The 109,528-nt window shown below is 69.0% G+C and carries 105 protein-coding genes, 2 tRNA genes and 1 pseudogene (1 of these 108 cut by a window edge); 55 read left to right on the forward strand and 53 right to left on the reverse strand.

The annotated features are described in order from the left end of the window. Nucleotides 1-336 precede the first annotated feature (336 nt). The 4 genes from AC1DYP_RS06320 to AC1DYP_RS06335 all read left to right on the forward strand — a co-directional run bounded on the left by AC1DYP_RS06320 (nt 337) and on the right by AC1DYP_RS06335 (nt 4,576). Nucleotides 337-780 carry a hypothetical protein gene (locus tag AC1DYP_RS06320; protein ID WP_477045623.1) on the forward strand — a complete coding sequence of 148 codons (444 nt, stop codon included), beginning with the start codon at nt 337-339 and terminating at the stop codon, nt 778-780. Nucleotides 781-830: 50 nt separating this feature from the next. Then, on the forward strand, nt 831-2,486 hold the full coding sequence (locus AC1DYP_RS06325; protein WP_477045624.1) for a lysine--tRNA ligase: 1,656 nt from the start codon (nt 831-833) through the stop codon (nt 2,484-2,486). 196 nt (nt 2,487-2,682) lie between these two features. Further along, entirely contained in the window at nt 2,683-3,678 is a 996-nt protein-coding gene (locus AC1DYP_RS06330; RefSeq protein ID WP_477045625.1) for an NAD-dependent epimerase/dehydratase family protein, read from the forward strand. A gap of 121 nt (nt 3,679-3,799) precedes the next feature. Then, nucleotides 3,800-4,576 carry a glycoside hydrolase family 16 protein gene (locus tag AC1DYP_RS06335; protein ID WP_477045626.1) on the forward strand — a complete coding sequence of 259 codons (777 nt, stop codon included), beginning with the start codon at nt 3,800-3,802 and terminating at the stop codon, nt 4,574-4,576. A 3-nt stretch (nt 4,577-4,579) separates the two neighbouring features. Here AC1DYP_RS06335 and AC1DYP_RS06340 read toward each other — a convergent pair whose 3' ends face one another. Continuing rightward, complete coding sequence (locus AC1DYP_RS06340) at nt 4,580-5,656, reverse strand: acyltransferase family protein (RefSeq protein ID WP_477045627.1); 1,077 nt, start codon at nt 5,654-5,656, stop codon at nt 4,580-4,582. Between the two features lie 575 nt (nt 5,657-6,231). Here AC1DYP_RS06340 and AC1DYP_RS06345 point away from each other — a divergent pair. The 5 genes from AC1DYP_RS06345 (at nt 6,232) to AC1DYP_RS06365 (ending at nt 12,115) form a co-directional block, all read left to right on the forward strand. Then, on the forward strand, nt 6,232-7,716 hold the full coding sequence (locus AC1DYP_RS06345; RefSeq protein ID WP_477045628.1) for a lipopolysaccharide biosynthesis protein: 1,485 nt from the start codon (nt 6,232-6,234) through the stop codon (nt 7,714-7,716). 79 nt (nt 7,717-7,795) lie between these two features. Then, complete coding sequence (locus AC1DYP_RS06350; protein WP_477045629.1) at nt 7,796-8,836, forward strand: polysaccharide pyruvyl transferase family protein; 1,041 nt, start codon at nt 7,796-7,798, stop codon at nt 8,834-8,836. Beyond that, the gene (locus AC1DYP_RS06355) at nt 8,836-9,996 is read left to right on the forward strand and encodes a glycosyltransferase family 4 protein (protein ID WP_477045630.1); all 1,161 of its coding nucleotides are present in this window, start codon (nt 8,836-8,838) and stop codon (nt 9,994-9,996) included. The genes AC1DYP_RS06350 and AC1DYP_RS06355 overlap by 1 nt, the downstream gene beginning before the upstream one ends. After that, nucleotides 9,993-10,982 carry a glycosyltransferase family 2 protein gene (locus tag AC1DYP_RS06360; protein ID WP_477045631.1) on the forward strand — a complete coding sequence of 330 codons (990 nt, stop codon included), beginning with the start codon at nt 9,993-9,995 and terminating at the stop codon, nt 10,980-10,982. The genes AC1DYP_RS06355 and AC1DYP_RS06360 overlap by 4 nt, the downstream gene beginning before the upstream one ends. Then, a complete protein-coding gene (locus tag AC1DYP_RS06365; RefSeq protein WP_477045632.1) occupies nt 10,979-12,115 on the forward strand; it encodes a glycosyltransferase family 4 protein in 1,137 nt (378 codons plus the stop codon). The genes AC1DYP_RS06360 and AC1DYP_RS06365 overlap by 4 nt, the downstream gene beginning before the upstream one ends. Nucleotides 12,116-12,156: 41 nt before the next feature. On the opposite strand, the gene AC1DYP_RS06370 is transcribed toward AC1DYP_RS06365, so the two are convergent. Then, nucleotides 12,157-13,395: a glycosyltransferase gene (locus tag AC1DYP_RS06370; RefSeq protein WP_477045633.1), complete on the reverse strand. Its 1,239-nt coding sequence runs from the start codon at nt 13,393-13,395 to the stop codon at nt 12,157-12,159. A gap of 266 nt (nt 13,396-13,661) precedes the next feature. Between AC1DYP_RS06370 and AC1DYP_RS06375 the strand changes: the two genes are divergently transcribed. After that, nucleotides 13,662-14,948 carry an acyltransferase family protein gene (locus tag AC1DYP_RS06375; protein WP_477045634.1) on the forward strand — a complete coding sequence of 429 codons (1,287 nt, stop codon included), beginning with the start codon at nt 13,662-13,664 and terminating at the stop codon, nt 14,946-14,948. Continuing rightward, nucleotides 14,945-16,228 carry a hypothetical protein gene (locus AC1DYP_RS06380; protein ID WP_477045635.1) on the forward strand — a complete coding sequence of 428 codons (1,284 nt, stop codon included), beginning with the start codon at nt 14,945-14,947 and terminating at the stop codon, nt 16,226-16,228. Before AC1DYP_RS06375 ends, AC1DYP_RS06380 begins: the two co-directional genes overlap by 4 nt. Nucleotides 16,229-16,239: 11 nt before the next feature. Here the strand turns inward: AC1DYP_RS06380 and AC1DYP_RS06385 are convergent, their stop codons facing one another. Together AC1DYP_RS06385 and AC1DYP_RS06390 are read right to left on the reverse strand one after the other, a co-directional pair. Continuing rightward, on the reverse strand, nt 16,240-17,217 hold the full coding sequence (locus AC1DYP_RS06385) for an NAD-dependent epimerase/dehydratase family protein (RefSeq protein ID WP_477045636.1): 978 nt from the start codon (nt 17,215-17,217) through the stop codon (nt 16,240-16,242). Continuing rightward, on the reverse strand, nt 17,214-18,524 hold the full coding sequence (locus AC1DYP_RS06390) for a UDP-glucose dehydrogenase family protein (protein WP_477045637.1): 1,311 nt from the start codon (nt 18,522-18,524) through the stop codon (nt 17,214-17,216). Before AC1DYP_RS06390 ends, AC1DYP_RS06385 begins: the two co-directional genes overlap by 4 nt. A gap of 471 nt (nt 18,525-18,995) precedes the next feature. Between AC1DYP_RS06390 and AC1DYP_RS06395 the strand changes: the two genes are divergently transcribed. Then, a complete protein-coding gene (locus tag AC1DYP_RS06395; protein WP_477045638.1) occupies nt 18,996-19,205 on the forward strand; it encodes a hypothetical protein in 210 nt (69 codons plus the stop codon). 20 nt (nt 19,206-19,225) lie between these two features. Here the strand turns inward: AC1DYP_RS06395 and AC1DYP_RS06400 are convergent, their stop codons facing one another. Beyond that, nucleotides 19,226-19,861 carry a S24 family peptidase gene (locus tag AC1DYP_RS06400; protein ID WP_477045639.1) on the reverse strand — a complete coding sequence of 212 codons (636 nt, stop codon included), beginning with the start codon at nt 19,859-19,861 and terminating at the stop codon, nt 19,226-19,228. 183 nt (nt 19,862-20,044) lie between these two features. Between AC1DYP_RS06400 and AC1DYP_RS06405 the strand changes: the two genes are divergently transcribed. From AC1DYP_RS06405 to AC1DYP_RS06425, 5 genes are all read left to right on the forward strand, one after another. Next, nucleotides 20,045-20,524 (forward strand): MerR family transcriptional regulator, encoded by a 480-nt coding sequence (locus AC1DYP_RS06405; protein ID WP_477035109.1) that lies wholly within the window; start codon nt 20,045-20,047, stop codon nt 20,522-20,524. Between the two features lie 96 nt (nt 20,525-20,620). Continuing rightward, a complete protein-coding gene (locus AC1DYP_RS06410; RefSeq protein ID WP_477045640.1) occupies nt 20,621-22,411 on the forward strand; it encodes an acyl-CoA dehydrogenase C-terminal domain-containing protein in 1,791 nt (596 codons plus the stop codon). A gap of 2 nt (nt 22,412-22,413) precedes the next feature. After that, nucleotides 22,414-23,577, forward strand: a complete 1,164-nt coding sequence (locus AC1DYP_RS06415) for an acyl-CoA dehydrogenase family protein (RefSeq protein WP_477035088.1) — start codon at nt 22,414-22,416, stop codon at nt 23,575-23,577. 1 nt (nt 23,578) lies between these two features. After that, nucleotides 23,579-23,965 carry a hypothetical protein gene (locus AC1DYP_RS06420; RefSeq protein WP_477035087.1) on the forward strand — a complete coding sequence of 129 codons (387 nt, stop codon included), beginning with the start codon at nt 23,579-23,581 and terminating at the stop codon, nt 23,963-23,965. Continuing rightward, nucleotides 23,965-24,327, forward strand: a complete 363-nt coding sequence (locus AC1DYP_RS06425; RefSeq protein ID WP_477035086.1) for a hypothetical protein — start codon at nt 23,965-23,967, stop codon at nt 24,325-24,327. The genes AC1DYP_RS06420 and AC1DYP_RS06425 overlap by 1 nt, the downstream gene beginning before the upstream one ends. A gap of 11 nt (nt 24,328-24,338) precedes the next feature. Here the strand turns inward: AC1DYP_RS06425 and AC1DYP_RS06430 are convergent, their stop codons facing one another. Further along, nucleotides 24,339-25,286, reverse strand: a complete 948-nt coding sequence (locus AC1DYP_RS06430; protein ID WP_477045641.1) for a phytanoyl-CoA dioxygenase family protein — start codon at nt 25,284-25,286, stop codon at nt 24,339-24,341. A gap of 81 nt (nt 25,287-25,367) precedes the next feature. Here AC1DYP_RS06430 and AC1DYP_RS06435 point away from each other — a divergent pair, with 81 nt between their 5' ends. The 3 genes from AC1DYP_RS06435 to AC1DYP_RS06445 all read left to right on the forward strand — a co-directional run bounded on the left by AC1DYP_RS06435 (nt 25,368) and on the right by AC1DYP_RS06445 (nt 29,610). Then, complete coding sequence (locus tag AC1DYP_RS06435; protein WP_477045642.1) at nt 25,368-26,573, forward strand: acetyl-CoA C-acetyltransferase; 1,206 nt, start codon at nt 25,368-25,370, stop codon at nt 26,571-26,573. A gap of 19 nt (nt 26,574-26,592) precedes the next feature. Continuing rightward, complete coding sequence (locus AC1DYP_RS06440; RefSeq protein ID WP_477045643.1) at nt 26,593-28,779, forward strand: 3-hydroxyacyl-CoA dehydrogenase NAD-binding domain-containing protein; 2,187 nt, start codon at nt 26,593-26,595, stop codon at nt 28,777-28,779. Between the two features lie 228 nt (nt 28,780-29,007). After that, the gene (locus AC1DYP_RS06445) at nt 29,008-29,610 is read left to right on the forward strand and encodes a hypothetical protein (protein ID WP_477045644.1); all 603 of its coding nucleotides are present in this window, start codon (nt 29,008-29,010) and stop codon (nt 29,608-29,610) included. On the opposite strand, the gene AC1DYP_RS06450 is transcribed toward AC1DYP_RS06445, so the two are convergent. The 8 genes from AC1DYP_RS06450 to hemC all read right to left on the reverse strand — a co-directional run bounded on the left by AC1DYP_RS06450 (nt 29,607) and on the right by hemC (nt 38,105). Then, nucleotides 29,607-30,401, reverse strand: a complete 795-nt coding sequence (locus AC1DYP_RS06450) for an alpha/beta fold hydrolase (protein ID WP_477045645.1) — start codon at nt 30,399-30,401, stop codon at nt 29,607-29,609. The genes AC1DYP_RS06445 and AC1DYP_RS06450 overlap by 4 nt on opposite strands. A gap of 325 nt (nt 30,402-30,726) precedes the next feature. Further along, nucleotides 30,727-32,754 (reverse strand): TonB-dependent receptor plug domain-containing protein, encoded by a 2,028-nt coding sequence (locus AC1DYP_RS06455; protein WP_477045646.1) that lies wholly within the window; start codon nt 32,752-32,754, stop codon nt 30,727-30,729. A gap of 26 nt (nt 32,755-32,780) precedes the next feature. After that, the gene (locus AC1DYP_RS06460) at nt 32,781-33,254 is read right to left on the reverse strand and encodes a hypothetical protein (protein WP_477035108.1); all 474 of its coding nucleotides are present in this window, start codon (nt 33,252-33,254) and stop codon (nt 32,781-32,783) included. A 500-nt stretch (nt 33,255-33,754) separates the two neighbouring features. Beyond that, nucleotides 33,755-33,830, reverse strand: a tRNA-Thr gene (locus tag AC1DYP_RS06465). A gap of 86 nt (nt 33,831-33,916) precedes the next feature. Further along, on the reverse strand, nt 33,917-35,488 hold the full coding sequence (locus tag AC1DYP_RS06470; RefSeq protein ID WP_477045647.1) for a heme biosynthesis HemY N-terminal domain-containing protein: 1,572 nt from the start codon (nt 35,486-35,488) through the stop codon (nt 33,917-33,919). After that, nucleotides 35,485-36,393: a COG4223 family protein gene (locus tag AC1DYP_RS06475; RefSeq protein WP_477045648.1), complete on the reverse strand. Its 909-nt coding sequence runs from the start codon at nt 36,391-36,393 to the stop codon at nt 35,485-35,487. The genes AC1DYP_RS06470 and AC1DYP_RS06475 overlap by 4 nt, the downstream gene beginning before the upstream one ends. A gap of 43 nt (nt 36,394-36,436) precedes the next feature. Next, the gene (locus AC1DYP_RS06480; protein ID WP_477045649.1) at nt 36,437-37,144 is read right to left on the reverse strand and encodes a uroporphyrinogen-III synthase; all 708 of its coding nucleotides are present in this window, start codon (nt 37,142-37,144) and stop codon (nt 36,437-36,439) included. A gap of 4 nt (nt 37,145-37,148) precedes the next feature. Continuing rightward, nucleotides 37,149-38,105, reverse strand: a complete 957-nt coding sequence (gene hemC / locus AC1DYP_RS06485) for a hydroxymethylbilane synthase (protein ID WP_477045650.1) — start codon at nt 38,103-38,105, stop codon at nt 37,149-37,151. Between the two features lie 71 nt (nt 38,106-38,176). Here hemC and tsaD point away from each other — a divergent pair, with 71 nt between their 5' ends. The 8 genes and pseudogenes from tsaD (at nt 38,177) to AC1DYP_RS06525 (ending at nt 42,753) form a co-directional block, all read left to right on the forward strand. After that, nucleotides 38,177-39,280 carry a tRNA (adenosine(37)-N6)-threonylcarbamoyltransferase complex transferase subunit TsaD gene (gene tsaD / locus AC1DYP_RS06490; RefSeq protein ID WP_477045651.1) on the forward strand — a complete coding sequence of 368 codons (1,104 nt, stop codon included), beginning with the start codon at nt 38,177-38,179 and terminating at the stop codon, nt 39,278-39,280. Next, nucleotides 39,277-40,272 (forward strand): NAD(P)H-dependent glycerol-3-phosphate dehydrogenase, encoded by a 996-nt coding sequence (locus tag AC1DYP_RS06495; RefSeq protein WP_477045652.1) that lies wholly within the window; start codon nt 39,277-39,279, stop codon nt 40,270-40,272. The genes tsaD and AC1DYP_RS06495 overlap by 4 nt, the downstream gene beginning before the upstream one ends. Then, nucleotides 40,271-40,388 (forward strand): annotated as a pseudogene (locus AC1DYP_RS06500) (hypothetical protein); the annotation flags it as partial. The gene AC1DYP_RS06495 and the pseudogene AC1DYP_RS06500, both read left to right, overlap by 2 nt. A gap of 29 nt (nt 40,389-40,417) precedes the next feature. Continuing rightward, a complete protein-coding gene (locus tag AC1DYP_RS06505) occupies nt 40,418-40,699 on the forward strand; it encodes a YciI family protein (RefSeq protein WP_477045653.1) in 282 nt (93 codons plus the stop codon). A gap of 5 nt (nt 40,700-40,704) precedes the next feature. Beyond that, the gene (locus AC1DYP_RS06510; protein ID WP_477045654.1) at nt 40,705-40,989 is read left to right on the forward strand and encodes a YciI family protein; all 285 of its coding nucleotides are present in this window, start codon (nt 40,705-40,707) and stop codon (nt 40,987-40,989) included. Continuing rightward, entirely contained in the window at nt 40,986-41,336 is a 351-nt protein-coding gene (locus AC1DYP_RS06515; RefSeq protein ID WP_477045655.1) for a Rieske (2Fe-2S) protein, read from the forward strand. Before AC1DYP_RS06510 ends, AC1DYP_RS06515 begins: the two co-directional genes overlap by 4 nt. A gap of 80 nt (nt 41,337-41,416) precedes the next feature. After that, on the forward strand, nt 41,417-41,914 hold the full coding sequence (locus AC1DYP_RS06520; RefSeq protein WP_477045656.1) for an Hcp family type VI secretion system effector: 498 nt from the start codon (nt 41,417-41,419) through the stop codon (nt 41,912-41,914). A gap of 56 nt (nt 41,915-41,970) precedes the next feature. Next, entirely contained in the window at nt 41,971-42,753 is a 783-nt protein-coding gene (locus AC1DYP_RS06525; RefSeq protein ID WP_477045657.1) for a class I SAM-dependent methyltransferase, read from the forward strand. Nucleotides 42,754-42,755: 2 nt separating this feature from the next. Here AC1DYP_RS06525 and AC1DYP_RS06530 read toward each other — a convergent pair whose 3' ends face one another. Together AC1DYP_RS06530 and AC1DYP_RS06535 are read right to left on the reverse strand one after the other, a co-directional pair. Next, complete coding sequence (locus tag AC1DYP_RS06530) at nt 42,756-43,388, reverse strand: hypothetical protein (RefSeq protein WP_477045658.1); 633 nt, start codon at nt 43,386-43,388, stop codon at nt 42,756-42,758. Nucleotides 43,389-43,477: 89 nt separating this feature from the next. Beyond that, on the reverse strand, nt 43,478-44,227 hold the full coding sequence (locus AC1DYP_RS06535) for a creatininase family protein (RefSeq protein ID WP_477045659.1): 750 nt from the start codon (nt 44,225-44,227) through the stop codon (nt 43,478-43,480). A 139-nt stretch (nt 44,228-44,366) separates the two neighbouring features. On the opposite strand from AC1DYP_RS06535, the gene AC1DYP_RS06540 reads away from it, so the two are divergent. Then, the gene (locus AC1DYP_RS06540; protein ID WP_477045660.1) at nt 44,367-45,026 is read left to right on the forward strand and encodes a peroxiredoxin; all 660 of its coding nucleotides are present in this window, start codon (nt 44,367-44,369) and stop codon (nt 45,024-45,026) included. Nucleotides 45,027-45,035: 9 nt separating this feature from the next. Here the strand turns inward: AC1DYP_RS06540 and AC1DYP_RS06545 are convergent, their stop codons facing one another. Next, nucleotides 45,036-46,109, reverse strand: coding sequence for a serine hydrolase domain-containing protein (locus AC1DYP_RS06545; RefSeq protein WP_477045661.1), 1,074 nt, complete (start codon nt 46,107-46,109; stop codon nt 45,036-45,038). Nucleotides 46,110-46,283: 174 nt separating this feature from the next. Between AC1DYP_RS06545 and acs the strand changes: the two genes are divergently transcribed. The 4 genes from acs to AC1DYP_RS06565 are packed head-to-tail and all read left to right on the forward strand — an operon-like array spanning nt 46,284 to nt 50,960. After that, nucleotides 46,284-48,224, forward strand: a complete 1,941-nt coding sequence (gene acs, locus AC1DYP_RS06550) for an acetate--CoA ligase (protein WP_477045662.1) — start codon at nt 46,284-46,286, stop codon at nt 48,222-48,224. Nucleotides 48,225-48,259: 35 nt separating this feature from the next. Then, on the forward strand, nt 48,260-48,850 hold the full coding sequence (locus tag AC1DYP_RS06555) for an SRPBCC family protein (protein WP_477045663.1): 591 nt from the start codon (nt 48,260-48,262) through the stop codon (nt 48,848-48,850). Beyond that, the gene (locus AC1DYP_RS06560) at nt 48,847-49,284 is read left to right on the forward strand and encodes a thiol-disulfide oxidoreductase DCC family protein (protein WP_477045664.1); all 438 of its coding nucleotides are present in this window, start codon (nt 48,847-48,849) and stop codon (nt 49,282-49,284) included. The genes AC1DYP_RS06555 and AC1DYP_RS06560 overlap by 4 nt, the downstream gene beginning before the upstream one ends. After that, nucleotides 49,281-50,960: a DUF4166 domain-containing protein gene (locus AC1DYP_RS06565; protein WP_477045665.1), complete on the forward strand. Its 1,680-nt coding sequence runs from the start codon at nt 49,281-49,283 to the stop codon at nt 50,958-50,960. Before AC1DYP_RS06560 ends, AC1DYP_RS06565 begins: the two co-directional genes overlap by 4 nt. Here the strand turns inward: AC1DYP_RS06565 and AC1DYP_RS06570 are convergent. Beyond that, nucleotides 50,941-51,654 carry a hypothetical protein gene (locus AC1DYP_RS06570; RefSeq protein ID WP_477045666.1) on the reverse strand — a complete coding sequence of 238 codons (714 nt, stop codon included), beginning with the start codon at nt 51,652-51,654 and terminating at the stop codon, nt 50,941-50,943. The two genes, AC1DYP_RS06565 and AC1DYP_RS06570, sit on opposite strands and share 20 nt — an antisense overlap. Nucleotides 51,655-51,802: 148 nt before the next feature. Between AC1DYP_RS06570 and AC1DYP_RS06575 the strand changes: the two genes are divergently transcribed. Genes AC1DYP_RS06575 through AC1DYP_RS06585 form a run of 3 tightly spaced genes read left to right on the forward strand, consistent with a single transcriptional unit; the run spans nt 51,803 to nt 56,718 of the window. Then, complete coding sequence (locus AC1DYP_RS06575) at nt 51,803-54,655, forward strand: M16 family metallopeptidase (protein WP_477045667.1); 2,853 nt, start codon at nt 51,803-51,805, stop codon at nt 54,653-54,655. A gap of 27 nt (nt 54,656-54,682) precedes the next feature. Then, on the forward strand, nt 54,683-55,480 hold the full coding sequence (locus tag AC1DYP_RS06580; protein WP_477045725.1) for an LOG family protein: 798 nt from the start codon (nt 54,683-54,685) through the stop codon (nt 55,478-55,480). Beyond that, complete coding sequence (locus AC1DYP_RS06585; RefSeq protein ID WP_477045668.1) at nt 55,477-56,718, forward strand: flavin monoamine oxidase family protein; 1,242 nt, start codon at nt 55,477-55,479, stop codon at nt 56,716-56,718. Before AC1DYP_RS06580 ends, AC1DYP_RS06585 begins: the two co-directional genes overlap by 4 nt. Before the next feature lie 120 nt (nt 56,719-56,838). Here AC1DYP_RS06585 and mscL read toward each other — a convergent pair whose 3' ends face one another. The 6 genes from mscL to aroA all read right to left on the reverse strand — a co-directional run bounded on the left by mscL (nt 56,839) and on the right by aroA (nt 63,704). Continuing rightward, nucleotides 56,839-57,270 (reverse strand): large-conductance mechanosensitive channel protein MscL, encoded by a 432-nt coding sequence (mscL, locus tag AC1DYP_RS06590; protein WP_477045669.1) that lies wholly within the window; start codon nt 57,268-57,270, stop codon nt 56,839-56,841. Between the two features lie 73 nt (nt 57,271-57,343). Beyond that, a complete protein-coding gene (locus AC1DYP_RS06595; protein ID WP_007676040.1) occupies nt 57,344-57,628 on the reverse strand; it encodes an integration host factor subunit beta in 285 nt (94 codons plus the stop codon). A 144-nt stretch (nt 57,629-57,772) separates the two neighbouring features. Next, on the reverse strand, nt 57,773-59,743 hold the full coding sequence (locus AC1DYP_RS06600) for a DUF3857 domain-containing protein (protein ID WP_477045670.1): 1,971 nt from the start codon (nt 59,741-59,743) through the stop codon (nt 57,773-57,775). Between the two features lie 142 nt (nt 59,744-59,885). After that, nucleotides 59,886-61,595, reverse strand: a complete 1,710-nt coding sequence (gene rpsA / locus AC1DYP_RS06605; protein WP_477035057.1) for a 30S ribosomal protein S1 — start codon at nt 61,593-61,595, stop codon at nt 59,886-59,888. A gap of 133 nt (nt 61,596-61,728) precedes the next feature. Next, nucleotides 61,729-62,379: a (d)CMP kinase gene (cmk, locus tag AC1DYP_RS06610; RefSeq protein WP_477045671.1), complete on the reverse strand. Its 651-nt coding sequence runs from the start codon at nt 62,377-62,379 to the stop codon at nt 61,729-61,731. 2 nt (nt 62,380-62,381) lie between these two features. Then, nucleotides 62,382-63,704, reverse strand: a complete 1,323-nt coding sequence (gene aroA / locus AC1DYP_RS06615) for a 3-phosphoshikimate 1-carboxyvinyltransferase (RefSeq protein WP_477045672.1) — start codon at nt 63,702-63,704, stop codon at nt 62,382-62,384. A gap of 115 nt (nt 63,705-63,819) precedes the next feature. Here aroA and AC1DYP_RS06620 point away from each other — a divergent pair, with 115 nt between their 5' ends. From AC1DYP_RS06620 to AC1DYP_RS06630, 3 genes are all read left to right on the forward strand, one after another. Further along, a complete protein-coding gene (locus tag AC1DYP_RS06620; protein ID WP_477035054.1) occupies nt 63,820-64,287 on the forward strand; it encodes a TIGR02300 family protein in 468 nt (155 codons plus the stop codon). A 190-nt stretch (nt 64,288-64,477) separates the two neighbouring features. Next, nucleotides 64,478-64,553 (forward strand) — tRNA-Ala (locus AC1DYP_RS06625). Nucleotides 64,554-64,722: 169 nt separating this feature from the next. Further along, nucleotides 64,723-65,277 carry a hypothetical protein gene (locus tag AC1DYP_RS06630; protein ID WP_477045673.1) on the forward strand — a complete coding sequence of 185 codons (555 nt, stop codon included), beginning with the start codon at nt 64,723-64,725 and terminating at the stop codon, nt 65,275-65,277. Here AC1DYP_RS06630 and AC1DYP_RS06635 read toward each other — a convergent pair. Then, entirely contained in the window at nt 65,274-66,242 is a 969-nt protein-coding gene (locus tag AC1DYP_RS06635) for an alpha/beta fold hydrolase (RefSeq protein WP_477045674.1), read from the reverse strand. The two genes, AC1DYP_RS06630 and AC1DYP_RS06635, sit on opposite strands and share 4 nt — an antisense overlap. Before the next feature lie 121 nt (nt 66,243-66,363). Between AC1DYP_RS06635 and AC1DYP_RS06640 the strand changes: the two genes are divergently transcribed. Both AC1DYP_RS06640 and AC1DYP_RS06645 read left to right on the forward strand, forming a co-directional pair. Then, nucleotides 66,364-67,194, forward strand: a complete 831-nt coding sequence (locus tag AC1DYP_RS06640; protein WP_477045675.1) for a helix-turn-helix domain-containing protein — start codon at nt 66,364-66,366, stop codon at nt 67,192-67,194. 59 nt (nt 67,195-67,253) lie between these two features. Further along, a complete protein-coding gene (locus AC1DYP_RS06645) occupies nt 67,254-68,180 on the forward strand; it encodes an EF-hand domain-containing protein (RefSeq protein ID WP_477045676.1) in 927 nt (308 codons plus the stop codon). Here the strand turns inward: AC1DYP_RS06645 and cysQ are convergent. Continuing rightward, nucleotides 68,177-68,953: a 3'(2'),5'-bisphosphate nucleotidase CysQ gene (gene cysQ, locus AC1DYP_RS06650; RefSeq protein WP_477045677.1), complete on the reverse strand. Its 777-nt coding sequence runs from the start codon at nt 68,951-68,953 to the stop codon at nt 68,177-68,179. The two genes, AC1DYP_RS06645 and cysQ, sit on opposite strands and share 4 nt — an antisense overlap. Further along, nucleotides 68,954-69,139, reverse strand: coding sequence for a DUF3553 domain-containing protein (locus tag AC1DYP_RS06655; RefSeq protein WP_477045678.1), 186 nt, complete (start codon nt 69,137-69,139; stop codon nt 68,954-68,956). It abuts the gene before it with no gap. A 65-nt stretch (nt 69,140-69,204) separates the two neighbouring features. On the opposite strand from AC1DYP_RS06655, the gene chpT reads away from it, so the two are divergent. The 3 genes from chpT to AC1DYP_RS06670 all read left to right on the forward strand — a co-directional run bounded on the left by chpT (nt 69,205) and on the right by AC1DYP_RS06670 (nt 71,165). After that, nucleotides 69,205-69,894: a histidine phosphotransferase ChpT gene (gene chpT, locus AC1DYP_RS06660; RefSeq protein ID WP_477045679.1), complete on the forward strand. Its 690-nt coding sequence runs from the start codon at nt 69,205-69,207 to the stop codon at nt 69,892-69,894. A gap of 84 nt (nt 69,895-69,978) precedes the next feature. Beyond that, entirely contained in the window at nt 69,979-70,356 is a 378-nt protein-coding gene (locus AC1DYP_RS06665) for a response regulator (RefSeq protein WP_477035047.1), read from the forward strand. Beyond that, nucleotides 70,353-71,165 carry a CheR family methyltransferase gene (locus AC1DYP_RS06670; protein WP_477035046.1) on the forward strand — a complete coding sequence of 271 codons (813 nt, stop codon included), beginning with the start codon at nt 70,353-70,355 and terminating at the stop codon, nt 71,163-71,165. Before AC1DYP_RS06665 ends, AC1DYP_RS06670 begins: the two co-directional genes overlap by 4 nt. Before the next feature lie 15 nt (nt 71,166-71,180). Here AC1DYP_RS06670 and AC1DYP_RS06675 read toward each other — a convergent pair whose 3' ends face one another. The 5 genes from AC1DYP_RS06675 to nepR form a co-directional block, all read right to left on the reverse strand. Then, entirely contained in the window at nt 71,181-72,242 is a 1,062-nt protein-coding gene (locus AC1DYP_RS06675; protein ID WP_477045680.1) for a hypothetical protein, read from the reverse strand. A 279-nt stretch (nt 72,243-72,521) separates the two neighbouring features. Further along, the gene (locus AC1DYP_RS06680) at nt 72,522-72,656 is read right to left on the reverse strand and encodes an entericidin A/B family lipoprotein (RefSeq protein WP_422182087.1); all 135 of its coding nucleotides are present in this window, start codon (nt 72,654-72,656) and stop codon (nt 72,522-72,524) included. Nucleotides 72,657-72,724: 68 nt separating this feature from the next. Then, entirely contained in the window at nt 72,725-74,437 is a 1,713-nt protein-coding gene (gene phyK, locus AC1DYP_RS06685) for a sensor histidine kinase PhyK (protein WP_477045681.1), read from the reverse strand. Further along, nucleotides 74,434-75,039 carry a sigma-70 family RNA polymerase sigma factor gene (locus AC1DYP_RS06690; RefSeq protein ID WP_028040105.1) on the reverse strand — a complete coding sequence of 202 codons (606 nt, stop codon included), beginning with the start codon at nt 75,037-75,039 and terminating at the stop codon, nt 74,434-74,436. Before AC1DYP_RS06690 ends, phyK begins: the two co-directional genes overlap by 4 nt. Before the next feature lie 2 nt (nt 75,040-75,041). Then, the gene (gene nepR, locus AC1DYP_RS06695) at nt 75,042-75,227 is read right to left on the reverse strand and encodes an anti-sigma T factor NepR (protein WP_477045682.1); all 186 of its coding nucleotides are present in this window, start codon (nt 75,225-75,227) and stop codon (nt 75,042-75,044) included. Between the two features lie 245 nt (nt 75,228-75,472). Here nepR and phyR point away from each other — a divergent pair, with 245 nt between their 5' ends. Next, nucleotides 75,473-76,273, forward strand: a complete 801-nt coding sequence (gene phyR, locus AC1DYP_RS06700) for an anti-anti sigma factor/receiver protein PhyR (protein ID WP_477035043.1) — start codon at nt 75,473-75,475, stop codon at nt 76,271-76,273. Nucleotides 76,274-76,360: 87 nt separating this feature from the next. On the opposite strand, the gene AC1DYP_RS06705 is transcribed toward phyR, so the two are convergent. The 4 genes from AC1DYP_RS06705 to AC1DYP_RS06720 all read right to left on the reverse strand — a co-directional run bounded on the left by AC1DYP_RS06705 (nt 76,361) and on the right by AC1DYP_RS06720 (nt 78,053). Then, entirely contained in the window at nt 76,361-76,612 is a 252-nt protein-coding gene (locus tag AC1DYP_RS06705) for a hypothetical protein (RefSeq protein WP_477035042.1), read from the reverse strand. 12 nt (nt 76,613-76,624) lie between these two features. After that, a complete protein-coding gene (locus AC1DYP_RS06710) occupies nt 76,625-76,834 on the reverse strand; it encodes a hypothetical protein (RefSeq protein ID WP_477045683.1) in 210 nt (69 codons plus the stop codon). A 324-nt stretch (nt 76,835-77,158) separates the two neighbouring features. Beyond that, nucleotides 77,159-77,626, reverse strand: coding sequence for an OmpA family protein (locus AC1DYP_RS06715; protein WP_477045684.1), 468 nt, complete (start codon nt 77,624-77,626; stop codon nt 77,159-77,161). 85 nt (nt 77,627-77,711) lie between these two features. Beyond that, on the reverse strand, nt 77,712-78,053 hold the full coding sequence (locus AC1DYP_RS06720) for a YMGG-like glycine zipper-containing protein (protein WP_477035039.1): 342 nt from the start codon (nt 78,051-78,053) through the stop codon (nt 77,712-77,714). Between the two features lie 135 nt (nt 78,054-78,188). Here AC1DYP_RS06720 and AC1DYP_RS06725 point away from each other — a divergent pair, with 135 nt between their 5' ends. Both AC1DYP_RS06725 and AC1DYP_RS06730 read left to right on the forward strand, forming a co-directional pair. Further along, nucleotides 78,189-79,049: a diacylglycerol/lipid kinase family protein gene (locus tag AC1DYP_RS06725; RefSeq protein WP_477045685.1), complete on the forward strand. Its 861-nt coding sequence runs from the start codon at nt 78,189-78,191 to the stop codon at nt 79,047-79,049. Then, nucleotides 79,046-79,897: a metallophosphoesterase family protein gene (locus AC1DYP_RS06730; RefSeq protein ID WP_477045686.1), complete on the forward strand. Its 852-nt coding sequence runs from the start codon at nt 79,046-79,048 to the stop codon at nt 79,895-79,897. Before AC1DYP_RS06725 ends, AC1DYP_RS06730 begins: the two co-directional genes overlap by 4 nt. A 9-nt stretch (nt 79,898-79,906) precedes the next feature. Here AC1DYP_RS06730 and AC1DYP_RS06735 read toward each other — a convergent pair whose 3' ends face one another. Next, a complete protein-coding gene (locus tag AC1DYP_RS06735) occupies nt 79,907-80,524 on the reverse strand; it encodes a superoxide dismutase (protein ID WP_477045687.1) in 618 nt (205 codons plus the stop codon). A 100-nt stretch (nt 80,525-80,624) separates the two neighbouring features. Continuing rightward, nucleotides 80,625-80,957: a hypothetical protein gene (locus AC1DYP_RS06740; protein ID WP_477045688.1), complete on the reverse strand. Its 333-nt coding sequence runs from the start codon at nt 80,955-80,957 to the stop codon at nt 80,625-80,627. Between the two features lie 557 nt (nt 80,958-81,514). Here AC1DYP_RS06740 and AC1DYP_RS06745 point away from each other — a divergent pair. Further along, complete coding sequence (locus AC1DYP_RS06745; protein ID WP_477045689.1) at nt 81,515-83,428, forward strand: HWE histidine kinase domain-containing protein; 1,914 nt, start codon at nt 81,515-81,517, stop codon at nt 83,426-83,428. 167 nt (nt 83,429-83,595) lie between these two features. On the opposite strand, the gene AC1DYP_RS06750 is transcribed toward AC1DYP_RS06745, so the two are convergent. Then, a complete protein-coding gene (locus AC1DYP_RS06750) occupies nt 83,596-84,009 on the reverse strand; it encodes a GFA family protein (RefSeq protein WP_477045690.1) in 414 nt (137 codons plus the stop codon). After that, nucleotides 84,009-85,205 (reverse strand): CaiB/BaiF CoA transferase family protein, encoded by a 1,197-nt coding sequence (locus AC1DYP_RS06755; protein ID WP_477045691.1) that lies wholly within the window; start codon nt 85,203-85,205, stop codon nt 84,009-84,011. Before AC1DYP_RS06755 ends, AC1DYP_RS06750 begins: the two co-directional genes overlap by 1 nt. A gap of 121 nt (nt 85,206-85,326) precedes the next feature. Between AC1DYP_RS06755 and AC1DYP_RS06760 the strand changes: the two genes are divergently transcribed. Then, nucleotides 85,327-85,926, forward strand: coding sequence for a DUF4142 domain-containing protein (locus AC1DYP_RS06760; RefSeq protein WP_477045692.1), 600 nt, complete (start codon nt 85,327-85,329; stop codon nt 85,924-85,926). 42 nt (nt 85,927-85,968) lie between these two features. Here AC1DYP_RS06760 and AC1DYP_RS06765 read toward each other — a convergent pair whose 3' ends face one another. The 3 genes from AC1DYP_RS06765 to AC1DYP_RS06775 are packed head-to-tail and all read right to left on the reverse strand — an operon-like array spanning nt 85,969 to nt 90,913. After that, entirely contained in the window at nt 85,969-86,394 is a 426-nt protein-coding gene (locus AC1DYP_RS06765; RefSeq protein ID WP_477045693.1) for a PaaI family thioesterase, read from the reverse strand. Between the two features lie 18 nt (nt 86,395-86,412). Next, complete coding sequence (locus tag AC1DYP_RS06770) at nt 86,413-90,024, reverse strand: ABC transporter permease/M1 family aminopeptidase (RefSeq protein WP_477045694.1); 3,612 nt, start codon at nt 90,022-90,024, stop codon at nt 86,413-86,415. Nucleotides 90,025-90,034: 10 nt separating this feature from the next. Beyond that, nucleotides 90,035-90,913, reverse strand: a complete 879-nt coding sequence (locus AC1DYP_RS06775) for an ABC transporter ATP-binding protein (RefSeq protein WP_477045695.1) — start codon at nt 90,911-90,913, stop codon at nt 90,035-90,037. 190 nt (nt 90,914-91,103) lie between these two features. Here AC1DYP_RS06775 and AC1DYP_RS06780 point away from each other — a divergent pair, with 190 nt between their 5' ends. Genes AC1DYP_RS06780 through AC1DYP_RS06790 form a run of 3 tightly spaced genes read left to right on the forward strand, consistent with a single transcriptional unit; the run spans nt 91,104 to nt 93,052 of the window. After that, on the forward strand, nt 91,104-91,781 hold the full coding sequence (locus tag AC1DYP_RS06780) for a fumarylacetoacetate hydrolase family protein (RefSeq protein WP_477045696.1): 678 nt from the start codon (nt 91,104-91,106) through the stop codon (nt 91,779-91,781). Nucleotides 91,782-91,791: 10 nt separating this feature from the next. Next, nucleotides 91,792-92,433: a maleylacetoacetate isomerase gene (gene maiA / locus AC1DYP_RS06785; protein ID WP_477045697.1), complete on the forward strand. Its 642-nt coding sequence runs from the start codon at nt 91,792-91,794 to the stop codon at nt 92,431-92,433. Further along, on the forward strand, nt 92,426-93,052 hold the full coding sequence (locus tag AC1DYP_RS06790; RefSeq protein ID WP_477045698.1) for a carbonic anhydrase: 627 nt from the start codon (nt 92,426-92,428) through the stop codon (nt 93,050-93,052). Before maiA ends, AC1DYP_RS06790 begins: the two co-directional genes overlap by 8 nt. A gap of 173 nt (nt 93,053-93,225) precedes the next feature. Here AC1DYP_RS06790 and AC1DYP_RS06795 read toward each other — a convergent pair whose 3' ends face one another. The 7 genes from AC1DYP_RS06795 to AC1DYP_RS06825 form a co-directional block, all read right to left on the reverse strand. Beyond that, nucleotides 93,226-93,960 carry an RES family NAD+ phosphorylase gene (locus AC1DYP_RS06795; RefSeq protein ID WP_477045726.1) on the reverse strand — a complete coding sequence of 245 codons (735 nt, stop codon included), beginning with the start codon at nt 93,958-93,960 and terminating at the stop codon, nt 93,226-93,228. Continuing rightward, nucleotides 93,957-94,370 (reverse strand): antitoxin Xre/MbcA/ParS toxin-binding domain-containing protein, encoded by a 414-nt coding sequence (locus tag AC1DYP_RS06800; RefSeq protein ID WP_477045699.1) that lies wholly within the window; start codon nt 94,368-94,370, stop codon nt 93,957-93,959. The genes AC1DYP_RS06795 and AC1DYP_RS06800 overlap by 4 nt, the downstream gene beginning before the upstream one ends. 52 nt (nt 94,371-94,422) lie before the next feature. Further along, nucleotides 94,423-96,471 (reverse strand): penicillin-binding protein 1C, encoded by a 2,049-nt coding sequence (gene pbpC, locus AC1DYP_RS06805; RefSeq protein WP_477045700.1) that lies wholly within the window; start codon nt 96,469-96,471, stop codon nt 94,423-94,425. A gap of 91 nt (nt 96,472-96,562) precedes the next feature. Beyond that, nucleotides 96,563-97,933: an NAD(P)-binding protein gene (locus AC1DYP_RS06810; protein ID WP_477045701.1), complete on the reverse strand. Its 1,371-nt coding sequence runs from the start codon at nt 97,931-97,933 to the stop codon at nt 96,563-96,565. 464 nt (nt 97,934-98,397) lie between these two features. Continuing rightward, nucleotides 98,398-103,443: an alpha-2-macroglobulin family protein gene (locus AC1DYP_RS06815; RefSeq protein ID WP_477045702.1), complete on the reverse strand. Its 5,046-nt coding sequence runs from the start codon at nt 103,441-103,443 to the stop codon at nt 98,398-98,400. A 79-nt stretch (nt 103,444-103,522) separates the two neighbouring features. Continuing rightward, nucleotides 103,523-104,353, reverse strand: a complete 831-nt coding sequence (locus tag AC1DYP_RS06820) for a carbonic anhydrase (protein WP_477045703.1) — start codon at nt 104,351-104,353, stop codon at nt 103,523-103,525. 83 nt (nt 104,354-104,436) lie between these two features. Next, entirely contained in the window at nt 104,437-104,910 is a 474-nt protein-coding gene (locus AC1DYP_RS06825) for an Lrp/AsnC family transcriptional regulator (protein WP_477035017.1), read from the reverse strand. A 120-nt stretch (nt 104,911-105,030) separates the two neighbouring features. Between AC1DYP_RS06825 and ald the strand changes: the two genes are divergently transcribed. After that, nucleotides 105,031-106,143, forward strand: coding sequence for an alanine dehydrogenase (gene ald, locus AC1DYP_RS06830; RefSeq protein ID WP_477045704.1), 1,113 nt, complete (start codon nt 105,031-105,033; stop codon nt 106,141-106,143). 46 nt (nt 106,144-106,189) lie between these two features. Here ald and AC1DYP_RS06835 read toward each other — a convergent pair whose 3' ends face one another. Continuing rightward, nucleotides 106,190-106,894: a glycosyltransferase family protein gene (locus AC1DYP_RS06835; protein WP_477045705.1), complete on the reverse strand. Its 705-nt coding sequence runs from the start codon at nt 106,892-106,894 to the stop codon at nt 106,190-106,192. Nucleotides 106,895-106,959: 65 nt separating this feature from the next. Continuing rightward, entirely contained in the window at nt 106,960-107,835 is an 876-nt protein-coding gene (locus AC1DYP_RS06840) for a bifunctional regulator KidO (RefSeq protein ID WP_477045706.1), read from the reverse strand. Between the two features lie 101 nt (nt 107,836-107,936). On the opposite strand from AC1DYP_RS06840, the gene AC1DYP_RS06845 reads away from it, so the two are divergent. Beyond that, nucleotides 107,937-108,944, forward strand: a complete 1,008-nt coding sequence (locus AC1DYP_RS06845; RefSeq protein ID WP_477045707.1) for an XdhC family protein — start codon at nt 107,937-107,939, stop codon at nt 108,942-108,944. After that, on the forward strand, nt 108,944-109,201 hold the full coding sequence (locus AC1DYP_RS06850) for a hypothetical protein (RefSeq protein ID WP_477045708.1): 258 nt from the start codon (nt 108,944-108,946) through the stop codon (nt 109,199-109,201). Before AC1DYP_RS06845 ends, AC1DYP_RS06850 begins: the two co-directional genes overlap by 1 nt. On the opposite strand, the gene moaC is transcribed toward AC1DYP_RS06850, so the two are convergent. After that, nucleotides 109,198-109,528, reverse strand: partial view of a cyclic pyranopterin monophosphate synthase MoaC gene (gene moaC / locus AC1DYP_RS06855; RefSeq protein ID WP_477045709.1) — the 3' portion only. The gene runs 140 nt beyond the window's last position; 331 of the gene's 471 nt are visible here — the last part of the coding sequence; its start codon lies beyond the right edge, outside the window; its stop codon occupies nt 109,198-109,200. The genes AC1DYP_RS06850 and moaC overlap by 4 nt on opposite strands.

Genomic DNA, 109,528 nt, shown 5'->3' on the forward strand with positions numbered 1-109,528 from the left:
ATACACGCGCTTTATCCCCGTTCGACGCCGACGGCGGGCGGGCTCCCCAACGACAGGAGTCCCCGGACACGCTGAAGTAACCCCCTCCAGCCCAGTCCCGCTCGATCGCCCCCCGCCGCCGCATCGGTCGCTGGCCTTGCGCCCTTTCCCTGCGGCGAGGTGGGTCAAGGATACGGGCGCCGCGAAAGGGTGAGGACCAAATCGGGTCGAGAAAATTCAGGGCGTTGAAATCGCCGGGGTTTGTTCGCTGAGCGCCGGGGATAGACGCCCGTTGACGCCCGCCAGATCCAAGCCGCTGGCTTGACCATGCCGTCGAAGACTGTGCTGACTTCGACCATGAAACGCACCCTCGGCTGGATTGGCGCGCTGACCCTGGCCGCCCTGCTCGTCGGCCCCGCGTCGGTCGCGGGCGGACAGACGCCCGACAAGGTCGAGCCGCCGCCCGGCGAAGGCGTGATGTGCGCCCTTGCGATCTATGGCGTGGTCGACCAGGTCGGGCGCCGCTGCTTCCCCGGCCAGGACGCGCCGCTGCAGGCCGAGATCGGCCGCGCCGTGGCCAAGCTCGACGGCTACGTGCTCGCCAACGGCTGGACGGCCAAGGACCTTGCCCGCTTCAAGCGTGACCAGACCTGGGTCGACGAGCCCACTGACAAGCTGTGCAAGGGCGATCCCGCCGACCTCTATCGCGGCATGGCGGCGGCGGATCTGGCCGAGCTGCGCGCCGGCGTCGACGCGCAGGTGTCGCGTCGGGGCAAGCCGACCTGGGGCGACTGCCTCTAGGGTTCGCGCCCGGGATGACAGGCGGGGGCGGACCGCCTATACCCCGCGCCATGTTTGAAGGCCTCTCCCCCCTCGCCCGCGACGCTCGCTCCTGGCCGTTCGAGCAGGCGCGCGCCCTGCTCGCCCGCATCCTGCGTCTGCGCCTGTCCGACGCCGAGCGCGACCTCGCCGCCACGCTGATCCACGCCGGCAAGGCCGACGAGGCCGTGAAGACCTTCCCGGCCCTGGCCAAACCGGTGATCCTGGAGACCGGCTACGGCCCGTCGGGCCTGCCGCACCTGGGCACCTTCGGCGAGGTGGCCCGCACGACCATGGTGCGTTCGGCCTTCCGCGCCCTGACCGACGACGCCATCCCCACGCGCCTGATCGCCTTCAGCGACGACATGGACGGCCTGCGCAAGGTTCCCGACAACATCGAGAACAAGCAGCCGCTGATCGAGGACCTGGGCAAGCCGCTGACCGTGGTCCGCGACCCGTTCGGCACCCATGACAGCTTCGGCGCCCACAACAACGCCCGCCTGCGCGCCTTCCTCGACGGCTTCGGCTTCGACTACGAGTTCGTCTCGTCGACCGAGTGCTACAAGGGCGGGCTGTTCGATGAGACCCTGCTGACGGCCCTGGCCCGCTTCGACGCCATCCAGAAGGTCATGCTGCCGACCCTGGGCGAGGAACGCCGCGCCTCGTACTCGCCGTTCCTGCCGATCAGCCCCAGCACCGGCAAGGTGCTGCAGGTGCCGACGCTGGAGCGCAACGTCGACAAGGGCACGATCGTCTTCCAGGACGAGGACGGCCAGAAGGTCGAGGTCCCGGTGACTGGCGGCCACGTGAAGATGCAGTGGAAGCCCGACTGGGCCATGCGCTGGACCGCCCTGGGCGTCGACTACGAGATGAGCGGCAAGGACCTGATCGACTCGGTCAAGGCCTCGGCCCAGATCTGCAAGGCGCTCGGCGGCGTGCCGCCGGAAGGCTTCAACTACGAGCTCTTCCTCGACGAGAACTCGCAGAAGATCTCCAAGTCCAAGGGCAACGGCCTGTCGATGGAGGACTGGCTGCGCTACGGCGCGCCGGAAAGCCTGTCGTACTACATGTTCCAGAGCCCCAAGTCGGCCAAGAAGCTGTATTTCGACGTCATCCCCAAGGCGACGGACGAGTACCTGCAGCAGCTGGACGCCTATCCCCGGCAGGAGCCGACCAAGCAGCTGGACAACCCGGTGTGGCACGTCCATTCGGGCCGCCCGCCGCAGTACGGCTCGCCGGTGTCGTTCAGCCTGATGCTGAACCTGGTCTCGGCCGCCAACGCCTCGGACAAGGCGATCCTCTGGGGCTTCCTGTCGCGCTACATCCCGGGCGCGACGCCCGAGAGCCAGCCGCTGCTGGACCGCCTGGCCGGCTACGCGATCAACTACTACGACGACTTCGTGAAGCCGACGAAGGCGTTCCGCGCGCCGGACGACAAGGAACGCGCCGCGATCCTCGACCTGCTGGGCCGCCTGAAGGCCCTGCCTTCGGACTGCCAGGACGCCGAGCTGATCCAGAACGAGGTGTTCGCGGTCGGCAAGGACCATGAGTTCGAGCCGCTGCGCGCCTGGTTCCAGGCGTTGTACGAGGTCCTGCTGGGCCAGAGCCAGGGCCCGCGCTTCGGCTCGTTCGCCGCGATCTTCGGCCTGGACCGCACGACCGCGCTGATCGAGGAAAAACTAGGCTAGGTCCCAGTCGAAATCCTGTCACCAAGTCACGGTACGGACTTCCGCGCCGCCCGCCGTCGCGGGGCCGGTTCTCGCGGCTGGCAGCCCAAGATTGAAGCACCCTGCGGTTTGGGCGCGGCCTGTCGTTGGACCGAGTTCCAACGCGCGGGAACACGCTCTATACCGAGCCATCATTTAGAGACGAGGCGCCGCCGAGATGAGTTCCCACACTGAAGTTGGCGCGGACAAGGCTTTTTCTGGCCAGCGTGTACTGATCACCGGGGCGTCGGGCTTCATCGGAACCCACCTGGCGGAGCGGCTTCACGGCATGGGCGCCGAACTGGTCTGCCTGGACCTGCGCCCGCCGCGCAAGACCATCCCCGGCGCCGAGTACATCACCCACGACGTGCGCGACATCGGCGCGCTGGACCTGGGCCGGATCGATCGGATCTTCAACCTGGCCGCCGTGCACACCACGCCCGGGCACGAGGATCACGAGTACTACGACACCAACGTCAACGGCGCCCTGGAGGTCACGCGGCTGGCCGAGCGCGCCGACGTCAAGCACGTGACGTTCACCAGCTCGATCTCGATCTACGGCCCTTCGGAAGAGCGCAAGACCGAGGACAGCAAGCCGTCGCCGGTGTCGGCCTACGGCAAATCCAAGCTGATGGCCGAGAAGATCCACGAGGCCTGGCTGAAGGCCGGGTCGGGTCGCAAGCTGACCGTCGTCCGGCCCGCCGTCGTGTTCGGCGCGGGCGAAGGCGGCAACTTCGCGCGCATGGCGGCGCTGCTGAAGCGCGGCTTCTTCGTCTTCCCCGGCCGGCGCGACACCATCAAGTCGTGCATCTATGTCGAGGACCTGATCGACCTGATCCTGGCCGCGGGCCAGACGGACCAGCCGCAGGAGACGCTGAACGCCAGCTATCCGGAATGCCCGACCCTGGAGAACATCGTCAGCACGCTGAAGAGCGGCTACTTCCCCCAGGCGCGGCTGATCGACGTGCCGCTGGGCATGGTGATGGCGGTGGCCAAGTCGCTGTCGGCCCTCAACGGGTTCGGCGTCGGGGTTCACCCCGATCGCGTGACCAAGCTGGTGCGCTCGACCCACGTCTATCCGGAATGGGCGGTCCGCCACGGCCTGCTCAAGGATCGCGCCCTGGCCGCGGGGATCGAAAATTGGGCGGAAGCGACCCGGAAATCGTTCGTTTAACAGGCGCCGATAAAACCTGAAGCTGTACAGGGGAACGTTTCCGGGCCTGACCGCTTGGTCAGGTCGATCGCATCCGTGCGCTCGCACGGTTTTCGGCTGATCGTTCAAGGAGGCCCCCGCAATGCTCCTAGCCATGGCTCTCGCCGCCGCCGCCAATCCCGCCGTGGCCGTCTGGACCGAGGACTTCTCCGGCGCGCCGATCGACCTGGGCGACCGGCCGCTGGCGTTCTCCGAGGAGTTCGACGGCGCCGTAAGCCTGACCGGCCCCAAGCTGTTCGCGCCGGTGCACGCGCCCTACGGCGCGGGGAAGTTCGACCCCCCGACCGGCCCCGCCTACCAGATCGCCGACGGGGTGCTGTCGCTCCGCGCCTACAAGACCGCCGAAGGGACCTGGCGCTCGGGAACCGTGCAGACCGTCGACAAGGCGGGCCAGGGGTTCACCTGCGCCGACTGCTATTTCGAGGCCCGCATCAAGCTGCCGTCGGTCAAGACCTCCGCGTTCTGGGGCGGGCTATGGCTGCTCTCCAACGACGATCCGGTGACGGGCCACGCCGAGATCGACGTCCTGGAATGGTATGGCGGCGACCCGAAGGGGCATCACCAAGCCGTGCACCTCTGGCAGAAGGCCCCGCTGGGACATTCGGGATCGTCCAACTACACGGGCATGGGCACGCGGCTGCTCGACGGCGAGTGGCACACCTACGGCGCCCAGAGGCGCGGCGATACGGTGACCTTCTACATGGACCGGCAGGAGGTTTCGCGCGCCGTCGTCGGGCCGGGCTTCAGCGTGAGCTACTACCCGCTGGTCTCCCTGACGATCAATCCGGGCGAACTGGCCGACGCCGTCGACGGAATGACCCTCCAGGTCGACTACATCAGGGCCTACGCCGCCGAATAGGACCTAGACGACGGCGAGCCGGCTTCGGCGCGGCCTCAGGGACTTGAGCGCGTTGGTCATCGGAAGCTCGAGCAGCCTGTAGGACAGCAACCCGGCCGCGAGCGTGGACGCCATGCCGATGGCCAGGAACGCCAGCAGGCCCACGGTGTCGAAGGCGCCGACCTTCTTCCAGACGGCCGCGAGCATGGCCAGGACGATGACGTGGGTCAGGTAGAGGCTGTACGAGGCGTTGCCCAGCGTCACCATGGCCCGGCTGACGACGGTGTTGGCGTTCGGGGCGGCCAGGAGGGTCGCTGAACCGACGATCAGGACGGCGAGAAGCCAGTTGCTCCACTTCCAGGGGCTCAGGCCGTCGCCGGCGTTGGGCAGCAGGGCCTGGATCACCAGGAACACCGCCGCCAGCAGCATGGGCCACTTGAAGGCCGGAAGGGCGCGCCGGTCGTCCAGCCAGCAATAGGCGCCGGCCAGCAGGCCGCCCGCCAGGAATTCCAGGATGATCGGACGGGTCCAGGCCATCAGGACCGCGCCCGGGGGCGACAGCAGGCCCACCAGCGCCAGGCCCACGAAGACGACGGCCAGCGCGACGAGGGCGCGCCTCATGGTCAGGAAAAGCGTGGCGGCGAAGACAATATAGAAGAACATCTCGTAGTTCAGGGACCAGCCGGGGCCGAGCAAGGGCCTGAACTTGTCGTCATGCCATTCGTAGGGAATGAACAGGAACGACAAGGCCAGCTGCTTCAGAGTGATCTGATGGCCCGGATTGTCGAGGCGACTGATAAAGAGAATGCCGGCCTCGACGATGGTCATCAGCCAATAGATCGGCGCGATGCGGACAACTCTTCGCCACAGGAACGGGCCGGCGGCGCCCGGAGCGCCGAAGCTGTTGCGGCAGGTGTAGACCATGATGAAGCCGCTGATCACGAAGAAGATGTCGACGCCAAATGTACCGTTGAAGGCGGAACATATCGTTGCGACGATTTCATGATCGGCGAAAGGTTTAGTGACGCCGTCCAAGTGACTCAGGAGCACGAGGAGCGCAGCAATACCTCGCAGATACTGTATGCGCTGCAGTCGCTCCACCGCTCTCTCCTAACGTCCACGTGTCGGAAAAATACGCACAAATGGTCAAGATTAAGTCCGGGCAGCATACAACGGCTAAGCTGGGGAATTCAGTCCAAAAACGCGTGGACACAAAAAGATCACGAGGGATGGTTGAAAATAATCCATCAGCGCCCGGAGACGGTCATGGACGAGCTTTCATCCGCGCTGGACGCTCCGCCTCAGCTCTCCCTCGCGAGCGGTCTTCTCTCAACAGGCGAAAATGGAGCAGGGGTCATCCGAGCGTCACATTAAGATCAATTATGGGTCTCGGCCGTCGAGCCGACTATTCACGCCTTGGCGTGCAATTCGATTAAATCGCGTCGCGACAAGGCTTTCATCTGGCCACCGTGAACGCGGTGTGCAATGCAGCATTTGTGCTTTCCAGCGGGGATAGAGCGTGACGCTAACCAACCTGACAGACTTGGCGGCGCCGTCCGATCCCCTCCCGATGCGCGCCCCGCCCCGCCGTCGCCCCCGCCGTCGCCCCCGCCGTTGCATGCGACGCCCCGCCGCCTTCATGCAGGGCGCCTTCATGCAGGGATCGATCGCGTAGCATGGCCGCCACGAAGAGAATCGCCAAAGGTCTGGCCTGGCTGGTCGGGGGCCGCTTCGCCAACGCCGCCATCAGCATGGTGTCCACCGCCGTGCTCGCGCGCCTGCTCGGCCCCGAGGACTTCGGGGTCATGGCGGCGGCGTTCGTCGTCCTCGCCCTGGCCAACGTGCTGTTCGACGGCGCGTTCGGCGTCAATCTGATCCGCAAGGCGGCGCTGACCGAGGAGGACGTCCGCACGACCCTGACGGTCGCCGTGCTGGTCGGCGCGTCGTTGGCCGCTCTCGTCGCCCTGGCCTCGCCGGCCGCGGAAGCCTTCTTCAAGTTCAAGCTGCTGGCGCCGACCCTCGCCATCTCCTCGCTGACCATTCCCCTGAAGGCCGTCTTCTCGGTGGCCAGCGCCCAGCTGCAGCGCAACGGACGCTTCCGGGTGCTGGCGATCGCCAGCATCCTCGCCCAGTTCGTGGGCTACATCTTCGTCGCGGTGCCGATGGCGCTGATGGGCTTCGGCGTCTGGGCCCTGATCGCCGCCCTGGTCGTGTCGGGCTTCACCGAAGCCGTCACGGTGGGCGTCATGGCGCGCCTGCCGCTGAAGCCGGCCTTCCACCGCGAGGCCCTGAAGGACATCCGCGGATCGGGCCTGTTCGGCCTGTCCTACGCGTTCAACTGGGTCGCCAACACCGGCGCGAACGCGGTCATCGGCCGGATGCTGGGCGCCGCGCCGCTGGGCCTCTATTCGCGAGGCTGGAAACTCCTCGACCTGGTGGTCGCCGCGACCGCGACCCCGCTGCAACGCGTGCTGATGCCCGCGTTCGCGAACATCCAGGCCCATCCGGAACGGCTGAGGCGCGCGTTCATCTCCGCCCTGGAAGTCAGCCTGCCGATCTACGCCCTGGCGTCCGTCCTGCTGGCGCTTCAGGCGCCCGCGATCGTGGCGATCACGCTGGGCGCGAAGTGGGGCGACACCGTGCCCGTCGCCCAGATCCTGTTCGCCACCCTGGTGCCGCGCTGCGTCTTCAAGATCTCGGAGAGCTTCGCCGTGGCGGTGGGCAAGTCCGGCGCGGCCGCCCTGCGGCAGGGCTTCTATGCCGCAATGATGGTCACGTCCTCGATCATCGGCAGCCGATATGGAATCTATGGCGTCGCAATCGGCGTTTCGCTGTCGATCACCATTTTCTACGTCACATCAATGTCCTATGCGACGAGGATATCTGGATCCAGCTTCTGGGACGTGATCGTCGTGCATCTCCGCTCACTGGTACTGGCGATCGCCGTGGGCGTCGTGGACGCCGGCGCCCTGCGCCTCCTGCATGACTTCCACCTGGTGATCCAACACTTCATCGCCGGCGCCGCCGGCGTGACGGTGGCCGGCGCTCTGGTGGCGACGAGCCCCACGTTCTGGCTTGGCCAGGAAGCCGGCGGCCGCCTACTCAGCATCAAGACCCGGTTGATGGCGCGCATCGCGACCCGCTTCACCGCCGCCCACTAACCGACAACGCCACGCGCGAACAAATTTAGCTGCGAGATTGCTCCCAATGGATCGAAACTTCCTGCCTCGTGACGCCGGTATGCGCGAGCTGCAAGCCATGCATTCCGTGATCGCCGACTTGATCCCCCAAGGCAGGCGGGTGGCGTACCTGGACTATGCCCTGACGACCAATCTCGGCGACCTGCTGATCGTCCTGGGCACCCTGAAGTTCTTCGACCGCTACAACATCAAGCGGAAGTTCTCGCGGAACGTCGGCAACTCCGAGAGCGACGATCGCCTGCCGATCGGCAAGGACGACGTCATCGTCCTGCACGGCGGCGGGAACTTCGGCGACATCTACCCGCACTTCCAATCCTACCGTGAACGCATCATCGAGAAGTTCACCGACAACCAGATCGTCGTCATGCCGCAGACGGTGCACTTCAGCAGCCCCGAGAAGCTCGCGCGCGCCTGCGAGAAGATGAACAAGCACCCCAACATCACCTTCTTCGTGCGCGACGAGGTGAGCCTGGGCCTGACCAAGCCCTACTTCGGCGAGCGCGTGAAGCTGATGCCGGACATGGCGCACCAGCTGTGGCCGTCCCTGCTGGAAGAGGTCCGCGCGCCGTCCGTCGACAAGGGGACCCTGATGCTGATGCGCACGGACGTCGAGAAGACGACCGTCCCGGGCGTGATCGGCGAGCGCACCAGCGAGTTCACCGACTGGGACGACTATCTGTCCGTCCGCTACCGCGCGGAGCGGCGGCTGGTGAACAAGATCTCGGCCGCCCGCCCGCTGAGCAACATCATCGGCGACGTGGACGAGCACTATTTCAAGGCCCTGCACCGCGAGATCGTCAAGGTCGGCAGCACCCTCAACGACAACCCGGTCTGGATCACGTCCCGGCTGCACGGCGCCATCCTCGGCTTCCTGCTCGGCAAGCCGGTGATCGCCATCGACAACAGCTACGGAAAGCTGTCGTCGTACATCGGGGCCTGGAAAAAGCAGCTCGGCGCCTCCGTGGTCATTTCGGACGCCGACGGCGCGAAGGCCGCCATGGACTTCGCCACGGCTTCAAAGGGCTTCGAACCCGCCGCCATCTGGGCGCGGTACGAAGAGCTCGCGCAGAGAGTCGGCTGATGCGACTGATCCTGGCGGCGCCGGCCTTCTATCCTGACAGCGCGGGCGGGGCGGCGCGTCAGGCTCGGATCCTGGCCGAAGCCCTGCATCGCGCCGGGGTCGACGTCACCCTGGCGACCCCGACCATTTCCAAGGCCAATCCCACGAGCGAGGAAACCTCGTTCGGACGCATCGAGCGGTTCTACACGCCGGCCTATCCGAACCTGGGCGGTCGCCATTTCATGTCGTTCCTGCGGTGGACCCTCTGGTTCCGCAACAAGTTCGGAGCCGCGCGCTACAGCGGCATCCCGATCTATGTCTTTCACGCCAGGCTGCACGCCCTGGGCCCGGCGCTGGCCGCGATGTCCGGCCGCTCGCCGTTGCTCCTGAAGCTGGGCGGCGGCGGCGAGGCGTCCGATTTCGCCGCGCTGCGGGAAAAGAAGTTCTTCTACGGCCGTTTCGTGCAGCAGCTGCTGGTCAAGCGCGTCAACCGCTTCGTCGCCAACGGCAGCCAGATCGTCCAGGACCTGCACGACCTGGGCGTGCCGACGGAACGCGTCGCCGCCTTCTCCAACGGCGTGGTGCTGCCGCCGCGAGACGAGCTGGAAGCCTCCCTCGAGAAGCGCACCGGCGACCGCTTCATCTTCACCGGCCGGATCGTGGCCGACAAACGGATCCACGTGCTGCTGGACGCCGCCTTGAAGCTGGCCCAGGGCGACAAGCCGGCGCGCATGGTGTTCCTCGGCGACGGTCCCGACCGCGAACGCCTGATCAACCTGGCCGGCGCGGCGGACCCCGACCTGATCTCGTTCCCGGGCCACGCTTCCGACGTCTATCCGGAGCTGTCGAAGTCCGACTTCTTCGTCTCGGCCTCGATGCGAGAGGGTCAGTCGAACTCGCTGCTGGAAGCCATGTCCATGGGCGTGATCCCCATCGTCTACGCCGCGAGCGGCGTCGCCGACGTGGTCGACCACGGCAAGAACGGCTTCATCGTCGAGGCCTCCGAACCCGAAGCGTTCGCCGAGGCCATGCGGACGGCCATGGCGCTGTCGCCCGAGGCGCGGCGGAAGATGGCCGAGGCCGGCCGGGCCTTCGCCGAGCAGAACATCGGCATCGACGCGATCGCCGGCAAGACGCGCCAGACCTTGCTCGAGGTCATCGAGGAGATGAAGGCGGCATGACCTCCCCAGCTTCGCCTCAAGGCGCGTCGCCCTCCGTCTCCGTCATCATGACGTGCTACAACGAGGGCCCGTATATCGGCGCGGCCGTCCGCAGCGTGCTGGACCAGACCCGCGCCGAGCTGATCGACGCCGTCGTCATCGCCGACGACGGCTCCGCGCCCGACACCGTCGCGGTGCTGAAGACGATCGAAGGCTGGGACCCTCGGATCAAGGTGATCTACGGCCCCGGCGGCGCGGGCCTGCCCGCCCAGCGCAACCTGGCCCTGAAATCGGTGACGGCGCCGTTCTTCGCGATCCTGGACGGCGACGACCTCTGGACCCCGGACAAGCTGGAGCACCAGTTCCAGACGATCCTCGACGACGACGGCGTCGGCCTGGTCTACGGCGGCTACTTCACCTTCCCGGAAATGGACCTGACCAAGGCCCAGCGCGCCAGCGTGCTGGACCTGAGCCACGCGCGCGACCTGACCCGCGCCTATTTCCTCAGCGACCCGCCGATCATCCCGTCGACCACCCTGATCCGCCGCAGCGCCTTCGATGCGTGCGGCGGCTTCGATGCGGCGGTCAGGATCTTCGAGGACACCGACTTCTACATCCGCCTGTCGCGGCACTGCCGCTTCGCGCTGGTCGAGGCCCCGGTGCTGTACAAGCGCAATCGCGGCGCCAGCATCACCGGCGGGCGCAAGGACCTGATGGCCCACCACGCCCTGGTGGCCCTGAAGGCCGCCGCCGACGAGCCGCGCCTGATGCCGCTGGTCACCCGCCGCCTGGCCGAGCGGGCCCGCAAGCTGGGCAACCACCGCTTCCTGTTCGGCGACAGCCAGGGCGCCGCGCGGCTGCTGCGCTTCGCCGTCCAGCTGGATCCGTTCAACCTGCGGGCCTGGGCGTCGCTGATCGTCGCCAGCGCCTTCGCGCCGCTGGTCTATCGACTGCTGGCGTCGAAGCTCAAGGGCCGCCGCGAAGCGATGGGGGTCGTCACCCAATGACCGTCTCCACGCCCGAGGGTGTGATCGTCCTCACCTGCGAGTATCCGCCCTTTCCCGGTGGCATCGGCACCTATGCCGGGCGGCTGGTCGACGCCGTGCGCGAGGGGGGCTCAAAGGCCAAGGTCGTCGCCCCGTCCTATCCGGACCTGCCCGAGCCGGCCGCCGACCCGGACGCGCTCCGCGTCCTGGGCCACCACCGCATTTCGCCGGGCGCGGCCCTGAAGACGCTGGGGCTCCTGCGCCGCACGCCGAAGAGCTGGCCGTTCCTGGCGGCCGACATCCGCACGGTCCTGCTGGCCTACGCGCTTTCGCCGCTGCATCGCCGTCCCTATCGCGCGATGATCCACGGCAGCGAGGTCAGCAAGTTCAAGGCCGGCTCGCCGCTGTTCGGCCTGGTCAAGCGCGCCTACGGCGCCGCCGAGATGATCACCTCCAACTCCCAGGCCACGCTGGATCTGTTCTCGGCCAATTTCGGCGCGCCGCGCCGGGGCGTGGTGACCTATCTGGGCGTCGAGTCCGCGTGGTTCGAACCGGCGACGGGCGGCTTCGAGCACCCCGCCCTAGCCGCGCTGCCGTCGGACGCCTCGGTGATCTGCGCCGTCGGCCGCATCGAGGCCCGCAAGGGCCAGCTGGAGACAGTGCAGGCCATCGCGCACGCCCGTGACGCCCACGGCCTGGAAAACCCGGTCTTCGTGATCGCCGGCCGGCCCGAGGACGACGCCTATGCCGCGGCGGTGCTCGAGGAAGCCAAGCGCCTGAACCTGACGGTGATCGCGACCGGCCGGCTGTCGGACGACGACCTGAAGCGCCTCTATCAGCGCGCGGCGTGCCACACGCTCTGCGCGCGCGACCTGCCCGGCAAGATCGAGGGCTTCGGCCTGGTCCTGCTCGAAGCCGCGGCCCAGAACTGTCCCACGGTGGCCACCGCCCTGGGCGGCATTCCCGAGGTGATGGCCGACACCGGCGTCCTGGTGGCGCACGACGACCTGGACGCCATGTCCCGGGCGATCACCGCCTATGCCCGCGACCCCGCGCTCAGCGCGCGGGACGGCCAGGCGGCGCGGCTGCGGGCCGAGACCTTCAACTGGGCCAGCTGCGCGCGCGGCACGTTCCCCGAACTGGCCTGGCCCTGAACTCGCCTGACGGTGAGGCGGCGAACGCGCCGCCCCGTCGTCTAGGACGTGGATCCGGCGGCGGCCGGCTCGGCGGCGGGCCGCGAGGCCTTGGCGCGGCCCCGGATGGGATTGGCGCGGGCGTAGTCGTAGGCGCCCTGGATCGCCCGGTGCATGCTGGCCGGCGACCAGGCGTCGACGTCGATCGCCGCCGCGCCGGCCGCCAGGCGTCCGCGCGCCTCGTCGTCGGCCAGCAGGCGGGCCACGGCCGAGGCGGCCGCCGAGATGTCGGCGCTGGGCGTCACGACGGCGCTGACGCCGTCGGTGATCACGTCCTCCAGGCCCGGCAAGGCGCTGACCACGCTGGGCTTGCCGGCCGCCGCGTACTGCACCAGCACGCGCGGCAGGCCCTCGCGCAACGAGGCCAGGACGCAGACGTCGGCCAGGGCGATGATCGCTTCCGGATCGGTCCGATAGCCGGTGAACCGCACCTTGTCGGCCAGGCCCAGGGCGGCGACGGCGGCCTTGGCGGCCGGCATCTCGGCGCCCTCCCCGGCGAACACCACCCGCCAGTCCGGCAGGCCGGCGAACGCCTCGGGCAGGGCGTCGACGAACTCGACGTGCCGCTTGCGCGGTTCGAAGGCCGCCAGCATGACGACGGTGGGCGGCTTGTCCGCCCCGTCCGCCACGCCCAGCACCTCGCGCCAGTCGGCCGGCGGCTTGGGAGCCTTGAAACGCTCGACGTCCATGGCGCTGTAGGCCACGAAATGCCGGTTGGCCGCGCCGATGCCGTACTCCATCGAGGTGTCGCGGACCGACGGGCTGACATTGACGAAGGCGTCGGTGAACGTCGCGCACAGGCGCTCGGCGCCGACATAGATCGCCGTCTGCGCCAGGCCGACATTGACGAACGGCAGGATGTGGACGCCGTGGACGATCGTGGGCACCCCGGCCATGCGGGCGGCGATCCGGCCCAGGATGCCGGCCTTGCTCTGGTGGGTATGGACGACGTCGGGCTTGATCTCGCGGAACAGGGCCGCCATCCGCCGCACGGCGCGGATGTCGCTCATCGGCGAGATGGGGTGGACCAGTTCGGTCGCCTCGATGACCGTGGCGACCTCGGCCGCGCGCCGGGCCACCGCGGGATCGGATTCATCGCCGTGAACCAGCCAGACCTGATGGCCCGCGTCGCGCTGCGAGCGGCAGGAGTGAAGGGTGTTTTCCTCGGATCCCGCACGCAGGAGGCGGGTCAGGACGTGCACGATCTTCAGGCTGTCCGCGTTCAAACTCTCGGCGCTCATGGAAACGATCGGGGCTCCAACGATGAAGTGGTTTATTGTTGGTGCTTACAGCAACAACGTCGCGACACCATGGGCATTTGACCCATTCGCACCACAGATCGCGATTTTTTGCGGCGGGAATAAGAACTGTGCGTTTTCGGCCTTTTTGTAGGGCTGATTAGCAATTGAGAATTCTTTGTGACGTCTCCGTCACGTGATCGCGCGCGACAGATGGTTTGCTCAATCTAGTAGGATTGTGTTAGGCGCCGAGGGCGAAGAGGGTGAGTATGGTCTCGATCTTGTCTGGCTTGAACGACCTGCCATCCCGTCTGCGTCGCGTCACGAACGCCGGAACCTACGTTCCCCAGATCGACGGCCTCCGGTTCCTGGCGATCATCCCGGTCCTGTTCTGGCACTCGGGCCTTCGCGGCTTCCGGAACTACGACCAGGCGGGGACGCCGAGCGGGACCGAGACCCTCTTCATGCAGTGGCTGCCGCACGGCCACGTCGGCGTGGACCTGTTCTTCTTCATCAGCGGCTACATCATCGCCTTCCCGTTCCTGTCGGGACACCCGCCGCGGATCGGCAAGTTCTTCGGCCGCCGCCTGCTGCGGATCGAGCCGCCCTATTTCCTGGTGCTGATCGGCTGCTTCCTGCTGCTGTTCCTGTCCGGATACGCGCCCAGCCACGCGCCCTCCTTCCACCGGACCGACGCGCCGCTGTGGCAGAGCCTGGCGGCCAGCCTGGTCTATGCGCACGGCATGATCTTCAACGCCCCGCCGCGCCTCAACCCGCCCGCCTGGTCGCTGGAGGTGGAGGTGCAGTTCTACCTGATCAGCCCGATCATCCTGGGCCTGCTGCTGAAGCTGAAGCATCAAGTCCGGCGGGTCGCGATCCTGCTGGCCACCATCGTCGCCTGGCTGGCCTCGTCGGCGATCCTGGGGGCCGACCAGGAGTCCGTGCACCGCTGGACGCTGCTGGGACATGCCTGGCCGTTCCTGCTGGGCATGCTGATCTGCGATTTCGCGACCGAGGCCTCGCCGTTCGCCAAGCCGACCAAGTCGGTCTTCGACGTCGCCCTCCTCCTCGGCCTGGTCTGCATGGCCGCCAGCGGCCACTACGAGGAGCGCGTGCACGGCTTCCTCGAGCACGCCCTCCGGGACGGCGCGCGGGCGCTGTGCATCCTGGCGATCTACTACGGCGCGGCGCGCGGGACGATCGGACGACGCGTGACCGGCGCGCCCTGGCTCGCCTTGATCGGCGGCGCCTGCTATTCGATCTACCTGACGCACGTGCCGCTGATGCAGATGATGTCGGAGGTCGTCTTCAAGCTGGTTCAGCCGACCTCGTTGCTGCAGGCCTGGGCGATCGCCTTCGGCGTGCTGATCCCCGCGGCGATCGCGGCCGGCCTTGTCTTCTACGCGCTCATCGAGCGTCCGTGCACCTTCCCGGACTGGCCGCAAAGGCTCGCCCGGATGTTGCGCCGGCCGCGGAACGACGCGCCAAGCCTCGCCTCGGAGCTGGACGGGCCGTCGGCCGCCCATCTCGCGCCACAGAGAAAATCAGAGACGTGACCACGCTTTCCTACGGAACCGCCCCGCGCACGGCCCCGAACACAGCCTCGGCCTCGACCGCGACGTCGCGACGCGAAGCCCGGATGGACTTCCTGTTCGCCGTGACGCCGATCATGCTGTTCATCGGCGGGTTCGCCGGCGAAGGCCGCAAGGCCCTGCCCTATTTCGTCGTGGCGCTGCTGGTCGCGGTCACCCAATGGCGGCTGATCCTCTCGCCCCGGGGCATGCAGATCGCGGGCTCGCCGGCGCTGCTGCTGTTCATGTGCGCCCACCTCGGACTGGCGTTCTACACCAGCGTCGGCCAGGGCATCTATCGCGTCGCCCAGATGGCGTCCGCCTACGTCTTCATCGTGCCGTTCGTCGTCTGCTACTCGCAGCGGTCGATGAAGCGGTTCTTCAAGTACTCGTCGATCCTGCTGGCCGTGCTGATGATCGGCACCATCGGCTGGCACGTCACCCACCGGCACCTGGTGACCTGGAAGTATCTCTGGGACACCAAGACGGCCTACAGCCTCCTGCCGTTCCTGGCCCTGGCGTTCGTGACGTCCAAGACCCACGCCGCGCGGCTGTACGGCCCGGCGCTGATGGGCGTCGTCGCGGTGATCATCCTGCTGTCGGGGGAGCGCAAGGCCTACATCCTGCTGGGCGTCGCCCTGCTGTTGATGGCCAACCTGCGCAACCCCCTGACCTATCTGGCGCCGATGGCGATCCTGATCATCGGCCCGCTCGCCGCCGCGATCGACACGTCCGGCTACGTGACGCGGCAGATCGGCACGCTCACCGGCTTCGCGCACGGCGACGTCGTCCAGACCCTCAGCAATCAGCAGCGCGAGTGGCAGCTCAACTACATCATGGAGCTGTCCCGCCAGCACCCGGTCATCGGCCTGGGCACGGGGTCCTACGTCACGACCATGGTCGGGACCTACGCCAGTTCGGAGTCGCCGATCATCCGTCCGGGGATCGGCGTCCACGGCGAATTCCTGCGCGTCCTCGTCGAGAACGGCGCGCTGGGCATGGTCGCGTGGATCATCCTGGTGGTCAGCAGCGCCGCGGCGGCGATGCTGTACGCACGCGAGCGTCCGCGAGGCCTTCAGGAGCGGAAGCTGGCGACGTTCCTGTTCATCAGCGTCGGGATGTACATGATGTTCGAGGCCTTCGACACGACGATGGCCGTGGTCTACTGCCTGCTGCCGCACATCTGGCGCCTGCGGCTGGTGACGCCCCAGGCGACGCCCGTAATGGCGTCCCCGATGACGCCTGGGGCGAGACCCGCCGCCTAGAGCCGAAAGCCCTAGCGGCCGTAGAATTCCGCGTACCACTTGGCGAACCGGTCCAGGCCCTGGGCGAGCTTCACCTTGGGCTTGTAGCCCGTCAGCGCGTGGAGCTTGTCGATGTCGGCGAAGGTCGCCGTCACGTCGCCGGGCTGCATGGGGCGCATGACCTTGACGGCTTCCTGGCCGATGGCGGTCTCGAGCGTCGTGATCATCTCCATCAGGCCGACGGGATCGTTGTCGCCGATGTTGTAGATCTCGTGGCCGCCCTGGGCCGGGGGATTGTCCAGCACGCCGACGATCCCATCGACGATGTCGTCGATATAGGTGAAGTCGCGGGCCATCCTGCCTTCGCCGTAGACCTCGATGGACTGGCCGCCGAGGATCTTCTGGGTGAAGCCGTAATAGGCCATGTCCGGCCGGCCCCAGGGGCCGTAGACGGTGAAGAACCGCAGGCCCGACATGGGGAAGCCGTAGAGCTTGGCGTAGCTGATGCTCATCAGCTCGTTGGCGCGCTTGGTGGCCGCGTAGAGCGACACCGGCGCATCGACGGGATCGGTTTCCTTGAAGCCCGCGCCCTCCAGGGGACGGTCGCCGTACACGCTGCTCGACGACGCGTAGACCAGGTGGGTCACGCCGTTGTGGCGCGCGGCTTCCAGCACCGACAGATGGCCGGCGAGGTTGGAGCGCTGGTAGGCGAAGGGGTTCTCGATCGAGTAGCGCACGCCGGCCTGGGCGGCCAGGTGGACGATCCGCTTGGCGCCGCTGTCGCGGACCAGGGCCATCATCGCCGCGTCGTCGGCGATATCCATCCGGACCATGGTGAAGCCCGGCCGGCCGTCCAGGCGGGCGGCGCGGGCGGCCTTCAGGGCCGGGTCGTAATAGTCGTTGAACACGTCGACGCCGATCACCGTCTCGCCGCGGTCGAGCAGGCGCTCGGCCACGTGCATGCCGATGAAACCGGCGGCGCCGGTGACGATGACCGGCCCGTCGCTCATGCGCCGCGCCCGATCGAGGCGTAGGTGAAGCCGGCGCGGACCATTTCGGCGGGCTTGTAGACGTTGCGCAGGTCGACCACGACCGGAGCCTTGAGCAGGGTCTTGAGGCGCGTCAGGTCCAGAGCGCGGAACTGGTCCCACTCGGTGATGATCAGCAGCACGTCGGCGTCCTGGGCCGCTTCGTAGGGGCCGGCGACGAAGGTCACGCCCGGCATCATGTGGGCGGCTTCCTTGGCGCCCTCCGGATCGAAGGCCTGGACCTTGGCGCCCTTGGCCAGCAGGGCCGGCAGGATGTCGAGGCTGGGGGCGTCGCGCATGTCGTCGGTGTTGGGCTTGAAGGTCACGCCCAGCACGCCGACGGTCTTGCCTGACAGGTCGTCCGTACCCAGCACGGCGGCGACCTTCTCGGCCATGGCCTTCTTGCGCGAATCGTTCACCGCGACGGTGGTCTCGATCAGCTTGACGGGCGCGCCGTACTGCTGGGCGGTGCGCACCAGGGCGATCGTGTCCTTGGGGAAGCACGAGCCGCCATAGCCGGGGCCGGCGTTCAGGAACTTGCCGCCGATGCGCTTGTCCAGGCCGATGCCACGGGCCACCTGCTGCACGTCGGCCCCGACCTTTTCGCACAGGTCGGCCATCTCGTTGATGAAGGTGATCTTCATGGCGAGGAAGGCGTTGGCGGCGTACTTGATCAGTTCGCTGGTGCGACGGCCGGTGAAGACGATCGGCGTCTCGTTCAGCGACAGCGGGCGATAGAGCTCGCGCATCACCGCCTGGGCGCGTTCGTCCTCGGTGCCGACCACCACGCGGTCGGGACGCTTGAAGTCCTCGATCGCCGCGCCTTCGCGCAGGAATTCGGGATTGGAGACCACGGCGAACTGGGCGTCGGGACGGGCCTTCTTGATGATCGCCTCGACCTCGTCGCCGGTGCCGACCGGCACGGTCGACTTGGTCACGATCACGGTGAAGTCCTCGATCAGGCCGGCGATCTCTTCAGCCGCCGCATAGACGTAGCTGAGATCGGCGTGGCCGTCGCCGCGCCGGGTCGGGGTGCCCACGGCGATGAACACCGCGTCGGCTTCCTTGATCGCCTTGGCGCCTTCCAGGGTGAAGAACAGGCGGCCTTCGCGCACGTTGCGCGCCACCAGATCGTCCAGGCCCGGTTCGAAGATCGGGATCTCGCCCTTCTCCAGGCGCTCGATCTTGCTCGGATCCTTGTCGATGCAGGTCACCACGTGACCGAAGTCCGCAAAGCAAGCGCCAGAAACCAGGCCAACATAGCCCGTGCCGATCATCGCTACGCGCATACTATCCCCATCTTATTAAGGACCCCGCCCAATGCGGCGAGACAAAGTTAGCTGTCGGCTATCATTGTCCAACAGTCAGGCGCAATCGTGTTCGCGTGATATTTGACGCATTCGCCCATTTCGATGTGAGAAATGCAGTCACTCGACATGTCCGGCTTCCCGCGCGCAGCGCAAATATACAGCATCGGCCGGCAAGCGGGGCCACGCATGAAATGTCAGTTCTTGTTGCTCCGCCCGCAGAGGTTTCGAAACCGCCGGCGGAGCACCTGAGGCTTCACGCCTGCCTCCGCGCCCCAGAACCGTGAACCCGTGGCGGCGAGCAGCTCGTGAAGCAGGCCCGCCAGACCAGAGGACGACGGGCGCCGCCTGCGACACCATGACCTGAAAGATGAACGGCAGCTAAATTGCCGGTTAAGGGTATGTCCGCAATTTGGAGTCTAGTCTGGTTTCATCAGAACCAAGGTTAGTCTCATGGCTTGCTTCACTCTCCGCCCTTCGGACCGCTCGGAATTCGACTCGTTGCTCGGCGAACTGGCCGCCCAGTTCCCCGGCGCGCACGTCGAGGCCGCGCACAACGACAACTGGGCGTCCTACCGTGTCGACATCTCGTGCGACGCCCCGTGGGAAGGCGACCTGACCGCCTGGCTGCAGAGCAAGCACGCCGACTGCCCGCGCACCTGATCCCCTTCTTGATTTAGGGATTATTGGCTCGCCCACAGGATACGGGCGATCCACACCACCTCGGCCAGATCCAGCGTCCGGTCCTGGCCGTCGCCCTTGAGGCAAGCCAGTTCGACGCTGCGGGCCGTGACCCGCGCCAGCTCCTTGACCAGCAGTTCGCCGCCCGTGGTCCGCACCACCACCCGGTCGCCCCGGCGCGGCTCGACCGACGGCGAGACCAGAAGGCGGTCGCCGTCGCGGAAGATCGGCGCCAGGTCGTCGCCGGTGATCTCCAGGGCGTAGACGCCCTCCTCGCCCAATCCCGGAAAATCGATCTCGTCCCAGCTCGACCCGACCGGCGCGCCGGTTTCGTCAAACGCGCCCTCGGCCCCGGCCTGGGCGAAGCCGATCAGCGGCACGGCGCGCGGATTGGGCCTGGGCGCCCGTTCGGTCAGGGCCGCGAATTCCGAGAAGCCGACCCCCGTCGCCTCCAGCACCTTGGCCAGGCTTTCGGTCGACGGCCAGCGCGGACGGGAATCGCCCTCGCCGCGCTTTGAACGGTTGAAGGCGGTGGGATCCAGGCCCGCCATCTTCGCCATCGCCGAGGGGCTCATGTCGAACCGCCTGGCCAGGGCGTCGATCGCGGTCCAGATTTCGGTGTGCGACAGAGGCGTCATGGCTGCATCCTGGCCGTGAGCCTGGAAAATATGCCTCTACCCTAGGAAAGTAAACCTATCCGCCCGCAGTCAAGTTGACGCTTACGTAAGCGTTGACGTCAGAATGTCGCGGGCATAGGGTAATCGGCGATAACCAACCGGCCCGTCCGCAGAAGTCGGGCCTGCCCAGGGAGGGTTCGAATGTTGGCCGACCTGCGACGTCCAGAGCGCACCTTTACAATCCGTCAGCTGTGCAACGAGTTCAAAGCCACGCCGCGCGCGCTGCGCTTCTACGAGGACAAGGGCCTGCTGACCCCGGCCCGCGAGGGCCTCAACCGCGTCTATTCCCACAAGGACCGCGTCCGCCTGCAGCTGATCCTGCGCGGCAAGCGCGTGGGCCTGTCGCTGTCGGAAATCCGCGAACTGCTCGACCTCTATGACGAGAACGACGACGGCGCGGCCCAGATGGCCCGATCGCTGAAGAAGTTCCGCGAGCGCGCCACCGCGCTGGAGCAACAGCGCGAGGACATCGACGGCGCCCTGATCGAACTGCGCGAAGCCTGTTCCCGCCTCGAGCGGCGCCTGGCCGAGATCCGCCCCGACCTGCTGCCCCGCGCCGCCGACTACGACCAGGTGCTGCGCGCCAGGCTCGACGGTCACGGCGACGCAGCATTGGGCAAGTAGACCCGATTCCGCGTTCTTCCTCCAAGACCGAGGACGCACGCGGAACCCTCTTCCTTTTCCACGATCCTCCCCGATCCGACTGACCAGGACCGCTTCATGACCTACCAGCCGCCCGTTCGCGAACACGCCTTCATCCTGCGCGACGTGCTCAACATCGACCAGCACGGCGACCTGCCGGGCTTCGCCGACGCGTCGTTCGAGACCGTCGAGCAGATCCTCGAGGCCGCCGCCCAGTTCACCGGCGAGGTGCTGGCCCCGCTCAACCCCGTCGGCGACAAGCAGGGCTGCGTCTGGAGCAAGGACTTCACGGTCAAGACGCCGGACGGCTTCAAGGAAGCCTACAAGCAGCTGTGCGAAGGCGGCTGGACGGGCCTGGGTTCGGATCCGACCTACGGCGGCCAGGGCCTGCCCCACGTCGTCAACCTAGCCTTCAGCGAGATGTCGAGCTCGGCCAACATGGCCTTCTCGATGTATCCGGGCCTGGCCCACGGCGCCTATTCGGCCATCCACACCGGCGGCAGCGACGACCAGAAGAACACCTATCTGCCCAAGATGGTGTCCGGCGAATGGACCGGCACCATGAACCTGACCGAGCCGCAGTGCGGCACGGACCTGGGCCTGCTGCGCACCAAGGCCGTTCCGGAAGCCGACGGCGCCTATCGCATCAGCGGCCAGAAGATCTGGATCAGCGCCGGCGAGCACGACATGGCCGACAACATCGTCCACCTGGTGCTGGCCCGCATCGAGGGCGCCCCGGCCGGCGTGAAGGGCATCAGCCTGTTCATCGTGCCGAAGTTCCTGCCCAAGGCCGACGGCTCGGTCGGCGAGCGCAACGAGGGCGTCAAGTGCGTCGGCCTCGAAGAGAAGATGGGCATCCACGGCAACGCCACCTGCGTGATGCAGTACGAGGACGCCAAGGGCTGGCTGATCGGTGAAGAGAACAGCGGCCTGAAGCTGATGTTCGTGATGATGAACGAGGCCCGCCTGGGCGTCGGCCTGCAGGGCGTCGCCCAGGCCGAGGCCGCCTACCAGGCCGCCGTCGCCTTCGCCAAGGACCGCCTGCAAGGCCGCTCGCTGACCGGCCCGAAGAACGCCGAAGGCCCCGCCGACCCGATCATCGTCCACCCGGACGTGCGTCGCATGCTGCTGGAGAGCAAGGCCCTGATCGAAGGCGGCCGCGCCTTCCTGTTCTGGACCGCCCTGCACGGCGACCTGGCCCACCATCACCCGGACGAGGCCGTGCGCGCCAAGGCCGAGGACTATATGGGCCTGATGACGCCGGTGCTGAAAGGCTACCTGACCGACAAGGGCTTCAAGATCTGCTCGGACGCCATGCAGGTGCACGGCGGCAGCGGCTTCACCGAGCACTTCCCGGCCAGCCAGTACCTGCGCGACGTCCGCATCGCCCTGATCTACGAAGGCACCAACGGCATCCAGGCCCTGGACCTGGTCGGCCGCAAGCTGGCCGCCAAGGGCGGTCGCGGCGTGATGACCTTCTTCCAGGAAGTCGACCAGTTCATCGGCGAGAACGACGGCGACGCCGAGCTGAAGCCGTTCATCGAGGCCCTGGCCGGCGTGAAGGCCCAGCTGCAGGACGGCACCATGTGGCTGATGCAGAACGGCCTGCAGAACCCCGACAACGCCGGCGCGGCCTCGACCGACTACATGCATCTCTTCGGCCTGACCGGCCTGGCTTACATGTGGGCTCTAATGGTCAAGGCGGCCAACGCCAAGATCGCCGCCGGCTCGACCGACCCGTTCTTCACCACCAAGATCGTCACGGCGAAATATTTCATCGAGCGCGTCCTGCCTGACGCCGGGGCGCATCTGGCCAAGCTGAAGACCGGCTCGGCCACCCTGATGGCCCTGCCCGCGGAGGCCTTCTGATCATGGGCGTGCTCAACCTCGAAAAGCCGGCCTTCATGGCCGAAGAGGACATCGCGATCTTCGAGGACGCGGTCGGCAAGTTCTTCGACGAGCACGCCCCCGAATCCGTGGTGGCGACGTGGCGCAAGAACCACGTCGTCGACCGCGAGATGTGGAACACCGCCGGGCGGGCGGGCCTGCTGGGCCTGACCGTTCCGGAGGAATACGGCGGGGCCGGCGGCGACTATCGCCACGAGGCCGTGCTGATGGAGCAGTTGGGCCTGAAGGGCGTCGACGGCTTCGGCATCAGCCTGCACAACGCCATCGTCGCCCCGTACATCGTCCACTACGGCACCGAGGAGCAGAAGCAGCGCTGGCTGCCGCGCCTGTGCACCGGCGAGCTGGTCGGCGCCATCGCCATGACCGAACCGGGCGCGGGCTCGGACCTGCAAGGCATCAAATCCACCGCCAAGGTCGTCGGCAACCAGTACGTCGTGAACGGGTCAAAGACCTTCATCACCAACGGCCAGACCGCCAACCTGATCATCGTGGTGGTCAAGACCGACCCGACGGCCGGCGCGCGCGGCACCAGCCTGATCGTGGTCGAGACCGACGGCGCGGAAGGTTTCGAGCGCGGCCGCAACCTCGACAAGCTGGGCCACGAGGCCCAGGACACGTCGGAGCTGTTCTTCAACGACGTGAAGGTCCCGACCGAGAACCTGCTGGGCTCGGACGAGGGCCAGGGCTTCTTCCAGCTGATGGGACAACTGCCCCAGGAGCGGCTGAACATCGCCGTCCAGGGCATGGCCACCATCGAACGGGCCCTGGAGCTGACCATCGACTACGTCAAGCAGCGCAAGGCGTTCGGCAAGGCGATCATCGACTTCCAGAACACCCAGTTCGTGCTGGCCGAATGCAAGACCGAGGCGACCGTCGCCAAGGTGTTCGTCAACCACTGCATCGAGCAGCACCTGGCCGGCAAGCTGGACGCGGCCACCGCCTCGATGGCCAAGTACTGGATCAGCGACCTGGAGAACAAGATCGTCGACCGCTGCCTGCAGCTGTTCGGCGGCTATGGCTTCATGAACGAATATCCGATCGCCCGGATGTATCGCGACAGCCGCGTGCAGCGCATCTATGGCGGCACCAACGAGATCATGAAGCTGCTGATCGCGAGGACGCTCTAGCATGCTGGTCGAAGCCGCCGTCGTCCTGTGCCTGACCAACGCGACCAACGTGGCCGTGTCCGGACTGGTGCGCGACGGCCGCTTCAAGACCACCTCGGCCAAGCTCGAGGGCAACAGCCTGACCTATCGCGAGCCCCTGGCCGAGACGCCGTTCCCGGCGGTGGAGGCCGGCCAGACCGGCTGCGCCAACGTCGACGGCGTAACCCTGGCCAAGCCGCAGCTGGTGGTTCGGCCGGGCCAGTCCCCCGCCGTGGTCGCCGCCGCCGGCGGCGAGCATCGCAGCGACACGCTTTGCCGTCCGACCAAGCCGCTCAAGGCCGGCGAACGCCTGACCTTCGTCTATCGCAAGAGCCTGTTTGGCCAGCTTACGTGCAAGGAGACCCGCTGATGCCGATCGCCGCCGCTCCGCCGCCCGCCCAGGTCGCTTCCGACAGCCGCTCGGCCGTCGTCTGCGTGCGCGCGGCCGGTCCGCGTCCGCTGTTCTTCACCGGCAAGCTGGTGGGCAAGAAGCCCGGCTCCAAGCCGCCGGGCGATTTCGAGCTGCCGCTGAAGGTCGGCGTCGACCAGTGCAACAACCTGCTGCGCTCGAAGGTGGCCGACTGGACCCTGTCGGTGACGACGCCGGGCTTCACCGCCTGCAAGCTGGCGGCGCCGGAGTTCGGCTATCGCGTCACCTACAGCGCCAAGGCCGGCGCCCGGGGCCTGGCCTGCGCGCCGATCGCCAAGTCGCCGATCGGAACTTGGAAATAATGAGCCTGGCCCTACGCCTTGTTGACGCTGTTGGCCTTGATCTGGGCCGCGCCGCGCGCGTCCAGGTCCTTGCGCGTGGCCTCCAGGCTGAGCGGGCCCAGCAGCGTGGCGTTGACCGCGTCCATGCCGGGCGCCGCGACGCCGGGCTTGCGGGCGATCAGGTAGCGCAGGCTGAGCCGCTCGTTATCGGCGGCGTCGGGCTGGGTGCCGTGCAGGGTGCAGGCGTGCCACATGGCCGCGTAGCCGGTCTTGCCGGTCAGCAGGTGCTGGCGGGTCTGGACCTCGTGGCCGCGCCCGTCGCGATAGAGCCAGCCGGTCTCCCCTTCGCTTGTGGGGTTCTTGGTCAGATCGTGCGGGAACAGCGTCCCGCCCAGCTTGTGGCTGTCCTCCAGCAGGAACAGCGGGGCGTCGTGCGTCCCCACGTCGTGCAGGTAGATGTACAGGGTGATGAAGTCGGCTTCCCGGTCCTTGTAGTCGATCAGGTCCTGGTGGAAGTCGATGCCGTAGAAATAGGTGATGTCCCGGAACGGGGCCTTCACATAGGCCCCCAGGTTGTTGACCGGGTTGCCGGCGATGCGGGCCTTCAGCCAGTCGGGCACGACGCTGGCCGGCACGCCGCAGATCAGCTTCTTGAGCAGGATCTCGTAGCCGTCGCCCAGCAGGGCGCTCAGGGCCGAGACGATGGCCGGGTCCTTCTCGACGAAGGCCAGCTCGTCCTCGAAACGCTCCAGCAGGTTCCTGCCGGGCGCGGGGTTCACCCCTATATATTGCGGGTCGGCGTCGAACTCGGCTTCCGACAGAAAGAGGTCCGCATCGAACGTCCGCAGCGCGCGGATCTTGGCCAGCAGGGCGCTCGCCGCCGCCGGGTCCACGCCGCCGCCGAACACATGATAGCCGCGCGCGATGAAGTCGCTCACCACCGGGTGGGCCGCGTCCGTCGAGCGCTCGGCTGCCGTCATCGTCCTGATCTCCAAATCACCGGAATCAGACGCCTTTTTGGTTAACGAACCATCCAAGCCTACGCAGGAAGGAGCCATACAATGGCCGACGCTTACATCTTTGACGCCGTGCGCACGCCGCGCGGCAAGGGCAAGAAGGACGGATCTCTGCACGAGATCACGGCCCTGTCCCTGGCCACCCAGGTCCTGGAAAGCCTGCGCGACCGCAACAACCTCGACACCTCGTACGTCGACGACGTCGTCCTGGGCTGCGTCGCCCCAGTGGGTGAACAGGGCAGCGACATCGCCCGCACCGCCGTCCTGACCGCCGACTACGCCGAAAGCGTCGCCGGCGTGCAGATCAACCGCTTCTGCGCCTCGGGCCTGGAAGCCGTGAACATGGCCGCGGCCAAGGTCGCCTCGGGCGAAGCCAACCTCGCCATCGGCGGCGGCGTCGAGAGCATGAGCCGCGTGCCCATGGGCAGCGACGGCGGCGCCTGGCCCACCGACCCGTCCTCGGCCTTCAAGACCTATTTCGCCCCGCAGGGCGTGTCGGCCGACCTGATCGCCTCGCTGTACGGCTTCAGCCGCGACGACGTCGACGCCTACGCCGTCGAGAGCCAGCGCCGCGCCGCCGCCTCGTGGGCCGACGGCCGCTTCAAGAAGTCGGTGATCGGCGTGAAGGACCAGCTGGGCCTGACGATCCTGGACCACGACGAGACCGTGCGCGGCTCGACCACCATGCAGACCCTGGCCTCGCTGAACCCCTCGTTCCAGGGCATGGGCGACATGGCCTTCGACGCCGTGGTCACCCAGCGCTATCCGCAGGTGGAGAAGGTCAATCACGTCCACCATGCCGGCAACAGCTCGGGCATCGTCGACGGCGCCGCCGGCGTGCTGATCGGCACCAAGGAAATGGGCGAGGCCCTGGGCCTTAAGGCAAGAGCCCGCATCAAGGGCGCCGCCTCGATCGGTTCGGAGCCCTCGATCATGCTGACCGGGCCGTCGCTGGTCACCGAGAAGCTGCTCAAGAAGCTGAAGATGGAGGTCAAGGACATCGACCTCTACGAGCTGAACGAAGCCTTCGCCGCCGTCGTCCTGCGCATGATGCAGGCGCTGAACATCCCGCACGACAAGATGAACGTGAACGGCGGCGCCATCGCCATGGGCCACCCGCTGGGCGCCACCGGCGCGATGATCCTGGGCACCATGGTCGACGAGCTGGAGCGCTCGGACAAGGAAACCGCCCTGATCACCCTGTGCGTCGGCGCCGGCATGGGCACCGCCACCGTCATCGAACGCGTCTAAGAGCCGAGGACCAACGACAATGGAAAACTTCAAGATCGAGGTCGACGGCGACGGCATCGCCCTGGTCACCTTCGACGTGCCCGGCCGTACGATGAACACCCTGACCGCCTCGGTGATCCGCGAGATCGGCGAGCTAGTCGAGCGCATCAAGACCGACGACGCCATCAAGGGCGCCGTGCTGACCTCGGGCAAGACCACCGGCTTCTGCGCCGGCGCCGACCTGGGCGAACTGGGCGGGGCCGAAGGCGGGATTGGCGGCGGCGACCTGAAGGCGGCGTTCGACGCCGGCTTCGCGCTGAACAAGGCCTTCCGGGCTCTCGAAACCGGCGGCAAGCCGATCGCCGCGGCGATCAACGGCTTGGCCATGGGCGGTGGTCTGGAAATGACCCTGGCCTGTCACTACCGCGTCGTGGGCGACAACCCGAAGATCCAGCTGTCCCTGCCGGAGGCCAAGGTCGGCCTGCTGCCGGGCGGCGGCGGCACCCAGCGCCTGACCCGCCTGATGGGCGTGATGGCCGCGGCCCCCTTCCTGCTGGAAGGCAAGTCTATGAAGCCGGCCGAGGCCCTGGGCTTCAAGGTCGTGCACGAGGTCGTTCCGGCCGGAACCGAGGTCGAGGCCGCCAAGACCTGGGTCAAGACCAAGGGCGACCCGGTCGCCCCGTGGGACAAGAAGGACTTCAAAATCCCCGGCGGCGGCCCCTACACGGCCAGCGGCAGCCAGGTGTTCATCATGGGCAACGCCATGCTGCGCAAGCAGACCTATGGCAACTATCCCGCCCAGCTGAACATCATGAAGGCGGTCTATGAGGGCCTGCAGGTGCCGTTCGACGCGGCCATCCGCATCGAGACCCGCTACTTCCTCAAGACCCTGATGTCGCCCCAGGCCAAGGGCATGATCCGCACCCTGTTCCTGTCTCTCCAGGAGCTGGGCAAGGGCTCGGGCCGGCCGGCCGGCGTGCCGCACTACGACGTCAAGAAGGTCGCCGTCCTGGGCGCCGGCATGATGGGCGCGGGCATCGCCTACGTCCAAGCCATGGCCGGCATCGAGACCGTGCTGATCGACCAAAGCCAAGAAGCCGCCGACAAGGGCAAGGGCTACGCCGAGGGCCTGGTCAAGAAGGCCGTCTCGCGCGGCAAGATGACCCCTGAAAAGGGCGAAGCCATCCTGGCGCTCATCCACCCGACCGCCGACTACGCCAACGTCAAGGGCAGCGACCTGGTCGTCGAGGCCGTGTTCGAGAACCGCGACGTGAAGGCCGGCGTCACCAAGCTGGCGGAAGCCCAGTTGGCCGACACCGCGATCTTCGGCTCCAACACCTCGACCCTGCCGATCACCGGCCTGGCCAAGGCGTCGGTGCGTCCGGCCTCGTTCATCGGCATCCACTTCTTCTCGCCGGTCGACAAGATGGGCCTGGTCGAGATCATCATGGGCGAGGAGACCTCGCAGGAGGCCCTGGCCAAGTCGATCGACTACGTCCTGAAGATCAAGAAGACCCCGATCGTCGTCAACGACAGCCGCGGCTTCTACACCAGCCGCTGCTTCGGCACCTTCGTGCAGGAAGGCATGGAGCTGCTGGCCGATGGCTACGCCCCGGCCATCATCGACAATGTCGGCCGGGCCACCGGCATGCCGCGCGGTCCGCTGGAGATGCACGACGACGTCGCGCTGGACCTCTCCTACAAGATCGCCCAGCAGACCAAGAAGGACCTCGGCGACAAGTACGAGGAGCGCCCCTTCACCACGATCATCGAGAAGATGGTCGAGGGCGAGGGCCGCTACGGCCGCAAGAACGGCAAGGGCTTCTACGACTATCCGGAGAACGGCCCCAAGGTGCTGTGGAAGGGCCTGGCCGACCTGGCGCCGGTCAAGATCGCCGAGGTCGACAAGGCCGGCATCGAGGAGATCCGCACCCGGCTCCTCTACCGCCAGGCCGTGGAAGCCGCCCGCTGCTTCGAGGAAGGCGTGATCACCGACCCGCGTGAAGCCGACGTCGGCGCCATCCTGGGCTGGGGCTTCGCGCCCTGGACCGGCGGCCCGGTCAGCCTGATCGACGGCGTGGGCGTGGCCAAGTTCGTCGAGGCCTGCGACGCCCTGGCCCAGAAGTACGGCGCGCGCTTCGCCCCGCCGCAGCTGCTGCGCGACATGGCCGCCAAGGGCGAGACCTTCTACAGCCGCTTCGGCGTCAAGGAGAAGGCCGCCGCCTAAAGGCGACGTTCCGACCACAACGGAAGGGCCCGGCGGCGACACCGGGCCCTTCTCGTTTTCGGCCTCATTCGTTTCAGGCCCGACTTGTCGCGGCCATGCTCCCGCCGCACCCCGTCGCTAGAGCTTGGTTCGGTGAGATCGAGCCTATCTTTGACCCATCCCGCCAATGACGGCGCCCTAGTGGTCCGCCAGGAAGGTCGTCATGCGCCAGGCCCAGGATCGCGCTCCGTGAAATCGGCCCGGCGGCGCTGGCTGGTGGTCGGCGGCCTGTCGCTGGCGTTCCACGCCCTGCTGGGCTGGGCCCTGCTGATCGGCGTGCCCGCCCCGCCGACCCTGGTCGAGCCCCGCAGCGTCGAGGTCAGCCTGCTGGCCCCCGCGACGCCCGACCGCCCAGCGCCGCGGGAAACGGCGTCCGCCACGCCGGCCTTCCATCGTCCGACCGCCGTCCCACCGCCCAGCGTCCCGACCCTTGCCGTTCCGGGGCCGGCGCCGGCGCAGCGCGGCGAGATCGTCGCCCCGCCCGGCTTCACCGCGCGGGGGACCCTGACCGGCGGCGGCGAGGCCCTGCGCGAAGCCGCCCGCAAGAGCGGCTGCACGCAGGCCGACATCGTCAAGTTGACCAAGGCCGAGCGCGAGGCCTGCGCCGAAGCCCTGGGCGCCAAGAACAAGAACGGCCCGGCCCTGTACGCGGCGATCGACCCCGACAAGAAGGCGGCTTTCGACGGCGACTGCAAGAAGGACGACGACTGGTGCCTCTACCGCACCGGCAAGGGCCCCTATCCCGGCCTGTTCGCCATCGGCAAGAAGAAGAAGATCAAGGGCTGGGACTAGGGCTCCGAGAAGAACGCGATGAGAACCGGCGCGATGGCGTCCGGGCGCGCGTTGTGACCCTGGCCGTCCAGCGTGAGGCGCCGTGCGTTCGGGACGGCCTGGGCGATCGTGTCGGCCGAGGCGCGCATGAACGGCATCGTCTCACGGCTCGCGCCGCCGTCCATCACCAGGACCTTGGCGCGGACCTTGGCGGCCCGCTCGACGGGAACCGAGCGATCATCGCCGATCGCGGCCACGTCATACGGCAGCGTCGGCGCCATCGCCTCCATGCCCGCCCAGGCCGGCGTCGTCTTCATCTCGGCGACCGCGGCGTCGGGGATCCCGACGAACTTCATGTGATGCAGCACCGCCTCGCCACGACGCCCCGCGTCGAGCAGGCCGGCCTGCTCGGCCCTGTAGGTTCTCCACTTGTCCGCGGCGCCCGCCGACTGGTCATAGGGCGCTTCGTAGAGGGCCAGCTTGTCGACCTTCGGACCCAGCGCGCTGGCCGCTTCCAGCGCGAGCGCGGCGCCGGAAGAGAAGCCGGCCAGATAGACGGTTCCGCCGGCCGCCTCGATCAGCGCCGCGATATCCTCGATCTCGCGCTCGACGGCGAAGGGTGGGGTGTCGCCGCTGTCGCCTCGCCCCCGGCGGTCATAGCTGTAGACCGTGAAGCGCCCCGCCAGCAGCTTGGCGATGTCCGAACCCGCCTCTCGCCCGGCCAAGGCGCCGTTCACCAGGATGACGGGCGGGCCGCTCCCCTGCTTGTCGTAGGCGATCTTCGTGCCGTCTCTCGAAGTGACAGTGTGCATCCTGGCTGCCTCGGCGGAATAGGTCTGTGAAGGATCCTGCTTTCGGTCGTTTTCAGCGCCGCATCCGGCCAGAGCCCCGGCCAAGATGAGACAGCCGACCATCAGCGATCTTGTCGCCGGGCTGGATGATGTGCGTGGGTTCGGCGTCATGAAGGGATCGCTTCCATCTTCGCCCCCTTGCCCCTTTAGGCCGCGGCCGCATCGATCGCTTGGGGGAAATTGCGCTTTCATTCGATGCGGCGGACGTTGAGCTGGCCGGGCTCGACGGCAACGAAAAAGGGCCCCGTCTCGCGACGGGGCCCTTCTCGTTCGACAGGCTTGGGTCTTACCAGGCCTTGCTGAGGGTCACGAAGGCGCGACGCTCGACTTCCAGGCCCGACGTCTGGCGCTGGTGGCCGTCGGTCAGGTTCTGGCCGCTGACCGCCAGGGTCAGGCCGTGATCGAAGGTGCGGGCCACGCGGCCGCCCAGGGTGACGTAGTCCTCGACGCTGACCAGCGCGCCGGTCGACAGGTAGGCCTTGTGGTCGCCGGTGTAGTGGAAGAAGCCGTCGGCGGCCCACTGGGCGTTGGCCCAGCCGAACGAGACGTTGGCGCGGGTTTCCGGCGTCGTGGCCGAGAAGTTGGCCAGGCGGACGGTCGGCGAGAAGCCGGCGGTCGGTTCGTCGTCGACGTCGGTGAAGGTCCAGTCGCCGCTCCAGTGGTAGCCGCCCGAGATCTTGCCCGAAGCGCTCAGCTCCACGCCCCACATCTTGCTGTCGCCGATGTTGCGATAGCTGAGCAGCGGCAAGACGCCCGGCGCGGTCGGCATGACGTCGATCTGGCCCGAGGTCGGCTGGCCCTTCACGTCTTCGGTCTTCTGGCTGAAGACGCTGACGCCGGCCTTGGCGTCCAGGCCCGGCAGGGCGCGCTCGTACCCGACTTCGTAGTTGGTGACGATCGAGGGCTCCAGGGTCGGGTTGCCGATCACGCCGATGGTGAAGGGACCGGAGACGACCCGCAGTTGCACCGCGCCCAGGTCGACCAGGGTCGGAACCTGCACGCCGCGCGCGGCGGTGGCCTTGAAGGTGTCGGCCTGGGTCGGACGATAGACGGCGCCGAAGTTGTAGCTGGCCTTCTTGATCGAGCGATCCCAGTAGGCGTTGGTCACGGCCGGGTAGCCGGCCGGGAACGTGCCTTCACGCGACAGGCTCAAGTCGTCGTAGCGGCCGGCGGCGGTCACGGCCAGCTTGTCGCTGACGGCCCAGTTCCACATGCCCGAGACCGAAGCCACTTCGTAGCTCAGCTTGCCGCCGACCAGCGGGGCCGTGTTGACCTCGTTCTTGCGATACTCGCCGCCGATGCGGAACGTATGGTTCGCGCCGATCTTGAACAGGTCCTGGACACTGACGACGTCCAGCTTGTTCTCGAAGCGGGCCTTCTGGCCGACGATCAGTTGCTTGGCCGTCAGGTTGGTCTCGTAGGCCGAGACCTGCAGCAGGCCCAGCTTGGTGTCCGAAGCCAGGGTCGCCTTGACCGAGGTCGTGACGTATTTGCTGGGCGAGTAGCTGTAGTTCGAGACCGCCTCGCTGACCTGGACGTTCGACCACGAGCCTTCGACCCGCAGTTCGGTCTTCTCGGTCAGCTGGGTGATGGTGTCCAGGTTGGCCGAGACCCGGGCCGGGTCGGTCAACAGGTTGGACGCCACGCCGGTGGTGTTCTTGTACTCGTCCATCTGGGCCGCGCCGGCCGACAGGCGGGCGAAGAAGCGCTCGCCCAGCTTCACCGACTTGACCACCGACAGTTCGCCGTAGCCGTTCGTGCCGCCCGTAAGGGTGACCGAGCCGGCGCTGTCGAACTTGGGGTTCTGGGTGATGATGTTGATCACGCCGCCCACGGCGTTGAAGCCGAACAGGGCGCTGTTGGGGCCCTTGACGACTTCGATCTGGCGGATTTCCGACAGCTGCACCGGCAGGGTGGCCCAGGCGGTGTAGCCGTAGTGGTCCAGATAGACCTGGCGGCCGTTTACCAGCACCAGCAGGCGCGGCGACATCGCCTGGTCATAGCCGCGGACGCTGACGTCCGAGGCGCCGGCGCCCCAGTTCAGCACGTCCAGGCCGGCGACGCGGCTGAGGATGGTCGGCAGGTCGACAGCGCCCGAGCGCTTGATGTCGTCGGCCGAGATGATCTCCATGGCGACCGGAACTTCGGTCGAGCGCTGCGGCGAGCCGGTGGCGCTGGTGGTGACCGGTTCGTTGAACAGCTGCTCCATCGAACCGTAGTCGATCGATTGGGCGTGGGCGGTCCCAGTGGACGCCAGGGCGGCCATGGACAGGGCGAAAGTGGCCGAAACGCCGGCCAGAAGAGTCTTTTTCATGATTGGTTCTCTGGGCTCGGTTCGGATCAGACTTCGCGGATCATCATGCGGAAGGCGGCCTTGAAGACCGCGCCCACGGCGGCGGCGGCCGCGCGGTTGACGACGATCTCGACCTTGGGGTCGGCCGAGACGCTCATCACGCAGGCGCCGCTGGTGGCGCACGAGGTGTCCGAACCGATGGTGATGATCTTCTTGGCCTTGGCGGCCGCGCCGACGTTGACGCCGGTGGTGACGTAGAGGGCGGCGACGCCGCTGACGCCCGAGACGGCCGAGGCTTCGACCGGCTTGGCGGTCAGGGTCACGGCGCCGGCGCTCATACCGCCGCCGATGGCGGCCATCACGGCGTTCTTCTCGGCGACCGAGGCGGGCTTGGACGGATCGAAGACCACGCCCAGCACGGCTTTGCCGGTCGGGCCGTTCTCGAGGAAGGTCAGCGCGCGGCCGGCGACCTGGACGTCCTTGGCGGCGTCGGCGTGGGCGGCGCTCAACGGCGCAAACACGAGGGTCAATGCGCAGAGCGCGACGGCGCTCCGGGTATTTCTTTTCGACATTCTGTATCCCCTGCCCGAGTTTCTTCCGGGCTTCACGAGGCGGCAGATGTCGCGGAAGGAGTAAACGAGACTGTAATGGGATTCAGATAACGCCGGTACAATTCATGTGTAGTGAAGCCGACATTAAAGACTATTTTCGTCAAAGAAGTCAGAAACGCACGTCAATTCGAACTATCCGATTTGTCTATACAGAATTCGATGCAACTTTTGCGGCGCAACAAGCATCGTTGAGGCGACCATGACGACCAGATGCGCGATGATAGCCTTTGATTTGCGGCATTCAGTCAAAACCCCTGGCTTCTGGTCAGTAGAAGTCGCGATTCTGCGAGTTAAAGATCCGTCGTCGGACATTTTGTCGCAACGCAGCGAAAACCGCCTGGCGAGACGCTTGGTCGCAGGCCCGCGCGCCTGGGAGGCGGGGCCGAAAGCGGGAATCGAAGACTGGGAAGTGGTGCCGCTTACAGGACTCGAACCTGTGACCCCCTCATTACGAATGAGGTGCTCTACCAGCTGAGCTAAAGCGGCGCGCTTCGTCTCCGGGCCGCTCGAAACGGGTCCGGAAGACACTGGTGTTCCTGGCGCCAAATCACCGACCCGGCGCGAGGAGCGGCCTATTTAGCGGCGCGAGGGCCGCTTGCCAAGCGTCGGCGTGAACCCGTCTTGCGACGAGGCGCCGGAGCGCCGGTTTCGGGGTCGGACGACGGGGCCGCGTCGAGGCCGCCATCGCCGGTCCCGTCGCCGATTCCGGGCCCGATTCCGGGATCGTCGGGGATGGGCATCAGGGCGCCGCCGGTCTCGGCCGCCCGGACGAAGGGCGTGGATTCCGCATAGGCCGATGGCAGCTGCGGCAGTTCGCTCATCGTGCGTTCGCGGCGCTCGAAGCGCGGATGGATCAGTTCGCCGGTCTCGGCGTAGCTGACGGTCAGCCGCGCCCAGTCGTCCCGAGCGTAGGCGAAGGCCCGGCCTTCAGGGTCCAGGTCCGACCAGTCGGGCTCCTGCGGCGCGGCGGCGCCCCGGGCGACCCAGGCGCGGGCCTCGTCGGCCTCGCCGCAGGCATAGGCGACGCGGGCCATCAGGCCGGCGACCCGTGCGGTCAGCGGTTCTTCAGGAAGAAGACGCGCGGCGGCCCGGGCGGCGATCGGATCGCCGCCGATCAGGGCGCTCTCGACCTTCAGCAGCCGGCTTTCGCGGGCTTCGGGTTTCAGATTGGCGAGGGCGGCCAGGCGGGTCGCCCGCAGCTTGGGGGTCTCGCTGGTCTTCAGGTCGCGATAGGCCAGCCACAGGGCCGGGTGTGGGGCCTGTTTCCAGGCGGTCTCGATCAGGGTCCCGGCCTTGGCGGCCTTGCCGTCGGCGGCCTGCAGGCGCGCGGCCATCACCACGCCGGGCGCGAACTCGGGCTTGAGCCTGGCGGCCTGGGTCGCGAAGTCCAGGGCCTGGGCCAGGGTCTTGGGGTCGTCGGACTCCTCCAGACCGGCGGCCGAGGCGGCCAGCAGGGCGGCCCTGGCCCGTTCGGCGACCAGCGGCGGGACGATCTTGCGGTCCAGCGCGCCCTGGACCAGGGCCAGGGCCGCTTTCCAATCACCCGCCTCCAGGCGCGCCTCGAGAAGCGCGCGCCAGGCCCAGCGGGCGGTCTTGGCCAGGCCGTAGGCGGTCTCGGCGTGCCTGAGGGCGAGCGCCTTGTCACCCTCGGCCAGGGCGGTCTGCATCAGGCCGCGCAGGCCGGCCAGGCGCATCTCGGGGAAGCCCAGCATGGCGTTGTAGGCCTGGCGCGCGGCAACGTGGTCGCCCGCCGCCTCGGCGGCCTGGGCGGCCAGGACGCGGACCAGGGCCGGCGCGTCCTCGGCCAGTTCAGACGCCTTCTGGGCCAGGCGGCGGGCTTCCGAACCGTCGCCGGCCGCCACGGCCAGGAAGCCGCGCGACAGGGCCTCGACGCCCTGCTTGCGCTTGGCCTCGGCGCGGGCCCGGGCGGCGCGCTTCGGCGCCTCGATCACCCACAGCAGGGCGCGCCACAGGATCGTGGCCAGCAGCGCCGTGAACAAGGTCATCAGGGCGGCCGCGGCGGCCGTCATCTCGACCCGCCAGCCCATCCAATCCAGGCTCGCCGCGCCCGGTTCGCCGGTCAGGGCGACCATCGCCACGGCGATCGCGGCGACGAGGAAGAAGACGATCGCCGCGCGGATCATGGGGCCACCGGGGCGGCGGGCGGATAGGCCCCCTGGGCGCGCGTCACCTGGACCAGGCCGGCCAGGGCGTCGGCGCGGATCGCGGCGATGTGGCGGTCGATCTCGATCCGGCGCTCGGCGGCGGCGCGCCACGGCGCCAGCACGGTTTGAGCCGGAGAGGGCAGGCTCTCGAGGGTGGTCAGAGCCCCTTCGATATCGCCCTCGTTCAGCAGCCTCTGGGCGCGCGCCAGGACCGCGTCGGGCGTGCCGCCCTGGGTCGTGCCGACCTGGCGGATCGAGACGATGCTGGACAGGGCGTGCCGCAGCCGGGCCAGGAAGTCGGCGTTGCGGCCGGGGTCGCGGGCTGCGACGGCGACGCGGCCGGCCACGGTCTCGAATTCGTCGGCCAAACCCGCGCGAGTCGGCGCGCCGTCCTGGGCCAGGCGGGCCAGGCCGCGCAGGTCGGGCGACAGGGGCAGGACGCGCTCCAGGCCGGCCAGCTCCTCGGCGAACGGCCGGGCGGTGCGGGCGGCGTCGGCCAGGGTGGCGGCGGCCAGGGCCGCGCCGGCGGCGTCCAGGGCCCGCTGCTGGCCCGTTTCGAGAACGGCGACACGGCCTTCCAGCTGCGCCACGTCGTCGGACGCCGGCGGCGGGACGGCGGCGACGCTGGGCGCGCCGTAAAGCGGCTGGCCGGGTCCGGCTTGGGAAGACGGGGTCGCGCTTCCGACGGGCTGCTGGACGGCGGGCGGCGGCTTGGCGCCGGAGAACCAGGTCGGGCCGAATCGCGCCAGGGCCGCGCCGGCCGCCACGCAGAGGATCCCGAAGGCGATCAGCGCCCAGAAGCCCGGACCCAGCAGGCGGCGACGCCCATACAGCGCCGGGTCGCGCGGGGCGTCGGATTCAACGGGGTCTGGAGCGAGCGTCATGCGCCATTCGTGCCCCACGCCGCCGCGCCGCGCAATCGTCCAGCTAGAGCGTGAGCAGATCCAGCAGCGCGGTTTCGGTCGGGTGCGGCGCGCAGACCACGGACGCCAGGCGGCCGTCCTGCTCCGCCGTCCCGAGCGCGCCCGCCACGGACGGCGACAGGCACAAGGCCCGAAGGCTGGGCGCGGGGCGGGCCTTCAGCACCCGAGCCAGCTTGCCCGCCGCGCGGGGCGAATAGAGCAGGACCGCGGCCATCGATCCCAACTGGRCCAAGGTCGCGGCTTGAGGGTCACGCTCGACCGTTTCGTAGACCGCCACGCGCCGGGCGCTCAGGCCGGCCGCGACCAGGGGCGAGACGAGGTCGCCGGCGGGTTCCAGGGCGCTGGGGTGCAGCACCACGCCGCCGATCCGCGGCCCCTGCCCCACGATCAGCGCCGCGAGGGCGCCGACGTCGCCGTCGGCCGAGACCACCTCGGCGAAGCCGGCCTCGCGCGCGGCCAGGGCGGTGCGGTCGCCCACCGCGAAGGCGGGGCGACTCCTATCGGCGCAGAGGCGGGCGAAGGCCTCCACGCCGTTGACGCTGGTGAAGGCCAGGGCCGCCACGCCGTTCAGATCGATCGACGGCGACAGGGGGACCACCTCCAGAAGTGGATCCACCAAGGGCGGAAGGCCCATGGCCGCAAGCCGCGCGGCGGTCTGCTCGGCGCCCGGCGAGGCGCGCGTGATCCAGATCCGCGGCGCGGCCGCCACCATCAGCCTACTCGGTCAGGATGAGGGCGGGACCGCCCTCGGCGCGCACGGCCGCGCCCAACTCCAAGCCCAGGACCCGAGCTTCGTCGGCGGCGTCCTGGCTCGACAGAACCACCGAGCCTTCGCGGCGGAAGCGCCGGGCGCCGTCCGGGGTCAGGGCCTCGACGATCATGGTGAGGGTCAGGCCGTCCAGCCGGGCATGGGCGCCGACCGCCGTGCGGCACGAGCCCTCCAGGGCGTAGAGCGCGCCGCGCTCGGCGGCCACGGCCAGGGTCGTGGCCTGGCAGCGCACGGCCTGCAGCCACGGCAGGTCGACGTCCTCGGCGCGGGTCTCGATGACCAGGGCGCCCTGACCCGGCGCGGGCGGGGCGGCCAGGGGATCGAGCCAGCTGCGGGTCAGGTGGCCCAGGCCCAGGCGGTTCAGGCCGGACTGGGCCAGCAGGATGGCGTCGGCCTCGCCGCGTTCCAGCTTGGCCAGTCGGGTGTCGACATTGCCGCGCAGCATGACGACTTCGAGGTCAGGGCGCACGTGCAGGGCCTGGGCCTGGCGACGCAAGGAGGCGGTGCCCAGGCGCGCGCCCTTGGGCAGGTCTTCCAGCCGCTCGGCCACATGGCTGATGAAGGCGTCGCGCGGATCCTCGCGCTCGGGCACGGCGGCCAGCACCAGGCCCGGCGGCAGCTGGGCCGGCATGTCCTTCAGCGAATGGATGGCGCAGTCGATGCGCCCGTCCAGCAGGGCTTCCTCGATCTCCTTGGTGAAGAGGCCCTTCCCGCCGATCTCCATCAGTCGGCGATCCTGGATGCGGTCGCCGCTGGTGACGATCGGGATCAGCTGGGCGAAGGCGTCGATATCGTCGCCGGGCGTCCAGCCAAGGGCCGTCGCGATGCGGGCCTGCATCAGGCCGGACTGGGCCAGCGACAGCTTGGAGCCGCGCGCGCCGATACGGATGGGTTGCCGGGACAAGGTTCGAACGTTACCTGCAAGGTCGAAAGACGCCTTGCCTGCTACAGGAGCGGCGAAGCGGCCGCAACCAGATGACCCCCTTAAGGAAAATGGGCCTCACCATCCTTGGACTGGAAACCAGCTGCGACGAGACCGCCGCGTCCGTCGTGCGCCGGGACGAGGACGGCCGCGTTACGGTGCTGTCGTCGATCGTCGGCACCCAGTTCGAGCAGCACGCCCCGTTCGGCGGAGTGGTGCCCGAGATCGCCGCCCGCGCCCATGTCGAGGCCATCGACGCGGTCGCGGCCGAAGCGATGCGGGCGGCGGGGATCGGCTTCGACGCCCTGGACGGGGTGGCCGCCACGGCCGGGCCCGGCCTGGTCGGCGGGGTGATGGTGGGCCTGGCGTTCGGCAAGGCCGTGGCCCTGGCCCGCGACCTGCCGCTGGTGGCGGTCAACCACCTGGAGGGCCACGCGGTCTCGGCCCGGCTGGGGGCCTCGATCGACTATCCGTTCCTGCTGCTGCTGGTCTCGGGCGGGCACTGCCAGCTGCTGGAAGTAGCGGGGGTCGGGGCCTGCACCCGCCTGGGCACCACCATCGACGACGCGGCCGGCGAGGCCTTCGACAAGATCGCCAAGAGCCTTGGCCTGCCCTATCCCGGCGGTCCGGCGCTGGAGAAGCTGGCGGCCAGCGGCGATCCCTCCAAGTTCGACCTGCCCCGCGCCCTGCTGGGCCGCAAGGATTGCGATTTCTCGTTCTCGGGCCTGAAGACCGCCGCCGCGCGCCTGGCCGAGAAGGTGACGTCCGAGCAGGAGCGCGCGGATCTCGCCGCCGCCGTCCAGTTCGCCATCGCCCGCCAGCTGTCGGAGCGCACCGACCGGGCGATGAAGCTCTACGCCGCCAGCCATCCGGACCAGGCCCTGCGCTTCGTCGTGGCCGGCGGGGTGGCGGCCAACGGCGCGGTGAAAGAGGCGCTGCGGAGGAACTGCGCCGACAACGGCTTTTCCTTCGACGCCCCGCCCCTGGCCTACTGCACCGACAACGCCGCCATGATCGCCCTGGCCGGGGCCGAGCGGCTGGCGGTCGGGATTTCCGACGATCTGGACGCCGTGGCGCGTCCGCGTTGGCCGTTGGACGAGGCGGCGGCGTTATCCAATCCGAGCAACAGTTTCGGTCGCAAGGGAGCCAAGGCATGACCTTCAAGCACGTCGGCGTCATCGGCGCCGGGGCCTGGGGCACGGCCCTGGCCCAGGTCGCGGCCCGGGCCGGCCTCCAGGTCACCCTGCAGGCCCGCGAGCCCGAAGTCGTGGCCTCGATCGCCGCCGACCGCGAGAACACCCTGTTCCTGGCGGGCGTGAAGCTGGAAGACGCCGTCACCGCCTCGGCCGACATGGCCGCCCTTTCGGCCTGCGACCTGATCCTGGCCGTGCCGCCGGCCCAGCACCTGCGCTCGGCCCTGGTCGCCCTGAAGCCGCACCTGAAGGCCGGCGTGCCCGTGGTGCTGTGCTCCAAGGGCGTCGAGCAGGGCACGCTGAAGCTGATGAGCGACGTCGCCGCCGAGGTGCTGCCGGGTCAGCCGATCGCCGTGCTGTCGGGGCCCAGCTTCGCCGGCGAGGTGGCGCGGGGCCTGCCCACCGCCGTCACCCTGGCCTGCGAGGACGAGGAACTGGGCCAGCGGATCGGCCAGGCCATCGCCATCCCGACCTTCCGCCCCTACTGGGCCGCCGACGTGATCGGGGCCGAGGCTGGCGGGGCGGTGAAAAACGTCCTGGCCATCGCCTGCGGCATCTCCGAGGGCAAGGGCCTGGGCCGCAGCGCCCACGCCGCCCTGATCACCCGCGGCTTCGCCGAACTGACCCGCCTTGCCGTGGCCCTGGGCGGCAAGACGGAAACCGTCGCCGGCCTGTGCGGCCTGGGCGACCTGGTCCTGACCTGCTCCAGCCCGCAGTCGCGCAACATGAGCGTCGGCCTGGCGCTGGGCGGCGGCCAGACCCTGGAACAGGCCCTGGCCGGCAAGGTCTCGGTGGCCGAGGGCGTGGCGTCGGCGCCCGCCGTGCGCGCCCTGGCCCGCTCGCTGAATGTCGAGACCCCGATCTGCGAGGCCGTCGCCGCCATCCTGGCCGGCGAGGTCGATGTCGACAGCGCCATCCTGGGTTTGCTTTCGCGGCCGCTGAAGGCCGAGGTTTAGACGCCCTGCGTCCTTCGAGGCTCGCCGACGGCTCGCACCTCAGGATGAGGTAAGTGAGCGACTTCTGATTTCCTCATCCTGAGGCGCCCGCGCAGCGGGCCTCGAAGGACGCAGGGCTTTTCCACCTAGCCAAGGACCCCGCCCCATGCCGCTCTACGCCATCACCTGCAAGGACAAGCCCGGCGCGCTCGAGACCCGCCTGGCCACCCGCCCCAAGCACCTGGCCTATCTCGCCGAGTCCAAGGTCCTGAAGCTGGCCGGCGCCCTGCTGGACGACGACGGCAACCCGGTCGGCTCGATCCTGATCGTCGAGGCCGACAACAAGGCCGCCGCCCAGGCCCAGGCCGACAACGACCCCTACACCGCGGCCGGCATCTTCGAGAGCGTCGAGATCCACACCTGGCGGCTGGCGGTCGGCTCGGTCTAGCCGCCATGCCGCTGTTCGCCCTGCACTGCCTGGACGGGCCGGACACGGCGGCGCTGCGCACGGCCACCCGACCGGCCCACCTGGCCTATGTCCGCGCCAGGGCCGACGAATACCGGTTCGGGGCCTATCTGCTGGACGAGGCGGGGGCGATGTGCGGCTCGCTGATGGCGGTCGAATGCGCCAACCTGGCCGCCGCGCGGCGCTTCTCGGCCGAGGATCCCTATGCGCGGGCCGGGCTGTTCGCGCGGATCGACATCCACGAATGGCCAATGGGGATCGATGCGCCATGAACCCCGCCCGCCCCGTCTCCGGGACCGTGCTTTGCGCGCTGGACGAGATCGCCTCGCCCGGCGCGCGCGGCTTTCGCTTCCGGGCCGAGGACGCGGTGTTCGCAGGCTTCGTGGTGCGGCGGGGCCGGGACGTGGTCGGCTATGTCGACAGCTGTCCGCACGCCGGCTGGCCGCTGGCCGGACCGAGCGGCCGGTTCCTGACCCGCGAGAACGACCTGATCCTCTGCGGCGGCCACGCGGCCCTGTTCCGCATCGAGGACGGGGCGATGGTGGCGGGGCCCTGCCAGAACGTCTCCCTGACCCCGTGGCCGGTGCGGGTGGTGGGCGACGCGGTCGTCACCGCCTGAGATAACGGCGGTCGCCAAGCGCCACGGTCAAGGTTAGGGTCCGCCTCAACGAAGACCTGGAAGCAGGATTGGGGCGCGCCATGGACATCATTCTGCTGCAGCCGGGCGAGCCTGAGCTTGTCTATCCGCCGGCGGTTCCCAGGATCGACGGCCTGCCCGCCGCCGTGATCGGCGGCTTCGATCCCGGGCTGTGCGCGCCGCTGATCGCCTTCGGCCAGGACCTGAAGGCGCCCGCCTCGGCGACCGCGCCGCCGGCTGCCGCCTTCACCGTGGTCAAACCCGTCGACGCCCTGTCGGTGAAGCTCTACGAGTTCTGCCTGCGGGCCAAGCCTCTGGGCGAGGGCCGCGAGCGCCCCACCTATCTGCACCGGGTGAGCAATGGCGTCCTGATGTTCACCGTCGCCCTGCGCGACGCGGCGATCACCGACATCCAGCTGCAGGGCCAGGCCGACGGATCGACCGTCGAGCGCCTGACCTTGAACCCCTCCGAAATGCTGTGGACCTACTACAGCGGGGCCGGGACGCTGCACAGCGGTTGGAGCACCCTTCTGAAAGAGCCGATCGCCAGCTTCACCTGACCGTTCCTTAACCCCTTGGCGCTAGGGTTTTCCGACACAAACGGGGAAGCCGCGCCATGGCCGACGGGTCCAATCCGAATTTCGACGACGCTCTGACCGACGCCGAGGACGCGCGCGGCCTCGGCGCCAAGCTGCGCTCGTTCGCCAAGGTCAATCCGCGCTTCGCCCCCGAGCTGGCCCGCACGATGCTGGCCAAGCGCGACCATTCGGTGGTCGAGGCCTTCAACGCCCACAGCGAAAAGGTCGGCTACGAGTTCACCTCGGGCTGGGCTTCGAACAACATCCCGTTCGTGACGCCGCTGCTGCGCGACTTCGCGGGCAAGCGCGGCGACGCGGGCATCCGCTACCTGGAGATCGGGGCCTATGAGGGCCGTAACCTGGCCTTCATGGACTGGCTGATCCCCGGCCGACTGGACGTGACGGTGATCGACCCGTGGTTCGACGAGGCCCTGAACCCGGAAGAGAAGTACCACGCGGTCGAGCCGCGTTTTCACCGCAACATGGCCAAGACCGGCTTCCGGTCGATGACGGCCCGCAAGGGCTTCTCGACCTATGAGCTGCCGAAGATGTTGGCGGCCGGCAAGCAGTTCGACCTGATCTATGTCGACGGCAGCCACACCGCCCTGGCCGTGCTGATCGACCTGTGCTTCTGCGCCAGCCTGCTCAGCGTGGGCGGCATGATGGTGCTGGACGACTACTGGCACGACATCAGCGAGATCGGCGGGCCGGGCGTGAAACAGGCCGTCGACCAGTTCTTCGGCGCGTTCGGCCGCTACTTCGAGATCACCGCGGTCTACCGCCAGGTGGCCCTGACCAAGATCGCGGAGATTCCGAGGTAGAATTATCCGGACGTCGGCGGCTTCTGGCCGAAACACCTCTGGAACGACCAGAATACGTCCGGGTCGACGACGCAGTCGGGCCTGGTGGCGAGCGCCAACCGGGCCATGGCCGCCCCATAAGCCAAGCCGGGACCTTCCCCGCCGCAGGCGGCGCCCGACGCCGTGCGGGCCCCCGTCCTGCCCGTCGCGCCCAGGAACGTTATCCAGCCATGGCAGATCGGCGGCGCCGGCGGGCGAGGCATGCCCGGCGCCGGCTCATCCCAAGCCTTGAAACGAGGCGGCTTGAAAGTCGCGCCCTCCGCCTTCGCCAGGATCGACCAGCTCTCGCGCGGCAGGTCGACCACGCGCTCGGACCCGTCGCGATTCTTGAAGGTCAGGGTCACCGCGCCCTTGCGTGCATGTTCGACTTGCAGGCTGGGCATGGGCAGCATCCCGTAGGGATCCATGAAGACCGCCTGCCGCACTTCGCGTCGCGCGGCCTGGATCTCGGCCAGGGGCGACAGGCCGACCGCGACCAGCCTTTGCCGCTCGAAATCCCGCTGGACTTTCTGGCCGCGCTCGAAGCGTTCGCGCTGACTGTCCTGCCCATGGGCGACGCCGGACAAGCCGAGCATCAAAGCCATGGCGGCCAGCATGCGTAGAGGTCGCGCCGTCATCCCGGCCCCTGTCCCAACAACTTCAGGACGAGACTAGTCCGGGCCAGACGGCGCGCAAGCCATGACGGCTAGACCCTGACCTCGGCCGAGAAATCGGCCAGGTCGTCGATCAGCGACTTGGCCGCCTGGGCCACCAGCGCGCCGCCCTTTTCGGGCGTGGCCTGGGCCGGGTCGGAGCCCATGCGGCCGTCGGCGTAGCGGGCGCGGAAGTCCAGCGCCTCGCGGATCGGGCCGGTCGGGGCGATTTTCGGCGAATAGTCCACGGACTTGATGCTGTCCGGATAACCCCACTGGGTCACGGCGATCTCGGACGGCGTCGCATGGCTGCCGTGGCCGGTCGGGAACTGCTGGTTGGCCAGGCTGAGCACGCCCTTCAGGTCCCACCAGTTCTTCAGCTTCAGGGCGAAGGGCGCGCGTTCCTTGCGGAAACTGTACTCGGCGTAGATCTCGGAGAAGGCCGCCTCGATCGAGGCGACGTTGCCGCCGTGGCCGTTGAGGAAATAGATCTTCTCGAAGCCGTGGGCGCCCAGCGAGCGCACCCAGTCGCCGATCGCGGCGATGAAGGTCGAGGGCCGCAGGAAGATCGTGCCCGGGAACGCCAGATGGTGCTGGGCCATGCCGACATTGAAGGTCGGGGCGACCAGCACGGTTTCCGACAGCTTCGAAGCCTCGTGCGAGATGATTTCCGGGCATAGCCAGTCGGTGCCCAGCAGGCCTGTCGGCCCGTGCTGCTCGTTGGAGCCGATCGGCACCACCACCGTCTTCGACGTCGCCAGATAGGCCTCGATCTCGGGCCAGGTCGAAAGGGCGAGCAGCATGGCTGGAAACTCCGCGAGAAATCCTGGGCGGCGCCGGGGAAGGCGCGCGCCTACAAATTGGGGACGGCTTTACGCCCATCCAATGGCTCGACACACCCCCTTTGGGCCGACCCTCTTTGGCGGATCAGGAGAGACGTCCATGACGCTCAAACTCGGCGACATTGCGCCGGACTTCACCCAGGACACCACCGAGGGCCCGATCCATTTCCACGACTGGGCCGACGGCAAGTGGGTGGTGCTGTTCTCGCACCCCAAGGACTTCACCCCGGTCTGCACCACCGAGCTGGGCGCCGTGGCGCGCCTGAAGCCCGAGTTCGACAAGCGCGGCGTCAAGGTGATCGGCCTGTCGGTCGACCCGGTGGACAACCACGCCCGGTGGGCCGCCGACATCGCCGAGACCCAAGGGACCGCCCCGAACTTCCCGATGATCGCCGACACCGACCTGAAGGTCGCCAAGCTCTACGGCATGCTGCCGGCCGACACGGCGGGCGGCTCGGACGGCCGCACGGCGGCCGCCAACGCCACGGTGCGCAACGTCTTCATCATCGCGCCCGACAAGACCATCAAGCTGATCCTGGTCTATCCGATGACCACGGGCCGGAACTTCGACGAGATCCTGCGGGTCATCGATTCCATGCAGCTGACGGCCGCCCACAAGGTGGCCACCCCGGCCGACTGGAAGCAGGGCGAGGACGTGATCATCGTCACCTCGGTGGACAACGAGACGGCCAAGACGCTGTTCCCGGACGGCTGGGACGAGCAGAAGCCCTATCTGCGGGTGGTCAAGCAGCCGGCCTGAATTCGGCCGTCAGTCTTCGGCCCGAAGCCGCGCGACCAAGGCTTCGGATAGGGCCTGCAGATCGTCCTGAGCGGAAGGGGCGGCGACGCTGGACAGCAGGACCAGGCCCAGCCGGTCCTCGGGATAAAGATCCAGGAAGCTGCTGAACCCATAGGTGCCGCCCGAATAGCGCAGGCGGCGCCCGCCGGTCGGGGTCTCGCCAATGATCCAGAAGAAGCCGACCGACAGCTTGCGATCCAGCGTGAACCACGTGCCCTGGTGGCTCAGGCGCATGGCGGCGTCGGGCTCGGCCAACTGATAGGCGGCGTATTTCAGCATGTCGGCGGCGGTGTAGGAGAGCCCGCCGGCGGGGCGGCTGAAAGGCATGTCCAGCCGGGGCGCGACCGCGCCGGTCTCGTCGTGGCCCGGGATCAAAGTCCCGCTTCCGGTCGCCGCCATGCCTAACGGAGCCTCGACGTAGCGGGACAGCAAGATCTCGTAAGGCTGGCCGCAGACCCGCTCCAGCACATAGGCGAGCAGTTGCGCCGAGACGTTGGAATGGGCCGGCTGGTCGCCGGGCTTGGCGGTCAGCTTGGCGGCGTGCAGGTCGGCCAGGAACCGGACCTTCGAATAGGCCCGCAGCGCCGCCGCCTTGTCGGCGAGGGCCGGGACGCCCGAAAGGTCGGGAATATTGTCGGGCAGGGCCGAGGTCATGTTGGCCAGGTGCAGCAACCGCACCGGCTCGCCCTCGAAAACCAGGTTCGGATAGTCGCCGTCGAGATACTTGCGGACGTCGTCCTGCAAGGCGACCCGGCCCTCGACCACGGCCTGGGCCAGGATCAGTCCGGCCATGGTCTTGCCGATAGAGCCAATCTCGTAGTTGGCGCCCGACGCCGACGCGGGGTCGCCGCCGTAGCCCACCACCGTCGCCTGGCCGTCGCGTGTCACGCCGATCGAAAGCTGCCCGCCGTGCTTGGCCACATAGGCCTGGGCCAGGGGCGCGGCGACGCGATCCAGCGTGGCCGGCGCGGCGCCGACGGCCGCGGACGACAGACCGCTCGCGAAGAGCCATGCGACGACGAACGCTCCGACCATCCTGGCCATGGCTTCCTCCCCACCGATCGACGGGACCAAGCTATGCGCGCACCGACGCCGTTCGCAACCCCCGCGCCATGGGACGCGGCCACGGCGGAAGTTCACAAATTCCCCAATGGTCTTCTTGCGCCCCGCCGGTCGCCGGGCATAACTCCCCGCCAACAAGATCATGGGAGTGACGGCGTGAGCGACGGACAGGTTTTTCCGGTTCCCGACGACTGGGCGGGCAAGGCCCATATCGACGCCGCCGGCTATCAGGCCGCGGTGGCCCGGGTGGAGTCCGATCCCGAGGGCTATTGGCGCGACCTGGCCGGCCGGCTGGACTGGATCAAGGCCCCGACCCGGATCAAGGACGTCTCGTACGCCAAGGACGACTTCCGCATCCGCTGGTACGCCGACGGGGTGCTGAACGCCTCGGTCAACTGCATCGACCGCCACCTGCCGCATCGCAAGGACGAGGTCGCCCTGATCTTCGAGGGCGACGAGCCGGGCCATTCGCACAACGTCACCTACGGCGAACTGCACCAGCAGGTCTGCCGGATGGCCAACGTCCTCAAGGACCAGGGGGTCCGCAAGGGCGACCGGGTGACGATCTACCTGCCGATGATCCCGATCGCGGCGGTGGCCATGCTGGCCTGCGCCCGGATCGGCGCGGTGCACTCGGTGGTGTTCGGCGGCTTCTCGCCCGACTCCATCGCCGGTCGCATCCAGGACTGCGCCTCGCAGTTCGTGATCACCGCCGACGAGGGCCGTCGCGGCGGCAAGCGGGTGCCGCTGAAGGCCAATATGGACAAGGCCCTGGACCACTGCCCCTGGGTCGGCAAGGTGCTGATGGTGCGCTGGACCGGCGCGGACGTGCCGCTGGTCCATGGCCGCGACATCGTCTGGGACGACGTCAAGGACGGCGTGCCAGCCACCTGCGAGCCCGAGCCGATGAACGCCGAGGACCCGCTGTTCATCCTCTACACCTCCGGCTCCACCGGAAAGCCCAAGGGCGTGCTGCACACCACAGGCGGCTACCTGACCTGGGCCAGCTGGACCCACGAGGCGGTGTTCGACTACCGGCCCGGCGAGGTCTTCTGGTGCACGGCCGACGTCGGCTGGGTGACCGGCCACAGCTATGTCGTCTACGGCCCGCTGGCCAACGGCGGGACCAGCCTGATCTTCGAGGGCGTGCCCAACTATCCGACCCCGGCCCGGTTCTGGGAGGTGGTCGACAAGCACAAGGTCGAGATCTTCTACACCGCCCCCACGGCTCTGCGCGCCCTGATGCGCGAGGGCGACGAGCACGTGACCAGGAACGACCTGTCGTCCCTGCGCCTGCTGGGCAGCGTGGGCGAGCCGATCAACCCCGAGGCCTGGCTCTGGTACCATCGCGTGGTCGGCAAGGACCGGCTGCCGATCGTCGACACCTGGTGGCAGACCGAGACCGGCGGCATTCTCGTTTCGCCCCTGCCCGGCGCCACGGCCCTGAAGCCCGGCTCGGCCACCAAGCCCCTGCCCGGCGTCAAACTCCAGCTGGTCGACGCCGAGGGCAAGGTCCTGGAGGGCGCGACCGAGGGCAACCTGGTCATCACCGACAGCTGGCCCGGCCAGATGCGGACGGTCTACGGCGACCACGGCCGGTTCTTCGAGACCTATTTCAGCGCCTATCCGGGCAAGTACTTCACCGGCGACGGCTGTCGGCGCGACGAGGACGGCTATTACTGGATCACCGGCCGGGTCGACGACGTGATCAACGTCTCGGGCCACCGCCTGGGCACCGCCGAGATCGAGAGCGCCCTGGTCGCCCACGAGACCGTCGCCGAGGCCGCCGTGGTCGGCTATCCGCACGACATCAAGGGCCAGGGCGTCTACGCCTACGTCACGCTGAAGTTGGGGGTCGAGGCTACCGACCAGCTGCGCAAGGACCTCATCCTCTGGGTGCGGGCGGAGATCGGCCCGTTCGCCGCGCCGGACGTGCTGCAGTGGGCTCCTGGCCTGCCCAAGACCCGCTCGGGCAAGATCATGCGTCGCATCCTGCGCAAGATCGCCGAGAACGAGTTGGGCAGCCTGGGCGACACCTCGACCCTGGCCGATCCGTCGGTGGTCGACGATCTGGTGAAAAATCGCGCCAAGGCCTGATGCGCCAGGGGCTGAAACTCGGCTACGCTAGATTCATGCGTGGCCGAGCCCTTGTCGTTGCTTTCGTGATGCTGGCGGCCCCATGGGCGGCCGGGGCGCAGGAGCCGAACCCCGACTGGCTGCACCGCATCGAAAGCGGCGACGTCGCGCTGGAGGCCCACACCGATTCCAGCGGCCGCGGCGGCCAGGTGCGGGCGATGATCGACATCGCCGCCTCGCCGCACGTGGTCTGGAGCACCATCCTCGACTGCGAGCGGGCGGCGCGGATGACCCCCAGCGTCAAGAGCTGCACCGTGCTGTCGCGCGACGCCACCGGCCGCGTGGAGGTGCGCGAGCACATCGTCAAATGGAGCTTCCTGCTGCCGGCCCTGCACTCGACCTCGCGCCTGACGCTGGAGCCCTACCGGCGCATCGCCTTCCGCTGCGAGGCGGGCGACATCAAGGATTGCGAGGGTCAGTGGCTGCTGGAGCCGCTGGACGGCGGCAGGGCCACCCGGGTCACCTACGAGAACCGCGCCACCGCCCCCTTCGGCCTGCCCAACGGCATGACGACCATGGCCATGCGCCGCGACGTTCCCGCCGCCCTGCGCGCGCTGCGCCGAGAAAGCGTGGCGGCGGCGCGATGAGCCCGACGCCCGAGCCGCCCAAACTTGACGGACCCTGGCTGTTCGACGGGGTCTGCAACCTGTGCTCGGGCTCGGTCCGGGCGGTGCTGGCCATCGACCGCGAGGGCCTGATCCGCTTCACACCGATCCAGTCGGCCTATGGCCGGCGACTGGCCCTGGACCACGGGATCGATCCGGACCAGCCGACCAGCTTCCTGTTCCTCGACGGCGGCCAGGCCTTGGAGAAGAGCGCGGCGATCCTGGCCCTGCTGCGGCGGCTGGGCCCGCCGTGGTCCTGGTTGGCGGTGATCGACGTCCTGCCGCGCGCCTGGCTGGACGGCGCCTACGACTGGCTGGCCGCCAACCGCTACCGGCTGATGGGCAAGCGCGCGACCTGCATGCTGCCCACGCCCGAGCAGAAGGCCCGCTTCGTGCTGGAGCCGCCGACCGTATGAGCGACAGCCTCAAACGCATCGTCCTGGTGGGGGCCAGCGGCGTGTTCGGCCAGAGGCTGGCGGCGATGATCGCCCGCTGGCCCGACGTCGTCCTGGTGCTGGCGGCCCGCGGGTTGGCCCCGCTGGAGGCCCTGGCGGCCGACCTGGCCAGGACCAAACCCGCCGCGAAGATCGAGGTCGCCCGGCTGGATCGCCTCGATCCTACGAACCTGGCCGCGTTGGGCGCCTGGGCGGTGGTCGACTCGGCCGGACCGTTCCAGGGCCAGGACCACGCCTTCCCCCGCGCGGTGCTGGCGGCCCGCGCCCACTATCTCGACCTGGCCGACGCCCGCGACTTCGTGGCCGGCTTCGAGGCGGCGCTGGACGGCGAAGCCCGCGCGGCCAAGCGCTGGGCGATCACCGGCGCCAGCTCGACCCCGGCCCTCAGCCATGCCGCCCTCGATAGGATGACCGCCGGCTGGACCCGGATCGAGCGGGTGGAAGCCGCGATCTCGCCCGGCGCCCGGGCGCCCCGGGGACTCTCGGTGATCCGCGCCATCCTGGGCTGGGCCGGCGGGCCGGTACGGGTGTTCGCCAAGGGCCATTGGGCGATCCGCCCCGGCTGGAGCGACCCGCGCCGCACGCCCTTCCCGGGTCTAGGCCGCCGCTGGACCGGCCTGGCCGAGGTGCCCGACCTCGACCTGCTGCCCGCCCGCTTCCACGTCCGCCGGGACGCGATCTTCCGGGCCGGGCTGGAGCTGCCGATCCTGCATCTGGGCTTGTGGGCGCTGAGCCTGCTGCGGCGCGCGCGGCTGATCCGCACCCTGGAGCCGCTGGCCGTGCTGTTGGGCGAGGCGGCGGGCCTGGTCGCGCCGCTGGGTTCGGATCGCGGCGGCATGGTGGTCAGCGCCGAGGGCCTCGACGCCGACGGCGCGCGGCGCCTGGCCCGCTGGAGCCTGTGCGCCGAGGCGGGCGCCGGTCCCAGCACACCGGCCGCCCCGGCGGCGGCGGCCCTGCGCGCCCTGCTCGACGCCAGGCTGGGCGAACCCCGCGCCGCGCCCTGCGTCGGCCTGGTCGACCTGGACGCCATCCTGCACGAGCTGCGCGACCTGCCGATCCGCACCCAGCTGGAGAGCCAGCGTCCAGACACCCCCGGCCTGTTCCCCCGCCTGCTGGGCGACGCCTGGGCAGCCTTGCCCCAGGGCGTTCGCCGCGCTCATGCCGGCCTCGAGCCCGTCACCCTGACCGGCCGGGCGCGGGCGCGCGGCGCGTCCGGCCTGCCCGCCCTCGTTCGTCGCCTGCAGGGTCTGCCGCCGACCGGCCTGCACGAGACGACGGTGACGATCACGCCGGCGGAGGGCGGCGAACGCTGGGTCCGCCGGTTCAGGGCCTGCACCTTCGATTCGACCATCGGACCGGCCCGCGACGATCCGTGGACGTTCGAGGAGGCCGCCGGCGCCCTGACCTTCCGCTTCTCGGTCGCGCCCTATCCGAACGGCCTGTCCTGGATTTTCGAGGGTTGGCGATTGGGGCCCGTTCCCCTGCCCCGCGCCTGGGCGCCGCGCATCCGGGCGCGGACCTTTGAGCACGACGGAAGCTACCGCTTCCGCGTGCTGGTCGCCCATCCCTGGCTGGGCGTGATCTTCGGCTATGCCGGCCGGCTCATTTCGCCCTCCCTCACTTCGGGCGAGGCGTGACCGTCAGCTTGTAGGGCACGTAGAGCGCCAGCTCGAGCGGCCCGGACTGGTACCAGGACAATGGCAGCTGCAGCCCCTCGGCGGTAACCGCGTAGTCGGGACCGAACGTTCCCGCCACCTTGCGCGCGTCGTCGGCCACCAGGGCCAGGACCTCGCCGCGATAGCGCTGCGGGCCGATCAGGGTGAGGTTCCAGTCCTCGGTCGGCAGGATCTCGGTGCGGCCGGCCTTGGCGGTCTTCTCGGCGAAGGCCGTGATGCGGCCCGTGGCGGCGTCGAACGTGTCGGTCGGGGCCACGTGGGTCTTGACCACCAGCACCGCGACGCTGGTGTCGGGCTTGCCGTCCGCGTGGATCACCGCGTCGAGCATGGTCTCATCGAAGCGGCCGATCACCTCCTCGCCCTCCAGGCCCAGCTCGACCCCGGCGGCGGGCGCGGCCTTGATCATGTTGCGCAGGGTGGCCTTCAGCTCCTGCCTGCGCTGGGACAGATCGCGGGTGTCGCAGACCACCCGCACCTCGGTGATCAGGTTGTCGGCGCGCTTGTTCAGCGTCACGAAGGGCGTCTTGACCGGGTCGTACTCGGTGATCCGCGCGCCGGTGACCACGACTTCCTCGACCCCCGACTGACGGGCCTGGACCGGGGTGGAGACGACGACCAGCGCCGCCAGGGCGCAGGCGATGGACAGAGACTTCATGATGCTTCCCCCGCTGACGATCTTTCCACCAGAGGATGCACGGTTGAGCTTCCCGGGCAATCCTCGCCTTTCATGACAAGACGGTAAGCTTGGCGCCTCCGGCCCGGATGCTAGGGTCGCGCCCTCAAGCTTTCGGAGCGCCGTCCTCATGATCCGTCCCGCCGCCAAGGCCGCCCTCGTCGCGCTGGCCCTTTCGACCACCGCTCTCTCTCCCTTGGCGCAAGCCCAGACCAAACCGGCTCCAGCGGCGGCGGCCGGCGTGACGGTGCCGCCGATCGTCTACAAGGAGCGGACCCTGGCCAACGGCATGAAGGTCTACACCTCGCGCGACGCGACCACGCCGAACGTGACGGTGCAGGTCTGGTACGGCGTCGGCAGCAAGGACGATCCGGAGGGCCGCTCGGGCTTCGCGCACCTGTTCGAACACCTGATGTTCAAGGCCACGCGCAACATGCCCAGTGAGACCTTCGACCGCCTGACCGAGGACGTGGGCGGCTTCAACAACGCCTCCACCTATGACGACTTCACCAACTACTACGAGGTCGTCCCCGCCAATCACCTGCAGCGCCTGCTGTGGGCCGAGAGCGAGCGCCTGAACTCGCTGGTCATCGACGACGCGGTGTTCAAGTCCGAGCGCGATGTGGTCAAGGAAGAGCTGCGCCAGCGCGTCCTGGCCAACCCCTACGGCCGGTTCTTCAACCTCTACATCACCCAGGCCTCGTTCGCCGACCATCCCTACAAGCGCCCGGGCATCGGCTCGATCGAAGAGCTGGACGCCGCCACCGTCGACGACGTGCGCGCCTTCCACGCCGCCTATTACCGCCCCGACAACGCCGCCCTGATCGTGGTCGGCAATTTCGACGAGGCCCAGCTCGACGCCTGGATCGACCAGTATTTCGCGCCGCTGAAGACGCCCGCCACGCCGATCAAGCAGGTCACGGTGGTCGAGCCGCCGCGCACCGGGTCCAAGACGATCACCACCTACGGCCCCAACGTGCCGCTGCCGGGCGTGGCCATGACCTGGCAGGCCCCGACCGCCGCCGATCCGGACGCCCCGGCCCTGGCCGTGCTGGACGCCATCCTCTCGGCCGGCAAGTCGTCGCGCCTGTACAACAGCTTGGTCTATGACCAGCAGATCGCCCAGACGATCTTCTCCTCGACCAGCACCAACGCCCAGCCGGGCATGTTCTACGTCGGCGCGATCATGGCCGGCGGCAAGACCGTGGAGCAGGGCGAGGCCTCGCTGAGCGCCCAGGTCGCCAAGCTGCGCACGACCCCGCCCACCGCCGCCGAGCTGGCCGAGGCCAAGACCGGCCTGCTGGCCGACGCCGTGCGCGGCCGCGAGACCATCGACGGCCGGGCCTTCGCGATCGGCTACGCCCTGCGCACCGAGGGCGACGCCGAGCGCGCCAACACCGACCTGGCCGCCCTGCAGGCGGTGACCGCCGCCGACGTCCAGCGCGTGGCCGCCAAGTATCTGGCCGACGACCGCAAGGTGACCGTCCGCTACCTGCCGGAATCGTCTAAGCCGGCCGGCGCCAAGGACCCGTTCGAGGCCCCCAAGCCGACCCCGTCGGTGACCTACAGCGGTCCGGTCACCACCCTGGCCCCGGAAGCCGAGCGCACGGTCCCGCCCGCGCCCGGCAAGCCGGTCTCGCCGATCCTGCCTGCGCCGGTCGAGAAGACCCTGGCCAACGGCCTGCGGGTGATCGTCGCCAAGTCCAGCGACCTGCCGCTGATCACCGCCGACCTGACCGTGCGCGGCGGGGCGGGATCCGATCCCGTCGGCCTGGCCGGCGTGTCCAGCCTGACCTCCGAACTGATGACCGAGGGCACCAAGACGCGCACCGCCACCCAGGTGGCCGCCGCCACCGAGGCCCTGGGCGCCGATCTGGAGGCCGCTTCGGGCTGGGAGGCCTCGTCCCTGACCCTCAGCGTCATCGCCGACAAGGCTCCTCAGGCCCTGGCGATCATGGCCGACGTCGCCCAGAACCCGACCTTCAAGGCCGAGGAGCTGGAGCGCGTGAAGGCCGAGACCCTGGACGGCCTGTCGGTCAGCTACCAGCGGCCCGGCGCGGTCGCGGGCTTCGTCGTGCCGACCGTGATCTACGCCGGCTCCGGCTATGGCCACGTCGCGGGCGGCACCCCCGGCTCGCTGCCGAAGATCCAGCGCGACGCCCTGGTCAAGACCCACGCCGCCAACTGGCGTCCCGACAACGCCATCCTGGTGCTGACCGGCGACCTGACGCCCGAACAGGGCTTCGCCCTGGCGGAGAAGGCGTTCGGCGGCTGGGCCAAGCCCGCCGGTCCGCCGCCGGCCCCGGTCAAGGGCCCGACCGGCTACGCGGCCAAGAACGTGCTGGTCGACCTGCCCGGCACCGGCCAGGCCGCGGTGGTGGTGGCCAAGCCGGCGATTCTGCGCGCCGACCCGCGCTACTATGCCGGCCTCGTGGCCAACGGCGTGCTGGGCGGCGGCTATTCCTCGCGCCTGAATCAGGAGATCCGCATCAAGCGCGGCCTGTCCTACGGCGCCGGCTCCGGCCTGTCGCCGCGCGCGGCGATCGGCGGCTTCACGGCCACCGTCCAGACCAAGAACGAATCCGCCGCCCAGGTGGTGGGCCTGATCAAGGACGAGCTGACGCGCCTGGCCGCCGAACCGGCCTCGACCGCCGAGCTGGCGGCGCGCAAGTCGGTGCTGGTCGGCGACTTCGGCCGCGACCTGGGCACCTCGGGCGGGCTGGCCGACATCCTGGGCAACCTGGCGATCTACGGCGTCCCGCTGAACGAGATCCAGGCCTATACCGGCAAGGTCGAGGCGGTCAGCGCCGCCGACGTCCAGGCCTTCTCCAAGGCCGTGCTGGACCCGACCCAGACCAGCGTCATCGTGGTCGGCGACGCCAAGACGATGGGCGAAAGCGTCAAGACGGCCCTGCCGGCCGCCGTGCAGATCCCGATCGACCAGCTGGACCTCGACAGCCCCACCCTCACGAAGGCCAAGTAAAGCGTGACCGACGACCGCCAGGCCGATCTGAAAAGCGAAGCCCAGCTCGCCTCGCCCTCCTATCGCCTGGCGGCGTTGGACCAGGACTTCCTGCTGGGCGAGTCGATGCGGGGCGTGCGGTTCCTGCTGGAGTTCGCCAAGGCCGACGAGGCCTTGCGGGCCTGGGGCGTGCGCTCGACCATCGTGGTGTTCGGCAGCGCCCGGGTCCGTGAGGACGGTCCCGGCGCGCAGGCCCGCTGGTACGCCGAGGCCCGGCGGTTCGGCCGCCTCGCGTCGGAGCGCGGCGGAGCGATCCACGCGACGGACGGCGTGCGCGACAACGTCATCGCCACCGGCGGCGGGCCAGGGGTGATGGAGGCGGCCAACCGCGGGGCCTGGGACGCCGGCGCCCCGTCGGTGGGCTTCAACATCACCCTGCCGCACGAGCAGCAGCCCAACCCCTACGCCACGCCGGACCTGTCGTTCCGCTTCCACTACTTCGCCATGCGCAAGATGCACCTGGCGATGCGGGCCAACGCCCTGGTGGTGTTCCCCGGCGGCTTCGGCACCTTCGACGAGCTATTCGAGATCCTGACCCTGCGCCAGACCGACAAGGCGCCGCGCATCCCCATCGTGCTGTTCGACGAGGCCTATTGGCGCTCGGTGGTCAATTTCGACAGCCTGGTCGAGCACGGCATGATCAACGCCGCCGACCTGGAGCTCTTCCGCTTCGCCGAGAGCGCCGAGACGGTGTGGTCCAGCCTGCTGGCCTGCGGCCTCAAGCCGGGCGAGTCGATCGAACTGGAGCCCGAGCAGGCGCCGCCGACGGAGCCGCCCACCCCATGACGGAAGTCGACGTCGCCATCATCGGGGCCGGGGCCGCTGGCCTGGCCGCCGCCTCCACCCTGGCGGCCGCGCCGCTGAACGTCTTGGTTCTGGAGGCCCAGGACCGGATCGGCGGTCGGGCCCATACCGCCCTGCTGGACGGCATGCCGCTGGACCTGGGCTGCGAGTGGCTGCATTCGGCCGACCGCAACCCGCTGGTCGAAAAGATCGCCGCCTCGGGCCTGACGATCGACAAGACCCCGCCGCCCTGGGCCCATCCGGAAGCCACGATCAACTTCAGCGCCGCCGAGCGCGAGGCCTATGGCGAGGCCTTCGCGGCGTTCGACGAGCGGGTCGAGGCGGCGGCCGGCCAAGCAGGGGACCAGCCCGCCTCGGACCTGCTGGAGCCCGGCGGACGCTGGAACCCCCTGCTGAACGCCTTCAGCGCCTACTACAACGGGGCCGAGTTCGACCAGGTCTCGGTCAAGGACTATGGGGCCTACGACGACAGCGAGCTCAACTGGCGGGTCGCGGAGGGCTATGGGGCCGGAATCGCCGGCCTGGCGCCGCGCGGCGTGCGGGTCGTCGGCGACTGTCCCGTCTCGCTGCTGCGCCATGACGGGCCTCGCCTGAGCCTGGAGACGGCCAAGGGGGTGGTCCAGGCCCGGGCGGCCATCGTCTGCATCCCCACGGCCCTCCTGGCCGCCGGAGCGCTGCGAATCCTGCCCGAGCTGCCCGCCAAGCTGGCCGCCGCCGAGGGCCTGCCGCTGGGCCTGGCCGACAAGGTGTTCCTGAAGCTGGACGAGCCGGACGCCTTCGCGGTGGAATCGATGGTCTACGGCGCGCCCGAGCGCACGGCGACCGGAGCCTATCACCTGCGCCCGCTGGGCCGGCCGGTGATCGAGGCGTTCTTCGGCGGCGCTCACGCGCGGTCGCTGGAGGCCGAAGGCCCCGGCGCGTCGGCGGCGTTCGCGATCGACGAGCTGGTCGGGGTCTACGGTTCGGGTCTACGCGGCCGAGTGTCGGTGCTGGCCAAGACGGCCTGGGCGTCCGATCCCTGGGCGCGGGGCTCCTATTCCCACGCCCTGCCTGGCCGGGCCGGCGAGCGGGCCGTTCTGGCCGCGCCGGTCGACGGACGGCTGTTCTTCGCCGGCGAAGCCTGCTCGCCGCACGCCTTCTCGACCGCCCACGGCGCGTGGGAGACGGGCGAGCGAGCGGCGCGCGAGGTGTTGGCGGCGTTGGGGGTCAGCGGGACCTAAGCCCTCCCCCTGTGGGGGAGGCGGCCGAAGGCCGGTGGGGGGATTGAGCTGAACCGGCCGATCACTCCCCCCTCCGATCGCTGCGCGATCACCTCCCCCACAGGGGGAGGGCCTATGAAATCAGGCCTTGGGCGCCGCCGGCTTGGCCAACAGGTCGCGGATCTCGGTCAGCAGCTTTTCCTCGGGCGTCGGGGCGGGCGGCGCTTCGGGCGCGGGATCCTCGGCGTCGGCGCGGCGGACCTGGTTGACCAGCTTGACCAGCAGGAACACCACCACGGCCACGATCAGGAACTGGATCACGGTGTTGATGAAGGCGCCGTACTGGATCGCCACCAGTTCGACCGCCTCGGTCGCCGGGTCCTCGGGCTTGAGCACCCACTGCAGCTTGGAGAAGTCCAGCCCGCCCATGGCCAGGCCGATCGGCGGCATGATCACCTGGTCGACCAGGCTCTTGACGATGCCGTTGAAGGCCGCGCCGATGATCACGCCGACGGCCAGGTCGATGACATTGCCGCGCGCGATGAACTCGCGGAATTCCTTGACGATGCTCATGCTGGACCTCTTCCGACTAGGGCCGGAAGGCTGAGCGCGTTCGCCCTCATGGGTCAAGCGTCGCCGGAAGTTCCTATTCGTCGGCGTTCAGGCGGCCGCGCAGTTCCTTGCCGCTCTTGAAGAACGGCACGTGCTTGGCGCGCACGTCGACGGTCTCGCCGGTGCGAGGGTTGCGGCCGGCGCGGGCCGGGCGCGAGCGCACCGACAGGGCGCCGAAACCGCGGAGCTCCACGCGGCCTCCTTCTTCGAGCGCACCGATCATGCGCTCAAGAATGACGCCGACAACGCGCTCGACGTCCTTCTGGGTCAGGTGCGGATTCTCGTTCGCGAGCCTGGCGATGAGTTCGGACTTGATCATCGATATCCCCGACGCGTCAAAGCGATCCTGGGGAGGCAGGACCCGGCGCGCGTGCGACCTTTGCCCAAGCAAGCCTGAGTCTTCAAGGGGAAAGCTTGCCTAACGGGGGCTTTTGAGTCGGGTGGGCGACACCGTGGACCGACCTCAAAGACCCTTCGGCGCCCGGACGATCTTGGCTTCCGCGGCGGCGTTGCGCAGCTGCCGGTTGGTCTCTTCCACCGCCGCGAACGGGATTTCGCGGGCTTGACTGACCGTCTCACGCTCGAAACGCGCGATGCCACCGGACAACGTGCTGGCCTGGACGCTCCGGGCGCCGCCGATCACCGCCGCGGCGTTCGGCCCCTTGATGCTGAACCCCTTGCCGGCGTTCGGCAGGACGATTTCGAACACGCCCTTTGAAAAGGTCGGATAGGCCACGGCGTAGGGCGCGTCGCTGTCGGGCCCCGGCTGGCGACGCGGCAGGGCCTTGGCCTGACCGTCTCCCGTGCCGGGGATCTGGAACTCCCGCACCCCCAGATCGTCGTTGAGCCGCCAATCCAGGGTCGCGTCGCCCGCCAGGGTCACGGTCATGGTCCCGTCGTCGGCGCGCGACCAGTCGACGGTCTTGAAATCGATCCAGCTGAGGCTCGAGGAAAAGCTCTGCTTGAGCGCGCGCTCGATGTCGGCGCGGCTGGCGGCCTCGGTCATCCGGCCGATGGCGCGCGCGCCCTCGCCCCGCACGGTGGTGGTCATCCGCGTGGGGGCCGGCGCGCCCAAGCCCGCCGAGGCGTCGATGCGCAGGACGACCTCGCTGTCCGGGAGCGTCAGCGTCGGCTGCACGATCTCGACCAGTCCGGTCCCGCCCGCCTGGATCGGCAGGCCCCAGCGGTAGCCGGGCGGACGCAGGGTCGCCAGTCCGCCCCGATCACCGGTGCGCGTGCCGTCCAGCCAGTAGTCGGCGCCGTCGATGTGGGCGCGCACCAGGACGTGATTGAACTGAGCGGCGGCGGGAACGCGGAGATCGAGGCCGTCGCCGCCCGCCGTGGCCACCAGGACCGGCTCGGCCTGGACGCTCAGCTCGCGCAGCAGCGCCAGCAGCAGCACCGTCTTGGCCTTGCAGTCGCCGAACCGCCGCGACCAGGTCTCGTCGGCCGGCGAGGGGCGATAGCCGCCCTCGCCCATGCCCAGGAACAGATAGCGGGTCTTGTCCTCGACCAGCTGCAGAGCGGCGAAGGCGCGGACCTTGGGATCCTGGCTGGCGGCGGCGATCTTCGCGGCCTCGGCCTTCAGCGGCGAGTCGGCGGCCAGGGTCGAGGCCTCGGTGAACAGCGGCGCCATCCGGGCCGAGATCTCGCTCCAGTCGCGGAAGGTCGACGCCTCCAGCTGGCCCACGCGCTGGAACCGGGCCGGCGCGCCGACCGGCGGCCTGGGCGCGGTGACATTGGCGACGTCGACCAGCAGCTCGTGGGTCTTGCCGCTGATCGAGACCTTGGGCTCCGGAAAGCCCGCCGTCGCCTTCCAGGCCATCGGGACGCCGTCCGGCCACAGCAGGCGCACCCGATAGCGCGCCGCCGCGCCCGCCCAGCCCATGCGCTCGGAATCGTTGGCGCGGCCGCCGAACAGCGGCTCGTTGTGCTGCAGGCTGTAGGACCAGTCGACCACGTCGCCGACCTGCAGGTCGTTGAGCTGGAGGCTGGCGGTCATCCGCCCGTCCAGCATGGCCCGCTCCATGTTCTTCTCGCGCCGCAGGACCAGGACGTCCTTGCCGCCCTTGAGCAGGTCGATCGTCTGGCCGTTCCGCACGATGCTCAGGCCGTGCAGGGTGAGCTTCTCGCGCGCGGGGTCCCAGGTCATCGACCGCGAGCCCGAGCCCGCCAGCCCCTCGGGCTTGGCGATCCGCACGACACGGCGGTTGTAGTAGGTGAAGCCCTGGGGATCGGCGAGGGCCTGGTTGTCGTCCAGCAGCATCTGGACGGCGGGCGGCGGCTGGCCGTCGTCGGGCGCGGCTGGGATCGGGGCCTGCTGAACCCATTTTGCGGGCGGGGCGTAGACCGGCTTGTCGTCGGCTCTGGCCAGGCTCGCGCCGAACATGCCCCAGGCGAGGATCGCGGCAGCGGCCGCCAAGGATTTCAGCACGCGAACGCCCCCAGAAGCCACGCGGCGCACAGGCGCCAAGCCACAACCTTAGGCAGTCGTAGCAAGCTTCCGGACAAAAGAAAACGGCGGCCGGATCGCTCCGGCCGCCGTTCCATTTCTGCTTTCGCTGTAAGGCGAAGGCTTAGTCCTTGGTGGCCCGCTCGCGCAGGGCCGCGCCGAGGATGTCGCCCAGCGAAGCGCCGGAGTCCGACGAGCCGAACTGCTCGATGGCTTCCTTCTCTTCGGCCATTTCCAGCGACTTGATCGACATCGAAACGCGGCGAGCCGCCTTGTCGATGTTGGTGATCTGAGCGTCGACGCGGTCACCCACGGCGAAGCGCTCGGGGCGCTGTTCCTGACGGTCGCGCGACAGGTCCGACTTGCGGATGAAGGCGGTCATCAGGGCGTCGTCTTCACCGAAGCGAACTTCGATGCCGCCGGTGGTGACTTCAGTCACCGTGACGGTCACGGTCTGGTTCTTGCGGTAGGTGTCGCCCGACATCGGATCGCCGCCCAGCTGCTTGATGCCCAGCGAGATGCGTTCCTTCTCGACGTCGACGTCCAGGACCTTCGCCTTGACGATGTCGCCCTTCTTGTAGCGAGCCATGGCTTCTTCGCCCGACGCGCTCCAGTCGATGTCCGACAGGTGCACCATGCCGTCGATGTCGTTGTCGAGGCCGATGAACAGACCGAATTCGGTCGCGTTCTTGACTTCGCCTTCGACGGTCGAGCCGACCGGGTGGGTTTCCAGGAAGGAATCCCACGGGTTGGCCAGGGCCTGCTTCAGGCCCAGCGAAACGCGGCGCTTGGACGGATCGACGTCCAGCACGACCACGTCGACTTCTTGCGAGGTCGAGACGATCTTGCCGGGGTGGACGTTCTTCTTGGTCCAGGACATTTCCGAGACGTGCACCAGGCCTTCAACGCCGGCTTCCAGCTCCACGAAGGCGCCGTAGTCGGTGATGTTGGTGATGCGGCCCGTGAACTTGGCGCCGACCGGGTACTTGGCTTCAACGCCGTCCCACGGATCCGACTGCAGCTGCTTCATGCCGAGGCTGATGCGCTGGGTGTCCGGGTTGATCTTGACGATCTGGACCTTCACGGTGTCGCCCACGGCGAGCACTTGGCTCGGGTGGTTGACGCGCTTCCAGCTCATGTCGGTGACGTGCAGCAGGCCGTCGATGCCGCCCAGGTCGACGAACGCACCGTAGTCGGTGATGTTCTTGACGACGCCTTCGCGGATTTCACCCTCTTGCAGCTGCGACACCAGTTCGGTGCGCTGCTCGGCGCGGGCTTCTTCCAGGATGGCGCGACGCGAGACGACGATGTTGCCGCGCGGACGGTCCATCTTGAGGATGGCGAAGGGCTGTTCCTTGCCCATGAGCGGGCCGACGTCGCGCACCGGGCGGATGTCGACCTGCGAGCCGGGCAGGAACGCCGAGGCGCCGCCCAGGTCGACGGTGAAGCCGCCCTTGACGCGACCGACGATGGCGCCGAGCACGGGTTCGTTCTTGGCGTAGACGCCTTCCAGACGGGTCCAGGCTTCTTCGCGCTTGGCCTTTTCGCGGCTGATGACCGCTTCGCCGAGGGCGTTTTCCAGGCGTTCCAGGAAGACTTCGACCGAGTCGCCGACCTTGATGGTGGGCTTGCCGGTTTCGTCGACGCCGAATTCCTTCTGGGGAACGCGGCCTTCGGTCTTCAGACCGACGTCGATGATCGCGAAGTCCTTCTCGATCCCGACAACGATGCCCTTGACGACGGTGCCTTCCTGGAAGTCGCGGCCGCCCATGGAATCGTTCAGCAGCGCTTCGAAATCGTCGCGCGTCGGGTTGAAGCTCATATCGTCAGCCATGCTGATGTTTAGTCTCGTGTTGAGGGAAGCCCTGCGGTGAGCGCCGCCGGATGACGGTTCTCGGGATTCCGGATGATGTGAGGTTTCTCGTGCGGTCCGGCGCTTCCAAAGCGGCGGCGAGGCGGGCGGTGGATTAGCCCGGGAGGTTTCCCGACCGGGCGCGCGCCGTCTCGACAATGCGGCGAGCCGCATCGAAGGCCTGCTCTATAGTCATTTCCGACGTATCAAGCAAGACGGCGTCCGGGGCTTGCGTCATCGGCGCGCTGGCCCGGCCGCCGTCGCGCTCGTCGCGTTTGCGGATGTCGGCCAGGATCTCGTCGAAGGTCACGGCCTCGCCCTGGCCGACCAGCTGCTTCCAGCGGCGGTCGGCGCGGACCTCGGGGGTGGCGGTCACGAACAGCTTGGCCGGAGCCTCGGGAGCGATGACCGTGCCGATGTCGCGGCCGTCGATCACGCTGCCGGGCTCGCGGCCGGCGAAATTACGCTGCAGGTCGAACAGGGCCGCGCGGACGCCCGGATGGACGGCCACCCGGCTGGCGGCTTCGCCGGCCTGGCGGGTGCGGACCTCGGGCATTTCCAGCTCGGCCAGCTCCAGGCCGCGCGCCGCGGCCTCGGCGCCGATCGCGTCGTCCAGGTCGCCGTCGGCGTTCAGCAGGCGCACGCCCACCGCCCGATAGAGCAGGCCGGTGTCCAGCATCGGATAGTCGTAGAGCCTGGCCAGACGGCTGGCGACCGTGCCCTTGCCCGAGGCGGCGGGACCGTCGACGGCGATGACGAAAGCCATGGTCAGGCTTCTCCGATCGTCCCGCCCAGGCCGCGCATCATGTCGGCGAAACCGGGGAAGCTGGTGGCGATCATGCCGGGCTCGTCGATCGACACCGGCGACTGGGCGGCCATGCCCAGGATCAGGTGGCTCATGGCGATCCGGTGATCGCCGTGGGTCTCGACCATGCCCCCGCCGCGCGGCGCCTGGCCCGTCCCGCGGACGATGAAGCCTTCGGGCTCCTCCTCGACGTCGACGCCGCAGGCTTCCAGGCCGGCGGCGGTCAGGGCGATGCGGTCGCTTTCCTTGACGCGCATCTCGCCGACGCCGCGCATGATCGTCTCGCCCGTCGCGAAGGCCGCGGCCACGGCCAGGATCGGATATTCGTCGATCATCGCCGGGGCGCGCTCGGGCGGCACGACGACGCCCTTCATGTTCGGCGAGTAGCGGGCGGTGATGTCGCCGACCTGTTCGCCGCTGCTGTCGCGGACGTTCGAGATCACCAGGTCCGCGCCCATCTCCTGCAGGGTGGTGAACAGGCCCGTGCGCAGTTCGTTGAGCATCACGCCCTCGACCGTCACTTCCGAACCGGGGACGATCAGGCCGGCCACCAGCGGGAAGGCCGCCGACGACGGGTCGCCCGGCACGGCCACATGGGTCCCGATCAGCTTCTGGCCGGCGGGCAGGCGGATATGCCGCACGCCGTCTTTGTCCTCGACGATCACCTCGGCCCCGAAGGCCCGCAGCATGCGCTCGGTATGGTCGCGGGTGGCTTCCGGTTCGATCACCTCGACCCCGCCCTCGGCGTGCAGGCCGGCCAGCAGCACGGCCGACTTCACCTGGGCCGAGGCCATCGGCAGCTTGTATGACAGGCCACGCAGGTTGCCGCCCTTCAGGGTCAGCGGCAGGCGGCCCTTGTCGCGGCCCAGCCAGGTGGCGCCCATCCGGGCCAGCGGATCCAGCACCCGGCTCATCGGCCGGCCACGCAGGGAATTGTCACCAGTGAAGGTGGCGCACAGCGCGAAACCCGCCGCCGCGCCCATGATCAGCCGCACGCCGGTGCCGGCGTTGCCGCAGTCGACCACGTCGGAGGGCTCGACGAAGCCGCCCTGGCCCTCGATCCGCCAGCGGCCGCCGCCTTCCTGTTCGACCCGCGCGCCGAAGCTGCGCATGGCCTGGGCGGTCGCCAGGACGTCGGCGCCCTCCAGCAAACCCTCGACCGTGGTGGTTCCCGAAGCCAGCGCGCCGAGGATCATCGAACGGTGGGAAATCGACTTGTCGCCCGGCGCGCGAACCGTCCCGCGGAGGGGCCCACCGGGGGTGCTCTTCAATCCAGCCGCCGTCATGCCGCCACCGGCCTCCGTATCACGCGCTTTTCACGAGGGGATTGCTTTTGACAGCGGCCCCCGGCCATGGCAAGTGACCCGCCGCTTTCCCCATCTGGATCAAAGGGTCGCCAACTTGGCCAATCCCGAACTGGGCGCAAAACAAATTTGCCCCAACTGCCAATCGAAATTCTACGATCTGGGCCGCCGCCCGGCCGTTTGTCCGAAGTGCGGCGAGTCGTTCGATCCCGAAGAGGCGCTGAAGTCGCGCCGCGTCCGTGCTCGCGCCGTCACCCCGGACTACGACGCCGAGGACGAGAAGCCCGCTCCCCCTCCCAAGGAGGAGGACGGCTACGAAGACGAGGTCGATGAGACCCCGGAAATCGACGAAGCCGCCGAGGAAGTCGTCGAACCCGACGACGACGACAGCGACCCGACCGTCGCCCCGGCCCCGGCCGCCGACGACCTGGGCGTCGACTTCTCGGAAGACGAGGATCTCGCCGAGGACGAAGCCGACGACGTTCCGTTCCTCGAGGACGAAGACGACGAGGACGTCCTGGAAGACGAAATCGAAGGCCTGCCGGGCGCGGACGACGACGACTAAACGTCACCTGCGCCTGTCGGAAAATTGATCGAACAACGGTCCGAAAAATTTTCCAAAAAAAGTGCGCCGGGAGGGTTGATCCAAAAATCCTCCCGGCATAGGTTCCGCGCCTCTTCGGGGGCCACCCACTCGGAACCGCCGGAGACACTGAGGAATTCTAGGTTTCCCCACTCGGAAATCTTTGAACCTTGGGGCTTTAGCTCAGCTGGTAGAGCGCTTGCATGGCATGCAAGAGGTCAGCGGTTCGACTCCGCTAAGCTCCACCAAGACGGCCGCTTCCCTAAAGGGAGCGGCCGTTTCCATTTCCGGCGCCCGGTTCGGCGGCGCCGAGGCGCCCCGGTCCGCCAAGGGCGCGGACGCAACTTCCCCGATAAAAACGACTTCGGCTTGCAGCGGTTTGGCGCTCAGACTGTTTTCCGTGTTCGGAGGCTGTTCATGCGACCCATTTCCCCACCCGCCCTCGCCGTCATCGCGACCCTGCTGCTGGCGACCCCGGCCCTGGCCCAGACCGAGCCCTCCAAGACCCAGCAGGTCGAGGAGAGCGCCTCGAAGGTGGTCACCGCGCCGCTCAAGGACGTCGGCGTGGTCAAGGACAAGATCCCCCAGGTGCTGATCGACGCCCGGACCGGGACCTACGTCCTGCCCTCGCCCCTGACCTGCAAGACGATCTTCGACGCCGTCGACGCGCTCGACGCCGAGCTGGCGCCGGACCTCGACGCCGACTCCACCCGGATCAAGAGCGGCATGTCGGCGACCGAACTCGGCGAGACCGTGGTCCACGGCCTGATGCCTATGCGCTCGTGGGTCCGCAAGCTCAGCGGCGCCGAGAAGAACGCCAACGAGGTCCAGGCGGCGATCGTGGCCGGCTCGATCCGGCGCGGCTACCTCAAGGGCGTGGGCCTGGGCATGCACTGCAAGCCGCCGGCGGCTCCGCTGGGGGTGACCTTGCCGACGGCCGCACCGGCCAAGGCCAAGCCCAAGAAGCGCTAGGCCCGCCAGAGCTTCCGCGCCTCCTCGGCCACGACGTCGGGATATTCCTCGGGCCAGAACAGCTTGGCTTTGGGAAGCCGGCGCACGCCCTTCGAGTTCGGCAGGACAGCGTCCAGATAGTCCGGGCTCTCCTTGGCGAAGATGTCGTCGGCCATGCCCCAGACGATGCGGGTGGGGACCTTGCACGTGCGCAGCGACGCCTCGATCCCGGCCAGGGGATTGGGGTCCAGGCCCAGGGTGTAGGCGTTGACCAGGGCCTTGCTGGCCGGGGTGGCGACCAGCGGACCGAAATACATCTGGATCGCCGCGTCGGTGGGCTGGCTGGGGTCGGAGAAGCACATGCCGCCGAAGCCTTCCGGCGAACGCGCCAGCTTGGGGTCCTGGAACCACGGAACCAGCCATTGGTCGGGATAGGTCCCCTCCCGGGCCAGGGCCAGCACCGGCTGCAGGGCCGGCGGCGGGCTGTCGGGCTCGACGTCGCAATTGGTCAGCAGCATCGTGCGGACCCGGTTCGGGAAGCGGGTGACGAAGATCTGGGCCACGGCCCCGCCGCTGTCGCTGGCGACCAGGTCGACCGAGGCGATCCCGAGGGCATCGAGGAACGCCGCCAGCATGTCGGCCTGGTCGGACGGCGTGACGCCCTGGCCGGCGGCGACGCGGGTGAAGCCCAGGCCCAGGGAGTCCGGCGCGATGCAGCGGCGCTCGCCCGACAGCCGATCAAAGGCCCCTCGCCATTGGAACCCGTTGAGCGGGAAGCCGTGCAGGAACAGGGCGACCGGGCCGGCGCCGCGCTCGACATAGGCGATGTCGCCGAACCTGGTAGGCAGGTAGCGGCGCTCGGCGTTCCAGGCGCGCGCGGCCTTGGCGTCGTCCTCGGCGCGGGGCAAGGCCCCCTCGGCTTGGGCCGAGCCGGCGGCCGCCACGGCCAGAAGACTCATGGCGGTCAGGAACTGTCGTCTTTGCATCGTCCGATCCTCATGACGGGGACGGAAGGTCCCGGTTGCTGGAGGACTAGGACCGCGCGATCACCGGCTCCATGACTTGCGAGGTTATGGCGATCATGCGCGGCGCGGTTAGTGTCAGGTCATGAACACGATGACCTCGCCGCCGCCCCGCTCCGCCCCCGCCGCGGCCGATCACCCCCTGGGCGACCTGCTTCGCCAGTGGCGGAGCACGCGCCGGATGAGCCAGATGGATCTCGCGCTGGAGGCCGGGATCTCGACCCGCCACCTCAGCTATGTCGAGACCGGCAAGGCGCGGCCCAGCCGTGAGCTGGTCGCCCTGCTGGCCGGGGCGCTGGACATGCCCATGCGCGACCGCAACGCACTGCTGGTCGTCGCCGGCTACGCGCCCGGCTATCGCGAGACGCCCCTGTCGGATCCGCAGATGGCGCTGATGCGACGGGCCATCGAGTTCATCCTGGGCCAGCAGGAGCCCTTCCCCGCCTTCGTGGTGAACCGGCACTGGGATGTGCTGATGGCCAACCAAGGTCTGTTGCGGCTGTTCGGCTGGCTGCGCGACGGGGTCCAGCCGCACGGCAACATCATGCGCCAGGTGTTCGACCCGGCCGACATGCGGCCCTTCGTCGAGAACTGGGAGGAGGTGGCCGGCGACCTGATCAGCCACCTGCATCACGAAGCGGCCACAGACAAGACCTCGCGCGCCCTGCTGGACGAGGTGCTGGCCTATCCGGACGTGCCGATCCGCTGGGAACGACGGCAGCTGGGCGCCGCGCCCCTGCCGCTGCTGACCGTGACCTTCCGCAAGGGCGACCAGCGCCTGACCTTCTTCTCGACCCTGACCACCTTCGGCACCTCGCGCGACATCACGCTGGAGGAGCTGCGGGTCGAGTGCATGTTCCCCGCCGACGATGCGACGGCGGCCTTCTGCAAGGCGCTGGCGGAAAAGGACGCCTGAGCGCAATACAACCTCTGGCGCCAAACTTGCTGCATGGATCGCAAGCAGGAGGGGCGACCATGGACATCGGCGCGAGCGGCATCCAACGCGAAAGCCGCATCACGACCCTGAAACCGCTGGATCTAGGCGGCATGGCCATGCTGGCCGCCGTCAAGGACCAGGCGTTCAAGGCTTTCGACGCCGACCGGGACGGCAAGGTCTCGGCGCAGGAGATCGCCAAGCTCGGCAATAACGACCCGGACAAGCTTGCCGACAAGCAGGCTCTGGTCTCGGCTTTCGACAGCAATGGCGACGGCGCGCTGGACACCAGCGAATTCGGCGCCTCCAGGCTGCTGGACGGCAAGAACCTGCAGACCTTGCTGGGCGTGCAGGACGAGGCGGGCATGGCCAACTGGCTGATCGCCCGGGCCGACACCGACGGCGACGGGACCTTGTCCGCCGACGAGTATGCGGGCGTGGCCTCGCCCATCGCCCGCTCGGGCCGGATCGTGGACGGCAAGAGCGTCTGGGACCCGGTCGAAGACGTCAACGCCCAGCATTTCGGCGGGACCGACGCCGACAAGGACGGGCAGCTGTCGGCGGAAGAGCTGGCGACCAAACTCAAGGCCGCGCCGCAACTCATCCGGCTCGCCGGCACCAGCCAGGCGGCCGGCGTCCTGTCCACGCGCGGCGACACCGATGGCGACGGCGCCCTGTCGGCCGACGAACTGACGGCGGCGGTCAAGGCCCAGAACCTCGACCCGAGCGACGTCGGCGACCTGATGCGATCGGCCGACCGCGACGGGGACGCGAAGCTCTCCGCCGGCGAACTGCAAGCGGCCGCCAGACGCCACCCGCTGCTTTTCATGCGCGACCAGATCAGCGGCGCGCCCGTCCCGCCCTCGAGCGGCGAGATGCTGCTGAGCCGGCTCCTGCACTCGACCATGCGCGGCCTGAGCGACCAGATGGCCTCGGAACTGGGCGGCGCCCTGAACCGGACGGCTTAAGCGCCGCGGGCCACGAACCAGCCGTTGCGGAAGCCCTGGTCGGCCTTGCCATAGGTGAAGGCCTGGCCCTCGGGCATGGTGAAGCGGCCGCCGGCGGCGACCAGGATGGCGTGACCGGCGGCGGTGTCCCACTCCATGGTCGGCCCATGGCGCGGATAGATGTCGGCCGCGCCCTCGGCGATGCGGACCAGCTTGATCGAGCTGTCCATCGGCGCGCGCAAGCTGAAGCCGTACTGGGCCGCCAGTTCGGTCGCCCGCTCCTCACTCATGGTGTGGCTGACCAGGGCCAGGGCCTGGCCTTCGGGCCAGGCGCGAACCTGGACCCGGGTGTCCGCGCCGCCGGGGGTCTCGCGCTTGAGCACGCCCTGGGCGTCGGTGAACCAGACCTCGCCCGTCGCCGGGGCGCAGATCGCGCCGGCCACCGGAACGCCGTTGTCGATCAGGCCGATATTGACCGTGAAGTTGGGATCGCCGCGCACGAAGGCCTTGGTGCCGTCCACCGGATCGACCAGGAAGAACCGCGGGCCGATGGCGTCGGGCGTGCCGAACTCGCTGGCATGCTCTTCCGAGATCGCCGGGATCTCGGGGAAGCGCTCGGCCAGCCGGGCCAGGATCAGGCGCTCGCCGGCCTTGTCGGCCTCGGTCACCGGGCTCTCGTCGGCCTTGCGGACCACGTCCAGCTCGGTGCGCCAGAACGGCAGGATGACCTCGGCGGCCGCCTCGACGATCGTCGCCAGGTCGCGGCCGTAGTCGGCCAGGTTCACAAAAGTCATTTAGGTCCCCCGGGGATCGTCGCCGACGAACAGCAAGGTGACGCGCGTCGCGTCCACCGTCTGCTTGCCGGCGTCTTCGAAATTGACGGTCACGCGATGGCCGATCACCGACTGCACCTGGCCCAGACCCCAGTCGGGCTGGTCGGGATGGCGCACGAGGACGCCCGGCTCGAGAAACGGATCCATGACGGGCTCCTGATAGGCTGCCAGCAGCGTTTGCCAAAGTCCCAAATCACGCCAAAGATCGCGCCATGACCGACGCCGACGCTCCCACCCCCGCCACCCCGTCTCCTGGCGACGCTCCCGAGCTGAACGTCAACGGGCCGGACTTCGCCGCCCTGGTGGCCGCCCGCCTCTGTCACGACTTCATCAGCCCGGCCAGCGCCATCGTCTCGGGCCTGGACCTGCTGGAGGACCCCTCCGCCCAGGACATGCGCGAGGACGCCATGAGCCTGATCTCGTCCAGCGCCCGCAAGCTGGCCGACCTGCTTCAGTTCACGCGGGTGGCGTTCGGCGCCTCGGCCTCGGCCGAGAACTTCGACTCCCGCGAGCTGGAGAAGCTGGCCCAGGGCGTGTTCGCCCATGTGCGCCCGACGATGGACTGGGCCATCCCGCCGTCGACGATGAACAAGGCCAGCGCCCGCGCCATCCTCAACATCGCCCAGATCGCCGCCAGCGCCCTGCCGGCCGGCGGCAAGGCGACGCTGCGGGCCGTGGTCGCCGACGACCGGGTGGCGATCACCGCCGACGCCGTCGGTCCCCGCGCCCGCCTTCGTCCCGAGGTTCTTGCGGGCCTGAAGGGCGAGGCCCTGGCCGAGGGCCTGGGCGGCCCGTGGGTGCAGGCGGCCTATCTGACCGCCCTGGTCCGCGCGGCCGGCGGCCAGGTCGGCGTCGAGCTGGGCGAGGACCAGGTCACCCTGGCGGCCTGGGTCCCGGCCTGAACTTTTCCGGGGGATAAAACCCCGAAGATCGCGATCACCGTCACCGCTCCTTAACTCCCTCCGCCGCAAGGTGAGGGGATTGTATTGGAGCGTGCCGTGAAGACCTGTCTCGTCGTCGACGACAGCCGGGTGATCCGCAAAGTCGCCCGGCGCGTCCTGGAAGACATAGGCTTCGAGATCGCCGAGGCCGCCGATGGCGTGGAAGCCCTGGCCTGGTGCCGGGCGGCGATGCCCGACGCCGTGCTCCTGGACTGGAACATGCCGGTGATGAACGGGATCGAGTTCCTGCGCCACCTGCGCCAGGAACCGGGCGGCGAAGGCCCGACCGTGGTCTTCTGCACCGTCGAGAACAAGATCGAGGCCATCCGCGAGGCGCTGGACGCCGGCGCGGACGAGTACATCATGAAGCCGTTCGACGGCGACATCATCGCGGCGAAGTTCGCCGAGGCGGGCCTGCTGTGACGCCCGAGGACATGGACCTGCTGGCCGCCCTGGCCCGCCAGCGCGCCGGTCTGCGGATCGAGAGCGACAAGGCCTATCTGGTCGAGAGCCGGCTCAATCCCCTGGCCCGCCGCGAAGGCTTCGACTCGATCGAGGCGATGATCGCCGCCCTGCGCGCCCATCGCGAGGACCGCCTGATCTGGGCCGTCGTCGAGGCCCTGACCCTGAACGAGACCGCGTTCTTCCGCGACCGCGAGGTCTTCGCCCAACTGCGCGACGAACTGCTGCCGACCCTGTCCAAGCTGGTGCGCAAGCGGCCGATCCGCATCTGGAGCGCCGCCTGCTCGACCGGCCAGGAAGTCTATTCCCTGGCCATGACCGCCGAAGAATCCCGCGACATCGCGCCCGGGGCCCGGTTCGAATTCTTCGGCTCCGACCTTTCCGACCGTTGCCTGGAGAAGGCCCAGAGCGGCCTCTACACCCAGTTCGAGGTGCAGCGCGGCCTGCCGATCCGTGCGCTGGTCAAGCACTTCGAGAACCAGGACGAGATGTGGGCGATCAGCCCCCGCATCCGCCAGTCCGTGCGCTGGCGGCGGATCAACCTGCTGGCCGACCTGTCCTCGATGGGCAAGTTCGACGTCATCCTGCTGCGCAACGTCCTGCCCGGCCTGGATCCCAGCGTGCACGGCCGGGTGATCGAAAGCCTGGCTGCCCGGCTGGAGGACGACGGCGTGCTGCTGGTCGGCAGCGGCGAGTCCCTGGAGGGCGTCACCGGCGCCGTGCGGGCGATCGCCGGACGATCGGGCCTGTTCACCCGCGCCGCGGCCTGACGCTTCCAGGCCGGTTCAGGCCTGGGCCGTTCCCAGCTTCGCGCCTTGCTCGCGCCAGAACGCCAGCATCCGATCCCAGGCCGTCGCCGGCTCGCGTTCGGGCAGCGCCTTGACCAGCTTGCGATAGAGCGTCTGGACCGGTCCCGGCGCCGTCAGCGTCGCGGAGAGGTCCAGGGCCTCGATCATCGACACGGCTTCCTTGCGGTAGTCGACCGGCAGCCTGCCGGCATGCGGCGCGGGCGTGCGGCAGTCGCCGAAGTCCAGCTTCACCCCGGTCAGCACCTCGATCGCCGTGGCCATGGTGCGGGCGTATTCGGGGTCCGCGCCCAGCCGGTCCACGTCGACCACCAGATCGGCGCGCGGCAGGGCCGCCACATAGGACAGCACATAGACGGCCAGGAAGGCGGCGAACGACACCCGGGCCGGCGCGCGTTTCAGCCGCTTGCGCACGGCCTGGATGCGCTCGAACAGGTCGCCCTTGGCCGCCGTCAGCCCCAGCCGCCGGGCCCCGGCCTCACCGCCCGCGGTCTCGGACAGGATCACGTACTGGCAGAGCTCGAAATAGGTCGGCCGGGGCCGCTTGCGCAGCGAATAGAACGACCGCCACTGCTGCACGGGATCGCGGATCAGCACGATGTGGGTGCCGCCGAACCGCCGCCGCAGCCAGCCGATCCGACCCAGGGTCCGGCAGCAGGCCAGCACTGGCGTGCGATCCTCGCGCCGCGCCGCCTCGATCAGGGTCTCGACATAGGCGGCCTGGCCCGGATCCTCGTGATCGGCCGGCAGGAAATAGTCGTCCAGGGCCAGGCGCGTCTCGAAACCGTGGACGCCGCCCTCCGGCCGCAGCAGGCCGGAAAATTCCGACAGGTAGGGCAGGCCTTCGTTCGGATGGCGCAGACCGCTGGTGGACGGCCGCTCCCGTTCGATCCACTCCGGCGTCAACCGCGCCAGCTGCTCGTGCCAGGGCTCGTAATAGGCCATCACCTCGGGAACGGCGCGGAAGCGATGCCAGACGTAGGTGCTGGAGCATCGCCAGCCGCTATGGACGAAGATCGGCGCGGAAGAAGGACGCGGCAATTTGAGATCACACCCGTGGAACAGACGACCACAGGCTGAAGCCCCAGCGTGGCTGGCGGATATCGGTTCGGGCTGGATTGGGGCGAGATTTGTAACCGGTGCGCCACCGGTGAAATCGATTGTTACGAAGGATGGCCCGGATTTACCGGATCGTCTTCAAATTGTATCTTTGAAACAAAACCTAGGATAGATTTCACGGAATCCTGGGCACGAAAAAGCCCGCCGATCGGAAATCGGCGGGCTCGATCGAAGGTCCGGCGAACCGGACTCCGGAATGGACTACTTGGCGTCCTTGGCGGTGTCGCTGACGGCGCCGCCGACCGACGAGACGTCCTTGCCGGCGCCTTCGACGGTGTTGCAGGCGGCGACGCTGAGGCTGGCGGCGATCGCGGCCAGAATGATGAGCTTGCGCATGGGTCTTCTCCGGTGATCGCCCCAAATGGGCGTCTAGGTGTTGCCCCTCTTGAACGTGGACGGCGCAGCTAGGTTCCGGTGATGGCGGGCTCGGCCGGCGGGACCAACGGCGTCGGGAAGATCAGGCGCACCAGGAGGCCGCCGGCCGGCGAGGTGTCGAACAGCAGCTTGCCGCGCAGCTGACGGGCGAAGGCGGTCATCAGGGTTCGACCCACGCCCTCGACCGGGCCCTTGGGCGCGCCGGGACCGTCGTCGCCGATCGCCAGCTCGGCTTCCTCGCCGCGCACGAAGAACTCGACCGTCAACGTGCCGCCGCGTTCGGCCAGGGCATGCTTCTGGGCGTTGGTGATGGCCTCGACCGCGAACAGGGCCAGGGGCGCCAGGCGGTCGGGATCGATGACCAGCGGGTCGGCGTGGACCTCGGTGCGGATCGGCCCGCCGGTCGACATGTCGCCGGCCAGCAGCAGGGCGGTCAGCTCCTCCAGGAACGGGCGCAGGTCCACGCGTTTGAGGTCGGGGCCCTGGTAGAGCGCGCGGTAGATCTGGGCCAGGGCGGTGATCCGCTGGCGGGTGTCGTTCAGGGCGGTGCGGGCGGCGGGATCGGTCAGGGCCCGTTGCTGCATGTTCAGCAGGCTGGAGATGATCTGCAGGTTGTTCTTCACCCGGTGATGGATCTCGCGCATCAGCGCGTCCTTCTCGCCCAGGCTGTCGCGCAGCGAGGCGTCGCGGGCGACGATGGCGGCGGCCATGTCGTCGAGCGTGGCGGCCAGTTCGCGGATTTCGGGCGGGGCGCGCTCGGCCTGAAGCGGCCGCACGGTGAACCGCCCCCGGGCGTAGATGGCCGCGACCCGGCGCAGATAGACGATCCAGCGGATCACCGCCTGTTCGGTGGCGTAGACCACCGCCGCCAAGGCCAGGACGAAGGCCAGCAGCGGGGCCAGCAGGCGCAGCATCGGGTTCAGCCACGCCCAGGACGCCAGGCCTGGGGCCTTGGCCGACAGGATGACGAACACCTCCTCGCCGACCAGGGGCGCGGCCGAGAAGTCGCGGGGGCGATCGTCGGCGTCGCGCCCCGACCACAGGGCCGAGCCGTTCTTGATGGTCTGGTCGCGCCAGGCCGTGGACGGCGTGCCGAACGCCCGCCGGTTGGTCGCCGCGAAGACGTGGCCCTCGGAGTCGGCCAGGGCCACCTCGGCGCCGCCCGGCAGGTAGCGGTTGGCGGTTTCGGGCTGGATGGTCGACAGGGTCAGCACGGCGGCCATGGCCCCGTCGAAGCGGCCGTCGCGCTTTTCGGCCCGCACCGCCGTCAGGACCGCGGGCTCGTCGGCGTAGTCGACGCCGGGAATGCTGGCCACGACCATGTGCGATCCGGCGGCCAGGCGCTGGAACCAGCGGCGATTGGCGCGCGTGGCGTCGGGCGGCGTGGTGGCGGCCGCGCAGGACACCCGGCCATAGGCGTCGAAGCGGATCAGGTTGGCGTAGCCCGGCAGGCGTTGCTTCACGGTGCCCAGGCGCTGGGTGCATTCCAGCCCGACCGAGCCCGGACCCAGGGTCTGGAGCAGGACGCCGGCCGCCTCGATGCGGGCGCGGGCGATCGCGGCGCTGCGGCCGGCCGCCAGCTCCAGGCTCTGGCGACGCGAGTCGGCCTCGGCCTTGAACGCGAACACCGATTGCAGGACGCCGAGGATCAGGACGGGCAAGAGCGCGAGGAACAGCGCGCCCGCCAGTCGAACCCGGATGGACCCGACCGCCCCGGCGCCTCGCCCTAGAAGAGACTTCACCGCAGGGTGCTCAGTCTCTCCGCGTCGGCCAGGATGGCGTACATGGCGTCGCCGGCGGCGGCGCCGTCGCGGTCATAGGCGCCGGCCTCGAGAATCGCCTGCAGGGCTCGCCGCGCCCGGCTCACCCGGCTCTTCACCGTGCCCACGGCGCAGCCGCAGATCTCGGCCGCCTCTTCGTAGGCGAAGCCGCCGGCCCCGACCAGGATCAGGGCTTCGCGCTGTTCAGGCGGCAGCATGGCAAGGCTGAGCCGCAGCTCGTCCAGGGCCACAGGCGCCTCGGGATCATCGACCGCCACCAGGGTGCGTTCGGCCGCTTCCTGGTCGAGCTGGCTCTGACGCCAGGACCGGCGCTTTTCCGAATAGAACTGGTTGCGCAGGATCATGAAGGTCCAGGCCTTCATGTTGGTGCCCAGCTGGAAGCTGGCGCGGGCGTCCCAGGCCTTCATCATGGCGTCCTGCGCCAGGTCGTCGGCCGCGGTGGGATCGCCCGTCAGGGTTCTGGCGAAGGCCCGCAGATGCGGGATGAGCGTGACGAGTTCCTTCTTGAAGGTCCCATCACGGGCCGGGTCGAACGGTGACCGGCCGACTTGCGCTTCGCTCATGCTCAACGCTCTCCCGAAGGCTTTTCGGCCTTGCGCAGGATGTCTAGAAATTCGTCCGGAACCGGCTCGTTCACGACCTCGTCGAACATTTGACGAAGCTTGACGCCGATAGCCTGCTGACGGAGCCGCGCTTCATCGAGCGCGGCCGCCCCTTTGCGGTGATCTTCCATGGCTACGTGTTCGATCATGTCCTCGACGCCGACAAAGCGCAGCGCCCGCCCCCTTTGGCCGAATGAGAGTACGCCGGATGACAACGTCGGATTCCCTATGGGGTTCCACAAGCTTGGGCATATGATGGCAAAATTCTTCTGACTTCGGAACCGGCCATGGAACCGGCGCCCAGGGGTCGCGTTTATGTTCGGATGGCCGCACGGCGTAGCTTCACCGCACCGTAGGCTTTTTTGTATCCGAAGACACTCACACGGGAGGGGTCATGAGTCTTCTTGCCCGGCTGGCGCCGCATTTGCCTTACGTTCGTCGCTATGCCCGCGCCCTGACCGGCGACCAGACCACTGGCGACCATTATGTCCGTGTCGCGCTCGAGGCCCTGGCGGCCGGCGAGCGGTCGCTGGACGCCAATCTGTCGCCGCGCGTCGCCTTGTATCGCGTTTTCCACGCCATCTGGCTGTCCTCGGGCGCCCAGCTCGAAGCGCGCCGCGACGACTCGATCAATCCGGCCGACGACGCCTCGCAGCGTCTGATGCGGATCGCGCCGCGCTCGCGCCAGGCGTTCCTGCTCACCGCCCTGGAAGGCTTCACCCCAACCGAAGCCTCGCAGATCCTCGACTGCGACTTCGCCGAGGTCGAGCGCCTGATCGCCGAAGCCCAGAGCGAGATCGACGCCGAACTGGCCACCGAGGTCCTGATCATCGAGGACGAACCGGTGATCGCGGCCGATATCGAAGCCCTGGTTCGCGAACTGGGACATGACGTGATCGACATCGCCGCCACCCGCGGCGAGGCGGTCGACGCGGTGACCCGTCGCACGCCCGGCCTGGTGCTGGCCGACATCCAGCTGGCCGACGGCTCGTCGGGCATCGATGCGGTCAAGGACATCCTGGCTCGTCTCGACGTGCCGGTGATCTTCATCACCGCCTTCCCCGAGCGCCTGCTGACCGGCGAGCGACCGGAACCGACCTTCCTGATCACCAAGCCCTTCCAGCCCGAAACGGTGAAGGCGGCGATCGGCCAGGCGCTGTTCTTCCACCCGCGCCGGACCCAGAAGGCCGCCTGAAGTCTCGGCAGGTTCTGAAACGATCAAGGCCCCGGTTCTCACCGGGGCCTTTTTCTTGTGCGCTGCGTTGGGGGTCGCGAAACCAGGCTAGCCGGCGGGCGTCTGCTTCACCGGCGCCTGCTCGGTCGAATAGCGTTCGGCTTCCTGCGTGCTCTTGGCGCCGTTGTTGTGCTCGACACCGGCCAGGTCGCCGGAACGCAGGCCCCAGGCTCCGAACAGCGCCGCCGCGGCCAAGACGGTCGAGATGATCAGCACCCAGAAAACGTGCTTGCCCCAGCGGCCCTGGCGGGCGCGGGTCGCGTTGACGGCGGGGTGATGTTGTTCGAGATCGGCGGGCATGGGAGGGCCTCCTTATCGGGCGGCGGAATAGGCCCCCGCGTACGGCGTCGCCGCACCGCTGGGCGCCAGGTTGTCGTTGAAATGCTGGAGAACGCCCGCCGAAGCCGCCACCGCGGCGATCACCGCCAAGGCGGTCAGGCGGTTGCTACGGGCCTTCTCCCGGCGCGTCGGCGCGTTTTCGAAGGCCAGTCCACCATGCTCGGCTTGATAGGTGCGGATCACGACGTTAGCTCCCCAGTCCAAGGCCACGCGGCCTTCGGGAAATCAACGTTTCGTGCCCGGCGGCGTTCCCTTCGGACTTGGCCGTGAGGCGTCCGCGCGACGCCTCGGAAAAATAATCGCGGAAAAGGCGAAAAAAGTTTCGCCGGGCGGGAACCGCCCTGGGGAAGCGACGTTTTCGAATTGCGGAGGCGGCGACGCCCCCCCGACTTGAGGCTGGTGAAAGCCAGCCTGCTGCCTCCGCACCCCTCTTCCAGCCCTCCGAGGCGGACCCGATCGGGCCCGCCTTTTTTAATGCCCGCAAGGGAGCCGAGGGGTGGGGTCGGGCTAGCGCAGCTTTCCGTCGAGATCGAACCGGATGTCGGTGCGCCGCCGCAGAGGACGGTTCTCGCCGTCGCTGGTCATCGCGCCCGCGTCCCCAGCCGCGCCGACGTCGAACTCCACGTTGCCGTAGCCCATCTTGCCCATCGTCTTCATCACCACGTCGGCCCGTTGCTTGGACAGCGCCAGATTGGCGCTGGGCGCGCCCACGGCGTCGGCCAGGCCGATCACCCTCACCGAGGCGACCTTGCAGCCCGTGGCCAGGGCGTCGGCGCTCTTGAGCACTGAGCGCGCCTCGTTGGTCAGCTTGGCCGACTGGCTCTCGAAATAGATCTGGACCGAGAAGTCCTCGCAGCTCGGCGCCGTCTGCACGATCTGGGAGCGCGACTTGGGCCAGGGATTAGTCGTCGTGCATCCCGCAGCCAGGGCGCCCACAGCCACCGCGCCGACAATCGTCAATCCGATTTTCTTCATCGCTTGCCCTCTCTGACGTCACGGCGCGCAAAAGGCGGCCGACACGTGTCGACCGCCTTTACGAAGATTTCAGGTCAGGCCCGACTTAACGGGGGCTGCCGTCTTCCCAGTAGTAACGACCGCTGCGCGAGTCGTAGTAGTAATACCGTCCGGCTCGCTCGTCATAGTACTGACGGCGATTGACGTTGGTCGCGCCGCAGCCGCCGTCCTCGCGGCAGCCCTTCACGGCGCCGACGGTGCCGCCCAGGGCCGCGCCGACCAGGGCGCCGGTGCTGGCGCTGCCGCCGCCGACATTGTTGCCGACCACGGCGCCCGCCAGGGCGCCCAGGGCCGCGCCGCCCGCGGCGTTACGTTCGGTGTTACCGGTGGCGGTGCAAGCGCTGGCCAGCACGCCGACGCCCAAGAGGGCGATCAAGGTCTTGTTCATCGTGGCTCTCCGTTCGAGCTTGTCCCAAGCAGGCAAACGGCCGCCTCCGCCAACGGTTCCGGGAACCCCCGGCCAAGCGCCGCCGTTTGTCGTCTCGAACCTTCCCGCGCCCCTTCGCGCCTCTTGGAATTTCGCATGCGTGTGGAAGTCGTCACCAACATCGCCTCCGGCTCGGTCGGCAAGGACGCTCCGGCTCAGGCCGAGGCCATACTGGCCGAACACGGCGTCACGGGGCGGGTCCACGCCCCCAGCGAAGGCGAGCTGAACGCCTGCCTGCGCGACGCCCTGGACGCCAAGCCCGACGCCATACTGGTGGTGGCCGGCGACGGCACCGCCCGGGCGGCCGCCGAGATGGCCGGTCCCGACGGTCCGATGATCGCGCCGCTGCCGGGCGGCACCATGAACATGCTGCCCCACGCCCTCTACGGCGTGGTTCCGTGGCCCGAGGCCATGGCCAGCTGCCTGAAGGACGGCCGGGAGCGGATGATCTCGGGCGGCGAGATCAACGGCCGCCTGTTCTTCGTCGCCGCCATCCTGGGCAGCCCCGCCCTCTGGGCCGAGGCCCGGGAAGCGGCGCGGGCCGGCCGCGCCGACCTGGCGCTGATGCGCGCCCAGCGGGCCCTGCGGCGGGCCTTCTCCAGCCGCCTTCGCTATGTGCTGGACGGCCGCCCCAAGGGCAAGACCGAGGCCCTGAGCCTCATGTGTCCCCTGGTCTCCGCCGAACTGCACGAGGACGAACAGGCCCTGGAAGCCGCCGCTCTCGATCCGGCCAGCGCCCTCGACATCTTCCGCCTGGGGGTCAACACCGTGACCGGCAACTGGCGCAACGACCCGTCGGTGATCGTCGGCCGCTGCCGGATCGGCAAGGTCTGGGCCGGCGGCCGGATCCCGGCCATCCTCGACGGCGAGCCGGTGCGCCTGGACGACACGGTCAGCATCCGCTTCCGCCCCAAGGCCTTCCGCGCCCTGGTCCCGCCCCAGGCGCCCGCCGCATGAAGCCGCTGAAGCTGGTCCAGGTCTCCGACATTCATTTCGGAGGCGAGCACAAGGCCGCCGTCGAGGCGGCCGTCGAGCGCATCCACGCCGAACGGCCCGACCTGGTGATCGCGGCCGGCGACCTGACCAAGGACGGCAAGGTCGAGGAGTTCGACGCCGTCCAGGCCTGGCTGGACCGCCTGCCCCAGCCGCGCATCGTCACGCCAGGCAATCACGACACCCCCTTCGTCGGTCCGCGGGAAATCCTGACCCGGCTTGTCTCGCCCTGGCGGCGATACGAAGACCGGTTCGGCGAGCGGATGAACAGCGACTGGGACGATCCGCGCGCCACGGTCGTCACGCTAAATTCGGCCCGCGCCTTCCAGCTGCGCCTCAACTGGTCCAAGGGCGCGGTGTCGCGCCGGCAGGTCCGCGACGTCTGCGCCGACCTGAAGCAGGCCGCGCCCGACGCCCTGAAGATCGTGGTCTGCCACCATCCCCTGATCGAGATGATCGGCGGCCCGATGACCGCCAAGGTGCACGGCGGCACGGCGGCCGCCCAGGCCTTCTCGCAGGCAGGGGTCGACCTGGTGCTGACCGGCCATATCCACGCGCCGTTCGTCCACCCCTACCCGTTCGCGGACGGCTGCACCCAGGCGGTGGGGTCGGGAACCCTGTCGGTGCGCGAGCGCGGCGTGCCGCCCAGCTTCAACGTGATCGAGGTCGACGACGTCGACATCCGCATCACCGCCCTGGCCTTCGAGCGGACGGAGTTCGTCACCTGGCGGACCTGGTCGGTCCCGCGCCGCTGCGTGCCCAAGGGCCCAAACGAAAACGGCGCGACCGAGGTCGCGCCGCTCAAGGTCTAGAACCGAACCCTAGACGGGTTCGGGATAGGTCCAGGCCGCGCCATGGCCCTTGGCCGCGGCGAACTGGGCGTCGGCGAACGCCCAGTTGGGCAGGACGTCGAACCAGGCTTCCAGGAAGCCCTTCCGGTTGTTCTGGTGGTCCAGATAGTAGGCGTGCTCCCAGACATCGCAGACCAGCAGCGGGGTGATGCCGTCCTTGGTCAGGGTGTCGTCCGCGTCGTGGGTCGACAGGATCACCAGCTTGCCGCCTTGCACGGCCAGCCAGACCCAGCCCGAACCGAAGTGGCCGACGCCTTCGGCGACGAACTTCTCCTTCAGGCCGGCCAGGTCGCCGAACGCTTCGGTGATGGCGGCGGTCAGCTCGGCCGAGGGGCCGGCCTTGTCGGCGCTCATGCAGTCCCAGAAGAACGCGTGGTTCCAGGCCTGGGCGGCGTTGTTGAACACCTTGCCGGGACCGGCTTCCTTGATCACCGCTTCCAGCGGACGCTTGTCGCCTTCCGGCAGCAGGCCGTTCAGCGCGTTCACATAGGCCGCGTGGTGCTTGTCATGGTGGAAATGAAGCGTGTTGGCCGAGATCGTCGGCTCCAAGGCTTCATAGGCGTAGGGGAGGTCGGGGAGTTTGAACATGATGGCTCCAGGGCAAAACGCCCCCGGAAGATGGGCGGGGAGGCCCAGAAAACCAGAGGCGGGAAAGGCTCGTCTTGTCGTTTAACGCTAGCGCGCTCGTCTATCGCGGCGGGGGCTTCTGCGAATCCAGCAAGGCCTTAGCGACGATCGCGGCCAGGGCCGGATTGCGGAAGGCGATGATCCCGGCCGCCAACCCTGCCCCGACGGTCAGGATCGGGCGATCCTTGACCATCTCGATGGCCTTCTCGGCGAAGGCGAAGGCGTCCGGCGCCGGCGCCGGACGGGTCCTGTCCTCGGCCTTGAGGGCGGCCACCAGGCCTGCGATCCCGACGATCGCCGCGGCCACCGCCGCGACCACCGCCGCCGCGCCGGCCGAACCGAGATGGGGCGCCAGCACCGCGAACAGCGCGAACGCGGCGGAGACCACGCTCACAGCAGCGGGGAACGCCGACGCCGAGGCCGGCCAGGGTGGCGGTGATCGGCCGCTCGCGAACGCGCTCGCTCACATAGCGGCCGGCTTCGTCGACCTGTTGGCTGGCCGTGTCGGTGTAGGTGCGGCTCTGGGCGCGCAGGGTTTCGAGGCCCTGGGTCAGCGACGCTTCGATGCGCTTGGCGGCGTCGGACAGGTTGGCCTTGGCCGAGGCGGCGGCCTCGCTGAGGTTGCTGCGGGCGGCGCTGGCGGCTTCGCCGAAGCTGCGCTCGGCGTGATCGAGGGCCGCGCCGGCGTTCGACGAGGCCTTGCTTGCTTCATTCAAGGCGGGGTTCAGGCTGTTGTCGGGCATGAGAATCTCCGGTTCGCGGCTCGGTTCTTGTTGGGGGCGGGCAGCGCGAAGCTGCGCCCGCACAACGCAATGCCGAGGCGACAAGTTCCATTGTAGCCTCAAGGCTGGAGCTTCACCACAGGTGATCTTCACCGCGCCTCGCAAAGGATCGGCGGGCGCCGCTTTTATCGATCTCGCGCCATGCGCGAACCCGGTCTATGGTCGAATCATGGACGATGCGGGCGGAACGCTGGCAGATGATCAGGAGGCGCGCCGGCTGCGCGCCCTCGACGCCCTTCGCGCCTTCGACGGCGACCCGGCCGACCCCCGGTTCGACCGGATCGTCCGCCTTGCCTCACGTCTGTTCGGCGCCCCGCGGGCGGCCATTCGCCTGATCGGCAAGGATCGTGTCTGGCTGAAAGCCAAGGTGGGCTTCGACCATGTCGAGGAACCTCGCCCCGCCGGCATCGCCGAACGTCTGCGCGAAAGCGGCGTCGTCTCGCATCCCGACCTGGCCGGCGCTCCCGAGCAGACCCTGCGCCCCTGGTGCGCCGACAGCCGCTTCTTCGCCTGCGCGCCGCTGAAGACCGCGTCGGGCGAGATCGTCGGCCTGCTGACCGTCGAGGACCCGCTCCCCCGGGAAGGCGTCGACATCGGACTGGCCGACGCCCTGGCCGACCTCGCCGCCCTGGCGATGGAAGAGCTGCTGCATGACGCCGAGACGGCTCGCAACGTCGCCGAGCGCACGCTGGACAGCGAACGCATCGCCCTGGCCCTGCACGCCGCCAACCTCGGCGAGTTCGTCTGGGACATCGTCGCCGACACCGTCCGGGTCAGCGCGCGGATGGCCAGCATCACCGAGCTTCCCGAAGGGGTCGCGCCGGCCGAGGGCGGCGACGCCCTCTACGCCTTCGTCCATCCCGACGAGCGCGAGGCGATCCGCGCCGAAGTCGAGGCCCAACTGCAGACCCAGGGCCGCTACGAGGTCGAGTTCCGGCGGGTGTCGTCCGATCCGCACCGGGTGGTCTGGAACAGCGTCGCCGGCCTGCTGGTGAAGGACGCCGGCGGCGAGCCGCTGCGGCTGATCGGCGTGGTCCAGGACATCACCGCCCGCAAGGACGCCGACGACCAGCGCGAGAACCTGCTCACCGAGCTGGACCACCGCATCAAGAACATCCTGGCCGCCGTGCAGTCGGTGGCCGGCCAGTCGGCCCGCAAGGCCTCGTCGCTGGACGGCTTCCTCAAGGCCTTCAACGGCCGGCTCAAGGCGATGAGCTCGGCCCACGACCTGCTGAGCGCGGCCCGCTGGCGCGGCGCGACCCTGGCGCGGATCGCGGCGGCCGAGCTGGGCGGCCTGGCGCCGAACCAGACCCGCTGGGACGGGCCGGAGCTGTTCCTGACCCCCCGCGCCGCGGCGGCCCTGTCGCTGACCCTGCACGAACTGGCCGTCAACGCGGTCAAGTACGGGTCGCTGTCGGTCGAGAGCGGCCGGGTCGAGGTGGTCTGGCGCGTGGCCCCCGGCGGCGGTTTCAATCTCGAATGGCTGGAGACCGGCGGGCCGATGACCTCGCCGCCGGACAAGCGCGGCTTCGGCATGACCCTGATCGAGGACGTGGTCGGCCGCGAACTGGGCGGGCGGGCGACCGTCGAATACAAGCGCAGCGGCGTCACGGCGATGATCCACGCCGCCGCCGACGCCCTGGTCGACGAACCCGAGCCGGAACCGGTCGAAGCCCCCGACGCCCGCATCGTCGAGACGGTGGGCGGCGGCGAGGACAGCTTCAGGTCCGGCGACATCGCGGGCCTGAAGGTGCTGATCGTCGAGGACTCGCTGCTGCTGGCCATGGAGCTGGAGGCGGGGCTGGAGGATTCCGGCGTCGAGGTGGTGGGCTGCGCGGCCGAGCTGGCCGAGGCCCTGCAGATGCTGGAGCTGACGTTCGACGCCGCCGTCCTGGACGCCGACCTCAACGGCCAGTCGGTGGCGCCGGTCGCCGAGGTGCTGCGCCGCGAGGGCCGGCCGTTCGTGTTCGCCACCGGCTACGCCGACAAGGCCGCCCCGATGGGCTTCGACGCCCCGATCGTGAGAAAGCCCTACAACGTCCACCAGATCGCCCGGGCGTTGGCCTCGGTGACGGGGCGCTAGAACTTCCCGAGCTTGGTGCGGCTAGCACTTGCCCCCTACGGGCCTTCGGTCGTCTTCCCCCAGAGGGTGAAGACGGCGCCGTGCGGCTGCTGGGGCGTCCTCCGCCCCCTGTGGGGGCGGACAGATGGCGAAGCCGTCAGGTGGGGGCAAGTGGGCGAGCCATCGCCCTAACCCGGCAGCCCCTCGAACGCCTCCAGCCCATCCGGAATCACCGCCCAATCAGGCCGACCCTTGACGAAGATCGCCACCTTGGGACGGAACAGCGACGGATCGTCCAGCGACCCCGCGTAGATCGTGTGGGAGTCCGTCTCGCCCACCGGCCCGCCGAACACCAGGCTGGCGCAGGTGGGACAGCTGTTGCGCACCGCGTCGCTGCCTCGCGCCGATACGCACACGAAAGTCTTGGTGGGGGCGCTGAACGTCAGGTCGGCGGCGGCGAAGGCCATGAACGGGATGAAGCCCGAGCCGGACGCCTTGCGGCAGTCGGCGCAATAGCAATGGCCCATGTAGAGCGGCTCGCCCCGCGCCTCGTAGCGCAGCGCCCCGCAGAGACAGCCGCCGGTGTAGATCTTCCCGTTCATCACACCACCCCCTTGGCCCGCAGGCCCGCGATCGTCTCGTCCGACAGCTTGACCACGTCGCGCAGCACCACGTCGGTGTGCTCGCCCAAGGCCGGCCCCGGCCAGCGCACCCCGCCGGGCGTGTCGGACAGCTTCGGAAACGCGTTCTGCATCTTCACCGTGCCGAACACCGGGTGGGCGACCTCGACGATCGACTCGCGGGCGGCGAACTGCGGGTCCTTCAGCATGTCGGGCGCGCGATAGACCCGGCCGACGGCCAGGCCCGCGTCCTCCAGCAGCGGCAGCAGCTCCTCGATGTCGTGCTCGACCGTCCACCCGGCGATCGTGGCGTCCAGCTGCAGCTGGCTTTGTCCTCTTGCCGCATGATCGCGGTAGCGCTCGTCGGTCGCCAGCTCGGGCCGGCCCATGGCGTCGCACAGCCGCTTGAACAGGGTGTCCTGGTTGGCGCCGATCAGGATCAGCTCGCCGCTGCGGGTGGGATAGACGTTGGACGGCGCGATGCCGGGCAGGATCGCGCCGGACCGCTCGCGCACATAGCCCGACAGGTCGTATTCGGTGATCAGGTTCTCCATCACCGTCAGCACGCTTTCGTAGATCGCCGCGTCGACCACCTGGCCCTTGCCGGTGGCGTGGCGGTTGTGGATGGCCATCATCACGCCGAGGGCTGCGTTGAGGCCGGCCAGGCTGTCGCCGATCGAGATCCCTGCCCGGGCCGGCGGCCGGTCGGCCTCGCCGGTGATGTGGCGCAGCCCGCCCATGGCCTCGCCGATCAGGGCGTAGCCGGCGCGGTGCGAATAGGGACCGGTCTGGCCGAACCCGGAGACCCGGGCCATCACCAGGCCGGGATTGGTCCTGGCCAGATCCTCGTACCCCATGCCCCACTTCTCCAGCGTGCCGGGCCGGAAGTTCTCGACCACCACGTCGGCGGTGTCGATCAGGGCGCGGGCGATGTCGCGGCCCTCGGGCGCGCGCAGGTCCAGCGTCACCGAGGTCTTGTTGCGGCCGATCACCGGCCACCAGGGCGAGTGGCCCTTCGGCTTAGTGCGGCCCCACTGCCGCATCGGATCGCCGGCCTTGGGATCCTCCAGCTTGATGACCTCGGCGCCGAAATCGCCCAGCACCTGGCCGCAGAACGGGCCCGCGATCAGCGAGCCCATCTCGATGACCCGCAGGCCGTTCAGCGGCGCGTCGGCCATGCGTTTCTCTCCCCAGGGTCACGGAACCATCACGGCTGCGTGAAGTTGATTAGGCCTCTGAGGCGCAAGCGCGGCGCCCGAACGATCAACGTTCTAGAAAAACGCGCAGGGAAAGAAAGCCATGACTCGTAAGCTTCTCATCGTCGGCGCCGCCATCGCCGCCCTCAGCGTCGCCGCCTGCGGCCAGAAAACCGACGAGACCAAGGGCGCCGCCACCCCGGCCGAACAGGCCGCCACCCCGGACGCCAACCCGTCGGCCACCGTCCCGACCCCGTCGGACGAGACCAAGGCCGCGACCTTCGTCGAGAAGGCCGCCGCCACCGACATGTACGAAATCGAGGCCGCCAAGGTCGCCGCCAAGCGCTCGACCAACGCCGAGGTGAAGAAGTTCGCCGCGATGATGGAAAAGGCCCACACCAAGACCACAGAGGACCTGAAGGCCGCCATCGCCGCCTCGGGCGCGGCCCTGACCCCGCCGACCGCCCTGCCGGCCGACCTGCAGGACAAGCTGGACGACCTGAACAAGGCCAGCAACGAGGACTTCGACAAGACCTATGCCGACGACCAGGTCGACGTCCACCAGGCGGCCCTGAACCTGATGCAGCGCTACGCCCAGGACGGCGACACCGCCGCCATCAAGGCCTTCGCCGCCGCCACGGCCCCGGCCGTGCAGGAACACTTGAACGAAGCCGAAGGCCTGAAGAAGGGCTTCGTGCACTAACCAAGACTGGACCGGAGCGCGCTTCGGCGCGCTCCGTACTTCTCAAGGGATCGCGTAGGCGACCGTCGCCTTGGCGGCGGCTCGCTCGCGCGATTCCGACCAGATCAGCACGTCGACCGTCGCGATCCGCCGGCCCAGCTTGAGCAGCGTCGCCTCGGCGTAGAGCTCGCCCGGCTTGGCGCCGCGCAGGAAATGGATGGTCAGCGACGTGGTCACGGCCATCGCCACCTCGCCGATATGGGCCAGGATCAGGGCGTAGGCCGCGGTGTCGGCCATGGCCATCTGGGTCGGCCCCGAGATCAGCCCGCCCGGCCGCAACGCCCGGCTGGCGAAGGCCTGGCGCACCAGCACTCGGCCGGGCCCGGCCTCCAGCACCTGCGGAAGCAGCGACCCCGCCTCGGGAAAGGCCTTCGACAGGAAGGCGTTCAGCGCCGCCGCATCGAGCTTCAGCTCCGTTTCGCCGGCCATTTCACCCTCCTCCCCGCCTTATTGCATCGTGACCTTGGCGGTGTTGTCGTCGCCGTTGCGGTCGATGACGATGTTGTAGGGGTCCACGCCCGCCACCTTCGGCGCGGCCTTGGTCACGAAGGTCAGGGTCTGGGTCCCCGTGCGGATCCGCCGGCGTTCGAAGGCCAGGACCTTGTCGTCGCCGAAGCCCTTCTTGCCGGGCTCCAGGCTGAACAGGCCGACATCCATCACCTCGTCCAACGGCGCGGCGGTCTCCTGGCCGCGGCCCTGGGCGTAGAGCTTCTTGGCCTCGATCGTCAGGACGGTCTCGAACCTCCCGTCGGGCAGCTTGCGCGTGACCGCCGTCTTGGTCTTCAGGTCGTAGAGGGTGATCTTCTCGAACAGGTCGGTGATCAGCGCCTGCTTGTCGGCCGGGACCTCGGCGCGCAGGGCGGCCAGGAAGTCGAGCGAGGTCGGATAGGGCGCGCCCTTGAAGGCGTGGTCGGCGATCAGCTTGCGCAGCGCCCGGTTCACCGTCTCCTCGCCCACCTCGTGCTGCAGCCGGTACATGACCAGCGAGCCCTTGCGGTAGTGGATGTAGGGCTGGTTCTCGACCCGGGCCAGCGGCTGCTCCTCCAGCGGATCGCCGCCGCGGGCCCGCAGGTAGCTGTTCAGCTCGAACTTCAGGAACTTGCGGATCTGGGCCTCGCCGTACATCCGCTTCATGACCATCAGGGCCGAGTACTGGGCGAAGGTCTCGCTCAGCATGGTGCCGCCCTGCTGGTCGGCGCCGATCACCTGGTGGGCCCACCACTGGTGGCCGATCTCGTGGGCGCCGACATAGGTGACCATGTCGATCTTCTCGGGATCGTCGTATTTGGCGATGAAGAACAGGTTCTCCGACCACGGAATGGTGTTGGCGAACGACTGGGCGAAGTCGGCGTAGCCGGGGAACTCCTGGAACCGCAGCTGGCGGAATTGATAGGGGCTGAAATTGGCCTGGTAGTAGTCGAGCGAGGCCTTCATCCCGGTCTTCATCCGCTCGATGTTCCACGGGTGGTGCGGGTCGTAATAGATCGCCAGGTCAACGCCCTTGTAGCGGTCGCGGGCCACGGCGTAGCGGGCCGACTGGATCGACATGTAGGGCAGGATCGGGGCCTCGGTGACGAAGCGGGCCGCGCGCCGGCCGCCCTGCGTCTGGTCGGAGACCTTGTAGCCGGGCGCGATCGGCGTCTGATCGGCATCCGTGGTCACTGTGATGTCCGAAGCGACGAAGTCCGCGTCGTGGCGCAGGCCGTTGAACTGCAGGCTGGCCACGTCGCCCAGCTTGGCCATCCGCCGCTCGGGCGGCAGGCCGTACTTGCGGCGCTTGGCGCGATCCTGCAGCAGGCCGTCGCGGCTCATGCCCAGCATCGGGGCGATCTCGGTGTTGTCGATGAACGTGCCGTTGTCGACCACGCGGGTGTCGTCGCCGCGGTTGCGGAAGCCGTCCTGGGCGCGATGGGTGATGAAGCTCATCATCCGCCGCTCGCCCGGCTTCATCGGCGTGTCGAACGCGAAGATCCGGTAGTTGAAGCGGTCGAAGGTCTGCTTGGAGCGGGCGCCCTCGATCGACAGACCCTTGACCTTCAGGTCGCGGTCGAAGCGGACGTGGATCTCCTTGAGGATCTGGCCGCTGCGGTTTTCCAGGGTGTAGACGCCCTTGGTGTTGACGCCCGGATCGTGCGGATAGAGGTCGACGTCCAGCTTCATCGCCACGATCTTGGGTTGGGGCGTGGTCTCGAAGCGCAGCAGGGTCTTCTCGTAGTCGGCCTGCCACTTCTCGTTGTCGATCCGGGTCCGGTAGGGATTCCAGACGTTGGTGTTCAGGTAGATGAAGCCGCCGACGGCGACGAACACCACCATGGCGACCGCGAAGGTCAGGCCGGCCTTGCCGGTCAGGCGCGAGGGCAGACGCCGCAGCCGCGGCCAGAGCCTGGTCTCGGTCCCGCGACGCCAGAGGGCGTAGCCCAGCACCACCAGGCCGGTCGCGAAGGCGCCCCAATAGACGCGGGTCCACCAGGCGCCTATCCAGAACTTGCCCAGGCGGTTGATGTCGGAGGTCGGGGTCATCAGGCCGACCAGTCCGCCGCCGCCGTAGTTGTAGAGGCGGTGCTCGAAGCCGAGGTTGGCGAACGTCTGGCCGGCTACGATGTAAAGCACCATCAGGCCCCAGCCGACGAACTTGTGCGGGCTCAGCACCTGCAGGAACACCGCCAGCACCGCCAGCAGGATCACGTTCACCGACATCGGCGCGACGTACCAGAGCAGGTACTTGTCGAGCTCGAGATTGGCGTAGCCGTGGGCCAGTTGGCTGACCATCGCGGCCAGCACGCTGACCAGCAGGGTCGAGATCAACACCAGCGAGATCGCCGCCACCTTGGGCGCGATGAAGGCCCAGTCGGCCACCGGGGTCGCCTCGATGATCTCGTGGGTCTTGCGGTCGCGCTCGCGCCAGACCAGCTCGCCGGCGTAGTAGATCGAGATGATCACCGGGATCAGGGTGAACGAACCGATCAGCGGGTTCAGCAGCACCCGGGTCAGCGGATAGATGGCCCCGCCGTAGCTGGTCTCGTCGGTCGCGAACCACAGGGCGCCCGCAGCGTTGAACAGCCCCAGGGCCAGCAGCACGAAATAGGCCGGGCTCTTGAACACCTGGCCCATGTCCAGGCGGGTGCGCGCCACCAGCTGCGCCCAGGCCCAGTTCGCGTCGAAACGGGTGCTGACGGGAGCGGCCAGGACGGTCGGCGGCGTTTCGGCCGCGGCCTCGGCCTGCGTCTGGCGGCGGCGGGCCTTCCTGGTCTTGCCCGACAGCTCGGCGGCCTGCAGGCGGAAGCCGAAATGGGCCGCCACCAGGAAGACGGCCGACAGGACCAGCACGAAGACGCGGTTGAACAGCAAAACGCCGTCCACGGGCGGCACCAGGGTGTTGCGCTCGCTGACCGTCCAATACTTGCTGACCAGGCCGTAGGCCGAACCGCCCAGCGGCTCCCACTGAGCCACGGCGTGCTCGAACTCGGGCTTGTTCAGGGCGATGTTGGCCACCACCCAGATCACAAGGAAGCCGATGACCCCGACATAGGTCCACATCATCGAGCGGGTGACCGTGGCCAGGGCGAAGAACATCGCCGAGGTCAGCAGCAGGGTCGGAAGCGCGATCACGCCATAGGCGAACAGGTAGGCGTCCCAGCGGTTGGGACCCAGCAGCTCGCTGTCGACCCAGGGCATGTGCGAGCCGATCCATACCGCGGCCGGCACCACCAGGAACGAGATCGCCGCGGCCAGGAACGCGCCGACGAAGCGGCCGTACAGATAGTCGAACTTGGTCAGGCGGGTGGTGCGCAGGATGGGGCCGAAGCCGGTCTCGTCGTCGCGCACGATCACGTTCGACACGAAGGCCGTGGTCACGAACATGTAGAAGAGCGAGAAGACCATGCTGGCCTGGGCCAGGGCGTACGGGCCGTTGCGATGGTCGCTGGGGCCCAGGCCGATCGAGAAGTTGCTGACGGTCGTGATCGCGAAGGCCAGCAGCAGGAAAATCACCGTCACCACCCAGAAGACGGGCGATTTCAGCTGGTAGCGGAGTTCGAAGCCCGCGATCTTGCCAAACATCCGGGCGCCCTCAGGCCGCGCGACGGGTGTTGGACAGGGTGGAGAAGTAGACGTCCTCCAGCCCGCCCTCGACCGGCGTGAAGCCGTTGCCCGGATCCTGGTCCGCCAGAACGTGGATCACGGTGCGGCCGCCCAGCAGGCGCGTGGAGATGACCTGGTGCTCCTTCTTGGCCGCCTCGAGCTCGGCCTTGTCGATGACCTTGCGCCAGATCCGGCCCGAAAGCTGGCCGACCAGGTCGCGCGGCGCGCCTTCCTTGACGATGCGGCCGTCGCAGATGATCGCCATGGCCGGGCAGAGGTCCGACACGTCCTCGACGATGTGGGTCGACAGGATCACCACCACGTTCTCGCCGATCTCGGCCAGCAGGTTGAGGAAGCGGTTGCGCTCTTCGGGGTCGAGGCCGGCGGTGGGCTCGTCGACGATGATCAGGCGCGGATCGCCGATCAGGGCCTGGGCGATGCCGAACCGCTGGCGCATGCCGCCCGAGAAGCCGGCGATGGCCTTCTTGCGCACGTCCCACAGATTGACCTGGTTGAGCAGGCTCTCGACCACCGCCTTGCGGTCTTTCGCGTCGGCGATGCCCTTCAGCACCGCCATGTGGTCGAGCATGTCGTAGGCCGACACCCGCGGATAGACGCCGAAGTCCTGCGGCAGGTAGCCCAGGGTGCGCCGCAGCTGGTCAGGCGACTTCAGCACGTCGATGTCGCCGAAGCGGATATGGCCCGAGGTCGGGGCCTGCAGGGTGGCGACGGTGCGCATCAGGGTCGACTTGCCCGCGCCGTTCGGCCCCAGCAGGCCGTACATGCCGCCGGGTATGGTCAGGCTGACCTCGTCGAGGGCCTTCACGCCGTTGGCGTAGACGTGAGTCAGGTTCTCGATGATCAGCATCGTCGGTCCCGGGCCCCTTCGACGTCGACATGGCGGGTTTTCGCCACAATTGCCTACCCGTCATGCCTTGTCGTCGCAGGTCGGGGCAAGTGAAAGAACGTTTAGACACGCGTCGTGGCCGGCGTGTTGCAGGATCATGTCCTCACGAAGGTGACTTTTGGCGAAGCGGGTTTGGGTCTAATCAGGCGCCATGACGCACTTCGCCTTCCCCCCGCCCGCCCAGTCCACGGTTCCGGTCGAAGGCGGCGACTCCGTCTTTCCCGTGCGCCGGATCCTCTGCGTAGGCCGCAACTACGCGGCGCATCGGCGCGAGATGGGCGCCGACGAGCGCGATCCGCCGTTCTTCTTCGCCAAGCCGGCCGACGCCGTGGTGATCGGCGACAAGGTCCCCTATCCGGTCGCCACCCACGACCTGCACCACGAGATCGAGCTGGTGATCGCCCTGAAGTCGGGCGGCGCCAACATCGCGGTCGAGGCGGCGATGAGCCACGTGTTCGGCTACGCGGTCGGGGTCGACCTGACGCGGCGCGACCTGCAGGCCGCCGCCAAGACCAAGAGCCATCCCTGGGACTCGGCCAAGGGCTTCGACGCCAGCGCCCCGATCACCGCCATCGTCCCCGCCGACAAGGCCAAGCCCGACGGGGCGATCACGCTCAGCGTCAACGGCCAGCTTCGCCAGAGCGGCCAGGTCGCCGACATGATCTGGACGATCCCCGAGATCATCGCCGAAGCCTCCAAGCTGTGGACCCTGGCGGCCGGCGACCTGATCTTCACCGGCACACCCGAGGGCGTGGCCGCCATCGGCCGGGGCGACCGGGTCGAGGGCGTGGTCGAGGGCGTCGGCAAGCTGACCTTCACCGTCGTCTGAGGCGGGCGCCATGCAGCTCACCCTCCACAGCGCCTGGCGGTCCAGCGCGGCCTATCGGGTGCGGATCGGCCTGAACCTCAAGGGCCTGGCCTACGACACCGCGCCCGTGAACCTGGTCGCCGACCAGCATCAGGAGCCGACCTTCGCCGCGCTCAATCCCCAGCGGCTGGTGCCGGCCCTGGAGGTCGACGGCCGGATCCTGACCCAGAGCCTGGCGATCCTGGACTGGCTGGACGAGACCGTCCCCGAGCCGCCCCTGCTGCCGGCCGACGCCTTCGACCGGGCCCTGGTGCGCTCGATGGCCCAGATCGTCGCGAGCGACATCCACCCCGTGAACAACCTGCGCATCCTGCGCGCGCTGGGCGGCCTAGGGGTCGACGAAGCCGCGCGCGACGTCTGGATCCAGCGCTGGATCACCGACGGCTTCACGGCGCTGGAGGCGATGATCGCCCGGCACGGCCGAGGCTTCGCGTTCGGTGACGCGCCGGGCCTGGCCGATTGCTGTCTGGTCCCGCAGGTCTATAACGCCGAGCGTTTCAAGACCGACCTGGCCCCGTTCCCGGGCATCCGCGCCGTCGCCGCGCGCTGCGCCGAACACCCGGCCTTCGTCGCCGCCCATCCCAACCAACAGCCGGACGCCATCCATGCTTGAAGACCTGAAGAGCAACAATCTGGCCTGGTCGCTGCGCAAGACCGAGGCCGACCCCCAGTTCTTCAAGCGCCTGGAGGGCCAGCAGAGCCCCGAATATCTGTGGATCGGCTGCAGCGACAGCCGGGTGCCGGCCAACGAGATCGTCGGCCTGGATCCGGGTGAGCTGTTCGTTCACCGCAACGTCGCCAACCTGGCCCCGCCGCAGGACGCCAACTACCTGTCGGTGCTTCAGTTCGCGGTCGACGTGATCAAGGTCAAGCACGTGATGGTCGTGGGCCACTACGGCTGCGGCGGCGTGGCGGCGGCCATCGACGGCAAGCGGCGCGGCCTGGTCGACCACTGGCTGCACCCGATCCGCGAGGTCCACGCCGAGCACAAGCACGAGCTGGACGCCCTGCCCGACGAGAAGGCCATGCTCAACCGCCTGTGCGAGCTGAACGTCATCCGCCAGGTTCGCAACGTGGCCTCCGACGTCTTCGTCCAGGACGCCTGGGCGCGCGGCCAGCAGCTGTCGGTGCACGGCTGGGTCTATTCGCTGGGCAACGGGCTGGTGACGGACCTGAACGTCGGGATTTCGAGCCTGGACGACTACGAGCGGGTGGCCAGTGGCCCCTGCTGATACTGCCCCTCTCCCCTTGCGGGAGAGGGTGGCCTCCGAAGGCGGTCGGGTGAGGGGTTGAAGAACAGAAACGCCGCGACAGCCGTTGGGCCGGTCGCGGCGTTTTGCGTTCGAGAGACCCCTCATCCGGCGGCTGCGCCGCCACCTTCTCCCGCGAGGGGAGAAGGGTCCAGTCAGCGGCCCTCGACCCGGAATACCCGCCCCGTCGCCGGCTCGCGGATCAGGTCCACGCGACCACCGTCCCAGTGATAGTCCAGATGCCGGCCCTGGACGGCGTTCGAGGCCAGGTCCGGATAGAACAACCCCACGCACTCGCCGCCTGGATGGCGCTGGCTGGGGTAAACCACGCCCTCGGAACCAGCGGCCCGCAGCTGGGCGCCAAGAGCCTGACCGGGCCGATAGTCGTCCGGATCGAGCGCGGGCCCCAGGGCCGAATCGTCGCCGCGCAGATCGTGCAGCGCGCCCCGAACATCCAGCACAATCTCGCGGAACTGCGAGGTCCATCCCGGCGTCTGGGCGGTGGCCGCCATGAACAGGGCGTGGTGGTGGATGGTCTCCGACAGGGCGACCTCGAAGCGATCGGCGACATAGAGCACGCCGTAAGCCCCGGCGCTGAACCGGCTGGGCCGGTCGGGGCTGACATGGGTGAACGGCGCCATCAGGTAGCTGGCCCCCGCCCCGGCGACCCACCGGTCCTGCGGGACGAGGTCGAGGTTGCCGATAGTCTCCATCAGGCGCGGATTGGTCTTCTGCTCGGCGGCGATCAGCAGCGGCCAGTCGGCGGGGTCGGCGATGTCCTCGAACAGGTCGATCGGAGGCCAGGCGCTGCGGATGATGCGGGCCGCGCCACGCCAGACGACCGGCGAGCGCGGGATCGTCCCCAGCGGAACAGGGGCGGCGTCGATCACCAAGCCCCGCGCTCGGCGTCCAGGTAGCGGCGCACCCGCATCAGGTCGGTCAGCTCGCCGCCCAGCATCACGTCCAGGGCCGAGCGGCCGCCGAACGCGGTGTTGGGCGCCTTGATCCAGGCATAGCCGCGCTGGGGCTCCTGGAAAACCAGCCGCAGAGCCTTGTGGACACCCATCAGGTTGGACAGCCGCGCCTTGCCGTCGCGATTGATCCGTCCGATCTCGCCGGCCTTCCAGCGGCGATAGCTGCGCACCGGCTGGTCCAGCAGCACGGCGGCCTCGTCGTCGGTCACGCCCCACAGCTTCAGCAGGTTGACCGCGGCGCGGAACATGGCGGCGGCTTCCGCGTCCGAGATCGGCTCGGGGGCGAAGGCCTTGGGTTCGGTGTCGACCAGGGTGACCAGGGACATGTTGAATACCTCTTTGGCCGAATATAGGCTATCGGCTGCCAAATGGCAATCCTCAGCCGGTCGGCGCCTTGATCCGCACGCGGGCCGAGGCCGCCCGCCCTTCCCCGTCCACCACCTTCAATCGGTAGAAGCCAGGCGCGGCCGGGCGCCAGATCACCTTGCCGCTGACCGGGTCGGCCGCCAGGGGCGCGCCGGCGACGTACCAGGTCAGGTCCTCGCCGCCGGCGGCCATGACCAGGCCGCGCGAGCCGGGGCCGACGCTGTCGACCTGCACCGTCGCGCCGTCGGGCGGGAAGATCAGGCGAGGGCCTTCGCTGGCCTGCTGAAGCCGCTGCAGGGCGCCGGGGGCGGCCTTGGGGGCGATCGGGCGCGGGGCGATGGCCGGGGCGTTGATCACGTCGGCCACGTCGAACAGCAACGGCAAGGCCGCGTCGCGCCCGGTCAGGCCGCCGCGCGCGCCGCCGTCGGCCCGCCCCGTCCAGACGATGATCGCGTAGCCGCCGACCACCCCCGCCGCCACCGCGTCGCGGAAGCCGTAGGAGGTGCCGGTCTTGAAGGCCATGGCCGGTCCGCCCCGGGTCAGGGCCGACGGCGCCCGACCCCGCGGAGCCGGGGCCTCGCGCAGGATGTCGAGCACCTGGGCCGCCGCCTCGGGCCGGACGATGCGGGTCCCGCCCATGCGCTCGCGTGACTTGGCCTGCGCCTCGGTGAAGGCCAGGGGCTTGGCGACGCCGCTGTCGCCCAGGGCCGCGTAGAGCACGGCCATGTCGCGCGGCGTGATCCCCGCGCCGCCCAGGGCCAGGGCCAAGCCGGACGCCTTGATCGCCGTCTTGGGCCGCACCAGCCGCACGCCGCCGCTCTCCAGCCGCGCGGCGAAGGCGTCGGGGCCGATCTTCTCCAGGGTGGCGACGGCCGGGACGTTCAGCGAATAGGCCAGGGCCTCGCGGGCCGTGACCTTGTCGTGGAACACATGGTCGAAGTTCTCGGGCTGGTAGTCGGCGAAACGGGTGGCGGCGTCGTCGATCTGGGTGTCGGGCGCCAGCGCGCCGTCATCGAAGGCGAAGGCATAGATGAAGGGCTTCAGGGCCGAGCCCGGCGAGCGCACGGCCCGGGTCAGGTCGATCCAACCGCCCGGCCGGTCGCGCCCCGCCGAGCCGACCAGGGCCCGCACCGCGCGGTTCCTGATCTCGACCACCAGGATGGCGGCGGTGACGTCCGGTCCCTGCGCGGCGGCGATGGCGGCGGCCATCGGCTCCAGGCGGGTCTGCAGGTCGGCGTCGATCGTCGAGACCACGCTGGGCTGACTGGCGGGCGCCGCCAGGGCCAGCTCGCCGGCCGCGTGCCAGGCCAGGGTGGGGAAGGCGCCGCGCCGTGGCAGCGGCTCGGCCTCGGCTTCGGACGCGGCGGCCTCGGTCAGCACATGGGCGCGGACCATCTTGTCGAGCACGGCGCGACGGGCGGCGCGGGCCGCCTCCGGACGGCGGTCCGGACGGCGGGCTTCGGGCGACTGCGGCAGGGCGATCAGCAGGGCCTGCTCGCCGTCGGTCAGGCTGGTCGGCTCGTGGCCGAAATAGGCCAGGCTGGCGGCCCGCACCCCCTCCAGATTGCCGCCGTAGGGCGCCAGGGTCAGGTAGAGGGCCAGGATCTCGCGCTTGGTCAGCCGCGCTTCCAGCTGGGCGGCGCGGACCATCTCAATCAGCTTGGAGCCCAGGTTGCGGGGCCGGGGCTCCAGCAGGCGGGCGGTCTGCATGGTCAGGGTCGAGGCGCCCGAGGTCGCCCGTCCGTGCACCGCCGCCGAACCGACCGCCCGGATCAGGGCCAGGGGATCGACGCCCAGGTGCTCGCGGAACCGCGCGTCCTCGACGGCGATCAGGCGCTTCTGAAAGGTCGGGTCGGTGCGCGCCAAGTCGGCCCGCACCCGCCAACGGCCGTCCTCGACCGGCAAGGCCCGCAGCCACGCGCCGCGATGGTCCAGCACCACGGGCGACGAGCGCCTGGCGCGGGCCATGTCGGGCGGAAACGCGACGCTCAGGGCGAACAGCGCGACCTGGACGGCGACAAAGGCGACGAGAAGCCGCGTCAGGCGAGCGGGCGAGATCATGACGGGTGTCGGCGACGCATGCCCCACGCTGCTTCGCGTCGGCATGACCGTCAATCCTGGCGTGACGACGCTCTCGGACGCGCCCGAAGTCTCAGTCGGTCTCGAGCATCCTCTGGACGCCCACCCGCGCCAGCTTGGCGGTCAGGGCCCCGGTCGGCAGGTAGTCGAAACGACCCTGGCGACCCAGCGACTCCACGCCCAACGCCTTCAGCTCGGCGACCAGACGGGCGACGGTGGCGGTCGCGCCCCGGCGATAGACCGGATAGGCGAAGCGCGTGACGTCGTGGCCTTCCAGCTTCAGATCGCCCTGGAACAGGCCGACCGAGGCGATGCTGTCGCGGAAATCGGCTTCGATCTCGTCGATCGAGACGTCGCCCGCCGGAACCTCGACGCTGAAATACTCGCGTCCCTGCGCCGTGCCGTAGAAGTCGGAATGCATAGTCAGCCGCTTCCAGCGCCCGCGGTCGGCGAAGTTCTGGAGGATCTGGTCGCGGAAACCCCGCTTCCCCTCGAAGCTGAAATACAACGACACCAGGTCGACGTTCTGAAGCGGCTCGATCTCGGTCAGCGCCCCGAACAGCGGCGCGGCGTGCTGGATCGGGATCGTCGAGATGATCCGCCGGGCCTGGATCGACCTGTGATTGGTGCGAATGTGGAACACGCCGTCGATCCGGCTGACGGATTCGATCCGTTCCCCCAGCAGCACCTGCACGCCGCGCTTTTCGAGGGCGGTCTTGACCGGCGCATAGAGCTTGTCGAAGCCCTGGGCCGGACGCACCAGCTGGACGCCGGCGGTCGGCGCGACGATCTTGAGGTTCTTGGCGCGCTGGCGGATCGAGCCCGCGCGGGCGATCCAGGTCATCCGGCGCTTGGCGAACTCGATCTCGATCTCGCCCGCCTTGCTGCCCAGCAGGCGCTCGATATAGAGCTCCAGGCCGCTGTCCTTGAAGATGCGCTCGCCCATGTAGTATTTCGCGTAGTCGGCGGCGTTGCTCTTCTTCTGGTACTTGATCTTCGAGATCAGGACGGACGCCAGGCTCCCGATCCCGGACACGTACCCATCGCGGAACAGTTCGGTCCGCGGCGAGTAGGGATACTTCTCGACATGGCCGCCCGGAGCGATGCGCTGCACGTTGACCGGCGTCGGCACGCACAGCTTTTCCAGTTCGGGGAACGCCTTGAACAGCTCGTCCGAGCCCTTGAAGACGAAGGATCCGATGTCGAACGTATAGGGCCCGATGGTGCGGGACTTATGATTGCCGCCCATGCCGGCGTACTCGTCGATCATCACCACCGAACTGACGTCCGAGAGCGTGTTGGCGGCGGACATGCCGCTGACGCCGGCCCCGAGAATCGCGAAATCGAAGCACACGACGGGAGCCCTCTGCGGCGAAGCGCGCCGAACGGAAGTCACTTCAGTCTCACGGGAAAGATCTTGGGCTTTGAGCATGTGGCTTTTCATAAGAGTTCGAGACTCCGTCGCACGCTGAGTCGACGGTGCCGAACGATGCTCACCGCATCGCCACCCCGTTGACTACCAAGCCTTTGCAGGCCGCCTTTTGACAGTTAGTCCCCCGACTTTGTCCCGATGTGGGCCGGAGGTTCCCGGCAATCTCGCTAAGAGCAAAATACGGACCAAGCTTCACCACACCGTAAACGTCAGTCCTCCGCCTCATCAGTAATATAGTCAAGCTCAGGAAAAGGTCGGAAAAGCGCCCGCGAAAAATGGAATAAGTCACAGATTATAGAGCCGAAATTCGCCGAACGGCAGCGCTTGGCGTCACCATTAACTATGCGAGTATTTGTTCAGGGCGTTCGATAAAACAACCTCAAGGGGTCGGGCGCGACGCCCAACCCCCACCTAAAGGTGTGTCCAGTTTCGTGGCAGGCCCAGCCTCGTCGCTAGGCGCCGTGGCGCCGAGGGTCCTAGCCCCCCGGCGCCACGGTGATCCGCCCGGCGTCCGACCGCGCGTTCAGGCTGGGCCGGTACATGTCCTTGGCGATCGCGCCGGGCAGGAAGAACTCGCCCGGCGTCACCGCCCGCGCCACGTAGGCCATGGCGAACGGCTTCTCGCCCCCCAGGTCCAGGGCGGCGATGTAGCGGTCGTCGCGGCTTTCCTGGACGTCGGGATTGGTCAGCTCGCCCAGGAACTTGAAGGGACCGTTCTGGGCGTCGTCGGCGCCCAGGGTGGTCTCGATCTCGAAGCCGGCCGGCAGCGCGTCGTCGACCACCAGGGCGGTCGAGCGGGCCTGCATCGAACGGCCCGACACCAGCACGATCACCCGGTCGCCCTGGTGGATCTGCGCCGGATCGATCGCCCCGCCGTTCATCGAGAACAGGCGCTTGGACACCGAGATGCCATTGGCCTCGGCCCCCGGAGCGGCGACCGGCGTGCCGCGCACGCTGACCGTCCGCCACAGGGCGCCCTTGCCCTTGTTGACGAAGCGGGCGTCCGACAGCCTGCCGACAGCCCAGCGCGGCGCTCCGCCGGCCGGCGGCAGGGCGGTCACGCCCTGGGCGTCGATGGTGATCGGACCGGCCGCCTTGAGCAGTTGCGAGGCCGCGAACAGCACCGCCGCCTGCTCCTGGGTGTTCAGGGCGTCGGGGTCCTTGACCACGTTCTCGAGGCGTCCCTGCAGCTGGCGGGCGATGTCGCCCTGGCCGGCCTGGACCGCCAGGGCGGTGATCGTGGCCACGTCGCGCAGCGGGCTCTGGTACCAGTCGCTGTCGTCGCGCCAGCCCAGCGAGCGGACCGCCTGGCGCATGGCCGAGCGGGCCCGCGCCTGGTCGCCCATCAGGGCGAGGCCCGCCGCCACCTGGGCCTTGGCCAGGGGCTGGTCCTCGTCCTTCATCTGCACGTCGTGCCACCAGCGCAGCCGCGCCAGGTCGCCGCGTCCGGCCTTGGCCATCACGTAGAGGGCGTAGGCCGAGGCCCGTCGGCGCATGCGCTCGGTGGCCTTCTTGGAGTCGTCGGGCGAGCGGCCCCACCATTCGGGATATTCCAGGCGGTAGGACACCGAGCTCCAGCCGTCGGGACGGCTGATCTGGCGCATGGCGTTCAGCGCCTTGTTCATCGCCTCGTCCGGCACGGCCACGCCCTGGGCCTTGGCTTCCACGAGGAAGTCCGTGGCGTAGGCGCCCAGCCAGGCGTCGGCCTCGCCGTCGCCCACCCGCCAGAGGCCGAAGGCTCCGTCGAGCGTCTGGCGGTCCAGCAGCTTGCCCACCGCTCCGGCCAGGATGGCCGGATTGCGCTGGAGCTTGGGATCGTTGGAGACGCTCTGGGCGTAGAGCAGCGGATAGGCGGTCGAGACCAGCTGCTCGGTGCAGCCGTAGGGGTAGCGTTGCAAGGCCACGGCGATCGCCGAAGGGTCGAAGCCCTTGAACGGCGAGTAGCTGACCTGCAGCGTGACGTCCCCGGCCGCCAGGCCCGACATCAGTTCGGCGTCGGGCGTGTAGGTCGCGCCCGGCTGTTGCAGCTCCGTCGTCGTGCGCACCACGTCGCCCCAGCCCAGTCGGGTCTGGATCGGATAGTCCTTGGTGGTCTGGAAGCCCGGCCCGGCCACTTTGAAGCCGACCTTGCCGATCCCCGTGACGGTGGGGGCCAGGAACGGGATCTTCTCGGCGATGCGCTGGCCCAGCACCAGGGTGATGACCTTCTTGAAAGCCACGGCGATTCCGTTGGTGGCGTTGGCCTCGACCGTATAGGCCCCGGCCTTGCCCTCGACATTGTGCAGCTCCAGCGTGGCCATCGGCTTGTCGCCGGGGGCCAGGAAGCGCGGCAGGTTGAGGTCGGCCACCACCGGCTGACGCACGGTCATGGCCTTGGAGCCCGAACCCACGGCGGTGTCGGTCCAGGCCACGGCCATGATCCGCAGTTCGCCGTTGAAGTCGGCGGCCGGCAGCTTGACCACCGCCTTGCCGTCCATCCCCGTCTCGACGATGCCGGACCACAGGGCCACGGTCTTGATCGGCGTCACCGTCAGACCCTCGCCGCCCAGCTCGTCGGCGCCGAAATTGACGTTGGCCGGCGCGCCCATGTTCGGGTCGAGCAGGCGGCCGTAGTCGTCGCGATAGTTCAGGGTCAGGGCCCGCTTGCCGAAGTACCACTTGGCCGGGTCGGGACTGTCCTGGCGCGTCAGGCGCAGGATGCCTTCGTCGACGGCGGCGATAGTGACCTTGGCCTTCTGGCCGAAGCCCAGGCCGTTGACCTTGATCGGCACCTCGACCGGGGCCTTGGAATCCAGCTTCACCGGCGTGCCGATATCGACCGTCAGCTTGCGACCCTTCGGATCGAGCGGAACATAGATCAGGCCCAGGGCCCGCTTGGGCTTGGGCGAGCTGACCGGGTCGCGCGGCTGGATCACCGTGACCATCACATAGGCCCCGCCGCCCCAGGCGGCCGAGGTCTTCAGCTTCACGGTCGTTCCGTTCTCGCCGACGCTGAGCGTCTTGAAGTCGATCAGCCGGTCGGTGGCCACGGCCACCTGCACCTGGCCGGCATAGGGCGACTTCAGGGTCAGTTCGACCGTGTCGCCCTGGGCGTAGGCCTTGGTTCCGGCGCTGACCCGCACGAAGTCGGGCGCCTCGCCTTCCTTGGCGGGTGAACCCCAGCCCGACGAGAACTTGGTCACGGTCTTGGACCCGTCCGGACCCTCGACCACCAGGCGGTAATCACCCCAGCCCAGGCGGCGGTTGAAGCGCGCGGGCGCGCCCGCGCCGATGTTGACGCTGGCCCTGGCCACCACCGCGTCGCGGCTGGTGCGCCGCCACTGCCAGCGGCCGTCCTGCTGGAACCAGTCGTAGTTCCAGTTCTCGCTGATCAGGGTGTAGGTCGCCGTCGAGGCGATGCGGGTCCCGGCGGCGTTGACCGCGATCATCTCCAGACTGACCGGCGGGTCGCCGCGCCCGGCGTCGCCCTGCTCGACCTTGACGCCGTAGTACACCGGCTTGCCGCGCACCTTCAGCTCCATGCCTTCGCGCACGGGCCGGCCGCCGGGCTCGAACACCGAGGCCGTCACCGCCGCCACCAGCGGCTGGGCGGTGTCGCCAGCTTCCGTGGTGACCAGGTTCAGCATCGCGTGGCCGTCGCCGTCGGTGACGGTGGTGCCCAGCTCGATGAACTTCTCGTCGAAGGGCGTCAGGTCGTCGCCCCACTCGTAGCCCTTGAACTGCGGGAAGGGGTCGTTGTCGAGCCGCAGCCGCGCCTCGCCTTGCGTCTGCAGGCCCGCGCCCGGCGCGCCGTAGAGGAAGCGGGCCGAAACGTCGATCTTGCGCTCCTGGCCGGCCGCGACCGGCACGGACTCCTGGCCCGTGGCGGTGACCGCCAGGCGTTGCGGGGCGAAGTCCTCGACACTGAAGCTGAACGAACCGGCCTCGGCGTCGCTGCCCTCCATCTTCAGCACCGCCGTCCAGCGGCCGCGCGGGGCGCTCCGGGGCAGGGCGATGTCGGCCAGCACGGCGCCGGCGTCAGCGCGGCTGAAGTTGTAGCGCTTGAACTCGACGCCCGAGGGCCGCTTGACCAGGATGTAGCCCTTGCGGTCGTTGACCGCCTTGGCCAACCGGTCGCGGACCATGGCCGTCAGGTGCACGGTCTCGCCCGGGCGATAGATGCCGCGGTCGGCATAGAGATAGCCGTCGATATCGGTGGAAAGCGCCCGGCCGCCGTCTGACTCGGTGCGGCCGCCGACGCCCTGCTTGGACAGGTCGACCGGCGAGCGGTCCAGGTCCAGCACCGCCAGGTCGCCCTGGTCGCCATAGGCCATGACCATCTTGGCCCGCGAGGCGCCCTCGCCTTCCAGCAGGGTATGGGCGAAGCGCGCCCGGCCGTCGGCGTCGGTCTTGGCCACCGCCAGGTCCTCGCCGTCCTTGGCCACCAGGGCCACGCGCACGCCCGCCACGGTCTTGGCGCTCTTCAGCGAGCGGACCACCACGTCCAGGGATTCGGCGCCGTCGTAGCCGATCAGCGCCATGTCGGTGAACATGATCCAGCGGCGGGCCTGGGCGGGAGTGGGCTCGCCCTCGCCGTCCGGATCGCGGCCGCCCGAGGCGTCGCGCGCCTTGATCACGTAGCCGCCGGGCTTCATTTCCTTGAGCACCGCGCCCAAGGGGAAGACGGTCGTGGCCTTCTGGCCGGCCGCGCCCTCGACGTTGATAACGCCCTTCCAGACCTGGCGGCCCTCGTCGTCGGGGCTGTCGTCGCCATAGTCGCTGGAATAGTCGCCCTCGCCGGTCGGGTCGGGCGCGCTGATCGACTTGCGCACCAGATTGCGGTCCGACACCCGCCAGACCTCGATGGCCAGCTTGGAGACGTTCATGGTCTCCAGGGCCACGCCGTCGGATTCCTCGCGCGGCAGGATCACGCCGTCGCCGGCGAAGCCGACATAGGGCGGCTTCTCGCCGAAGGTGAAGTCGACGTCGGCGTTGGCGACCAGGGTCTCGCCGTTCTTGCCGGGCAGGCCCTTGAGCAGGGTGACGCGATGGTCCGTGAAGCCGACGCCGCCGATGCACAGTTCGTCGTTCTTGACCCGCACCGCCGCCTGGCGACCCATGTCCGGCGAGAGCAGCACGAAATCGGCATAGGCCTTGGACGGATCGAGCGGCTTGCTCATCTGGACGCAAGCCATCGGCTCGGCGCCGGTGCTGTCGATGCGGCTGCGCCAGACGGCGAAGCCCTCGGGCTTGGGAACGCCCCGCCGGGGAGCATTCGCGGAGCGGGGCTTGCCGAACAGCGACCAGGCCTGGCCCTTCGGCGCCTCGGCCGTCGTGGTCTTGTGGCCGAACCAGCCGAGATCGGCGACCTTGCCGACCGCGAAACCGCCGCCGAAACCGAGGACGAGCGCTGCGGCGCCCACCGCGACCAGCGGGGACTTCAGCTGCGGCGGAATTCGGCTTTTGAAGGCTTCCCACTGGGTCGCCAGGCGGCTGCCGAAGGTCCCGCGTCCACCTTCCGGCGGCGTCTCGTCCGTCGACATCCCAGGTCTCCCCAACTTTAGCGTGTCGGGAGACTTGAACCTAAGCCGGGCAACGGGTCAACGGATGACCCGAACAAGGTTATGCGTCGAACGCCACCACGCCGGTGGCCAGCTCGTAAGTGGCCGAGACGATCTTCAGGCGGCCCTCGGACAGCTTCTCGGCCAGCGTGCCGTCGGCCACCTTCAGGCGGGCGGCGACGTCGCGGACATTCTGGCGGATGGCCGCGTCCTGGAGGTCGGCGGGGTGCTTTTCCTGGGCTTCCAGCACCGCCGGGATGATCGGCAACACCATGTCGAACAGGGCGCCGTGCAGGTCGGCGTGCTTGGTGGCCACATCGACCGCCGCGCCGACGGCGCCGCACTTGGTGTGACCCAGCACCACGACCAGCGGCGCGCCCAGGTGCTCGACGGCATAGACGATCGAGCCCAGCCCCTCGCGGCTGACGGTCGATCCGGCCACGCGGACCACGAACAGTTCGCCCAGATTGCAGTCGAAGATCAGTTCGGGGCCGGTGCGGCTGTCGCTGCAGCCGACGATCACCGCGAACGGCCGCTGCCCCTTGGACAGCTCGGCGATGCGGGCCACGGTCGGCAGGGCGATGCTGGCCCCGCCGCGCGCGAAGATGGCGTTGCCCTGCTTGAGGCGGCCCAGCGCCTCGTCCGGACTGACGGCCGGCGGGTGCACTTCGGCGGGTTCGACCGCGTTGGGGTCTTCCAGCGGCTTGACCTGGGCCAGCGCCTTGTCGAGCGCGGCCTTGTCGGAGGTCTGGGTCTTCAGGGCGCGGCGCGTGCGGCGGCCCTTGCGGGTCAGCACCGACGGCGTCGTGGGATTGTCGCCCTCGGCCCAGGCCAGGACGGGCGCGGCGAGGCCGGCGCCCAGAGCGCCCAGCAGGAGTCGTCTCGAAACCATCTCATCCCCCGACGAGTGCAGCGATTAGGTCGACTCTAGTTCTGGAGGCAAAGGGTTAACCACGCCGCAACGCCGACCCGGCCTCAAAGCGGCAATTCGACACGTTTGACCACGGTGCGCATGGCGATCGACGAGCTGACCCGGACCACGCCGGGAATTCGGGTCAGCCCCTGGGCGTGCACTCGCTCCAGGTCGTCGACATCGGCCACCACCAGCCGCAGCAGATAGTCCGAGCCGCCGGTCATCAGGTAGCACTCGGCCACCTCGCGGACATTGGCGATCGCCTTCTCGAACGCGCTGAGCGTCGCTTCGGCCTGGGACGACAGGGTGACGGTGACGAACACGCTGAGCGGCAGGCCCACCGCCCGCTCGTCGATCACCGCGGCGTAGCGCCCGATCACCCCGGCCTCCTCCAGCGCCTTCACGCGACGCAGGCAGGCGGATTCGGAAAGATTCACCGCCTCGGCCATTTCCACATAGCTGGCCCTGCCCCGTCGCTGGAGCAGATGCAGCAGCTTGCGGTCGAAGGCGTCGAGGATCACCGCAGCTTTTTTCACCGTGAAGGCTCCATGGCGCAGGATTCCTGCATAACACGGATACTGTCACATGAAATGGCCCGGGAACCTGCAGTCTGGCGGGCGTAAACCAGCGTCAAAAGCCATTTGGAGGAGACTATCATGCGCGTTGGAGTGCCATCCGAGATCAAACCGGGCGAACACCGGGTTGGCCTGACCCCCACCGCCGTGCGCGAGTATGTGGGTCATGGTCACTCGGTGCTGGTCCAGACCGGCGCGGGCCTTGGGGCCGGCTACGGCGACGACCTCTACGTCAAGGCCGGCGCGACCATCGCGCCCGACGCCGACGCGGTGTTCGCGGGCGCCGAACTGATCATCAAGGTCAAGGAACCGCAGAAGGTCGAGTGGGAGCGCCTGACGCCCCGCCACATCCTGTTCACCTACCTCCACCTGGCGCCCGATCCGGCCCAGACCGAGGGCCTGCTGGCCTCGGGCTGCGCGGCCATCGCCTACGAGACCGTCACCGACGCGCGCGGCGGCTTGCCGCTGCTGGCCCCGATGTCGGAAGTGGCCGGCCGCATCGCCGTCTTCTCGGCGGCCGAGACCCTGCTCAAGCACAACGGCGGCATGGGCCTGCTGCTCTGCGGCGTGCCCGGCGTGCCCCCGGCCCGCGTGGCGGTGCTGGGCGGCGGCGTGGTCGGCTCCAACGCCGCGCGCATGGCCGCCGGCCTGGGCGCCGAGGTGGTGGTGCTTGAACGCTCGATCCCGCGCATGCGCGAGCTGGACGACCTCTATCAAGGCCGCATCCTGACCCGCTATTCGACGATGGCGGCCGTCGAGGACGAGATCCTCAAGGCCGACGTGATCATCGGCGCGGTGCTGACCGCCGGGGCCGCGGCGCCCAAGCTGGTCAAGCGCGAACACCTGTCGAAGATGAAGCCAGGCTCGGTGCTGGTCGACGTCTCCATCGATCAGGGCGGCTGTTTCGAGACCAGCCACCCGACCACCCACGCCGAGCCGACCTACACGGTCGACGGCGTCGTCCACTACTGCGTGGCCAACATGCCCGGCGCCGCGCCGCGCACCTCGTCCGAGGCCCTGGGCAACGCCACCCTGCCCTTCGGCCTGGCCCTGGCGGATCACGGCCTGGACGCGCTGAAGAGCAACATCCACCTGGCCAAGGGGCTCAACGTCCTGAACGGCCAACTGACCCACCCGGCCGTGGCCGAGGCGCTGGGCAAGACGTCGGTGGATCCTTACGGCGCTTGGAAGTAGCGACAGGCTGGGGACAGGCCCATGGGCCTGTCCCCGACTGTGTTTCTTAGGCCGCGAACCGTCCCAGGTCCTGGTGGCTCTCCACCAGGTCCAGCACGTCGTGCATCGAGAAGCCCGGATCGGCCGGATACAGCGCGTCGTAGATCGAGCGCGCGAAGGCCAGGTCGGCCGGGGTCTTCACCCGCCAGTCGTAGTGCGACCAGTCGCGATGGGCCTTCAGGTGAGCCTGGCGGAAGCGGTCCGGCCGCGCGCGGATGGCGGCGGTCGGCGAGATCATGGCCAGCGGGTCGCGGACCTCGGCGGCGGCCATGCGCAGCGCCTCGACGGTGACCACCTCGACCTCGAGGCCGGCCGGAAAGGTGCGCTCGACGCGGTTGGAGGTGTAGGCCGCGCCGCTGACCTGGGCCAGGCGAACGGCCTCGTCGATCACGGCCGGATCGACGAACGGCGCGTCGCCCTTGATGCGGACGATGTGGCTGACCGGGCCGGCGGCCTCGGCGCAGCGGGCGATGCGGTCGAGGATGTCGCTGCCCGAGCCGCGGTGCACGGCGTAGCCGCGCGACACCACCAGACCGGCCAGGCCGTCGTCGTCAGCGGCGTCGCTGGTAGCGACGATGATCTTGTTCAGGCGCCGGGCGCCGCGCAGCCGCTCGAGCTGGCGCAGGATCATCGGCTGACCCTGGAGGGTGGCGACGGCCTTGCCGGGCAGACGTTTGGAGCCCATGCGGGCCTGGACGACGGCGAGGATCATGGCGTTCGTCTCCCTCTTTGTTTCTCAGCTCTTGTTCTGAGGCTGAGCTTCGATTCGCCTGGTCGTCAGGCGACCCAACGTCGCGGGTCCAGGGCCACCGGATCGTCGATGGCCATGTCGTCCCAATCGAGGTCGGGCGGCGGGCTGGAGGCGGCGGCGACCACGGCCGACAGTTCGGCGGCCGAGGTGACGCCCACGAGGACGGCGCTGGCTTCGACGCGCGACAGGGCGAAGCCCAGCGCGGCCTGCAGCGGATCGGAACGGCCCTCGGCGATCATCCGGCGGACCTTCGACAGGCGGCCCGAAGCCCCCTTCAGCTGGGCGGGAACGCGGTCGGGCGGCAGGAACAGCAGGCCGTTGAGGAAGATCGAGCGCAGTTGCACCTCGATCCCCATGCCGGCGATGCGTTGCAGCGAGCCGTCGGCCAGCAGGCGCTGGTCCAGCAGGCTGGCCGGGGCTTGCAGAATGTCGGGCTTGAAACGACGGGCCACGCCCACCGGATCGTCGCTGGCGTGGGCGGCGACGCCGATCTTGGCGAACAACCCCTCGTCGCGCAAACGGGCCAGACGGTCCCAGACGGCCGCGCCGTGCGCGCCGAAAAGTTCCGAGGGCGAGGAGACGATGACGGCGTCGGCGCGCTCGATCCCCAGGCGGCGCAAGGACGCGCGGGTCTCGGCCTCGACGAAGTCGGGACCACGGTCGGCGCGGGCGGCCGACAGGGTGACGCGGAACGGCACGGGACGGGGAATCAGGTCGCCCAGCACCTGCTCGGCGCGGCCGTAGTTGCCGGACACGTCCAGCACCGACAGGCGCGCGCGGGCGGCGATGTTGAGGATGTCGCGGGCTTCGGTTTCCGGGGATCGGGCGCGCGGCGACGCGCTCATGCCGTCCAGTCCGAACTGGGCGGCGGCGAGACCGAGCTTGGAAACGGAAAGCGACATGGAAATCCGTGAGGATGAGAACACCTGTGACGCGAACCGTACGCCCCAAGGTTTGAAGAAGGCGTTTCTGGAAACTTGCCGAGGCGTTAACATGCTTGGCAATGAACCTGCCCGATCACGCCGACACCGACGTGTCTCTCGCCGCCGCCGCCGCGCCTTCCGATTGGCCGCTTCACGGCCTGGCGGAAGACATGCGGCCGGCCCTGGCGAGCGCCCTGGCGCAAGGCCCGGCGGGCCTTGCGACCATCATTTCCCTAGGCGACGGCGGGCCTCGCCCGGTCGGCACCCAGATGGTGTTCGGGGTCGATAGCCGAGCCGGCTTCCTGTCGGGCGGCTGCATCGAGGCCGACGTCGAGGACCATGCCAGGGCCTGCACGGCCGACGGACGCCCCCGGCGCCTGGTCTACGGCGATGGCAGCCCCTGGCCCGACATCCGCCTGCTGTGCGGGGCGCGGATCGAGATCCTGGTCGAGCGAATCACGCCGGACGATCCGGCGGCCCGCGAACTGCTGGCCCTGGCCGAGGCCCGGGTTCCGGCGATCTGGATCAGCGACGGCGAACGGCGGCTCTGCGCGCCCTTGCCGGAGTTCGTCTCGGCCTGGCCCGGGGCCTTTTCGCGTCGCTTCGATCCGCCGCCTAGGCTGGTGGTGTTCGGCGGCGACCCGACCGCCCTGGCCGTGGCCGGCCTGGGCGCGCAGTCGGGCTTCCAGACCACCCTGGTGCGGCCCAAGGGCCCGACCTCGCCCCCGCCCCTGGCCGGCGTGGCCTATCGCCGAGACGACGTCGCCTCCGCCGCGGCGGCGATCGGCCTGGACCCCTGGACGGCGGTGGCGATCTGCGGCCACGACGAGGCGGTCGACCACCAGGCCCTGCTGGCCGCCCTGCCCTCGGCCGCGCCCTATGTCGGCCTGCTGGGCGCGCGGCGACGACTGGGCGAGCGGCTGGACCGTCTGCGAGCGGCCGGGGTCGGCGAGCGTGACCTTCAGAAGCTGCGCGCGCCGATCGGCCTGGACCTGGGCGGCAAGGCGCCGTTCGAGGTGGCCGTGGCGGTGATCGGCGAGATCATGGCGACCCGGCACGGCCAGCCGGCCCTGGCGCGGCGACTCTGATGAAGCATGCGGGTTCCGAGGCCTTGGACCAGCTGGAGCCGCTGATCGCCCGGATCCGCGTCCTGCCCGGCCTGGTCGAGAAGCAGCGCGGAACCTTCTACCGCAAGTCCCGGGCCTTCCTGCATTTCCACGAGGACCCCAAGGGGCTGTTCGCCGACATCCGCGTCGAGGGCGATGATTTCGAGCGCATCGACGTCACGGACGCGGCCGGCGCCGATCGGCTGGTGGCGATGGCTCGGGCCTGTGTCGAGCCCTAGTCGGCCCGCCAGTCGCCCGACTTGCCGCCGGTCTTCTCGACCAGACGCACGGCCTCGATGACCATGCCCTTCTCGGCGGCCTTCAGCATGTCGTAGATCGTCAGGCAGGCCACCGACACGGCGGTCAGGGCCTCCATCTCCACGCCCGTCTGGCCCTTCAGCTTGACCCGGGCCATCACCGCCAGTCCGCCTTCGGCCGGCTCGACCGACACCTCGACCTTGGACAGGGCCAGGGGGTGGCACAGCGGGATCAGATCGGAGGTTTTCTTGGCCGCCATCACCCCGGCGATCTCGGCCACGGCGCAAACGTCGCCCTTGCGCCCTGTT

Source organism: Caulobacter sp. P1_D6 (assembly GCF_056406095.1).

Excerpts from the sequence above, each read along its gene's own strand:
- AC1DYP_RS06775 (WP_477045695.1), bottom strand. The coding sequence starts at position 90,913 with ATGCTGATCATCGAGAACCTGACTCACGTCTACGCCAACGGCGTGAAG.
- AC1DYP_RS06755 (WP_477045691.1), bottom strand. The coding sequence starts at position 85,205 with ATGGCCGACGCGCCGCTGAACGGCCTGCGGGTCATCGAGATGGGCTCG.
- AC1DYP_RS06355 (WP_477045630.1), top strand. The coding sequence starts at position 8,836 with ATGCGACTGATCCTGGCGGCGCCGGCCTTCTATCCTGACAGCGCGGGC.
- AC1DYP_RS06470 (WP_477045647.1), bottom strand. The coding sequence starts at position 35,488 with ATGATCCGCGCGGCGATCGTCTTCTTCCTCGTCGCCGCGATCGCCGTG.
- AC1DYP_RS06765 (WP_477045693.1), bottom strand. The coding sequence starts at position 86,394 with ATGGCCGGCGAAACGGAGCTGAAGCTCGATGCGGCGGCGCTGAACGCC.
- AC1DYP_RS06520 (WP_477045656.1), top strand. The coding sequence starts at position 41,417 with ATGGACATCATTCTGCTGCAGCCGGGCGAGCCTGAGCTTGTCTATCCG.
- AC1DYP_RS06800 (WP_477045699.1), bottom strand. The coding sequence starts at position 94,370 with ATGTCCCTGGTCACCCTGGTCGACACCGAACCCAAGGCCTTCGCCCCC.
- AC1DYP_RS06475 (WP_477045648.1), bottom strand. The coding sequence starts at position 36,393 with ATGACGCTCGCTCCAGACCCCGTTGAATCCGACGCCCCGCGCGACCCG.
- AC1DYP_RS06415 (WP_477035088.1), top strand. The coding sequence starts at position 22,414 with ATGGGCGTGCTCAACCTCGAAAAGCCGGCCTTCATGGCCGAAGAGGAC.
- pbpC (WP_477045700.1), bottom strand. The coding sequence starts at position 96,471 with ATGATCTCGCCCGCTCGCCTGACGCGGCTTCTCGTCGCCTTTGTCGCC.
- AC1DYP_RS06425 (WP_477035086.1), top strand. The coding sequence starts at position 23,965 with ATGCCGATCGCCGCCGCTCCGCCGCCCGCCCAGGTCGCTTCCGACAGC.
- AC1DYP_RS06390 (WP_477045637.1), bottom strand. The coding sequence starts at position 18,524 with ATGCGCGTAGCGATGATCGGCACGGGCTATGTTGGCCTGGTTTCTGGC.
- AC1DYP_RS06575 (WP_477045667.1), top strand. The coding sequence starts at position 51,803 with ATGATCCGTCCCGCCGCCAAGGCCGCCCTCGTCGCGCTGGCCCTTTCG.
- AC1DYP_RS06505 (WP_477045653.1), top strand. The coding sequence starts at position 40,418 with ATGCCGCTCTACGCCATCACCTGCAAGGACAAGCCCGGCGCGCTCGAG.
- AC1DYP_RS06440 (WP_477045643.1), top strand. The coding sequence starts at position 26,593 with ATGGAAAACTTCAAGATCGAGGTCGACGGCGACGGCATCGCCCTGGTC.
- AC1DYP_RS06735 (WP_477045687.1), bottom strand. The coding sequence starts at position 80,524 with ATGTTCAAACTCCCCGACCTCCCCTACGCCTATGAAGCCTTGGAGCCG.
- AC1DYP_RS06640 (WP_477045675.1), top strand. The coding sequence starts at position 66,364 with ATGAACACGATGACCTCGCCGCCGCCCCGCTCCGCCCCCGCCGCGGCC.
- AC1DYP_RS06365 (WP_477045632.1), top strand. The coding sequence starts at position 10,979 with ATGACCGTCTCCACGCCCGAGGGTGTGATCGTCCTCACCTGCGAGTAT.
- AC1DYP_RS06555 (WP_477045663.1), top strand. The coding sequence starts at position 48,260 with ATGCGTGGCCGAGCCCTTGTCGTTGCTTTCGTGATGCTGGCGGCCCCA.
- AC1DYP_RS06850 (WP_477045708.1), top strand. The coding sequence starts at position 108,944 with ATGAAGCATGCGGGTTCCGAGGCCTTGGACCAGCTGGAGCCGCTGATC.
- AC1DYP_RS06750 (WP_477045690.1), bottom strand. The coding sequence starts at position 84,009 with ATGAACGGGAAGATCTACACCGGCGGCTGTCTCTGCGGGGCGCTGCGC.
- AC1DYP_RS06320 (WP_477045623.1), top strand. The coding sequence starts at position 337 with ATGAAACGCACCCTCGGCTGGATTGGCGCGCTGACCCTGGCCGCCCTG.
- AC1DYP_RS06645 (WP_477045676.1), top strand. The coding sequence starts at position 67,254 with ATGGACATCGGCGCGAGCGGCATCCAACGCGAAAGCCGCATCACGACC.
- tsaD (WP_477045651.1), top strand. The coding sequence starts at position 38,177 with ATGACCCCCTTAAGGAAAATGGGCCTCACCATCCTTGGACTGGAAACC.
- ald (WP_477045704.1), top strand. The coding sequence starts at position 105,031 with ATGCGCGTTGGAGTGCCATCCGAGATCAAACCGGGCGAACACCGGGTT.
- AC1DYP_RS06400 (WP_477045639.1), bottom strand. The coding sequence starts at position 19,861 with ATGACGCCTCTGTCGCACACCGAAATCTGGACCGCGATCGACGCCCTG.
- AC1DYP_RS06560 (WP_477045664.1), top strand. The coding sequence starts at position 48,847 with ATGAGCCCGACGCCCGAGCCGCCCAAACTTGACGGACCCTGGCTGTTC.
- AC1DYP_RS06530 (WP_477045658.1), bottom strand. The coding sequence starts at position 43,388 with ATGCTGGCCGCCATGGCTTTGATGCTCGGCTTGTCCGGCGTCGCCCAT.
- AC1DYP_RS06325 (WP_477045624.1), top strand. The coding sequence starts at position 831 with ATGTTTGAAGGCCTCTCCCCCCTCGCCCGCGACGCTCGCTCCTGGCCG.
- AC1DYP_RS06820 (WP_477045703.1), bottom strand. The coding sequence starts at position 104,353 with ATGGTTTCGAGACGACTCCTGCTGGGCGCTCTGGGCGCCGGCCTCGCC.
- nepR (WP_477045682.1), bottom strand. The coding sequence starts at position 75,227 with ATGATCGAACACGTAGCCATGGAAGATCACCGCAAAGGGGCGGCCGCG.
- AC1DYP_RS06515 (WP_477045655.1), top strand. The coding sequence starts at position 40,986 with ATGAACCCCGCCCGCCCCGTCTCCGGGACCGTGCTTTGCGCGCTGGAC.
- AC1DYP_RS06760 (WP_477045692.1), top strand. The coding sequence starts at position 85,327 with ATGACTCGTAAGCTTCTCATCGTCGGCGCCGCCATCGCCGCCCTCAGC.
- AC1DYP_RS06595 (WP_007676040.1), bottom strand. The coding sequence starts at position 57,628 with ATGATCAAGTCCGAACTCATCGCCAGGCTCGCGAACGAGAATCCGCAC.
- AC1DYP_RS06540 (WP_477045660.1), top strand. The coding sequence starts at position 44,367 with ATGACGCTCAAACTCGGCGACATTGCGCCGGACTTCACCCAGGACACC.
- AC1DYP_RS06525 (WP_477045657.1), top strand. The coding sequence starts at position 41,971 with ATGGCCGACGGGTCCAATCCGAATTTCGACGACGCTCTGACCGACGCC.
- AC1DYP_RS06345 (WP_477045628.1), top strand. The coding sequence starts at position 6,232 with ATGGCCGCCACGAAGAGAATCGCCAAAGGTCTGGCCTGGCTGGTCGGG.
- AC1DYP_RS06455 (WP_477045646.1), bottom strand. The coding sequence starts at position 32,754 with ATGAAAAAGACTCTTCTGGCCGGCGTTTCGGCCACTTTCGCCCTGTCC.
- AC1DYP_RS06450 (WP_477045645.1), bottom strand. The coding sequence starts at position 30,401 with ATGCACACTGTCACTTCGAGAGACGGCACGAAGATCGCCTACGACAAG.
- AC1DYP_RS06635 (WP_477045674.1), bottom strand. The coding sequence starts at position 66,242 with ATGCAAAGACGACAGTTCCTGACCGCCATGAGTCTTCTGGCCGTGGCG.
- AC1DYP_RS06360 (WP_477045631.1), top strand. The coding sequence starts at position 9,993 with ATGACCTCCCCAGCTTCGCCTCAAGGCGCGTCGCCCTCCGTCTCCGTC.
- AC1DYP_RS06790 (WP_477045698.1), top strand. The coding sequence starts at position 92,426 with ATGCTTGAAGACCTGAAGAGCAACAATCTGGCCTGGTCGCTGCGCAAG.
- AC1DYP_RS06420 (WP_477035087.1), top strand. The coding sequence starts at position 23,579 with ATGCTGGTCGAAGCCGCCGTCGTCCTGTGCCTGACCAACGCGACCAAC.
- AC1DYP_RS06630 (WP_477045673.1), top strand. The coding sequence starts at position 64,723 with ATGCGACCCATTTCCCCACCCGCCCTCGCCGTCATCGCGACCCTGCTG.
- AC1DYP_RS06410 (WP_477045640.1), top strand. The coding sequence starts at position 20,621 with ATGACCTACCAGCCGCCCGTTCGCGAACACGCCTTCATCCTGCGCGAC.
- AC1DYP_RS06690 (WP_028040105.1), bottom strand. The coding sequence starts at position 75,039 with ATGAGCGAAGCGCAAGTCGGCCGGTCACCGTTCGACCCGGCCCGTGAT.
- AC1DYP_RS06545 (WP_477045661.1), bottom strand. The coding sequence starts at position 46,109 with ATGGCCAGGATGGTCGGAGCGTTCGTCGTCGCATGGCTCTTCGCGAGC.
- AC1DYP_RS06705 (WP_477035042.1), bottom strand. The coding sequence starts at position 76,612 with ATGCCCGCCGATCTCGAACAACATCACCCCGCCGTCAACGCGACCCGC.
- AC1DYP_RS06430 (WP_477045641.1), bottom strand. The coding sequence starts at position 25,286 with ATGACGGCAGCCGAGCGCTCGACGGACGCGGCCCACCCGGTGGTGAGC.
- AC1DYP_RS06780 (WP_477045696.1), top strand. The coding sequence starts at position 91,104 with ATGACGCACTTCGCCTTCCCCCCGCCCGCCCAGTCCACGGTTCCGGTC.
- mscL (WP_477045669.1), bottom strand. The coding sequence starts at position 57,270 with ATGAGCATCGTCAAGGAATTCCGCGAGTTCATCGCGCGCGGCAATGTC.
- AC1DYP_RS06350 (WP_477045629.1), top strand. The coding sequence starts at position 7,796 with ATGCGCGAGCTGCAAGCCATGCATTCCGTGATCGCCGACTTGATCCCC.
- AC1DYP_RS06330 (WP_477045625.1), top strand. The coding sequence starts at position 2,683 with ATGAGTTCCCACACTGAAGTTGGCGCGGACAAGGCTTTTTCTGGCCAG.
- cmk (WP_477045671.1), bottom strand. The coding sequence starts at position 62,379 with ATGGCTTTCGTCATCGCCGTCGACGGTCCCGCCGCCTCGGGCAAGGGC.
- AC1DYP_RS06715 (WP_477045684.1), bottom strand. The coding sequence starts at position 77,626 with ATGAAGAAAATCGGATTGACGATTGTCGGCGCGGTGGCTGTGGGCGCC.
- rpsA (WP_477035057.1), bottom strand. The coding sequence starts at position 61,595 with ATGGCTGACGATATGAGCTTCAACCCGACGCGCGACGATTTCGAAGCG.
- AC1DYP_RS06845 (WP_477045707.1), top strand. The coding sequence starts at position 107,937 with ATGAACCTGCCCGATCACGCCGACACCGACGTGTCTCTCGCCGCCGCC.
- AC1DYP_RS06335 (WP_477045626.1), top strand. The coding sequence starts at position 3,800 with ATGCTCCTAGCCATGGCTCTCGCCGCCGCCGCCAATCCCGCCGTGGCC.
- AC1DYP_RS06435 (WP_477045642.1), top strand. The coding sequence starts at position 25,368 with ATGGCCGACGCTTACATCTTTGACGCCGTGCGCACGCCGCGCGGCAAG.
- AC1DYP_RS06680 (WP_422182087.1), bottom strand. The coding sequence starts at position 72,656 with ATGCGCAAGCTCATCATTCTGGCCGCGATCGCCGCCAGCCTCAGCGTC.
- AC1DYP_RS06835 (WP_477045705.1), bottom strand. The coding sequence starts at position 106,894 with ATGATCCTCGCCGTCGTCCAGGCCCGCATGGGCTCCAAACGTCTGCCC.
- AC1DYP_RS06565 (WP_477045665.1), top strand. The coding sequence starts at position 49,281 with ATGAGCGACAGCCTCAAACGCATCGTCCTGGTGGGGGCCAGCGGCGTG.
- AC1DYP_RS06510 (WP_477045654.1), top strand. The coding sequence starts at position 40,705 with ATGCCGCTGTTCGCCCTGCACTGCCTGGACGGGCCGGACACGGCGGCG.
- AC1DYP_RS06725 (WP_477045685.1), top strand. The coding sequence starts at position 78,189 with ATGCGTGTGGAAGTCGTCACCAACATCGCCTCCGGCTCGGTCGGCAAG.
- AC1DYP_RS06495 (WP_477045652.1), top strand. The coding sequence starts at position 39,277 with ATGACCTTCAAGCACGTCGGCGTCATCGGCGCCGGGGCCTGGGGCACG.
- AC1DYP_RS06655 (WP_477045678.1), bottom strand. The coding sequence starts at position 69,139 with ATGGATCCGTTTCTCGAGCCGGGCGTCCTCGTGCGCCATCCCGACCAG.
- AC1DYP_RS06720 (WP_477035039.1), bottom strand. The coding sequence starts at position 78,053 with ATGAACAAGACCTTGATCGCCCTCTTGGGCGTCGGCGTGCTGGCCAGC.
- aroA (WP_477045672.1), bottom strand. The coding sequence starts at position 63,704 with ATGACGGCGGCTGGATTGAAGAGCACCCCCGGTGGGCCCCTCCGCGGG.
- phyR (WP_477035043.1), top strand. The coding sequence starts at position 75,473 with ATGAGTCTTCTTGCCCGGCTGGCGCCGCATTTGCCTTACGTTCGTCGC.
- AC1DYP_RS06585 (WP_477045668.1), top strand. The coding sequence starts at position 55,477 with ATGACGGAAGTCGACGTCGCCATCATCGGGGCCGGGGCCGCTGGCCTG.
- maiA (WP_477045697.1), top strand. The coding sequence starts at position 91,792 with ATGCAGCTCACCCTCCACAGCGCCTGGCGGTCCAGCGCGGCCTATCGG.
- AC1DYP_RS06730 (WP_477045686.1), top strand. The coding sequence starts at position 79,046 with ATGAAGCCGCTGAAGCTGGTCCAGGTCTCCGACATTCATTTCGGAGGC.
- cysQ (WP_477045677.1), bottom strand. The coding sequence starts at position 68,953 with ATGACTTTTGTGAACCTGGCCGACTACGGCCGCGACCTGGCGACGATC.
- AC1DYP_RS06385 (WP_477045636.1), bottom strand. The coding sequence starts at position 17,217 with ATGAGCGACGGGCCGGTCATCGTCACCGGCGCCGCCGGTTTCATCGGC.
- AC1DYP_RS06395 (WP_477045638.1), top strand. The coding sequence starts at position 18,996 with ATGGCTTGCTTCACTCTCCGCCCTTCGGACCGCTCGGAATTCGACTCG.
- AC1DYP_RS06570 (WP_477045666.1), bottom strand. The coding sequence starts at position 51,654 with ATGAAGTCTCTGTCCATCGCCTGCGCCCTGGCGGCGCTGGTCGTCGTC.
- AC1DYP_RS06840 (WP_477045706.1), bottom strand. The coding sequence starts at position 107,835 with ATGTCGCTTTCCGTTTCCAAGCTCGGTCTCGCCGCCGCCCAGTTCGGA.
- AC1DYP_RS06810 (WP_477045701.1), bottom strand. The coding sequence starts at position 97,933 with ATGAAAAGCCACATGCTCAAAGCCCAAGATCTTTCCCGTGAGACTGAA.
- AC1DYP_RS06770 (WP_477045694.1), bottom strand. The coding sequence starts at position 90,024 with ATGTTTGGCAAGATCGCGGGCTTCGAACTCCGCTACCAGCTGAAATCG.
- chpT (WP_477045679.1), top strand. The coding sequence starts at position 69,205 with ATGACCGACGCCGACGCTCCCACCCCCGCCACCCCGTCTCCTGGCGAC.
- AC1DYP_RS06370 (WP_477045633.1), bottom strand. The coding sequence starts at position 13,395 with ATGAGCGCCGAGAGTTTGAACGCGGACAGCCTGAAGATCGTGCACGTC.
- AC1DYP_RS06745 (WP_477045689.1), top strand. The coding sequence starts at position 81,515 with ATGGACGATGCGGGCGGAACGCTGGCAGATGATCAGGAGGCGCGCCGG.
- AC1DYP_RS06375 (WP_477045634.1), top strand. The coding sequence starts at position 13,662 with ATGGTCTCGATCTTGTCTGGCTTGAACGACCTGCCATCCCGTCTGCGT.
- AC1DYP_RS06815 (WP_477045702.1), bottom strand. The coding sequence starts at position 103,443 with ATGTCGACGGACGAGACGCCGCCGGAAGGTGGACGCGGGACCTTCGGC.
- AC1DYP_RS06535 (WP_477045659.1), bottom strand. The coding sequence starts at position 44,227 with ATGCTGCTCGCCCTTTCGACCTGGCCCGAGATCGAGGCCTATCTGGCG.